We start from the raw sequence: 115343 nt of genomic DNA on the forward strand, positions 1-115343 counted from the left end.
CGCCGGGCGGCAGCGTCTTCAGCGCCTTGCGTGTCTTCAACGCCGGCAGCGGGCATTTCAGGCCAGCGAGATCGAGTTTTGTCGTCGTCATGCGCCGACCATGGCGAAGGGGGCCCGCATCGTCAACGGACATCAGTTGATCAGACTTGCATACGACAGGAACCCGACTGTCTGGCCGGGCGACACCTGCGTGATGTCCTCACCGAGTTCGACGAGGCCATCGGTGTCCGCCAGCGACGACAAGAGCCCTGCGCCTTCGCGCGGAAATTTTACCGCTTCGAGCGCGCCATCGGCACCCTCGCGCAAGCTGACGCGGACATATTCGCGGCGCGAGATTTTCTTCTTGTAGCTGAAGGCGGCGCAAACCGGCATCGGCCGAAGCGGCTCCGGCCGGGCACCGGATAACGCCAGAATGGTCGGCCGCACCACGTGGACGAAAGTGACAAAACTGGCCACCGGATTGCCCGGCAATCCGATGAAGGGCGTGCCGTCGATGATGCCCATTGCGACGGGGCGTCCCGGCTTGATTGCCATCCGCCACAGCACCAGCCTGCCCACGCTTTCGACGCTCGCCTTGACGTGGTCCTCCTCGCCGGTCGAAACGCCGCCCGTCGTGAGGATCAAATCATGACCGCCGGCGACCTCCTGCAGCGCGCGGGCCAGCGAGGCGCGATCATCCCGGATAATACCGAGATCGCTGACCTCGCAGCCGAGCCGCGACAACATCGCCATCAGCATGAAACGGTTGGAATCGAACAGTTGCACCGCGGCGCGCGCCTCGCCCGGCGAGGCCAGTTCGTTGCCGGTGGAAAACACGGCGACGCGAACGCGCCTTGTGACATCGAGTTGTGTCAGGCCAAAGGCTGCGGCAAGCGCAACGTCCTGCGGCCGCAGCCGCTGCCCGGCCTGCAGCGCCGCAAAACCTGAAGCGATGTCTTCGCCTGCGGGGCGTACATTGGCGCCCGGCTTGAGGCCTGCGGGAAGCACGACCTTATCGCCCTCGACGCGCACGTCTTCCTGCATGAACACGGTATCTGCGCCTTCGGGCATCGGCGCTCCGGTGAAGATGCGCATTGCCTGCCCCGGCTTGAGCGGCGCAGATGCGGAACTACCGGCCTGCACGCGACCGGTAACCGGAAACGTCTGCTCTTGCTGCTGCGGGAGGTCGCGGCTCGCAACCGCATAGCCGTCGACCGCGGAATTGGTGAAGGGCGGCAGCGGCAGCGGCGCCAGTATCTCGTGCGCCAGAATGCGGCCATCGGCGCGGGCGAGCGTAACCGTCTCGATATCCACAACCGGCGTCACACGCGTGGCAATGAGACCGACGGCCTCATCGACCGACATCATCGGACCGCCGAAGGCAAAGCAATCGTCGGACAATTGCGCCATGTGCCTGATCAGCCCTCAGCTTCGCATTTCGCCAGCACGTCTTCGAGCGATATCGCAGACCGCAACATCATCGCCGTCACCGCCTCTATGTCGTCGAGATGGGCGGTCGGCAGCGTGGTTTCAACCGCCGTATCGGTCGCGATTCCAACGATGCCGGGGTCGTCAGGGAACAGCAGCGGCTTTTCATTCGCGGCGCGATAGACCTCGATCTTGCGGTGCGGCTCGCGCTTGAAACCCTCGACCACGACGAGATCGACCGGCGACATCTTGGCCAGCAATTCCGGCAATCGCGGCTCATGCGCCCCGCGCAGCTCATGCATCAAGGCCCAGCGCCGCCCCGATGACACCAGAACTTCGGCCGCGCCGGCCTCGCGATGCCGCCAGGAATCCTTGCCGGGTACGTCGACGTCGAAGGCGTGGTGGGCGTGCTTGATCACGGACACCCGCAGGCCCTGTTTTGCGAACTGCGGAATCGCCCGCGTCAGCAAGGTGGTCTTGCCGGCGCCGCTCCATCCCGCGAGGCCTATCACTTTCATCTCATACTCCGACAGCGGTACTAGCATCCCCGCCAAGCCCGGGCAAAAGCGCGAAGCGCGTCTTCACCCTGGAAGTCCCGGGCATCCACGTCTTGACGCTATCGCAGCGAGAAAGGCGTGGATGGCCGGGACAAGCCCGGACATGACGGCTAGACCGTGACTTGTTAACTCCGGTCCTTATATCAGCCCGGAGACAAAGTCATGCTAACCTGCGTCCTATGATGAAGATGGAAAAAGCCCCGGCCCCCCTGATCGTGCCGAACCCCGAGGATCCGCGGCTGACCGAGCGCGTTGCCGGGACCGATCAGACGGGCGCGGCGGTCGAAATCCGGGTGCCGGTGGAGCGGCCGCTGACGCTGTACCTGAACGCGCAGGAGATCGTCACCATGATGACGATCGGCGACTATCCGGAATATCTGGCGCTCGGCTATCTCCTGAACCAGAACATGCTGAAATATGACGACGTCGTCACCGAGGTCGAGTACGACGACGACCTTCAGGTCGTGGTGGTGCGCACCGAGCATCACACCAATTTCGAAGCCAAGCTGAAGAAACGCACGCAGACGTCCGGCTGTGCACAGGGCACCGCGTTCGGCGACCTGCTTGAAGCGGTGGAAAGCGTGGCGCTGCCGAAGGCGGAGCTGCGCACCTCGTGGCTCTACCAGATGACGCGCACGATCAACACCATGCCCTCGCTTTATCTGGAGGCCGGCGCGATCCATGGCTGCGTGCTGTGCAAGGAAGGCACACCCGTCTGCTATACCGAGGATGTCGGCCGTCATAACGCGGTCGACAAGATTGCCGGCTGGATCTATAGGCACGGCGTCGATCCCGCCGACAAGATCCTTTACACCACGGGCCGGCTCACCTCGGAGATGGTGATCAAGACGGTGCGGATGGGCATTCCCATCCTGGTCTCGCGCTCCGGCTTCACCGCATGGGGCGTCGAACTGGCGCGGCAGGTCGGGCTGACGCTGGTTGGCCGCACGCGCGGCAAGCGCTTCATTGCGCTATCAGGACAGGAGCGGATCGTGTTCGACCAGGACCTCGACTATGTCGAGGAAGAATCCGCGCGACACAAGCGCAAGGGCGAAGAGCGTGACGAGTAAAATTCCTGGCGTTCTGCTCGCCGGCGGATTGGCGCGGCGGATGGGTGGCGGCGACAAGCCGATGCGCACGATCGCCGGCCGCACCATCCTCGACCGCGTGATCGCGCGCCTTGCGCCACAATGCGACGGGCTGATCCTCAACGCCAATGGGGACCCAGCGCGTTTCGCAGCGTTCGGCCTTCCCGTCATTGCCGACAGCGTCGCCGATTTTCCTGGCCCGCTCGCCGGCATTCTGGCAGCACTCGACTGGGCTGCGGCCAACCGGCCCGATGTAGAATTTGTTCTCAGCGCCGCCGCAGACTGTCCATTCCTGCCGCGCGATCTGGTCTCCAGGCTATATGACGCGGTGGAAGCGGAGAATGCCGAGTTGGCCGTTGCCGCCTCCGATGGCCAGTCGCATCCGGTGATCGGATTATGGAGCATCGGCTTGCGCGAACAACTTCGCCACGCGCTGGTCGTCGAGGACATCAGGAAGATCGACCGCTGGACCGCGCGCTACAGGCTCGCCACAGTGACATGGCCAGTCGCGCCGCTCGATCCGTTCTTCAATGCCAACACCATGGACGACATCGCGGAAGCAGAACGGCTGGCAGCGCTGGATGGCGGTTAGGCTTCGTGTCCCGGACGCAGCGCAGCATTACACGTTGCGCCGCGTCCGGAACAATCTACGCGCCAGCAGCGCTGTCCCGCCCTTCGCGAAGACGACCGAGAAAAGACTCCCACCAAACTACCTGGACATTGACGAAATCGGTCGTGATTTCAGATTCAGATTAAATGCGATTTAATGTACTTGCCGATAAAGTTGCCGCGGCGGATTCAACGCGAGGCCGTGGCAATGTTCGGACGCAGGACGACTTTCGGCACCAAGCAACCAAGCCTTTCCGAATTTAAGGAGACGATGCGTCCGACACCGGACGCAGATGGTGTGACCCGCGTTTTCCCCAAGGAACTCTGGGACGATCCAAAGATCGGCAGGTTTCTGCAGGAAGTCGGCTTTGCTCCGGATGATGCGCGCAACATCCTGCCCACGGCACAGGACTATATCGCTCTCTTCGCCGCGGCCAAGAAGCGGCTGGATGAGCGCACCGAGGCTTTCAACCGTGAAATGACCACGCGCTACGGCTATTGCCGCGCCGCGCCATTCCTGGTCATCGACCACACAATCTGGGACGGCGAGCATGGTGCGTTTCTATATGCCCAGATGAATCTCATCGGATACGATGACTGGAACGTATTGATGTTGGCGGCGGACGTACGCACCAAGGAGCTCTGTGACATCGCAGGCCATCCCGGCACGGTGCCCGCGGTTACGGAGGTCATGACCAAGCGCGTGATCGAATGGAAGCAGCGCCATGATCTCGCGCTCGAAGCGTTCGGAGTTACCGCGATGGGTGGCCAAGGTATCACGCGAGAGCAATACGAGGCCGAGCAGGACGCGCTGCGCAGGGAGATCATGGACAACGTCGGATGGATGAAGCCACGGATAATAAGCGAGCTGTTGCGGGTTCAGGGCTAGAGCATGATCCGGAAAAGTGGGAGCCGGTTTTCCGAAAAGATCATGCGCAAATCAAAGAGAAACTACGCCGCCAGCGGCACGGTCCAGGCGTCGTAGCAGTACACCCAGTCGGTATCGGTCCTGCCGCTGAGCCAGGTATTCGCGCGCGACGTAGCCTGAATGCGCGTGGTTCGCTCCTTGCGCGTCGCCTCGAAGCGGCGGAATGCGTGGGCGACGCCTTCCCTCTCGACGCCCTCGAGGCAACGCGACAGCACGGCGGCGTCCTCGATCGCCATCGCTGCGCCCTGCGCCATGTAGGGCGTCATCGGATGGCAGGCATCGCCAAGCAACGTCACATTGCGATCCGCCCAATGCTCCTGCGAATTGCGATCGACGATCGCCCATTTGTGCACGTCGGGGCACGCGGCCAGCACCAGCTCGACCTGGCGGTGGAAGCCGGCGAACGCCTTGCGCAATTCCCTGACATCGCCTTTCGCCGACCAGGATTCGATCCGGAAATCCGGCTCCGGCTGACTGGTGACGAGGTAGATCTCGCTGCGGTCCGGCTTGACGTAATAGATGACGATGTGGCGGTCCTCGCCCCACCATTTGGTGCAGTCGTCGATCGTCTCGCCGCCGAGCAGCGCGGCGGGATACGTGGTGCGGTAGGCGATCCGCCCGGTGAAGTTCACCGGTGACGTGCCGAACAGGATATCTCTCACGACCGAGTGGACGCCGTCGGCCCCGATCACGGCATCGGCTGTAACGCTTGCGCCATTGGCAAAGGTGAGCCGAACGCCCTCGCCGGTTTCCTCCAGCCCGACCAGTTTGTGGTTGAGCCTGATGCAGGCATTGGGGACGGCGCTGGCGAGCGCCGCATGAAGGTCGCCGCGATGCGCCAGAAGATAGGGCGCACCGAATTTCTGCTCGGCGCTCTCGCCGAAGATCATGTCGAACTTGATGTCGCCGGTGCGCCAGTCGCGGTTATTCCAGGAACGCGGATAGAAGGATTGCGCGCGCAGCCTCGCCTCCAGCCCCAGGGCGCGCAACACCTTCATCGCATTGCAGCCAATCTGGATGCCGGCCCCGATCCGCGCGAACTGCGTGGCCTGTTCATAGACGGTGACATCGATGCCGACCCGCCCTAGCGCCGCGGCGGTTGCGAGCCCGCCCATGCCGGCGCCGACGATCGCAATCGATAGCGGTCTTGCCATTCCCATCCCTGCCCGAGCCGCTTCTGTTGACGGCTTCTTCAGCTCCGACGGCTTCAGGCCGGCCGGAAACCTGCCTGCTCGAGCGCCGCGCGCGCCCCGTCTGACGCCAGCGCGTCGAGAAAGGCCTGCACGGCCGGTCTCTGCTTGCGCGCCGTCACCAGCGCAAAATCATAATGCTCCTCGGCAAAGGGAATGAAACCCAGATTTGACGCATGCGCGACCGGCGCAATGGTCATGCCCCAGTCGGCACGGTGCTGCGCGACCGCCGCGGCTACCGCGTTGTGCGAGCGCGGCTGATTCCAGTAGCCGTCCGGGCGCGCACCGCCAAGCAGCCGGTCGATCAGGATGCGCGTGCCGGCGCCCTGGTTGCGATTGACCATGATGCAGGCGGGATCGGCCAGCGCGGCACGCACCGCATCCTCCGCGCTCAGGCCTTCGAAGCGCTTGTCGCCTTTGCGGAAGACGATGCCTTGCATGCGACGCCATCCCGGCACCAGTTCGAGCCCGTCGCTGAGATACGGTGTGTTGTAGGTCTCGGTCTTCTCGTCGAACAGATGGATCGGCGCAAAATCGCATTCGCCGCGCTTGGCGGCCGAGAGGCCGCCGAGGCTTCCGACGGCGATCGAGCGCACGGTGAGCCCGGCATGCGCCAGCGGTGCCGTGACGAGATCGAGCCCGGTGCAATGGCTGCCGACGATAACGAGATCGGGCACCCGCACATGCGGCGTGAACAGCGTCACCTCGGCATCGCTGCCGGCCGGCATCTGGTCCGCCAACGCATCGATGCGCAGAAAGCCGTCGGCCTGGGCAAAGGAGGTGATGGCGCCGGAGCCCTTGCCTGTAGGATACGCAATCAGCCCATCCGCGCCTTCAACCAGCGACACCATGACGAATTCGGCGCGGCCGAGTTCGGACGCGATCCGCACGGGAACGCGCGCGGCCACCTTGGCGTCCGAGCGCGGCGGCAGGCCGGCCATCCGCCGCAGCACCGGCACGATCATGTCGTGGAAGGTGAACATCGCCGAGGTCGGAAATCCCGGCAGGATGATGACAGGCTTGCCGTCGCATACCGCAAGGCACAGCGGCTTGCCTGGCTTCAGCGCCACGCCATGGGCGATGATGCCGGGCTTGCCGAGCCGGCCGATAATGCGGTGGGACACGTCGCCCGCGCCCTTGGACGTGCCGCCTGACAGCACCAGCATGTCGCTGCTCGCGAGCGCCTCGCGCATCGCGGATTCGAGTTGAGCCTGATCATCGGCGATGGCGCCGAGAAACTTGGCCTCGCCGCCATTCTCCGTGATCGCCGCCGTGACGATCGCGCCGTTGGTGTCGTAGATCGCGGCCGGCCGCAGGGAATGGCCGGGCTGCACCAGTTCATCGCCGGTGGAAATGATCGCAACGCGCGGCCGACGCGCGACGGTCACTTCCGCGATGCCGCAGGCCGCCAGCATCCCGATCTCGCGCGAGCCGACGATGGTCCCGGCGCGCAGCAGCGCCTCGCCACGGGCGATATCGGAGCCGGCATAGGATACGAATTGCCCGGGCGAAGCGGCGCGGCGGACGTCGATCGCACGATGTCCCGCCGGCTGGCTATGCTCGACCATGACGATGGCGTCCGCGCCGCGCGGCACCGGACCACCGGTCGCGATCGGCGTGGCTGTTCCCGACAGGACCGGCCGCGTCGGCGCGGTGCCGCACGCGATCACTTCGTCGTTCAGCATCACGCGTACCGGTGAAGCTTCGCCGGCCGAAGCGAGGTCGGCGGAACGCACCGCAAAGCCATCGACATTGGAGCGATCGAACGGCGGCACGTCGATCGGCGCCACGACGTCCTCGGCGAGCGCGCAGCCGAGCGCCTCCGCAAGCGAGCGTTTCTCGCTCGCGACCGCACGCGGAAACAGCGCGGCTTCAAACCGCGCCAGCGCATCCTCGCGCGACAGGATGGTCAGGAATTGATCCTGATCGATATTGTCGCGGCCTTTCGGCGAGGGCGTATTCGTCATTCCCGAACCCATGTCACTCCCGCAGCATATAGGCATCGACCCGGGTGCCCGCCGCAAATCCTTCCGATCCGGCGGGCACCACGAGCCAGGCCTCGGCGCGCGCAATCGCATCGAGCGACAATTCGCCCACCGCCAGCGGGACCCAGGCATCCTGCTCTCGTTCCAGCAGCACGATCTCGGCAATGCCGACGCTTGAAGCAATCTTGCGCGCCAGCGGCAGATTGAGCGTGCTGCGCCGCCGCCGGCCCGACAAACGATCGAGCGCGGGAAGCGCCAGCGTCCACCACGCCGCCAGGGCCTGGTCGGACGCGCCTGGCAACACCACGACCGGCGTCTTGCCTGCACGACCAACGGCCGAAGTGCGGCCTGGTTGCAGGGCAATGCCATGTGCGAGAATCTTCCCGCGCGCGCCCAATGCCGTCACCGCGGCGTCGGTGCGGCCGACTCCGGAGCCGCCGACGATCAGCAGCAGATCGCACGCACCGTCATCGATCGCCGCGGCAATCGATGCGGTATCGCGACCTGCAGCCGCGACCAGGACGACCTCACCGCCCGCGGCCCGCGCGCTCTCGGCGACCAGATCCGCGGTTACCGTGCCCCGGGGAATATTGACGATGCGCAGGCGTGGGCGGCGCACGTTCAACCGCGCCATTCCTGCGGCGCGGGCGACCATGAGATGGCGCGGCAGCATGCGCTGGCCGGCTTCAACGGGACGGTTGCCCGCTGCGATATCGCTGCCGGCCCGGCGCACGCCCTGCCCCGGGATCGCGTCCGCCAGCGCCTGCACCAGCGGACCGGACATCTCGACGGAATCGGAATCCAGCACGCAGTCGCAGTTGTCAGGAATGATCTCGCCGGCCTCGACCCACGCCGGCGCCGCCGTTATTGGCAGCGGCGAATAGGAGGATGCGCCGACAAGGTCGCGCGCGCGGAATGCGTAGCCGTCCGCGGCAGCGATATCGCGCGGCGGGTGGGCATCGAGCCCCGGCATATCCGCGGCAATACAGCCCAGCGCTTCCGCCAATGCCAGTTCCACCGGCGCGGCAGGATCCACGCCCTCCAGCAACGCGGCGAGCGCCACATCGAGCGGCGTTAGCGAATTCGGCAAGCGCTGGTTCGAGGTCATTGGCGCGCCTATGCCCTGAATCGGGAGGAAAATAAATAGAACCGGATATGGCGCGCGCGGTTTAGCCCATCGAACCCACATTGACGTCGGCGCGAAATAGTTGCAAATGAGACCAATTGGCGGAACCAACCGCCTGACAACACCAACGGCCAATGTGCTGATTCCTAGGGAGAAGACAGGATGTTCGCCAGGAAACTATCCAGGCTTGCCGTGCTCATGGCCGCGCTGCTGGCGTCAACCGCGGCGCTCGCTCAAATCTCGGACGACGTCGTCAAGCTCGGCGTTCTCACCGACATGAACGGCCCGGCGGCAACGGCGACCGGCCAGGGCTCGGTCACTGCCGCGCAGATGGCGATCGACGATTTCGGCGGCAAGGTCCTGGGCAAGCCGATCAGCATCATCGTCGGCGATCACCAGTTGAAGCCGGATATCGGCGGCGGCATTGCGCGGCGCTGGTATGACGTGGATCAGGTCGACGTGATCCTCGACGTTCCGGTTTCCGCGGTCGGGCTTGCGGTGCAGAACATCACCAACGAGAAGAAGAAGCTGTTGATCGTGCACTCGACCGGCACCGCAGACTTCCACGGCAAGTTCTGCTCGCCACACGCGATACAATGGGTGTTCGATACCCGCGCACTGGCGGTCGGCACCGCGCAGGCGGTGGTGAAGCGCGGCGGCGATAGCTGGTTCTTCATCACCGACGACTATGCGTTCGGTCACTCGCTGGAGCGCGACGCTTCCACCGTGGTCACGGCCAATGGCGGCAAGGTGCTGGGCTCGGTGCGCCCGCCGCTTGCCACGCCTGATCTGTCATCCTTCGTGCTGCAGGCGCAGGCCTCAAAAGCCAAGATCATCGGCATTGCCGCCGGTCCTCCGAACAACATGAACGAGATCAAGACCGGCGCGGAGTTCGGCGTGTTCAAGGGCGGCCAGCAGATGGCCGCGCTGCTCGCATTGATCACCGACATCCATTCGCTTGGGTTACCGGCAGCGCAGGGGCTGTTGCTGACGACGTCGTTCTATTGGGACATGGACGACAAGACCCGCGAATGGTCGAAGCGCTACTTCGCCAAGATGAACCGGATGCCGACGATGTGGCAGGCCGGCGTCTATTCATCGGTCATGAGCTATCTCAACGCCATCAAGGAAGCCGGCACCGACGAGCCGCTGAAGGTAGCGGCGAAGATGCGCGAAAAGCCGATCGAGGATTTCTTCTCCCGCAACGGCAAACTGCGCGAGGACAATCTGATGATCCACGACCTGTGGCTGGTGCAGGTCAAGAAGCCGGATGAATCGAAATATCCATGGGACTACTATCAGATCCTCGCCAGGATTCCCGGCGACGAAGCGTTCGGCCCGCCCGATCCGGCGTGCGCGATGGCGAAGAAGTGATCTCTGGTCGTCCCTGCGAAAGCAGGGACCCATAATCCCAGGGTCGCGTTGTTGCGAAGGCTGGAGCCGCCACCTGACGTAACAACGGGCATTGGTGGTTATGGGTCCCTGCGTTCGCATTGCGTTCGCAGGGACGACGAGTGGAAATAGACGCGCTCTACTTCGCCAGTCCGACTTCGCGAAAATACTTCATCACGCCGGGATGAATCAGTCCCGCGTTCGGCGCCGCCGCAACCGTGTTCGCGGCCGTGGTCTCACAGGCCTGCGGCAGCTTCTTGCAGAGCGCGGCCTCCTGCCCATGAAGCGTGCGCGCCAACCTGTAGGCGACGTCGTCGGGCAGGCTTTCACGCGCCAGCACAAAGCTCCAGGAGCCTATGGAATCGATCGCGGTCGGCTGGTTCGGATAGCTGTTGGCGGGCACCGTCAGCGGTTTGAGGAACGTGTGTTTGGCGCGGACGCGCGCGATCTCGCCGGCGTCGGGTGTGATAAATCGCGCGCCGCCGGGAGCTTGCGCCATCGCCGCAAAGCCGGGCCAGCCGACGCCTGCGCCCCACAGCGCGGCGGCGCGACCGTCCTGGACCATGGCGGGGCCGTCACCGGCGCGGTCGAGATAGATCGACTTGAAGTCCTCGTCCTGCTTCAGCCCGATGCCGTCGAGGATATAGCGCGACAGGATCGGCAGGCCCGAGCCCTTCGCGCCGAACGCGACCGGCTGGCCGACCAGATCCCTGATCGTCTTGTAGGGACTGTCCGCCCTCACCGCGAACATGCCGGGGCTGGAATACATCGCGGTCAGGATTTTCAACTTCGTCGCCGGCCGGCCGATGCCCATGAAAGCTTCGTAGGCGGGCTCCCCCGCCACCAGCGCGATATCGAGCTGGCCGGATTCCAGCAGCGGGATGTTTTCGTTGGAGCCCTTGGTGTTGCGCGGCTCGATCGACAGCGCCGGATCGGCCGCATGCATCACTTCCGCAAATGCATTGCCATAAACCGGAAAGCCGCCGCCCGGCGTTGCGGTTCCCAGGCTGATCGTGGTTCTGGTAATGGCCTTGCCTCCCTCCTGTGCTCCGGCGCTGCCCGCAAGCAGCAGCAGGCCGGCGCAGGCAATCCCAGCGAGTTTCATTGTTGGCCTCAAACGTTCGGTGACGATGATGCACGGAAGGTTGTAGGCAAGCACGAGCGCTTGTGAAAGCGCGTTTTCGGCCCACAAGGTCGGCATTGCCGTATCGCTGTCATGCCTGTAAACGATGGCGGCACCGTTGCCGGCCGCCTCCCCCGCGGCCGCTCCGCGGCGGGGCCTGTAGCTCAATGGTTAGAGCCGGCCGCTCATAACGGTCTGGTTGCAGGTTCGAGTCCTGCCGGGCCCACCATTAGGCAATTTTGGCATTGATTAGTCACGATTCTTTTTCCTGATTGTCTCACTTTTCGTTTTCGTCACCGAAGGTGAGATACTTTTTCGGTTCCGATATTCTTCGAGGCGCGCGAAAGCGTTCGCGCTCATCCTCGTTGCGTTAGCTTCTCGGATGTAAATCTCCGCGGTCTCCAACTTACCCCAGCCGAAAACAGCACAGAGTTCCGGCGCGGTCACGCCGCTTTCCGCCATCGCGACTGCGCTCGCCTTGCGCAGGCCATGCGCAGAGCAATGATGAAGACCAGCGGCATCACACCAGTCGCGCATCTTGTTGCCGAGACCGTTGATTGTGAACGGCTGGCCGCTCTCCGCTACTAAGTAGGTTAGGTCGCCGGTTGACGTGGCAGCTACCGACACAGCCAAGTCTGCGCTGATCGGGATGTCTATCGTCCGTCGAGTTTTCTTCTTCCCACGCCCCTTCCATGCAACAAAGCGCAGGCGTCCATCCACCTCGTGCTGGCGGCCGATCCTCGCCACGTCAGAGATGCGGGCGCCTACGTTCAAAAAAATCTCCAAGGCAAGGCGAGCTTTCGTCCCTACCTCATGATGCTGTCGATATACGGCGATCTCGGCCAGCGACCATGTATGCCAGCCTACGGTTTCATGAATCTTCTCAACGCCGACCGCGGGGTTTGACTTCGCATGCCCGCTCTTGATTGCCCAAGCAAAGAGAGCGCGAAGATATTTGACCAACTTGTCTGCAGCAGCAGGTGTTGCCCTTCGCTTGTCCTGACTGGCTTCGACGTCCTTCGTTCTAAACAGCGCATACGGCAAGTTGCCAGCAGTCTCGCAAAACCGATTAAGGACGCTGCGTTTGTCGGCCTGCGTAGCCGGGTCGAATCCCTTGAACCTGCTTGACTTGTAGTACTGATCAACCAACCAATCGAACGTCTTTTCACGCGGCGGAGGCTGCAGTGGCCGCGGGATACCCGAGAGACTCTCGAGCGCCGCGAAGTAAGCCTTCATAAATTCTGGTCTGATGTTTCCTTCGCGGTCCTCAAAGGCCTCGCGGATTCTGATCTTCTTAGAACCTGGCTTACGAACATAGTAACGGGGATTGCCTCTTCGATCTGGGTCAAACACGCAGTACCGGAGACGGGTCTTGATCACGCGACGACCCCATCGAACGGGTTATTTTCAACGGGCCTGCCGTCCCTCAACCTCTCCCAAGCCTCTCGCACTTCGCCCACATCCCATAGCACAACACCGCCAACCTTGTGCCCAATCGGCATCCTCCCTTCCTTTACCCACTCGTCAAAAGTTGTCGGCGAGACGCCGACCGACGCCGCCGCCTCATTTCGCCTCAAGGCGAAGCGCGGAATGGACACGTCGCGTGCCGACAAGGCTGGGCGGGATGCCGTAAGGGGCACTAGCCAGCCGCCCTATCCCGCCGCTCGCTGTCCATCCTGGCGCGTATGGAGCGGACAATCTCGCTGTTCTGGCTGGCCATGGTGCGGGCCGCCTCGTTCTCGAGCCAGTCCTTAACGTCACGCGGTAGCCTAACGAGGAATTGGTGACGGTCATCACTTTTGGACATGACAGAATCTCTCGCTTCTGGTACGTCCATCTTGGTATCACGGTGCGATGACGTTCGCAAGTGCAATAATCGCACCGTGCGAGGGGAACCAAATGGCCAAGAAAAAGACCGTCAGCAAGACCCGCCCCGGCAGGGGGGCTGATCAGTTTATCGTCCGGCTTCCGGAGGGGATGCGCGCGCATTTAGCCGACATGGCTGCGCGTCATGGCAAGTCGATGAACGCCGAGATCGTCACCGCGCTGGTGATGCATATTATGCGCGACGGTGAGCCTGATGAGAGCACCATCAAAAGCGAGCTCGCCGAACTGAAGGAGGGAATCAAGCTCAGCGAGGAAGGCCTAATCCAAATGTCAAAACGACTCCAAGCTGGCGTGATTGGGCTGGAGAATCTCTTTTTCGACGTTCGAGATGTTGATCTCGATGTCTTCATATCCGATCAGCGCGGCCAAGGTGTCAGCCTGACGCGGACGGAAGCGATCCGCAAGATCCTGCGCTCTTACCTTGATGAGCGCGGTTATGGTCATGCAAATAAGAAAAGGCCCGGCAGTTAGGTCGGGCGCTTAGCAATCGCAATCACAGTCGGTTGAGGCGATCTCGGCCCACGGGCGTCCATGAGACTTTACGGGGCTACGCCGGGCGCGGCTCCGGGCGTGGCGGATCGGGTCTGGACCATTGGCGATTTGCTCGACGCCACGCCCGCTGACGTGTCGCGAGCATGTCCCTCAGGATAGCATCCCCGGTTGCGCAACTTTGTGGGCCCTCAAATGGGTCGGGGTCATAATCGGCTGCACGATCCTGATTATCGTCTGCTTGGGCGGCACGAAGCGGCTGGGTGGGATTCTGCTCGTGGCGGCGATTTTTTTGGCAACTGCTCTCGTGCTGCTGAGTTATGCCCCGCAGCGGTAGTGGGGTCGCGCTCCAAAGAAAAGGCCGGCGCTGAGGCCCGGGCTTTGGTAGTCACCTCAATGGCGCGACTCGAGCATGTCCAGAAGTGCTTTCCAAGCTGCATATCCTTGCGGTGCTTTCCGGGGACACGGACCCATGCCTCCTGTGTCGTGCGCCCGAGCGTCAACGAGCGGCATGCCTTCGCCGGTGCAGAGTAGTTACCGATCGATCAGCAAACGCGGTGAAGCCTGCGCCCGATGTCCGGTTCAAAGATAATGCAAAACCCGGAGTTGATTGCCCTCGCTAAGACCTTCGACGATTGGATCGCTCCGGCGCCAGGCATTCCCGCGGTCTATCTATTTGGAAGCTGCGTGCGAGGCGATCATCGCCCGGACAGCGACGTCGACGTCCGGCTGTTTTTCGACCAATGGAGAGCTGTTGATGAAACCACCACACGATGGTGGCTCGAACAGAACGAATCGGATTTTGCAGCGCTAAAGGCGTTGCTGCCGGGCCCGCTATCGATCCACCGAGAACAATCGGACCAGGTTGACGCTTCTATCCGCCAGGGTATGGCGATCCCTGTGCTTGTTGTTGGTCGAGTATTGTGCGTCTGGACGCCACCAAGGGTGAGGCCATGAGCGTCCCCGTTCGCCCATGCGCTGTGAGCGCGGGACCGAGGCTAGATTTTGGACCGGTGGCTAACAGCCGGTGAACCGAGGATCTTGCCCCTCGTGCAGTTCTGTCAAATAGGCCAAGCCGTATATCGTGAGCTGCTCGGTATCGCGCTCGCCAGCAGACGTCAGGGCCTCAATGTATCGGCTAATTTTTTGCCTGGAGTCAGCAGCTCGCTCGATATCAAGAGGGCGCATTGACTGGTAGGAATTTAAAATGAGTTCAACCACGTCATTCATAAACAAACTCCAAAATGAACGCACTGCAATGGCCGCAATGCACCATTTTGGATTTTGGCCGTCAATCCCCTACAAGTAGCGCGGGACCGACGCCTCACTTGGGTTCGTCCTTATTTAATCAGCCTCAGTTGGCGGCCTCCTTCCTGAAGGCATATAGCGCGATGACTGTCAGCGGCGTTAGTTCGCTTCGCAATTTCGAAATGTCGTCGGGGCCAACAACTAGAAGCTCGCCTTCTGTGATGATCAGCTCTTCGGTCGGTATGTCGTAAGCAATGAAAAGCTCGCCTTTCACACACCCTTCGGATCCGTCCGGATCTGGGCCGTCTAAGCTGAGCAGATGTTGAAATCGTTCGACTGGAACACGGCAACTAATTTCTTCGGCGACCTCTCGCACAACACAGTCGATGAAAGTTTCGTCGCCTTCCCGGTGACCTCCGAACATGCCTACTTTGCCGGGCTGCAAAATGTCGGGCTTGTCATCCCGGCGCTGAAGCAGTAAGCGGCCATCCGTGTCGATCAGGATCGCCGCAGCAATTTCGCGTGTAGGATTTTGCACTAGGTCTCGTCTCCTTAAGCCGGCGTGAGCGAAGCCAGAATGCACGTCCGCTACCTCCGACGATAGTCCTTTGCAGTTGCTCCGATCGTTGTAAACCAGCGCGCCGCCGATTTAGGCCATCTGAGCCGGCAAGAATTAGGAACTGACAGCGGCTAGCCGCATTTGGTGTGCGCGCCAGAGGCCGCCTCATGGCGCATGGGGAATGACGGCCCCAGCCAATGCCCCCGCGGCTGGGGCCGTTTTGAATAACTAGACGATCAACCTACCCTGAGATTCTCGGCGGATTCTTTCCCACGGTTGGCCACGAGTTCGTAGCTTACCTTCGCACCCTCATTCAGACTGCTCAGACCTGCTCTCTCAACGGCGGAAATATGGACGAACACGTCTTTGCCGCCAGCATCGGGCTGAATAAATCCATAGCCCTTTGTTGTGTTGAACCACTTCACTGTACCTATCGCCACGTCGTTTCTCCCCAATCGATTCTAAAACGCGCAATGTTGGTGACAGAAATCCGGCGAAAGATAGGCCCGCCAGGCGTGAACCCGCGGCCCCTCTCGTGCTAACCCGTCAAAGCCAGCCCACCTCATCCTGGTCCAAGAAAAGGTCCGGCGCTAAAGCCGTCTGATGGCTCGCGCACGGCGAGAACGGCGCGGCTAGAGCAAGGTTTGCGCCATTTGCGTCGATTGACTGCGTCGCTGGGTGGACGGCGGGCCGCTTTGACAGGACCATAGAATGGCCGGGAAAGTCCCTGTTGTCGCGGCGGAAACCGCAACCAGCGACAGCGGCGCGGCACCAGCGCGCTAGCGAGGGTGAAAACGCTCGGCCCAACCAGTCAGGTTGGCAGCGCCGGCTCTGTCTGGGCAAGCTTCAAGCTGGCCGCCTCGGGCACATACGACATCGTCCTCACCAGCATTTTTAGCTCGTAGACCTCCGATGCAAGTTTGTCTGTTCGGTGTTGCATGAGTCTAAGCTGTCGGAACTGAAGGGCCACCAGAATGAATGTGCCGGCGAGCAGCAAATCGGCGATGGGATCATCGAATAGCCAAAGGATACCCTGCAACATGACGCGGCTCCCAATGTGCTTAAAAAGCTAAAATTAGCCGCCTGATTTTCACCGGTCCACCATCGCCAGATTGTTTGCCATGATCGATGCACCGGAGCGATCGAAGCCCGTAGGCAGCTGCTCCGCGTTAGCGAGGACGTTGCCCTCCCATCAAAACCAAAGAAGCCCGCCGGGTGGAGTCGGCGGGCCTCCTACGCGGTTACTCCCCGCGGGAGGCCTTGGGGGCTAGGCACCGGGCCGGCGGGGCCGACGTTTCATCACCAATAGCCATTGACCCGGCTAAAGCCGCAGTGCGCCAATGCCTGCGGCTGTTGCTTTAGCCAGAGAGTTGGCTTTCCTCGTTCTCCAAGGAAATCAAAAAGGAAATCAAACGCCGCCGCCCTGACGGCTGGCGGCGTATTTTTCGATCTCTGCATTCCAATGAAGGGCGACGTTCTTCGCTCCCGCAAACTGATTGTTGATCAGAAACGTGCCCACGTCCCGGAGGTAACCGGCAAAGTGCTCGCCATCGTCGCTTAGCTGCATGACCTCTGGCGGTGGAGCGGGTAGCCCAGCGCCATGTGCCCGATTTAGTAAGGCTTGCAGGTCCGGCATGCGGTCACTTATGCAGGTTGGCCACCGTTGGTTAATCTGGCCAGCGCGCTCAACAATGAAGTCTGAAAATTCCCTCAGATCGTATCCCAGCAGTGCAAGCTCCGCTTCTCTTTCGGCGCTTCTGCTGCGAAATAACGCATCAACCCACAAGCCGATCGCCAATCCGATCAGGAAAGTCAAAGCTGGATAAAAGAACCATTGTTCCGTGACTGCAGCAGCCTTGGCGAGCGCCCACTGGAAACCGTTTGAGGGGTCGTCGAGATACCCAATTCGGTCTCCCCATTTTTCAATGGCTTTGGCAATCAATATACCGACGCCGAGGGACCCGAGGATCCATAGGCTTGCCTTCCTTGCCGCAGATCGCCAATTCATGGGACACTCCGCTGCACCGAAGTTAGCTGAACGTCGATAAGTGGCAAGTCAGCCTGAACTGGCGGGCCTTGGTGCGCTCGAAGTCGCTGTTCGCCCAAAAGTGCCGTCGCCGTTGGCGGCCATGAATTCGGCCCGGCCATGAGGCCGGGCCGAACGCATGGCGGCCGGATCAGGCGCGGGCGGAAGTAGCGGAGATTGGTTTGAAACCCTGCTCCCGGCGGGACCTGACGCCGGTTGGTCGAACGAATACGATCCGCCGCCTGCTGATTTGCTCACGAAATCACCTTTCCAGGGGGCAGCCGTCCACGGGCACCGGAACGTTTTGCCCCACTAGCGAGTCATAGAGGGCGATCGATCCCGGTTTTGCTGTTGGATCGAACATGGAAAAAGCGGCCGCCTATGCGATCTCGGCCATCATCGTCGGCTTCGGTCTTTGGATCCTTATTGCCGGCCTAAGCTCCAGTGCACCCGCATTATGGATTTGCGCTGGTCTCATCCCCATAGTGATCGGGCTCATCAGCGCTTTCGGCCCCAACTAAAATCCATCCCCCTTGGGGGCGCTTCGGCGCGTTTGGCGTCCGGTGAATTGCGGGGAAGTCGGTCTTTTCAGAGGCGCCAATCTCCGCCGCTCATGTTCGCCTGTCCAAGAGGGAGTACCCCAACATGAGCATGCCGGCGCCTGAAACTCTGGAACGCGAGAAGGACAAGCTCTTCCTCACCGATGCCGAGTTGATCCGCCGCCTCGGCGTGCCGGAAAAGCATATGCGCAAGATCCTGCCGGGCCTTGAGGCCAACTACGGCTTTCCGCGTAAGCAACGACTTTTCGGGGATAGGCGCTATTGGCCGGCGGTGAAGGCGTGGCTGGCAAACGCAATGGACTCCCGGATCTGACGAAACATCCTCGCATCGGCCGATGAGTAGACGCACCCGATTCACGCAAGCTGACATAGCTCGCGCCATACGGGCCGCAAAACAAACAGGCGCTGGATCAGTACTTATCCTCCCCGACGGCGCAATCCGGATCGAGCTCGATCCATCGCACATCCATTCGTCGGAAGCCGACGAGCTCGCGGCAAAGTGGGATGATCAACCCAAGCCTCCGCGCCGCTTTGGCGAACGCCTGGAACAGCGCGCAAGCGCCCTTCCTAATGACACTTTAGTTGCGGCACTCGATCGCTGGCAAAGGGGGCGAGATCACCATGGAGCAACTGCCACCAGGGCGCTATCCGAACGGCACGCGTGTCTACGCGGACGGCGAATGGGAATCGATCGTGCGCACCAAGCCGCTCGGTAAGCGCGAGATTGCCTCGCTGCGAGCATATTTTGAGGCTGATGGCGCTGCTGACTTTAATAGCGGCGGCATTGAAACGAACGAGCGTCTCGAAATTCGCGGGCTGATCGAGAAATCTTCCCCACCCCGCAAGGGTTACATGCCGTTCTATCGGATTACCGTCGCAGGCAGGGCTGAGTGGTTGAAGCACTGCAAACAGACCGCAATGAAATCGGCGAATGATTGCCCGGGCCAGAGGCCAGTGAAGGCCAAGACCAAAGGTTGACCATCCCCTGGGGAAATCGGGCGATTCGACTCTTGCCCTCCACCATCAGTTGCGCTTGGATACCAGCGGGTCTGGGGGAGATTTCAAACATGCATAAACTGGGAATCGTGGCGCTGGGCGCCGCGCTGGGCGGGTGCGCGTCGTCAGCGGCAGACATCACGCCGACTTATGTGTCGCCCGTTCAGTACTCATCCTATACCTGCCAGCAGTTAGGGATGGAGGCTCAGTCGATATCCGCGCGCGCGGCCGCTCTCTCCGGCGCGCAGGACAGCCAGCGCACCAAGGATACGCTCGCGACTACGGCCGCGGTTGTGATTTTCTGGCCGGCCGCCTTCTTTGTCGGTGGCGACAAGCAAACAGCCGCCGAGCTCGCCAACATGAAAGGCCAAATGGTTGCTGTAGAGCAGGCCTCCATTGCCAAGAAGTGCAACATCCAATTCCAGGGGCAGCGCCCACCGGGCGCATAGGAAAATCACCCACCACGCGGGGCGAGGTGCCAGTGCGAGCGCCGCTTATCCTTATGCTGTCGGTGATATGTTATCAGCCCGTGCTCGCAGCATGCGGCGACAATGGTGGCCCAGGCTATCGCAACAGCTCAGGAAAGTGTGTGGGTTGGGAAGCGCTGGCCCGGCAGTGCGGAAATCCTCCTACGACAAAATGCACACCCGAAAACGTGGCGAGCGGTTCCGAAGACGCTGCATCGAAAGGCGCAGTGATCCGATCATTGATGCAACTGTCGCACGAAACGAAGAAGCAACCCGCAGCGGAACCTGTGCGGCCATGAAGATCTTCGCCCATATCGGGAAACGACCGGGAGCTCACCCATGAGGTTCTTAGTTTTTTGTCTGGCCATCATTGGCCTCGTAGTTTTGTTCGGGCCTTCCCACAAGGGCTCATCCACGTCACCTGCTCAGCCAGTCGTAAGTGCCGAGAATGCGACAGACCCGATTGAATATGTCCGTGCGGTGATCGCTGAACCCCGCGCCGACGTGAAGGGCGAGCTGCACGGCGATTCACTCAAGGTGCAGTTCTCAATGGATCCCTGGGCGCTGACCAAGGGCTGGACCAAGACCCTCTTTCAGAAGCACGTAAAGGATATCGTTCCGGGACTCTTCACCAAATTCCCTAACATCAAAGAAGTGTCGTTCACCGCCATGGGTACCTTCAAGGATATCAAGGGGAATGAGTCAGTCGAGAAGTCGATGATCGTTAAATTTTCGCGGCAGAACGTGAGCACCGTCAACTGGAAGAACATTGACACCGAGAACGTGATGCGCGTGGCGGACTTTCGGTGGCAGCATCCTGCGTATAGTCGAGACTGATCCAAAGGCGGATGGGCGACACTCGCTGCGGGGAATTAGGACACGGACAATTCCAGGGTTGTGGATAGGCGATTCGCCTGTCTAGCTACGTGTATGACCGTCGCCATACACCCCCAGCCCGGGACGATAGTTCGGGTAGACCTAAATGAAGGCTTCCGCCCTCCCGAAATGTGCAAGCGCAGGCCCGCGCTGGTCCTGTCGCCGCCGATTCCCGGGCGTGCTTTCATGTGTACGATTGTGCCGCTGAGCACTACTGCGCCTAATCCAGTTTTGCCCCACCATATGGAACTGACGCTTGATCCGGTCCTGCCGCATCCTTATTCGGAGCCCCGAATGTGGCTCAAGGGCGATATCGTGTTAACTGTTGCGTTTCATAGGCTTAGGCTCTTGTTTTCTGGATGGAACCAAGGGCAACGAGTTTACGATGAGCGCGTTATAGACGCTGGCACCCTCGAAAAAGTCCGTACATGTGTGCGCGCGGGGCTCGGGCTTTAACTTGACGTTAACCCCCGTTACCCCCATATTTCACAGGTCGCCGGTAGCTCCGGCAATTAAGTCCAGCCCTCAAAAAGCTGGCCTCTAAAGCTAGGTGATCGCAAACCTGCTTTGGTGACTAAAAAGCCCCGGTCGAAAGACCGGGGCTTTTGCTTACTGCTTGCCACCCTCAAATACCGTGAAATTCCGTTTCACTCGGACAGGTCGATTCGGCTCAATCGCCAGAGTGGCGTCCAGCAAATCCCCAATGGCGTCGATGCCATCCAGGATCACCAGCGAGGGCACGGAGAGCGAGATAACGTGATCCCGACTGTCTAGGTTCCAGGCACCAGATAGGCGACCCGAAATGGCCCGTTCAGGCTGGGTACGATTCTTGGCAGAATTGCGCATCATGGAGACTGCCGGGGAAGCCGCGATCGAGGAACGATCCGAGCCTGATGACGTAGGAATCTGGTGGCGTCTATAGACGCCACCGCGGCTCCAGCTCTTTGCGCCGTCTTCTCGACTCCCGGGGCTGGAGCCCGTCTCTGTGGGGGCTACGATATAGGAGAGGTCATGGCACATCACCGGCTTTTCGAGCCCCTCCGATGCTGTAGGGCTTATTGAGAAAGTAGTCGCGGTTGCCCAGCGCCTTCTCTGCGTACTGGTCGATCGCCACGGTGATCGCTTGAACGTGCTGATAGCAATGGCCTTCGCGTGCCGCGCGCTGACGCACTTCAGCAAGCGCCCTGATCCATGGCGAGTTGTCCGCGCTCTCGTCGTACCAAGGCAGCACCATCACCAGCTCCGCCCGCCAAGCACCCGCCCCTTCGTCGGCCCACCCTGCTCTTTCCTGAGCCGGTCCCGCTCGGCGCACAGCCCTTCGATCTTCGCCAGCATCCTACCAAGCAAAAGCTCAGCCGCCGCTGTCGCGATGCCGGCGCGCTGAAGCTGCAGGATCTCGCCCCGCTGACGGTGAACCTGCGTCCGCATTCGCTCTATTTCGCCGCGGATGTAGTCAAGATCGCGCATGCTATATCCCTCAGACTTGCTCAATTTTCCCAATAAGAACAAAACTAGAACATTTCGGCAAGCCGCTAGGAATTGCGGTCGTTTACAGCGTCACCCCCATTTATTTGAAAGAAGCCCTTTTTTGCCCTGGTCGACCTCGTTCGAGGACCCAATACAGCTACCGAATGGCCGCCGGCTCCTCACGTTGAAGGACGCCGCCGCCTACATCATGAAGCTGCCGAAGGCCGAGCATTCGGCGCCAGAATGGCAGGCCGCGATGGAAGCGCTGATCCTCGTTGCAGAGCGCGGCGGTCCGACGATGCTGGCTCGGATTGGCGTTATGCGGGCGTTGAACCGTCACCTCGAACGGGTCTTCAATACTGATCGGAAGACCCACTATTGGGGCAAGCGCAAGCTCAAGAGGGACCAATGACCATCTTTGTCTATGTCAACACCGCCAAGCAGGTTGGCGACCCAGAGCACATCAAGGTGTTTGCTAACCAGCACGCGGCGGACGAATGGTTCAAAGAACACGACCCGGAAGGCGTGGCCTTTGGGTACGAACTAAAGGCTCCAGATATGAAGCCCCACGTGGGGCAGGCGTATAAGGACGCTTGCGATAACCTCATCTATCTCAAGAAGGAGCAATTCCAAGTTACTTACTATACTTGGCTTGTGCTCGCCGCCCTCTACATCCTCTCCCGCGCGTTCCCGGTCGCGAAGGAAGTATTGGTCTGGGGCACATGCGCGGTTGGCTTCATTTCCTTCTTCGTGCTCTTGAACTTCCAAAGCTCAATTGAGCGTCATCGCAAGCGACTCGCTAGTATCTATGAGGACTACTTCACGGAACGTGAGCGCAAGCGCCTTGGCCTCGACGCAACAAGTACACATCGGCTCGTCTGCGGGATCCTTAGCCTCGCGGTTTTAGGTGCCACAGCATTTACCGCTTGGGTCGTCTACCAACCACCAGCCCCTGGCGCATTGGAATGACGCCCACCTCCCAGGGCCGTTCGAACGGGCGATAAAGAATGAGCCCGCCAGCGTGAACCGGCGGGGCCCTTGCGCCGAACCCGGTTCGCGGATTGGATGACCTGCGAGCAGACTGATCGGGGGTAAGACCATGGTCAATGCGCTCGTCATCCGACGCAATACGCAACTGGCAAAAGCCCAGAAGGCGCTCCGAGCCGCGCAATATGTTCGAATGTCGACTGACTTTCAGCGATACTCGATCGAGAACCAGGCCGCCGCAATCGCAGCGTACGCTCAGCAACGTAAACTTAATATCGTTCGAACCTACGTCGATGAAGGGCGCAGTGGTCTGAGGATCAAAGGACGTCCGGGCCTGACCGAACTAATTGAGGATGTTCAATCAGGAAACGCGGAATTCGACCACATCCTGGTCTACGACGTCAGCCGTTGGGGACGCTTCCAGGATGTCGACGAGAGTGCGCATTACGAGTTTGTCTGTAAGCGAAACGGCATCAAGGTCGCCTATTGCGCTGAGCAGTTCGACAACGACGGAAGCCTTCTGTCAAGCATCTTCAAGAACATCAAGCGTGTGATGGCGGCTGAGTACAGCCGAGAGCTTGGTGTGAAAGTCCACACTGGTCAGAGTCGAGTCGCGGGCCTCGGATATCGCGTTGGTGGCCCGCTCACGTTCGGGCTCCGCAGGGAGCTAGTAGATGAGAGCGCACGTTCGAAAGGCAGGCTTATCAAAGGAGAGCGCAAGGCCTTGCATACGGACCGCGTGCGGCTTCAGCCCGGCCCCGATGAGGAAACCGCCGTGGTCAGGCGAATATTCCATCAGTTGTCATCGAGCGAAAATCCTACAGCCAAATCACCCGGGAGCTCAATCGGGCGAAGATCACCAATCAAGGGCGACCTTGGACCGGCGCCATGATCCGCATCATTCTTATGAATGAAAACTACATCGGCAATATCGTTTACAACCGCACCACGCGACCCATTGGGCAGAAGCTGATCAACAATCCCAAAGATCGGTGGATTCGAGGTTTGGGGGTCATCGATCCAATCGTCGACCCGAATCTCTTTGCTCGCGCACAAAAAATAATTGCCGAGCGGCGCGTTCAAATCCCAGAAGATCAGATGTTGCTGAGGCTGCGGACGGCTCTCCATCGAAAGGGAAAGTTGAGTTGGACCATCATCAACAACACGCCCGGACTTCCCTCAACCGGGACATACGCCGCGCATTTCGGCACGTTGCGAAAAATCTATGCCCTGCTCGGGTATGAACCGGGGCGCTACTGCGACTGGATCGATATTCGCGTTTTTTGGCCTGACGTTCTGGCAAGGCAGGCCACCCAAGTGGCCGAGGCACTAAAGATCGAGCCGAGAATCAAGGCGGCCATCGAGCAGAGTCGTGCCAGCTTGCTGGTGAACGGAAAGCTCAAGATCACCTTCCTGGTCGCGCGACGACTGCCAAAGAGAGGTGCTAATGAATCCCCGCACTGGAGAGCCTACCGCGGGAAAGTATCCGCCGGGGTTCTTGTCGTACTTCGGCTAAACGAATTCAACAAAGCCGTTAAGGATTATCTGCTGATACCTGCTTCATGGGGAACCGGAACCGGAGCTTGGGTGACGCTTTCGGATAAAGCTTTGGCTCGTGAAACAGCCATGCATCTCGATAGCTTGGACGAGGTGATCCGAGAGATCAAAACCAGATTGATAGCGTCCAACCACGTCGCGCTAACCAAGCCAACGCTAAAGAACAAGCGAAGGAAGCCTGGCCGGCCCAAGACCAAGAACGGCCGCGAGCGGCACTGACGGATCGCAGATATGGAAAGGCGCTGATTAGCTTGCCACAGGGCAGTCTTACGCCCTCGACATCCTCGGCATGCAAGGCGAAGGATCTTCGCCAAGCCACTAAAAGGCGATCGGAAACTGCTCCCAGCCGGGAAAATAGAACCCGCCGTGAACCAGCACCTCGGGAAAGGGCGCTGCTGTCATTTCACCCTTCCAATACCGGTCCGCACTCAACGGCCATTGATCCTGGCTCGTCTCCAACCACATCGCATCACACCGATGGATAATGGCATCCTCCGAAATTCGAAGCTCGAGCAGTTCGCGATCACCCTGCTCTCGACTTGCAAACCATTCACGCTGAGCGCGCTCGGCAAGCTCCCTGCTCTCGAAGCAATAGAAGGCTTTCAACCGCGAAGGCAGCGCGGCAAACGACTTCGTGCGTACATTTTCCCAAAGCGCCTCCTTGATATCATCAAATCGCCCCATGAAGAACGGTGTGACCGCCTTCTCCATTCCCGGTGCCTCGGCAATAAAACTGACGCTGAAAACAACTCCCTTTCCCATCCGAGCATTGTGCTTCAATAGCCCGCCCGACCGAAACAGATGCCAATACGTGCCGGGCCTAAGCCGCACCTCATTCTCGTTCCAATCTCTGACGATGTCGATCATGATCAGCCTACCAGCACGTCGGGGCTCTGCAGACAAGGTTGCGCGCATCGGGAGGCGCGCGCAACCTTGGTTGTGGAAAACTACTGCTGCGTCCCCAAATGGTCCTGATCGGTCCGGCGAAGCTCTCGATCAGTTCGAGCGCGGTGCCCTCGCGCTCATCGAGCAACCATGCCTGGTGCCGAGCGATTTCGCGCAGGTAGTCTACCTTGGCAAACAGGCCGGCAGCCGTCGTAGCTGCCGTTCCGATGAGGCGGCCGAAGGCCTCGTTATCGTCATGGCATGGCTTCTCCGTGATGCAGTCGGACTGCACGCCATAGGCCCTCTCAAGGCGGGCAAATTCGTCGATCGCAGCCAGGTGGATCGCCTGATCGCCTGAGCCCTCCTATGCCGCTCGATCGCAGCATAGACCGGGTCGGCTGCTGCTCCGGCCGACACGGAAACTGCTGTGGGGATTGCTGCGGCAACAGCGCCGACTGCGATTGAAAGGGCTCGGCGGCGTGCAGAATCGACGGGTGAAGGCGAGCGCGGCCGAGACCCCTAAGCTTCCATGTCATCGATGGCCAGGCCTGCTCGGGCTTGACAGCCGATCCGATTTCAATGGGCTGCACAGCCTGCACAGCCGTTAGCAGAATGATGAAGTTAAGCTTTATGTCTGCGACGTGCTCGCAATGCGGTGCGAAGACTTTGTGACAGCTCCCTCCTCATCCTTGAAAGAACAACCAAGCGCGGGTACTGACGCGCCGCGTGGATGGCATTTTCATTTTCGATTTTGGCGAATTGGACCGTATGGAGTCCGCCGCGCATGCCTGATTAGGCTCGACGGCCTGGTGTCGAAGAACCGCGACCGGCCATACAGCGGCGGCCGGTCGCCACACTGGATCAAGGCAGGAACCGCAAGCATCACTCCATCGAACGCGTAAAGGGAGGCACTTTCCTGATGCATGCCTTTGATCGATGGTGCCAATGGGTCGAAAAGCCGCTCGATAGTCTGCTGACTATCCCAGTGGAGATTCACGAGCCGGTAATGCAGTTGGAGCCCGAGGATCGGTGCAACCGGGAAAAGCTCAACGAGGCGGTCCACCGCTGGCAAGATCACGAGTAGGCGTCCTGCCGTACTTTCCCGAAATCAGTTCGCCTGTGACTTGCCAGAAAGCTGCCTCGGAATTTCAACAACCGTCTTGTAATCTTCGAAAAACGCGCGCCTCGCAATTCGCCAAAACGAGCACGCTGGCCCAAGTTGCAACCCTCCTTCAATTTCGGCAATCGAAAGGTAACGATTCATTCCAAGAGCAATATTTATCCGCGGCTCTTTCACGTCGGCTTCACTTACCATAGTCCCAGGGCGGTTTCCTTCTCTCAGAATAAAATCAAGATTTTTGCCTGGCGGGCCCTCAGAGGTGAGTAGCTTTATGTAACGATCGGCTGTTTGATCAGATATGTCGAAACGCGCTGAGATCCTCTGTTGCTGGACTATGAGAGTCCGCAAATTCTGACCATCAAACTCTTTGAAGCTTGCGTAAGCGTCTGATCGCACCGCTCTCTCGAAGTCGATGGCATTGGAAGACTCTAGGAGCGTGAGCATCAATCGCACGCGTCGCCCGAGAAGTTCTTCGGAGAGACGGCGGAAGCTCTCGATGTCTGACTGAGCCGACGCCAAGCACTCCTGTCTAGCGGATAAAGCCGCTCCCCCGACTGTTACAAATATTACTGACAAGAACCATATTCCGAGAGGACTGTTGAAAAATCTCACCGCAGAAGGCGGGGATCTGCGGTTCCGGGCATTTTGGATTTTGGCGTACTTGGGCATTCTCGGCACGGCGAACCTCGCGCATTTGAAGAATGCAATCCACAATGCATACTGTGCTTGCGAAGCAACCTTTTACAAGCGGCTACATCACCGCTGATGATACCAGCAAAGCGGGTCGGTGATGCCAACACATCAAGGTGTTCGCCACCAAGGACGCCGCTGAAACCTGGTTCGAGGAAACGATCCAGAAGTCGTTGCCTTCGAATATCCGGTGCTAAGCCAATGACAGGCCGCGGCCGGACCATTGATGATTCTAACCGACCCGAGCTGGATAATCTCGAGCTATGTCCGTCGTTCTGCCTTTTCTCTGATCGCTGAGGTAGTAGTGTGAAGCCGCAACCGCAAAGAGGAGGACGCGATGAATTTCGCTCCCGTTCTGGCGGCACCACTGCTGTTAATTCTGACTAGCACGAGTTTCACTAGTTCATCAGCGCAGGCGCAGGTTATCAAACCTCTCCGTGAGTGTTGGACAGTTTTCCCGCTTAGTATTTTCGAAGGCAAACCCTGGTTCGAGGCTCCATCGTGCCCGGCCGGGTGGGCTCCCAAATGCGCCAGGCAAACTGGTCTGTGCGTCACCCAGTTAGGTGAACAAGCAGCCGTTTGCAGGGAATGGCAATGCGTGCGCGGGCCTGTGGACATAACAAAAGGCCCTCCCGTGATAAAGAAACCACGGGAAGAACTCCCTCGTCCCCCATTTCCGTGTGAGCCTTTCAAGTGCCCCTTCCCGTGGTAAAGCCAGCACGGGAAGAACTCCCTCGTCCCGTGTGGGCCTTTCAGCTGCCCTCTAGCACCAAAAGCCCCAGCTCCGGGGCGTCGAAGCTGAGACCCCCTGGAGGCTAGCCCTTCACCCACAAAGGGCCACCGCTGAAATCACAGCACCGGACAGCCCGCTCTACAACAAAAGTTAACGCGCTGTGGCTGTCGACTGTACTCACCTGCGCCGCAGATTAGGCGATGAGGTCCGCTGTACCCCTGATAGCGGCGCGATAGCGGACCTCACCGAAGGTCCGAGTTGGGCCAACAGACGACATTTCGAAATGAAGGCGGCCGCCAACTGAAGCCGCCTTACGGAAGTCCGAGTTCTTCGATCGCGCGCGCCGAAATTTGCGCTGGGTCTTTGAGGCCCGTCTGACCGATCTCGATTATTTTCTTGGCAATGAATTCGGCCAGAGGATCGTTGCGGTCTTTAACGGACAGAACGCTCAACGTATGTTCGTAGGCATCGGCAAGCCGCTTTACCTCGTCGGGACCCAACGGAACGTTCTGCAATAGTCGGTAAATGGGCACTTTTGACCTCCTGCCGCACTGTGCGGCCCAGCGCCGCGGGGCAATGGGGGCGCCGCGCTGGGCTTCCCGTCAGTGCTGGCGTCGATCAAATAGATGGGCACCAGCATCGCCGGAATGGTTCAACGCTAGTGCACTACACGAAGAAAATAATAGCTGACGCCACCGAGCACGATGATCGTGGGGACGGCCCAAAGGATGAATACGGGGGGCATGGTGTTCCTCCTCCTCTCAACAAACAAAGAACGGAGGGGAACGGTTGCGTTAACGCATGGTGCACCGGAAAATCTTGAGCGCGCTGTCCCACTAGCGTTACCTAGGCACCTTTCGCATCAGCATCAACCAGTCGAACGTAGGTGATGGCATGATCCTCGTCATATGCGGTGAGCGTTGGACCGGCAGGGGCGAGGTCAGGACTTGCGGATTGAGTTGCGGCTCTTTCATACGCCCCTCGGTTTTTGGCGAAACGCGTCAGAAAGGAAAGCTATTCCCAATGAGGCAGTGAACTCCTTTGTATGTATGCCGCAACCGCGGGCTGATCCTCATATTCAACATGAGTAGGAGACGGCTATCGGTGCTACGCGACGCTTGTGAAGAGAGCACCTTTTGCTGCGTCAGTGCTTCCGCGCGGCAACTTGCATCGATACTGCTATTTGCACTTCTCTCTTCCTTTACTCGCCGCGCGGCCCCCCGCGCTCACATTTATCCGTTCGTACAATGAGGACTTAACGTTGAGCCGACGCACAGTTGGAATGCCCGAGGCCGATGAATTGAAAGACATGACGAGGTTGTTAGCGAGCTTATGGGAAGCCGCGCAACGGCTTCCTGAGGGATCAGAGCGGCAGGATGCGTTCAGACAGATTGGTAGCTTCCATAGGCGGGTGGCGGCATTAATTACACACGCTCTCTAGGCTCTCAGGGCTGTCGTGTCGGGCTCTGCGGTGGCTACCGATCCAACTCGCGCCGGAAGATTGCGTTTTGGAAGTTGTTGATGCACGCCGGCATGGCGCAGCTCGACGCCCGTTTTTCCGAGTGAAGGTGTCTCGTAGTTCAATATCGGTGCGCGTAGAGGATAAACCTATGTTGAGACCGCCATTCCGCGAAGCTCCAAATGGAGCAGGCTGCGGATGCCTCACCGCTGGTTCCCCGCGGTGACGGCTCCCGGCGGAATTTCTAACGGCCTTCTTGCAGCGCTGCCGGCGACGGACCTCGATTTTCTGAGGCCCGAGCTAGCGATGGTCGCGCTCGATCAGGACGCGGTCCTTTCGCGCGCGGGTGAGCCGATAGAGTATGTCTTCTTCCCTCATGGCGGGGCCATCTCGTTGATGATCGACATGGCGGACGGACAAACGGTTGCCACAGCCGCAGTCGGGCGCGAGGGGGCCGTAGGCATGCTCTCGGTGCTCGGGCCGTCACCGTCCGCCGCTACCGCAGTCGTCAGCGCGGCGGGCACCGCCGCGCTGATCTCTGCGTCGCGGTTTCACGCCGCTTTCAACCGCAGCCCGGCGATCCGGCACGCGGTCCAGAAATACACCAGAGCGATGCTGGTACAGTTCCAGCTCGGCTCGGCCTGCAATGCGCTGCACCCGGTCGAAGCCCGCATGGCTCGCTGGCTACTCCAGCTTCGCGACCGCATCGACCACGACATACTCCCGATCACCCAGCAGGCGCTTTCGCAAATACTCGGTGTACGACGAACGACGGTGACGCTCTTAATGCGCAATCTGCGCGCGCGTGGGGCGATCAGGTCTGATCAACGAGGCCGAGTCGAGATCGACCGATTGCGGCTCGCGGCGGCAGCGTGCGAATGCCACGATACCATGCGTCTCGAAGTCGAGGAGATCTTCTCGATCAATATGCCCGATCTCGCGCGGTGGCGCGTCTCAGGAGTTGAATCGGGCGATGCTATATGAGGGCGTTTCGGCCCGACCGACCACTATCCCGCTTGCTGAGGTAAGAGAGCGCGTTAGCGGTCAGCCAATGTCAGTTGCGGGTCAAAAAGCGTCGCTTTGACGGTCTGGCGATCTCTTCCGATCTGGCGCTACAAGCGGACCATTTCCGCGCTTAATGGCATGTCTTAAACGGGCCAGGTGCGGACATCCACCATTATTCGGCGCAGTCGTTACGACCGTCCGTCACGATACTCACCTCTTTCCGTAATCCGTGAAAACGTAGTCGCGGTTCTGCACCACCGAGTGGCACGAGAACCCGCACTTCGCGTCGTTTTCCTGCGGCGGATTGTCCGCTGCAGCGGGCTTAAACGTATCGGACGCCGCGTCATAGTTGAACTCGGCCCATCCCCATCCGCCGCTGTCCGCGAACCTCTTGCTGTCCTTCACCATGAAACCAGCGTCAAGCTGGGTACCTGGCACCGTTGGCTGACCGGGATACGTCTCTTGTATTTTCGGGTTCCAATGAATTTTCGCCATCTTGGCGCCGTCTGGGAAAGGCTTGCCATTACCGGGCACGCCTTCCTTATAGGCGTCGATCATTACCGGATTTCCCACGATCACAGCGATCTTGCCTCCGCTCTCGCTCATCGCGATCACTGGCCAGTCCTCGTATCCCCTAAACTCAGAGAACCCGAGGCCATTCGGTACTTGCACAGTGTATTTGTCCTGCGCGGAAATTGCGACACCAGCCGCCAAAACGGCGATCGATACCGAAACACTGAGACTGATCAGCGTGTTTTTTTCATTGTCGCATCTCCTAACCCCGTTGTTGGAAATTGCGTCGTCGCATTGTTTTCTCCGAGGCTTAGGGCTGCGCCGCCCGTAGCTCACGAAGAACATGATTACAGCATGGATTTGCGCGTTACGAAATGGGGTCCGGTGCCATGGTGCACATCAGCATTTCTGAACTGTCCACGATGGGGTCAAAAGCGGAAGGGTCAATGACATAGTCTTGATGCTGGGCCGTGCCGCATCACATGTCTTTTTGTTACTCGGCTCGCCCGGTTCTCGACCAGGAGAGCCCTATCGAGTCGTCCTGTAACCCGGCGATCGTCCCGCAATCTGAACTCATCCAGAGGCAATTAAAATGACTACGCAATCGTCGCATGCTAGTCCGATCCTGGTGACCGGCGCGGGTGGCGCTGTCGGTTCCATCGGCCGCAATCTCACCGAAATGCTGCTCGCCAAACAGCGCAAGGTGCGCGCCCTCGTGCGCCGCGAGGATGAACGCGCTGAGGCCCTGCGCCAGCTCGGCGCCGAGGTCATGCAAGGCGACCTGACTGACCTCACCGCGATGCACCGCGCGATCGAAGGTTGCGCGAGTGTCTATTTCGGCATGTCGGTTTCGGCCGATTACCTGACGGCCACGGTCAACACCGCCGCCGTGGCGCGCCATCACGGCGTCGAAGCGTTCGTGAACATGTCTCAGATGACCGTTACGCAGATGAGCATCACCGAGAGCACCGACAGCCCGCAGCACAAGCTGCACTGGCTGGCTGAACAGGCTTTGTCCTGGTCGGGCCTCCCGGTCGTCACCATGCGGCCCACGGTCTTCCTCGAAGGGTTCTTCCGCCTTTTCGCTGCCCCGAGCGTGCGGGACGCCGACGAACTGGCGTTGCCAATGGGCGACGGCAAAACCTCACCGATTTCGGCTGTGGACGTGGCGCGCGCCGTATCGGTCGTCCTCGAGGATCCCACGCCGCACATCGGCCAGATCTACAATCTGACCGGCTTTGAATCGGCAGATCTGGAGCACTACGCGCGCGTGTTCTCCGAGGCGCTGGGTCGGACCATCCACTATCGCGACGTGCCACTCTCCGACTGGAGCGAAAAGCTTCTGGGCGCTGGCGTGCCCGCGCACATCGTCAAGCACCTTTCCGTGATGACGGAGCTGAACAAGCAGGGCCGCTACGACCGTATGACCGACGACCTGTTCAAGCTCACCGGCCAGAAGCCGATCAGCATGTACGACTTCATCAAGTTGCATGCCGCTGAATTCACGCGGGATGGAACCGCGGCTTGAGCGGGCCATTCGACGGGGCCTTTTACTTTTACGAGGCGTTTATCTCAGGCCGTGGCACTGCCGCGAACGAGCGTCAGCATTTCGGGATGTCCGATTTGGGTCGATTGTGTTGAAAAACTCGAAAATCGCGGGGCTCCGAAAATCTCGCAAATGTAGCGCATTGGCGATTTCAGCCGCTGCAAGGCTCTGTAGAATCGATACGAGCTCCAGCGATCGTTTTTGCGGCAATTGATGTGGTCCCTCACCTCGCAGCGAGAGAGACGCACCAGCGGTCCTGAGAATTTTCAGTCATCAGCGAAAAAGGACTTTTTCAACACAATCGGTCAAAAGCAGCGGTAAAGGTCGAGCCGCGTCGCGTCCGGTCTCGCTCTGATTGTGTTGCAAAAGTCGAAAGTTGCAGGACTCAAGATTTTTCGCGAAAACACTAAGCAGCGAGCGATCGCTGATTCGTATGACCTCAATCGCGTTACCGAAGTCGCCTGTGAATTTTGCATGAGGCCGTGAGGTCCCTCACATCTTGTACACGAAAGTCGCGTCCACGGCCCGCAGAATTTTGGTCATCGGCGAAAATCGACTTTTGCAACACAATCGCTCTAACAGCGGACGTTGCGGGGTCTCCACTCGATGTGCGGCTATGGGCCAATAGGCGACATCGGATCGTTCGCGAAATGAAAGTGACGCCGCCAGGCGGCCTTACTTCAACGCCTCCGGCAAAATATCCTTTGCCCGGATAGTCATAAGTTCTTTCCCTCTTTCATCCGCGATAATCACGCTCTCCAACGGCAGGCCCGTTGCGTGCTTGATCCCGTCGGCCAAGAGTTCTCGGACAGTAGTAGTCGCCGCCGCTTGGGCCGCTTCCAAGCCGGGCAACTCTTGGCCCTCAACATCCCGGACAATCTCCCCGCCACCTCGTGAATGAATGAAAAATCTGGGCATCCGTCAGACTCCTTTGGAAACCGCGACCGCCGGCCTTGATGAACGTTCCTACTTCGGCGGTTGCAGTCTGGGCGAGGTAGCCACTCGCTGATGTACGAGCCGGTTTCGGCCCGGTTGTTAGAGTTCTCCTTGGCTGAGCAATCGACTTTCGGCCGACTTGGCGCTACGAGATTTCGTTCGACCAATCGCCGCAGGAACGGCTTTCATCGTGTAGCACCTGCCGCACTCGAAGACGCGGTTCTCGAATCCTCTCATGCCAGGGTCTACACGCTGCAAATCCATGCATTCGCGACACGTCGGGCAGCGAGGACGTTCGGTCGGCAACAGTTGAGGTAATCCACTTCCGCGCATGGACACTCTCCCGGTGAGCTATCCCTGCCTCCCAGCGAGCTATCCCCGCGTTAAAAATATACCAAAAACGATGTTGGCGTCTGTAAGGTATCCGACAGGACCAATTCAGGACATAGGACAGTGGCAACGAGCCCGTCGTGGCTCGTGCATGGCCATTTACGGCGGATAGTTCCAAGATCAAAGGGAGTTTGGCTTGAGGGGACCGAGAAGTTCATCGTAGCGCTGCTCTATCCGATCGTAACAATCGCAGGCGACTGCATGGAGGCTTTCGATGTCCAGAATGGAGATGCGCCCCCTGCCGATTTGAATAAGGCCGGCTTGTTGGAGGGTGCGCTCGACCAGATTGATGGTGGTTCGCTGGACGCCAAGCATCTGTCCGAAAAATTCCTGCGTCAGCCGGATGTCATTGCTTCCCAACCGTTTACTGCACTGGAGAAGCCACCTTGCTGCGCGACTCTCAACGTGATGAAGTGCCTGGCAGGCAGTCGATTGCTGCGCTTGTGCGAGCAGGGACAAATCGAACAGCGCAATAATCTTTCGGAAACTTTCGCTGTCTTTCCCGATGCGGTGGATTTCCGACGCCGGGACGCGCACAGTTTCGCCTCTGACTTGAACGACGCACTCGGCAAATGAAGTCATAATGCCGTGGATCGAAGACGAACCGATCATTCCCTCTCGGCCAACGATGGAAGTCTCGGCGCTCCCGCCCTGTTCGGTGCGTGCGAGGACCGAGATGATAGTGGATTGCGGGAAGTAGGCGAATTCGATGTCCGATGAGGAGCCATGAAGCAACTCACCATGCTCGACAGTCATTGTCCTCATGTGAGGTTTCAATAGGGTTAGCGTCGAAGAATCGAGCAAACTTAAAAGATGATTTTCAGCGGCCACATTAGCTCCAGCACAAAAATTCAGGCGGGAGCTTCAACGCTCTCTGTCACCGATACCTGAGGACAATTTCGGCAATAGACCCACCATGGGCGCACAAGCGGCCAATAGCGAATTAATTGTGCGACAATAGTCGGGTATCCGACAGTTCGCCCGATATATTCCCTGCATTGGGCATTCGATGGCCGCTTAGGGTCACGAGCGGTAATACTCTGACTGATCGCAAGATTTCCGCTTGGCCGTCAGAAGCTGACATTTATGCATTTATGAATACACGTCGGCAGCAAGCGCTTTTTCGTCGCCTGGAACGCGAACGCAATGACTGCGCCGACATTGCTTTTCCTTGGCTAGAGCGGGAAATTCGATGCGGTACTGTCCTCGGTGCGACAACACTCGCTGGGTTTGTGAAAATCACCTCGAGCGGCCGTTCTTGGGAGAAAGGGCGTGTGGTTGCGGCGGCGCCGGCGCACCTTGCCCCGACTGCAATAGAAATTCGGCCGATCCCGACGACGTCCCCGCAATGCCGGCGGGCTTCAAGCCCGATCTAAGCTAGCCGCTCAATCTCGAACCACTTCACCGTCTGGACTGGCCCCCGCTCGTCCCGGACTTCGATGCTCATCCGGTGGTCCGCGCCATGTTTGGCCATCGTACCCAAGGCCAGCTCAGCCAGAGACACGGTGGCTTCGCCCTGCGCGGCCGCAAAGGAGGAAAAATCGCGACCTTCATCGTCGGTTTGCAAATTGTCGTCCTCGCGGACGTCGAAATAGTACCGGCGCATCGATTTCCCCTCGGTCACACAGCGCCTTCAGAGCTTTGAGGGATCGATTTTCTGTCCGGGAAAAGACAGGGGTAGACTAACGTTCTGCCGCATCGAAGCCTGGCGGAAGCGCGAATGAAAGAGGCCGACAACTGAGGCGGCCTACACGGCGAACAACAGGATGCTGATCGCGCTGAACGCTAAGGCCAGCGTGGCGGCAATGGACAGAGTATGGGTCCAGTCGATCCGCGTCATCGTGAAAGGGGCGCCGGGTTTTTCGGCCGTCAAGTTGATCTGGATCAAGCATGCGCGCATGCGCGTTCGGCTATTCAACCGCAAAGGGTACGATTGGAGCCACCGCTTCCCGTTCATTGTAGAGGCTGCCCTGCGAAATCGCCTGAACTCGTTTGTGATTGATGGTGAAGCCGTGCTGCTCGGCGTAAATGGCATATCGGATTTCGATGGCCTTCACTCGCGCCGGCACGACGAGGAAGTGCAATTCTACGCCTTCGACATGCTCGTGAGCGACGGTGACGATATCCGGCAGCTGCCACTCAGCATGCGCAAGGCGAGCCTGGCCCGGCTTCTCGCTCGCCGAGTGGATGGCATTTTCCTCTGCGCCTTCGAACAGGGCGAGATCGGTCCTGACTTGTTCAGGCATGCATGCCTGATGGGACTCGCGTGGCTTGTGTCCAAGCGCGCTGACAGCCGTTACCGTGGGGCCGCTCGCCAGATTGGATAAAGGTCAAGAACCGCCAGCATCCGGCGCTGCAACGGGTAATGAACGCAATGTCATGACGGGCTCAGGCAGCTGTTCTGCCTTTTCTCTGATCGCTGCGGTGGTAGTGTGACATTGCCACCGCAAAGAGGAGGACGCGATGAATTTCGGTCCCGTTCTGGCGGCACCACTGCCGTTAATTCTGACTGGCACGAGTTTCGCTAGTTCACCAGCGCAGGCGCAGGTTCCCACCATTGGATATAAAACACCCAATCGTTGTTTTATATTTTTGCTTTCCTGAACCCCGTTCGTTTAGAGCGGCAACGAATGACGCCGACGAGCTGCTCACCCCCGCCGTCAACTAGTTAGTTGCTCGCGGCGCCTATCGGGCGGCAGCACGTATCCCAGGACTAGATCGAGCGGGTGATTGAACAGCGCAAATGAGGCGCCCGGCCACCGAACAGGACCCTCGACTAACGCCGCGGCGATAGCTGAGGTTTTGCGTCACACGCGAATTCGCGTATAGGTGAAGCAGGCAATGCCTAGAGGTCGACCGTATGGCGGCCGCGGTGGAGGCCTGGCCATGAGTCAATCTTCTCTAAGATCTATCCTTTTTCTGGTCATCGTTTTTTGGCCCGTTTCATTGCACGCTCAGCTTCGGTACTCTACTGGCGGGGTCAGCAATTACCCCGCCAGTTGCGGAGGGGCTGACCTCCCCCTCTCAGTCCCGGAAGCGAGGAACTTTCAAGGTTGGTATAACTTGGCCGGTTTCTCCGTTGTCTCAAGATGGGAGAATGGCGACGTTTGGGGTTCTGACTTTCGAGACGGCACCAGCGGCACCAACGATACCGAGCCACAGGGCGGGAGTGACCTTCCGGAGGTTTACTTCTTCAGTGGTCACGGTATCTGCCAGAATCCCCCTACGTCGGGTACTGGAGACTTCATTGCTACTTGCGGAACTTTTGGAAAGCCTGATGTCACCCGCATAGGAACCAGCTCTAGATGGGGTAACACCGGCGGCAGGCTCCAATTCATGTTCATCGATGCCAGCTGTCCGATGGACCTACCCTCTCTCGTCGGCGAATGGTTCGCATCCTTTCGGGGCTTGCACATGGCGACGGGGCACTCTGGAGACGTCAACCACGATACCTTCGATAGTTCCAACCGGGGAAGTCAGTTCGCTGCCTATACCACAGGTGTCAACCTACCAGATCCCCTTGGGACATTCTTCTTCTACCCCCAACTCAGCGTCGGAGACGCGTGGATGACGACTGGACTAATCGATGTCCAGCCTCAGGTATGCGCTGTCGCTCTTGCGTCTGGCAACGACCGCGATGATGCGATCAACAGGCGGGAAAACGAATTCATAACCAGTGGCTTTGGAAACCCTACGCCAAACTGGTTCGCGTGGAGATGGGTTTGCAACTAATCGCGTTTGGGGTGTGCCATGAAACTGTCGAAAGCAAGCTTCTGGCTGGTCGCCGCCGCCTTGATGATTTCAACTTACAGATTGGCAATGTCACAGGATCCAGGAATGGACCAGTATTCGAATGTAGCGGAAGTCGATCGCATCAAGTCCATTGCCAAGAACATTCTTCATTTACAGCCAGAGCCGGATGCGACGATTGGGTCAAACGCCAATGTAGTCGGCCTCCGCTCAAAGAACATTCTTTTCAGCCGGCGCTTGGATAGTCGCACCTACTTTGTGCAGGACATTCGCTTCGGGATAGGCAAACCAGCAGGTGTATTTGAAGGACCAGACGATGAACTGACCAACGTAGTAGGTGCTGTGTTTCAGGGCCTTGATATTCCGTTATCTGAAGTCGCCGAAAAACACGTTTTAAAAGAATCGACTCAAGTAGGGCAGGTTGATCGTTCGACGGGCCGTGTCGTGTTGGAGAAGGAGACGGCTGGAAGAAGAATGGTTACCGCATCCCGCCAAATCGAAGGGATCCCAATCTTTGACTCACGATTGCTAATCGGTTTAACGAAGAACCAGCAAATCGGCTTCATGGAACTCCATTGGCCAGAGATCCCGAAGGATACGCTGTTTGAAGCCCGTAGGCTGGCTTATAAAGTGAAAGAGGGGTGGCGCCCTCCCCAAGTTGAAGGAGCAAGAGTTGAGTCTGTAGAGGCTGGCATAGTGCATTCGCCTGCCATCGCCCTTGTTATGGATATCTATCCAGCCATCCGAGTGATCTATGCTCCGCTCGAGAGCAAATTTGGGAAAAAACCCGCGGTCTATTACGATAGGAACGGTGCTCGAGTTCCGGTTCCGCGTCAATTTTCTGAGGCTGCACCGGAACCTCCCCAAAAGAGATCGCAGCTGCCGGATCGAAAATGAGCGGGCGCGTGCATTGGGGACATCAACCCGCTCGGACGAGGCCCAAGCCTGGCTCAAACCGAAAACGCCGCGGAAGGCGTCGCCTTCAGGCACGAAACGAGCGAGTTGCGTCCTCTAGCGCAGACCAATACGGCGACCACTTGGCAAGACAAAAGTCCCTCCGGCAACCGTCGGTCATCGGCTGTCATTCGGTAGGCGTCTGCAATTCGAGAAAAGACCGCTCGCTTATGTGCGCGGCGGTGTCCTACCTCCTAGACGCGACCCGCGCATGTGTGTGCCTCCTGGTCGCCACGGGGCGTGCCCGTTTACTAAACCCCCGATTCCTCCCAAGCCCCCCACGGCTGGGGGCGGATCCGTGGTTGAAGCGGGCCGCCGGCCCCGATCGTTGGCGCGGGGCCGCGGCCTCCTGGAATCCTTCGGGTAAGCGAAGCGCTCGCTACCCACGCCCACCGTTGCCGCAAAGCGATCTACGGCCCTTGCGCTTTCAGCAGGGCGATCGTGCTGGCGTTGTCGCCAAAGCGCATTGCCTCATCTTGAATGTTACTGGACAACTTCTCGCCGATGACTGGGGCGGCGCCACCGAATCGGGTCGGTGTCGTCGATGGCGGGAAGGATCAGCATGGGCGCGCGGCGCGAGGTGGTGTCGGCGGTGACGGAGCGTTACCGGTCGGCCAATCGAATGGAGAAGGGACGGATCCTCGACGCGCTATGCGCGACGACGGGCTGGCATCGCAAGCATGCGGTGCGCGCACTCCGGCAACACGAGCGGGTTGCGCCAGGCGCGGTCGAGGCACCGCGAGAACGCAGACGCAGATATGGCGCGACGATCAAGGACGCGCTGACGGCGCTGTGGGAGGCGTCGGGTCGGGTGTGTGGCAAGCGGCTCAAGGTGATGATCCCGACCTTGCTCGCGGCACTCGAGCAACATGGCCGATTGCGGCTTGGCCAGGCGGATCGTGATCGCGTTCTGGCCATCAGCGCCGCAACCATCGACCGCCTGCTGATAGACGTAAAGGTCGCGGCGAGCGGAGGTAGGCGGCGACGTGCAGGGTTCTATTGGGCCATCCGGCGCGAGGTCCCGATCCGGACGTTCAATGACTGGAACAGCCCGCCGCCGGGCTTCTGCGAGGTCGACATGGTAGCCCATGGCGGCACGTCAGTTGCTGGCTCGTTCATCCAGACCCTGACGATGGTCGATATCGCCACGGGCTGGACGGAGTGCCTGCCGCTGGTGACGCGGGATGGCTCGCTGGTAGTCGAGGCGATGAAACACGCGCAGAGCCTGTTTCCCTGGCTTTTGCGCGGCGTCGACTTCGACAACGACAGCGCCTTCATGAACGATGTCGTCGTGCCATGGTGTCGCGAACAGAAGCTCGAAGTGACACGCTCGCGTGCGTACAAGAAGAACGATCAAGCGTTTGTCGAGCAGAAGAATGGTGCCGTTGTCCGTCGCCTGATGGGCTACGGCCGCTTCGACGGCCTCGAGACGGCGCGCGCGATGAGCCGCCTCTATGCGGCGGCACGGCTCTACGTCAACTTCTTCCAGCCGTCGTTCAAGCTGAAGGAGAAGCGTCGCGAAGGGGCGAAAGTGATCAAGCGCTACCATGCTCCGTTGACGCCCTACCAGCGCGCGCTGGCGCATCCCAGGGTGACCGCGGCCGTGAAGACGCGGCTGCGCGATCAGTATCGCTCGCTCGATCCTGTCGCGCTCTTGGCCGAGATTCGCGCAACCCAGGAGGAACTCGGCAATCGTGTCGACCGTCGTGCCGGACAGTCGCGCAGCCTACAACGCACCGCACCGACGACCGCAGCGACTTTTGCGAAGACGCTCGGCACGACGATGAAAGTCGGCGAGCCGCGTGCCACGCACCGGCGATCCCGTCGACCTTATAAGACCAGGGTTCGCATGCCGTCCAAGCTCGACCCACATATTGCTATGATCGAGAACTGGTTAGCCGCACAGCCGCAGCTGACGGCACTCGCCATCGTCGGCCGGCTGAGCGAGAAATACCCTGAGGAGTTCGGGACGAGACAGCATTCGATCGTGCAGCGTCTACTGAGGGCGCTTAGACGAAAGGCTGCCGAACAGCTGGTCGCCGAGGCGCCGCTCGGCGGCGCCCCGACCGCTGCCCCATTGCCCGGGGTTGTAGACGGCTCGGGCTATGTAGGGCCCGACCCGCCCACAGCCCCTCTCGTCGAGCAAGCCGGGAAAACCACCTGGCGCGGTCGATCAACCGTCATCGCGTCGTCAGTCGCAATGGCACCATCAGGGTAACGTTCGCAGGTGAGGCAATACGGGGGTCAAATTTGGGAGCCGATTGACAGGCAGGCGTCGTCTCCGTTCGGTCGACCGCTTCGACCCGATCGCCATGATTGGCTCGGTTCAGGATGCGTGGCCCAGCGCATGGCCCACATCGCCCCATTGACACCGACCATGGCCCCGACGAAAACTGGCGACCCGACGGCGAGGTCCGAAAATCCTCTTGCGAGCACTTTTGATCGCATGTCCGCACCGCTGCAGGAGCCGGCAAACGCCAGCACAAGATGGAGGGCCGTGGAGGCAGTCGTGCAATTCGCGATCGACATGGAAGCCGCTCGACGGAGCGCCTCCGGACACTCCCAAATGGGACAACATTCCGCGTAGCTCCCAGGACGCTGCTCCAGCGATTACAAAAAGGCAAGACCATCTTGATGGACTCATTTCGCCAACCTGCTCCTAACACAGATCAACAGGTACTTAGAAAGTTTGGGCACCAAGGTGTCTCACAAGCTCTCCTGAAAAAGCTAGGTGCAATTTGGCTGACCGAATGGCTACGGCTTCTCCTTCTGGTTTGGAACGGCTCGGAGGCGCCCCGCGCACAACTTGTGCGGATTGGGTTAATCGATTTCTTCATCGTAGCCTTAGCTGTTGCGCTTCCCTGGTCGACGACGGTCACAACGGCCCTTGTGGTGGCCATCCTTCTGATGATGTTGATAACGCACGGACCTCGTGCGATGGCCGCGGAACTGAAACGTCCCGCCTGCAGCCTTCCGATCGCACTCGTTGGGCTGGCTGTGGTCGGGACTGCCTGGGCTAGTGGGGTTCCCTGGTCCGACCGACTGCACGCGCTTGAAAAAGTACTGAAACTGCTTTGGCTGTTGCCGTTTTTTTTGCATTTCCAGAAGACGTCTCGCGCAACACTGGTCTTCGTCGCTTTTTGCTTCTAATCTGGTGCTTCTTGCGTTTTCATATTTTGTGTTCCTTTGGCCAGATGTCCGCGCATCAATGGGAGCGAAGTGGCCTGGCGTTCCGCTGAAGAACTATATCGACCAGAGTCAGGCCTTTGCCCTCATAGCCGTAGTCTTCCTCGGACTGGCAGCTGAATCCCTCCGCAGCCGGCAACGAGACAAAGCAATCGCGTTGGTTGCCGTCTCGGCCGCTTTCTTTGCCAACCTTGCCTTCGTCAACATCGCGAGAACAGCATTGCTTTACATACCGGCCATGCTTGGCGTTCTCCTAGTGCGCTATACACGAGGATGGCTGTCATTGTTTCCCATTGCCGGAATCTGCATACTCACAGCTGGGCTCTGGGCGATATCCCCCAACCTTCAGTCAAAGGTATCGCGCCTTTTGAAGGAAACGGACGCCTTTCAAGCCAACGCCATTACCGTCGATGGGTACCCGGCCGGAGGTGCAGAGCGGCTTGAGTTCTGGCGCAAGTCGATTGCCTTTGTCCGCTCCGCGCCAATCCTCGGCCACGGCACAGGTTCGACTAGAGGATTGTTCTCCGCTGAAGCTGCCGGAAAGACTGGTATCATGGCGAAAGTGGTCGACAATCCGCATAACCAGACACTTGCCGTAACGATCCAGTGGGGCATGGTGGGATGCCTTCTGCTCTACGCAATCTGGGGAGCACATTTGTGGCTCTTCCGAGATGGAGTCGGGGTATTGAACGGAAGTCCGTTTGCTTGGATCGGCCTCGTCGCGGTCGTGCAAAATCTTGTGAGCTCGCTGGCTAACTCGCACCTATTTGATTTTTATCAAGGGTGGCTCTACCTTATGGCGGTCGGCATTGCAGGTGGGCAACTGCAGCGCGAGAAAGCCGATGCAGAACGGTCTTATCGAGAGCTTCAAAGGCCCGATACGCGATGAACTGCTCAACCAATCCCTGTTCTTCGTTCTCGATGACCTGTCAAGATCGCAGCCTAGGCCGCTAACCAGCAGCCACTCCGCGCGTTGCAATACCTCACGAGGGCGGGCTGCGTCGCAAGCCTTACCCTAACGGACGATCAGTATTCCGGGACGCCGATGTCTGGGCGCTACTGCACAGTGTGCAAGGTAAAGCAAGATCAGGCAGGCTTGCGTACTCTTTTCTGAGGACTGTTTCGTAGTGGGCACTGACATCAGCGTCCGCGGCCTGAGATTTCATGGCCTGTTTGGCCTCGAAGCTAAACAGAGACTTGTATTGCCGCGTTACAATCGAACTTGTCGCCGTTTGCAAGACTCTTTGACGGCTAGCCTTCCCGAAACTCGTGATCAGATCAGGTTCTTGGAGAAAGCGCTTGATGGCTAATTTGAGGTGTTCGACTGAGTTCGGCTGGATTACGAAACCTTCGATACCGTCTCGGATGAAGTCTTCGCATCCGGGTACACGCGCAACAATTGATGGCCGACCACAAGCCGCCGCCTCCAGCAAAGCACGCGGCAGGCCTTCGCCCCCCCGACTTGGAAAGACTCCAACATGATGCTCGTGCCAAACTCGAGCCACGTCTTTTACGTGCCCCCGATAATGTACACCCGCATTTGAAGTCCACTTAGTTATCGTGGCTTCGCCAATTGACCGCGGATTTGCTAGATCGGGGCCGCCATAGACGTCTAGCGAAACGTTATAACCTGCTTCCACCAGAGCCGACACTGCTTCGACGGCAAGGTCCACTCCCTTTGACCACACGAGACGGCTGACCGTTGCAAGTCGTAGAGCCGAGGGCGGTGGCTGAGGTTTTGGTTGAAATTCGGTGGGATCAACCCCAGCTCCCATGAGTATGACGTGTCGAGCTCTCCTCGTAGCAGGAATACCGATTCGGGTAGCATCAGAGTGGTTTTCGAAAATGAACCAAGCTCTTGAGGATCGGTTAAGACATCTCATCAAGAAATAAAAGATAGATCGACAGACCTTCCCTTTTCTATTTTCGAGGAGTTCGATCAGACCAAGTCCGGTCACAGCAAAAACGAGGCGCTTGGCGCGCAACCTCGGAAACGCTATGGCGAGCGCAATTATTGAGCGCAACGAATATCCGACAATGATATCTGGGTCGACGCGACGCAATGTTGAGACAAGCCAAAGAACCTTGCCCGCTAAAGCCCAGGCAGAATCACCTCTCTGGACCAGCGGCGTGGTTATCACCTCGACGCCGCTAAAGCGTTCGCGCGTATCCGCGTCAGGCGGCTCCGGAAGTAACGCCACTATCCTTGATTGAAGCTCTAACCCCGCTTCTATTGCCGGAACAAAATGCCGAAAAAAGAAGGCTGTATCATTTGCCAGAAAAACGATTCGGGGCGACCGCGTTGACACGCAATCGTTGTTTTGCCGCCTGCCCACCTTCCAAGTACCTCAGCACAACCCTGAATAGGCATAGCTAGGCCGTCAGCTATGCCGCGTCAATCCCTTAGTTGCAATTGCGGGCCCACTTGCGCATGGATCGGCACGAGGAAGCCACTTGACTGTTGCAATTCTGAAACGCGTCCCGTCCGCTCGTTTATCGGATTTCGCGAGACAGCAAGCAGACCTCGAGGATTGCGTTCAAGTTCTCTAGCAACGAGAGCGCTCGAGGAGGAAGCCGTGCAAGTCGCGCGTAGGCACGATAACGCCACCTAATCCAGTGGTTGGCTGCTAGCCGTCTTCTTTCGTCCCGATCGTATTCTTGGAATGCCGTCTTAACGAGCTCAGTTACCTCGGAGCGGTTGCTTTCAGGAGCACGCTCCAAGGATGCAACCCAGCGCTCGAATTGAGTCGATGACTCGACCCATGAAGGCCATCGAGCGGCGGTGGCTTTAGCTCCTTCCTTGAGTGAACGAAGCAGTTTCCCATCGCGGATTATAGAAGATATTGCGTCGAGCGCTGCTGCGTGATCGCGCATGGGCACAACAATCGCATTTTCCATGTGTCGAATATATTCTTCATGGCCAGACACATCTAAGACGATTGCTGTGCCACCGCAGTGGAACATTTCCAAAGGCGGCCCAAACATTCCTTCTACTGTACTCAGCTTCACTAACACGTCGCACGACCGGTAAACCCGCGCTGCTGCATCGATGGGAACCTGCGAAAAAATGCGCCGGACCCCAGGCACCCAGTTTATTGGCGACCCAGTCAACAGCCAGACATCGTTCGCGCCCGCTCTGCGCGCCAGAGAAATGGCAAGAGCAGTATTCTTGAATGAGACGCGAAAGTGCCCCTCAACTAAAATGCGAGGAGAGCCTTCCGTTCGCTCTTCGATGGGCTCTACATCATGCGAATAGATGTCCTTGCGAATGCCGTTCCGGACAAGGGATGCGCTCTGTCCGAAATCGGCCAGGTGATCCTTAATCCAACGCGCTTCGGTCACGAAGTTAATGGGCAAACGATACGTCGCGTCTATCAGGCGACGTAAGGGGCCCTCATCAGTTGGGTAGAATCTCGACTCAATCGATTGAACAAAGTAAGCGTAGCGCGCCGCGTTGAAGCCTGGAAGCGCCAAGGCGGTTTTCCACCAGGTTGCAATGACCACGTCAAATTCGTGCCTGCGCGCCTGTTCGATGCTTATGCAATTCAATGACCGGGCAGCATCATGCCACGATATGGTATCATCAGAGAACGGCTCTTGCGCCGCAATGGTAACGTGATGTCCGCACGCCACAAGATGCGCTGCGTGCTGGAAGATAACATATGTGCCCCCGCTGATTGCCAGCGATCCGGCCAAAAAGCAAATTTTCATGTGATGAATTGATGCAAACGCAACTACTTTCCGAAGCTCATCCGCTGGCTTCTGTAGCAGCGGTATAAGAAACTCATTCCTGGCAGTGCTTGTTGGCGAATGGCGAGCCAAGGCCAGAAGCCTCCCTCGCCAAGCTGGCGGCGACTTACCAGTTGCCAAGTATACTTGAACCTTTCGGCAAGGCCCATTTTTCTATCTCGGACAAATCTCGATTCTTGGAACACTCCAAAGTTCTCGAAATGTGAGACGGTTTCTATCCACTCTATCTCTTCTGCGGTCGGGCGAAAGACAAGGCGTTTGTGGAAGTGAGCTGCCAGCTCCGCGATTTGTGCCAACGACAGTCTTGCATTTTCCTGCAGATTCTGAATGAGCTTGAAGTTTGCCAGTATGGCGCGAGAGATCGGCCAGATAATTTGGTCGATCATCTGACGTTCTCGAAAGCAGTCATACAAGACGCGGCAGGTTCCGTCTGGACCCATCACATATTGGCGCGGGGCGCCGTGATCAGCCGGCAAGGCGACTTCGAAAAGGGAACGGTTCTCGTTGAAGATCCGGAAGCCAGGCGCCGACCGATTCTCGTATGAAAACAATAACCCCTTCTTTTGATTGCGCGGATTGGCATTGCCTGCGGCAATGAGGCCGAGATAGTAACCCGCTATCTTGGCATCTTCGAATTCGTGGTCGAACCAAGCAAAGAAGTTGTCCTGAATCGTACCTTTCCAGCCTATATCGACGACGTGTAGCCGATTCGGAATTTGGCCGGAAAACGTATCGAGGAGATATTTTGAAAAGGCCTTGCCACCTTCCGTCCTGCCATCAGAGTACGCCTGCCGAAATTTTTCCGATCTCAACAACGCCTTGAATCGAGGGTCGGTAGGGAGATCACCCGAGACCTCTTCGAGAGCAGCACGTGGCAGACGGAGATCATCAACCAGCTCTTCGAAGTGCTCTTCCAGAGAAAGGCTCTTGATGAAATCACCAAGTGAGATCTTGCGGTACTGGCGGAATAGATTGAAAAAGTTCTCGGCCTCCAACGGCCCGCATGAGAGCAGAAATGTCGAGCGCCGGGATACCTCGAAATAGTGGGCTCGCGCAGAAGACCGAGACGGCGATGCAGACCTCTGATAGAGATCGAACATCTCCTTGAGCAGCTTCCCCTCTCGAGAGAAGAAAAGAACGTGCTCAGCGCCGGAGTCGGCGAGTTCTGTGTCAAGACGTGAAATAAACAGATAGAGACTCCAGGCAAGATCCTGAAATGGAACCTTGGCCTGTGTCAGTCTAGTGTATTTGTCCGCTACTCTTCGAAGTCTGGACGTCAACATCAAACCCCGCCCCCGTTGCGATTGATGCAGATACAAGCAGATCTAATCGGCTCCCCAAAAAAATCCCTTGCGTTCGTATATCGTTTCAATTCATTGCTCAAGCAGAACCTCCGCTCGTGCGCAGGCGCTGATAGGCTTACTTAGTTGTCGTACAAGCGTGAGTCAGATCAAAAGGCGGCTACGATCGAAGACGCTTAGCAATGCGGAATCTCCGAAATGATCTTGTTAACAGGGGGAACTGGCTACATTGGATCGCATGTCTGTATGGCGCTGCTTGACGCCGGGCATGATGTGGTTGCGGTCGACAATCTCTCCAACAGTAGCAGAGCTTCTCTCGAGAGGGTAAAATCTTTATCCGGTCGAACGGTGTCTTTTTGGCACGCCGATATCCAAAACGAAGAAGCGATTTACGAGATCCTTCGTGCTTGCGGGGTGACAGCGGTTGTTCACCTGGCAGGACTGAAGGCGGTGGCTGAATCTAATGTTGCCCCCTTGACCTACTATGAGAACAACGTCTTGGGAACGATGCGACTTGTTTCGGCCATGAAGCGGGCAAACGTAAAGTCTCTTGTCTTTAGCTCGTCGGCGACCGTTTACGGGATGCCGACGTATCTGCCGCTCGACGAGAAACATCCCCTCAGACCGACGAATCCGTACGGTCGCACAAAGTTCTTCGTCGAGGAAATGTTGAAGGATCTCTATAAATCCGAGAACGATTGGCGGATTGCGATTCTGCGCTATTTCAATCCGGTCGGCGCGCACGAAAGTGGACTTATCGGAGAAGACCCGCGCGGAACCCCCAACAACTTGCTACCGTTTGTGGCGCAAGTAGCAATTGGAAAACGAGAGAAGCTGGTGATTTGGGGCAACGACTATAACACCTCCGATGGCACTGGAATCCGCGACTTTATTCATGTCGTCGACCTTGCATCCGGACATCTATGTGCTTTGAGCCACCTGAAAGAGCCGGGCCTGCTGACCGCCAATCTTGGAACAGGCAAGGGTGCCAGCGTTCTGGAGGTTGTTCGGACATTTGAGGCCGTGAGCGGCAGGTCAATTCCGTATGCAATTGGCGAACGCAGAGTCGGTGATGTGGCCGTCTGTTATGCCGATCCGACGCTGGCGGCAGCAAGGTTTGGTTGGAAAGCGACGCGATCATTGACGCAGATGTGCGCCGACCATTGGCGTTGGCAATTGAAGAACCCAAATGGTTATGGCGGTACCTAGCTCCCTAACTCCATCGATAGCATCCACAATTCTACAGTCACGGCAGAATGTTTAGATCGTCCAATGTATAAGCTCCGAAGCGTCGATATTTGGGATACGCTTCTGAGGCGCACGTGCCACCCGGAAGCAATAAAACTTTCAGTCGCGAAGCATGTCTTTCTCCTATTTAACGACAGGCTCGCCAATGCGACTAGCGATCAGTGGGAGCTTTACCGTAAGCGGCTCGCGGTGGAACGAGAGGTAGGACGACGATCAACACTTGCGGGCCATGACGACGAATATAGCTTACTCGATGTCTGTCGAGAATGGCTAGAATCCGTATTGGCCATTTCGGATTCCGAGGTAGCGGCAGAGCTTGCGGAAGAGCTGGTTGAATTCGAGCTTTCGCTGGAGCTTGAGTGCTCGTATGTCGATCGGGAAATTTCTGAATTCTTAAAGCGCCATCCTGCGGAGAAAACGATCTATCTTTCGGATTTCTACATGCCTGCGTCGATGGTCGCTCGGCTCCTCCAAGCAAAGGGAGTTCGCGAGTTAGTTCCGGACGGATTTGTTTCTTGCGACGTCAAGCAAAACAAGCGATCTGGGGGTCTATTTCTGCACGCCCATAAGAGCTTGGGGGTAAGGCCGGAGCATCATCTGCACGTCGGTGACAACCTGTACTCTGATGTGGAAGTTGCCCGCAGACTCGGTGTCGCTGCGGTGCACTTTTCTCCCCCGCCAGCTGGCGAGCTTCGCTGCCGTCACGAAATCGCGTTTGGTTCACGCGAAGCTTTGTTTGAGCACCTTGCAGCTGAAACTGAAAACCTAGCTATTCGGGAAACGTCAGCCGACTCGCCGAGTCGCTCGGCGGCGTTCCGCGCGGGGGTAAGAGCAGCACCTTTGTTTCTAGGTTTCTGCTTGTTTGTGGCCGAACGCGCCATTCTTGATAAAGTTGACCGGCTCTTTTTCCTCTCGCAGGAAGGCGAGTTCTTCCATCGTGTTTTCGCGACGGTGTTTCCTCAGAATGCTCTCTCCGGCTTGCCGCTGCCCGAATCCAGTGCGTTAGCGGTTAGTCGCTTGTCGACATTTTCGGCTTCCCTCGTCGAGAAGATTGGCGTCGACGAGCTTATGTTGGTCTGGAGACTTCAGTGGCAGCAGCGGGTTTCGACCCTGTTCCAAATCCTCGGTCTGGATGCAAGCGATTTTAGTGAACTGCTATCGTCGCTCAAAATATCAACTAATGAACTCTTAGTTCATCCTGAAGACGACCCTCGGGTTCGACAACTTCTTGATAGCGAGATCTTTCGTCAGGCGGCACTCCGGGAGTGTGGAAAACGGCGCACACTGCTGAGCCTCTACTTGCAAGAGCGAGGTTTCACAGGACAACGGAAAATCGGGGTGGTCGATATCGGATGGAGAGGTACTATCCAAGACAATCTCGCGCGGATTTACCCAAGCACTCAGTTTGCAGGCTACTATCTGGGCCTTCGGAGCTTTCTAAACGCTCAACAGTCAAACGTTGAAAAGCTTGCGTACGGACCAGACGAGCAGAACGGTTCTTTCACGGAACTGTTCGACTCATTTGAGCCGCTTGAGGTAATTTGCAGCTCAGCGACTGGGAGTACCGAGGGCTACGACCTCATCCAGGAAATGGCCGTTCCGGTAAAGTCCATTCACGCCACTGCTGAGAAACCCGGCTTTCCGCAACATTTTCAAGACGGGGTGGTCTTCGCTGCCCAACAATGGGGTCCAGTGCTATTGCAGTACGCTGTAATGTCGAGCGAGATGCGAGCGATTGGCATGAGAATTTGGGAGCACCTCACGCGATCGCCGCCGGAAGGCTTAGTGCAGACCTTTCTAGAAGTGCCTCAGCATGATGTCTTTGGCTTCGGGGGATACTTTGACCGTGGACGGCCGCCGTCTATAAGACAATTACTCGTTGGCGTGTTCAACCGTAAGGTCCGGAATGATGTCATTCTGTACATACGAAAAACTCAATGGGTTCCGGCCATCGAGCACAATGCAAAGGTTTCCAAAATACACAGATTGATCCTGAGGTTGCTGTTCTCTTTGGCGCATGAGTACAAGCTTCGGAAGATCAAACATCAAAAACAGAAGTGAGCTCCCTGGTCGAGCGTTGTTCTCGGAGCTCGATGCAGCAATGTTGGTCTGAGACTGGAAGCTGACCTTTTGTGATCGAATGCCAGACAATGAAGCCGCTGAAGCCCTAGGCTGGCCAAAGGGCTTTGCAAGCATGGAATTTCGACTTGCAAGTATCTGCGTGAAGCCTCTAATCAGCAACGTGCTGCGATTTGGGCGAACCACTCTCCCAGGTGCGGGTCCCGGCGCTACCTTTGGATTGAAGTGATGAGCAAGGCGGTCTGCAGCCGTTCACGTTTTATACTAACCATTGATTGACATTCGATCCCACGCAACATAGGGCTGTCAAGCGGCACCTTCCTATAAGAATAGGGAAGGATATTGGCTCCTTAGTTGAGAGTTATGAGGCATTTCGGCCGAGGAAAACGGCTCCGACGCTTGAGGCGGATGCCACTCAGCAGCGATGGCGGAACAAGCGTTGATAGCGCCCGCGGACAGGAATGACTTGGCGAATTAACAATGTTCTATGACTTCTTATTCGATCGGTACGCGCGTGCGACCGTAAGATTGCTTGCCACGCGCGAGATCCGTACACGCATCGTCGGCACCTACCTCGGGCTGGGCCACTACGTCGTCGTGCCGATCCTGATGCTGGTCATCTACTCGTTCGTCTTTAGCCACATCTTCACTGTGAGCTGGCCAGGCACGACTGGGCGGTATTCCGATTTCGCACTCCGCGTTTTCATCGGGCTTATCGTCTTCCAATTCGTCGCAGAGTTGCTCAATCGCGCGCCAGGTCTGATTCTTGAAAACCCGGCCTACGTAAAAAAGGTGCTGTTCCCGCTTGAGACACTAGTGCCGATTGCGATCGCGGTAGCGCTGTTCGCCGCGACGGTGTCCTTCGGCGTGTTCCTGCTCGGCCTGCTGCTCGCTGCAGGACTGCCCTATGCCACGATCTTCTGGGTGCCCGCGATCTTGCCTCCTCTCGTCATGCTAACGGCTGGGGTGGGCTGGGGCCTTGCCTCGCTCGGGGTGTTTCTGCGCGACCTGCGCCAGATCGTGGGGGTTGTCGTCTCGTTGCTCACGTTCTTGTCCCCGGTATTCTATCCACTTTCAGCTGTTCCTGAAGCGTTCCGCGTCGTAATCGCGCTCAACCCGCTGACACTTATTATCGAGATGATGCGGTCGGCTATCTTCGATGGCCGGCCCCCCTCCGCTCTTATGCTTCTCGTACTCTATGCGGTGGCGGCCAGTGTGGCCCAGCTCGGCTATTGGGGTTTTATGCGCACGAGAAAGGCGTTCGCCGATGTCGTCTGAAATAAAGGCGAGCCCACTCGATGGCACGGATATCGCCATCCGCGTGCGGAACGTCACGAAACGCTATCTGCTGTTTGCTCGGCCCGCCGATCGCCTCAAGCAGATGATTTGGCGGAAGCAGCGCTTCTACCAAGAGATCACCGTCCTTCAGGATGTGAGCTTCGAGGTGAGCGAGGGCGAGACCGTCGGCATCATCGGCCGGAACGGTGCTGGCAAGTCGACGCTGTTGCAGATCTTAGCCGGAACGCTGAGTCCCTCTGAGGGCAGCGTGCAGGTCAAGGGGCGCGTTGCACCATTAATCGAGCTCGGCGCGGGCTTCAATCCGGAGTTCAGCGGTCATGACAACATCATGGTGTACGGCCAGTTGCTCGGCATGAGTCATGCCGAGATCGAGCGTAAATATGATGACATCGTGCGTTTCGCCGACATTGGAGCCTATATCGAGCGACCGGTTAAGACCTATTCGAGCGGCATGTACGCAAGGCTCGCCTTTGCGGTCGCGATCCACGTCGACCCGAAGATACTCATCGTCGACGAGATCCTTGCCGTCGGCGATGCGCCGTTTCAGCAGAAATGCCTCAACCGCTTCTACGAGATCAAGGAGGGAGGTTGCACCATTCTGGTGGTTGCCCACGACCAATATCTCGTCCGTTCCATGTGCGACAGAGCGGCCTATCTCAAGAGCGGACGGCTCGTTGCCTATGGAGCCGCCTCCGAGGTGACAGGCCTATATCTCGAGGACATACAGCCTCCAGCCGAGCAAATAAGTCAGGCGAGTCCGGAACATCCCTCTGAGCCACGCGCTGAGCCCCCTGCCACGTCTGACCCGAAAAATCCGGCCGGCGCGGCTACTACTGATTCAGCATCGAGCGAGTTTGGCGCGCCGGTCGAAGCCCCTCCTGTCAAACTGTTCGAGATCACCGATGTCGCATTACTGGCCAAAGATGGAACTCCCATTGAAATCATGCGCTCACACGATTCAGTCAAGCTCAGGATGCGGTTCCGCGCCTTGACCGAAACCCATGTCGATGGCATCAGTTTCGTGTTCAATCTCTATAGGCACGATGGTCTGTACGTTTGCGGCGCCACGACGCTAATGGAGGGTATCGCCCCTCACAGAAGCGGCCGGCAAGGCGACGTCACGGTGACGTTTCCGAATTTGCCGTTGCTCGCCGGCAAATATATGTGGCGTGTTGCAATTAATGATCATGGCGGAGTGCTGGTGCACACCGATGCTAAGGGTGTTTGCCCGTTTCGTGTCGTTGACACTTTCCGCTCGGTGGGCCTAGTGGACTTGGATCGTACATGGAACGTGACGATCGACGGTAAACCTGGGCAGGAGATTGTGCGGATCCGGCATGAGACGAGCAGGGAGCATCTTGGCCGATGATGGAAAGGCTGAGCCTCGCGCATCACGTACCGTACAGCGCAACTGAGGCGGCGATCCATATCGCCCGCTATCTGCTGGCCAAGCCTCATGTCGTAGGAAAGCGGGTCCTCGATATTGCATGCGGCGAGGGCTACGGCTCCCACTTCATGAAGTCATGGGGCGCCTCCAGCGTGTGCGGGATCGATGTATCGGCAGATGCCATCTCGGCTGCGCGGTTACGGTTCGAAGCACCTGACGTCAGCTTCGAGCATTTTGATGTCTCTGATATTGAGGAGAAAATCCTAGCGTCGACATTCGACGTCATCGTCTCACTGGAAACCATCGAGCACCTCGATGAGCCCCAGAAGTTTCTCATGGCGCTCAAAAAAGTGGCGAAGCCCGACGCCACTTTTATTATCTCCTGCCCGAACGATCATTGGTATTACCCGAATCCGTCGTGCGGCAATCCTTTCCATAAGCGAAAATTCAGCCTTGGAGAGTTTCAAGCGCTGACCAGCACGATCCTCGGCAGCGACGTCCAATGGCTGATCGGCAGCGCAATGCTGGGCTTCGGCGCGGTCGGGCTCCCGGGGGCGGGGTATCCTCGGCTTGGTCAATCCGCGATGATCGACGGAGCTAAGGCTGGTGACGCCGTGATCGTACCTCCAAGAGAGGACGACGGATTCGGCGCTGAGACATGTAGCTATTTCATCGGAATCTGGGGCGCGCATGGACTGCAGCCTTATTCGACAGCGGCCTTCCCAATCTCCATGACCAATTATGCGACGATGATGGGAGTTGACGACCAGCTTGCGAGTGTCAAGTCGGAGCTCGCCGCCATGCGCGCGGAATCGGCAGCGGCGATAAAGCAGCTGCGGGACGTTAGGCAGTTGGAGGAGCAGCTCGCAGACGTCCAGTCGGAGCGAGATCGCTATCGCATAAAGGGCGTCGCGCTGCAACGGGAGCTCGAGATCGTCAGCGAACGACTACAACAAGGCGCTTCAGAGCTTGCCGCCTTGCGCGCCGAATCGGCTTCGGAGCTCGCCGCCATGCGCGCGGAATCGGCAGCGGCGATAAAGCAGTTGCGGGATGTTAGGCAGTTGGAGGAACAGCTCGCAGACGTCCAGTCGGAGCGAGATCGCTATCGCATCAAGAGCGTCGCGCTGCAACGGGAGCTCGAGATCGTCAGCGAACGACTACAACAAGGCGCTTCGGAGCTCGCCGCCCTGCGCGCGGAATCGGCAGCGGCCATTAACGAGTTGGAGCAGCGGCTCGCAAGGCTCGGCCTTAAGGGAAGGGTGCGGCGCATGGCGCGCAGCGCAAAGCCGATCATTCCAAAGGCTGCACTGCCTCTCCTGTTCGCGGTAGCGAAGCGTCTCAAGTTTTGACCGACATGTATAGGTGGATGGCAGTCTAATGACGGTTTTCTCTCCCGGTCTTCAGTCGACTCGCTACTTCTTCGACGAGCGGCATTTCGTTTTGAGCGATGCTGCCGCGGCAACCTATGGCCCCAACATTGGGTCCGATGGCCGCAACCTAACGATATCCTTTTTGTCCCTCAACCGTGCAAGCCTTTCGATCAAACTGCTCAAATCGATTGCGACGCATCTGGTGAATTTCGCCGGCGAGGTTCTTATCGGCGATAACGGCTCAAACTGCGAAGAGCTGTCCCAGCTCAAGGCCTACCTTGCGGATTTTCCCTTCCGTCACCGTCTGCTTGAGTTCGGCAACAATTATGGCGTGGCCGGCGGGCGCAACCGGATCATGGCCAAAGCGCAAACGGAATGGGTTATCAGCCTCGATAACGACATCTTCTTCATCTCGAATCCGATACAGCAGATCCAGCGAGAATTGGCCGTTCTCGGTTGCCACTTCATGAGCTTCCCTCTGCTTAATCCCGACATGAGGACGCTGTTCTCGCACGGCGCTTGCCTCCAGTCCGTGATCCAGAATGGGCATCCGCGGCTAACCATCAATCCCGTCGTCGTGCCGGGCTGTCCGGCGGAGATGGATGGCGGCGCCAGCGCGACAGACACGGCTTTTCTCAGCACTTTTCTATTTGGCGGGGCGTCGATCATCAACCGCGCCTCGTTCCAACGGCTCGGCGGCTTTGACGAGAACATGCTGATCGGCTTCGAGGACATTGATTTCTCGCTACGTATATTCCGCGAGGGGATGAAGATCGGCACGAGTGCCCTGCGATTCTTGGTGCATGATCACCCGAAGGCCGAGACGTCCAACGACGCGGACTATGAGCGCACGCGATTCTCCCGCAAAACACTATATGAGTCGGCGCGTTACCTCGAGGCCAAGACCGGCTTCAGAATCTGGGGTGACGAGGTCGAGAGCTGGATGCGTTCGAACGAGAAAAAGCAAGGCTGGACAGGCCCTGGCGAAACCAATGCTATAGCGGACTTGAAGACAGAGACCCCAGCTGAGCCCGTTCGCCGCCCGCGTATCGCGCTTGTGACCGATACCGACTCCTGGGCATTTGCCAACATCTCGCGGCAGCTGGTACGTCACCTGTCCCATTGCTACGAGTTCGAGATATTCCCACTCGTGACGTTGGGCGAGATCGAGCACAGCCGCTGGCTGGCTGGTAATTCGAAAGGGTTTTACGCAGAGGGCGGCACGAGCGCGCTCGGTCTCGCGCTAGTCGCGGCCGAGGACTTCGATATCATCCACATCTTTTGGCGCGAGTTCCTCACGATCATCGACACGCCGCTGCTGCAGGATTATGCGCGCCGCATTGGATTTAGTTACTCGGAGTTCCGGCGGCGATTCATCGACGGGAAGACGATCTCCATCAGTGTCTACGACCATCTTTTTCTCGAGCCAGAGGGCATGGCAGCTCGCAAGAATATATTCAACGTGATCGCCTCTGGCTACTACGTCTCCTCGGAGCGCCTGCGGCGGCTTTACGAGGGCGTGGACAGTATTCCCCCTCCAGATGCGGTTCTGCCCGATGGCGTTGATCTGTCCGTCTTCGCTCCGAGGAACCTCGAGCGGTTCCACGACATGGGCGACCGCCCAATCCGGCTCGGCTGGGTCGGACATAGCGGCTGGGCATCCTCACTTGAGGACTTCAAGGGCGTCAATACGATTCTAAAGCCCGCTATCGAGGAGCTGCAGCGCGAGGGGCTCCCCGTCACAATGCAGTTTGCCGATCGCAAAGAGCGGTTCATTCCGCACACCCAGATGCCGGACTACTACGCCGGGATCGACGTACTCGTGTGCACCTCGAAGATCGAGGGCACGCCAAATCCCGTGCTGGAGGCAATGGCCTGCGGCGTGCCGGTGGTGACGACCGACGTGGGGATCGTGCCGGAGGCACTTGGCCCGCTTCAGAAAGCCTTCATCCTGCCCGAGCGTTCAATCGCGGCATTGAAGGCGTTGCTTCGCCGACTTGTCGAGAACCGCGCCGAGTTCGCTCGGCTTTCTGAGGAGAACCTCGAGTACATCAAGGCCTGGAACTGGGCCGAGCGCACCAAGCCGTTCGCCGGTTATTTCGATCGTTTGCTCGCGAAGCGACGACTCGCCAGCGGCGAGCTGCGCACCAAGATGTGCATGCTGCCATTCTCAAGTCCCAGCATGGAGCCCGATGGCAGCATCCGGCTCTGCTCAGCTTCGAGCATCTTCGCGTATTACGACGAGACGAACATGGGCAACTGCCAGACAGATGGGCTCGTCTCCGTCTGGCAGGCGGAGCGTTATCAGGCAGTACGTCGCGGCCTGATTACAGGATCTGGACTCAAGCCTTATTGCGAGGCGTGCGAGTATCGCCACGACGGACCGGCGTGGCTGATGCAGCTCCATCTGGCTCTGCACGCCTATCACAGCGGCACGCGTACGCTGTCCATCCTAGAGCTCATCGGGCGGCGCATCGGCCGCTACGAAGAGTACCAACAGAAGGCCCCAGCGGTGGGCCTCAATCCGCTTTCTATCGACGACGATCTTCGTACCGCTGCGGAGACGGCGTTCAAGGAACAAGAAGCGACCTCGAAGCTGCCTATCGAGGCCCAGCTCATTCCGGATCCGTTGGTGAGCGGCGTGGGAATGCCTATCTACATGGATTTCAACACGCTGAACCGCTGCAATGTCTCCTGCACGATGTGCCCGCCCGCGCTGCGCTTTGACGTTCAGGGCAAGAAACGCGATCCCTACTATCGTCTGACGCTCGCCGAGTACAAAAAGATTACCGATGGTGTGCGGATCGAAACCGCACACTTTGTCGGTGCCTACGCCGAGCCGCTGCTCAACAAGGAGATATTCGATCTCGTCGCCTACGCTAAGTCGAAGGGAGCCTTCACTGCGATCACTTCCAACGGCATGGCCTTGAGTGAGGCGTTCGGTAATAAGTTACTGGATGCCGGTCTCGACATGATGACAATCTCGCTGCACGGTGCCACTAAGGATGTCGCCGAGAGCATTATGCACAAGAGCAGCTTCGGCCGTGTTGTCGCCAATATTCGCAATCTGCAAGCGCTGAAGAAGCGACGCGGGCTGACCAAGCCCGAGCTTTATTTCAATTATGTCGGACAACGCGCCAACGTCGGGGATATGCCGGCTTTCATCGACTTGGCGGCCGATCTCGGCGTACGTTTCGTCAATTTCATCCACCTCATCGACGGCGACGCTGCGGTCGATAAGACCGAGAATCTGATCCACTGTCCGGACATACTGGCACCAAATGTCATTGCGGCCAAAAAGAGGGCCCAAGAGCTCGGCATCCACCTATCAGTGAGTCCTGCTTACGACGAGCTCGTTGCGAGCTACTTGGAGCAGTCGACAACGATAGTGGCGGCTTAAGTCTCGGACGTCTGCTCGTAACTGCGATCGGATCCTGACCTGGTTCGATTTGATCTCGAAGCGCGAAGCGGTCGTGGTCTGTGGAGGGTGCACAGTTTGTGCATCCCGGGAATGGTACCGAGCTGGGCTGTCCTGAGCTGGTGCCAGCGGACGCGTGCCGCCCCGATCGGCGCATAGACGCCTGTCCTGTCCGCATCGAATGCAACACCAAGCACGTCTTGTCCGCTGTTGTCAGCTACCATCACACCAGTAATCGTCGTTCCATGCGCGTTCAGACTGCGTTGAGGCATAACAAGAATTGGGCGACAGCCAGCTGGCGTCGGTCGGTGAGCCATTGATATTGACGTGGGCGTAATCGCAGTTGGCCGTGAGGTCTGAAGTCGACGCCATTTCATATACCGCAGCGTGGGCTCCTTTCAGTGCAAACTTGGTCAAAGGAGCCGCGCGCTTTAAGCGCGGCTCCTCCGATTGATTGTGTCACCGACTCACAGCAGGAAATCGCTTTGCGTGAGCTGTCCTGCCATATTGGCGACGGCAATCAGGTTGCCAGCGAAGCTGACGTAGCAGTGACCGTCGGGGGTGTTGGTGAGTGTAATGTCGGAGAAGCTATTTACGCCGGTCACCGCGCTCAGGTCGAGCTTGTCGGTGCTGTGCTCGAAGTCGAACACGAAGTCGGTGCCCCAATTGTCGGCGAATACGAACGTGTCCGTCGCTCCGTCGCCGCCATTTCCAGCATTGCCGTAGAGGTTGTCGGTGCCGGCCCCGCCAGTCAATTGGTCGGCCCCCGCCTCGCCGACCAGCGTGTCGTTGCCGCCGTTGCCGGTGACGGTGTCGTTGCCGGCGCCGCCCCAGAGGAAGTCCGCACCTGAACCACCCGTTACCGTGTCGGTGCCGCCAGCCGCGTAGACCGTCAGGTTCGCACTTGCCCCCGAGCCGTCGAGCGTGTCGTTACCACCCCCAGGGACGAAGTCAGCTACGAACTCGAGGTGCGTGGTTGCCAGATTGAGCGTGATGCCGGAACCCGACGTGATGTAGGCCGCATCGAAGCCGGCACCCCCGTCGATGAAGGTGTCGCTGGCATCAACATACAGGCTGTCGTTGCCGTTCCCGCCCGAGATGCTGTCAACGCCTATGTCTGCGACGATCACGTCATCGCCATCGCCGGCAGTGACAGTATCATTGCCCGATCCCGACCAGATGATGTCATTGAAGGCACTGCCGGTGATCGTGTCGTTGCCGCCGTCCGAGTAGACCTCGATCCCAACCGTCTGAGTCGAGCCGTCGATCACATCATTGCCAAAGTCCGACTGGATCCACTCAATGCCGGTCGTGCCCAGGTTGATGTTGATCGCGTTCGAGTTCACGAGATACACGAAGTCTTGGCCAGCCCCGCCCTGGATGGTGTCGCTCGCTTCGACGTAGAGGGTGTCGTTGCCATTACCACCGTTGAAACTGTCCGACTCGCTTGCGAACACGTCGGCATTGCCGACCAGCACATCATTACCATCCCCGCCGTTGAGCGTGTCATTACCACCCCCGGCAAAGATTGTGTCGTTCCCCGAACCGCCTGTGATCAAGTTGTTGAGTTCGTTGCCGCTCCCGGTGTGCGCGCCGCTATCGGTGAACGTCAGGTTCTCGACATTTGAACCCAGGCCATAGCTGGCCAAAATCGTCTGCACCGTGTCCGTACCCTGGTTGGCGTTCTCGGTCACCACATCGCCAATATTGTCGACGACGTAGGTATCGTTGCCCTTCCCGCCCCACATCTGGTCCGCGCCGGTACCGCCATCCAGCGTGTCATTGCCGCTATCGTAGGCCTGCCCTCCGGTGCCGAAGGCGTTGGCATAAAGGTCCACCCCGTCGTCGCCGACGAGAAAATCATTACCTCCACCGCCGAAGAGCTGGTCATCGCCGTTCTGGCCTATAAGCCGGTTGTCGTTGCCGTCACCGGTGATCACGTCATTGAACTCGGTGCCGACCACGCCTTCGATGTTTGTGAGTGTGTCGGTGTTCCCGTAGCCATCGGTCGCCGAGTGGGTTAGGAGATTTACCGTGACGCCAGCGGGTTCGCCACGATAGACCACTCTGTCAAGAAGGCCGCCGCCACCATCGATATTATCGTTGCCTTCGTCGCCGTAGAACTGCTCCGCCTGCGCGCCGTTGCTACCGATAAGAGTATCGTCGAAATGTGAGCCTAGTACGCCATTCACGCCGCCCGTGATGGTGTCGACGCCAACGCCGGCTGCATCGCCGCCGGCGGTAGACTGCCCGACGCCGGTTTGGAGATTGACCGTCACGGCAGCGAGCGCGTTACTGTACTGCGCCCACGTGTGGCCATTGCCTGTAATGCTGTCGTTGCCACCCCCTCCTTCGAAGAAATTCGAGTTTCCGTACGGCCCATTAAATCCGGCGTTTGCTGTGAAGCTGTCAGCGAGACTGGTTCCTCGCACTCGTTCGATATTGATCAGGGTATCGGTGCCATAGGCGGTGCCTCCCGCCTTGTCTGTTACAGTTGAGATCGTGTCGAGCACCACAACCACGCCAGCATCCACACCGGTCCCAAAAAAATCATAGCGGGCCACGTTGTGATCGAAATTGTTGATTGCTTCGGTCGAGCCCGTGAGGGTATCGTTGCCGCCAAATCCGATGAACTGAAAGAAGCCACGGGCGCCTGCGGCCGTGATGGTGTCGGCAAAATTGGACCCGCGAGCTCCGTTCACGGCATTGATATTGTCGGGCCCGACTACCCCTGCGAACGAGTCGATACCAATACCCGCAGCATCCCCGCCAGCTATGGAATGCGCATTTCCTGCCAGGAGATCGATCGCCACACCGCTCGCCGCCGTGCTGTAGGCGACCCGGGTAACGCCGTTGCCGGTTATGACATCATCACCGCCCATTCCTTCGAACTCGGCGTAAAGACCGGAGTTACCGGAAAAACTCGACGTTGCGGTGAAATTGTCGGCAAAGCCGCTGCCTCTGATTTGTTCGACACTAATGAGCGTATCGGTGCCAACCGAGGAATTGCCGGTCACGCTCGAAGTCGTCGACAACACGGCGGTGATGCCGGCCGTTGCGTTAGCATAATTCGCTGTGTCAATACCTGTTCCACCATCGATGGTGTCGTTGCCACCACCGCCACCCATGAAATCGTTGCCCTTACCACCACTTAACACGTTGATAGAACTGTTTCCGAACAGAAGATCGTTGAAGTCCGAACCGATCAGATTCTGTACGCCGCTATAAGTATCACCAGCAGCATCTCCAGTATTCGTCGCGGGAGTGCCAAGATCGGCGCGCACCTGGGCTAACGCATTATCGTAAGATACCGTGTTCGTGCCCCCGCCGCCGACAAAGCTGTCGGCACCGGCACCGCCTACGAAGTAATCGTTGCCAGCAAATCCGTTGAAGGTGTCGGCATTTTGAAAGATCAATGCGAACATGGACCTATTGCCGTCAGCAGGCGCGCTGGTCAGCGCGACGAGGGACAGACTGAGGCCGGTGACGGTTTCGTAGATCGTCCCCCCGCCGCTGCTGGTGCGGTCGATTTCCGAGATCGTCCCGCCGGTTGGAGTGCTTCCGGAATACGTGAACCCCGTGCCGATGATCCGCGTTTCGGTTCCATCAGAGTTGGGTAGAACCAGCAGGGTGCTGCTTGGGCTACCTACAGGAGCATTTTTATCAATCGTGACGTTGTACCAGGCAATTGCAGATGGAACGGCTGTTGCGGTGTGTGTGTAGGTGGCCATCTTTGGCGCTCCCAGATCGTGATTGCTTCGATTTCGGCTAGTGATCAGTTATCGGAGAGTCGATTATGGCGGCGCACGCACCCGTGTGGACTGCTCCGGCCGAAGCGCTGTCACGCGCCGCGTGATCGATATCGATGGCGTCATCCCCTCCGGCTCCCCCATACGGTCAGCGCCAATCCCGCCGTTAAGCGCCTCGGTACCACCGCTTCAACCGTTGAAGGTGTCATTCCATCGAAGGCGTCGTTGCCAACGTAGTCCTAAGACTATCCGAGCCCGGAATCCTGTGAGAGGGTCGTCGCCGGCCAGTATGAATTGAATGCACCGATAAAGTTGAGGCGTTGAATAGTTTTTTGAAAGACCGTAGTCGAAATAACTTATGCCCGAGATTGAACCATATATATACTCGAACCCATTCGCAGGATGCAGATTATAATTCCGCCTGTCAATCATGTTCGCGGTTGCACTGTCGCCACCCGCACGGGCACAAGTGGCAAAATCCAAGCCGCGGTTGGCGAGCTACTATTACTTCTGCCTGCTTCAGGTGCATTCTGTTTCTCTGCCGGGTGATGAGCCGGAGACGAGCTTTGGGGTGATCTGCCGGTTGCGACGCGAAAAACATGGGAGTCACCCGTTTGGGTGATGACGGTTCTCTCGGCCGGGCCGTTGGTTACATGACCTATCGCCGACGCAAGCAGACCTCTCTTACCGGCGCCATCTGCCGGGTAATCATGCGTCCGGAAGCAAAAGACCTGCAAAGCCTGAGTCGCGGAGACAATGAGTATCCCTCCGCCGCGGCCGCCTTGTGTAGTTTGAGAGGCGGCATTTTTCCGCGGCGCAAAGTGCAGTCAGTCTGACCCGAACTAGGTATTGCGATTGACTCTAAGCTTACCTGGGATCCATACTTAAAACTTGCAATTTTGCTGACTTTATTTTTTGCGAAATGCCGCAAGCACCAATGAAGCTTGTCGGGAAGCTGGGAAGTCGGTGCTCCGACTTAGGGCACCTAGAAAAATTTAAGTCAAAAAAATGAGTACACCTGCGGCTTGGTCGCGGGCGAGATTGATTTGCGACTTCTCGGATCTTGGGGGGAAGCATGAGTGAGTCCACAGCCATATATGGCTCATACAGCCTGACCATCAACAGTGTCCCAAACCCAGACGTGTCTCTGATCAACTGGGGCGACGGTTATTGGGTTGGGACGCCCGCAGATGGCGGTCCGGTTGGCAATCGTGACACGTCGGATGCGAACGCAGTCTTGTATTACTTTATTGCACCACGGTCCTTACCCCTGGCGAACACCTAAGTTTTAACGAGCGCATTTTCAATTTTGGATTATCCGATATGACGACATACTGGGTGTTGTTTGATTACGATATGGCCCGCTCGGGCCAGAACTCCGACCCTTCGCTTCAGACGCCCGTCACATTCCTCGGAGTGCCTTGGTACGACCGCGCCACTCAGACCACAAATTGGACTCCATCTTTCTACGATTCAATTCAGCCGCTCTACTCCACACCCCCGTGGATGCTGCAGTCTCTGCCTTATGCCGCAGTCACAAAGGGGTCGTGGGGACCAAACGGTTTCACTTTTTCAGGAAATGTAGTTTGGAACTACACGATCAACATCGCGTCCTACTACGTTGAAGGGACAGCTCCTGACCCAACGGTCAAGACCGGCACGGTGCTCACAGATACCGAATTTGATGATCTCTATAAATACGACTACACGGTGTCGTGGACAGATTGGGCGTGGGCAACTATCACCATACCCGATTACAGTACTCTATTTACACCTCTATCCGACTCCGTTGACTTCAACTCTCTAACTGCAACGCAGCTCGCAGCAATCGCCGGCGGCGCGAATAAATACGATGCCCTCGGGGCGTCGGATACGGTTATCCTACCGAACATCGCAAACATGGGAGTATCCAACTTCGTTCAAAGCACGCCCTTCTTGGGCGGCGCCGGCAATGACACAATTACGGGCGGAGACGGCAACGACAACATCGTCGGCGGGATCGGTAACGACACTATCAAAGCGTCGCCAGGTTTTGACAACCTGGTAGGCGACGATGGCAACGATACGTTTGACTACCAGAGCGGCCCGTTTGGCGGCTTGTTAGGTTTCTCCCCATCCGTAACTACGCAGACTTTGAACGGAGGCACGGACGATGGAATTGCGCAGGATCTTATCAAGCTGCCGGGAGCCCCGAACGACTACAACTTTCATGTGTTATTGGGCACAAGCTGGGCCCTGACGTCAACTTCCGTTGAGTCTCGACCTGGCAGTGGGCTTCTGCCGGTTTCTCTGACCACCAGGGAAATCGAGCGAGTCAGGTTTCAAGACCAACTCGACAACGTCATAGCGCCTGCAACAAATTCGATTGCCGAAATGGCAAGGCTGATGGTCGAGGTGTATGACGAAATATCCTTCGAAGCTCAAATCCGACAATGGCACCCACTCGCTGGCCTTGAGCTGGGTTTAAGGCCCAGCAACTTCGGAGTCGGCAGCGGCGCTTACACTTTCATTAATGGAATCTACGAGCACGTTGGCGGGCTCACTGCTCAAAACGACGCGGTTGCGTCTGTACTTGCTGGTGTGGTCGGCGGCAAGAAAACCCTGACGATCTCCTTCAAGGGGTCGGACCCGACCGATCTGGCGGACTGGGTGCATGACATCACTCAGATCCGGACTCCTTTCTACGAGAAATACCGGCCACTCGTGGAGAGCTTGAAGAGTTGGCTAGGCGAGAACACGTTCGGTATCGAGCAGATTCTTGTCACGGGTCACAGCCTTGGCGGCGGCATGACCCAGATGTTTGTCGATGAGTTGGTCCGATCTGGGCTCGGTATCCCAATTACCGCGTACACGTTCGGCACAATTGGTGGTGAGAGCGGAACGGTCGCGAACGCCGTGGGGCGTATAACCAATTTCATTCACACTGAGGACATCGCCAATCAACTTAATGGCGGCATTGGCGATCCGATCTTTGATGGACGTGGCGGCTCCCAAGTGTGGATCAATTCGTCGCTTCCAGAGATTGTGAACAGCTGGTTCAAGCGGGCAGCAAATCATTTTAAAGAGAACTATGAAGCTGACGTGCTGCGTTTGATTGATTTAGCGGGTGACGCGGGAAGTCCGTTCCACGAGACCAAATTGGCGGAAGCGCTCCGTGATGGAAAGGCTTGGGTCGGCGGTGACTCATGGGGAACAGAGATTCAGATAGCGCCGGGCACCGGCACAAAAGACGAGATCAAGAGTGAGCGGAATGACAACTTCGTTCTTGCGGGCGGAGGTAATGATAGCGTTTCGTTCGGTGGGCTCTTCGGGCTGCTCAATCAGGACCTTGTCGCGCGCACTGAGCGCATAATTGACGGCGGCACAGGAACAGACAGGCTTCTACTACCCTATTTGGGATCAAGTTTCTTTCAAAAAGCGCAGAAGATAACGGCGTACGGAGTGGCATATGATCTTACATATACACCGATAGGAGGAACGGCAGAAGCTGTCGGCACGCTCTATCGTTTCGAAGAGATTCGTTATCGCAACGGAATAGACTATCTCGATGGTCGAGCAGCAAACGTACAGCTGCCAGCGCCAGGACGGACTCAGCTTAACGTGGACTCCTCCTTTGATTACATGGACGCGGGCGACGGCGATTTGTTAGTCAAGGGAACTAACCTGGACGACACGATCTATTTGGGATCCGGCAACAAGACCGTCGATAGCGGCGACGGCGATGACATGGTCATCGCCAAGTTAGGAGGCGCGGATAATGCGCTTGCTCGTCTCATCTCAGTCGTTGACGGGGTTGTTTTCATCGATAGTGGGTTTGGGAATGACATTTTGGTTGGCGGACTGAACGGCGACACGTTCTTTGCTGGTCCTGGAAACGACTTCGTGTTTGGTGACGCGGGCAACGACGTGCTGGTCGGGAATGCGGATGTTTTCGCGACTGAGTCTGACACTTTCGACGGGGGCGATGGCGATGACACGCTTTATCTCGAAGCGTCCGACATTGTCTCCGGTGGCAGCGGGCGTGATCTCGCTTACGTAATCAATTCCAATTCCTTTTCCATAGACCTCGGCGCAACCGGCATCGAATGGATTCAGTCGGACTTTGGTAACGATACGATTGACGGATCGAGTCAAACGGTCGGAACCGAGATCTATACGGATGGGGGCAGCGACACCATCACCGGAAGTCCCTTCAATGACGTTATCTGGTCTGGCTCTGGCGACGATGTGGTCAATGGCGGCGCCGGCAACGACGTGATCGTGGGGGACATTGGAGCCGACAGTATTTCGGGCGGCAATGGCGACGATCGGCTCTATGTCGACGCGAGCGACATGCTGATCGACGGCGGCACCGGGACGGACGCCGCATACATCAGCGGCGGGCCCGGCATGTCGATCAACATGGCTACCGCTACTCTCGAGTGGATCGCCGATTTCGTCAGTGGCAACGATACCATCGACGGATCGAACACGAGCATTAGCCTGGAAGTCTACGCCGGCGGTGGGACCGATACCGTTATTGGCGGTTCTGGTAACGACCTGCTGTGGGCTGGCGGGGGCAACGATACGTTGATCGGCAATGACGGTAGTGACACTCTCGTCGGCGAGACAGCCTCTGACAAACTTACTGGCGGTGCCGGGACTGACAGTCTCTACGGCAATAGTGGCAATGGCGGTGATGGCGTCGCGGACACCTTCGTGTTCGGTGACGGCTGGGGTACGGACTTCGTGTTCGACTTCGATCACAACGTCGACAAGCTGGACCTTACTTCCGTCACTGGGCTCACTGACTTTTCACAGCTTACGCTGACTAACACGACCGACGGCCACTGCTACGTCACGTTCAGTGGCAATCTGATTGCCGTAGCGAACATGGCCGGGCAGCTAACCACCAACGATTTTTTTCTGTAGCGATTCAAGAGATGACGACGTTGCCCACGTCAACAAGGTTCATCACGTCAGTACCATTAACAGGGTTGCGAAGGACCTCGGTGGAGATAGAGATTGGCTGCGGGACGTCGTTAATGAAATGGAGATCGAGGACGTCGCCATCTGGGTCTATGGCGTTGGCGAAGACGTTGAAGGAAACTGCAAGCAGTCAAATATGGCCGGTAAGACCCCGATCGTGCCGGCTACGCGGCTAAGCTTCTCACGGCAAAATTGACGAGGGAACACAGCAAGTGTTACTTCGTAGCGATCAGCTTCAACCAATCTGCTAGAGTAGAGATGAGTTACGTCATCACTTTCGCTCCACCCACGTGTTACAATAGGCCCGTGATCGCCATGGACAATTACTATTGCTGTTGGGTCTACTGTTTGGATCTGTGAAAGGAGTTCTTCAATCGGCTGCTGAAGTTCTATTAGGGCTCGCATATAGTGTTGTCTGTATCTGCGTTTGCGGCCTTGATCCGAATAGATGAAATCGGCGGCGGTATGTGACGGCGATAGCACATGTGCAAAAGTGAACCAGGGCGTTTCAGAGGCTGCGATGTACGATACGCGTTCCGTAATAGTCCTGAGCTGGAATAATGGATCGCTGTATTTCATGCTCTCAGGAAGTGGCAGCGAGCATAGCCCATAGAAAAATGATAAAGGGCTTCGCACCGACCAACAGTAATCAAGCACCGGTCGCCTTGCGGGAATAGCGAAGTCCCAAAAAGCTCCAAGAAGACCAAAGTATGAGCTACCTTGGATGGATTGAATCTTGTAATCAGCAAGACGCAGACGGCCCAGTATTACGCTCTCGTCTAATCCCTTGAAGAAATCGAAAGTAAAGTTGTTAGCGTCGGTGCGAAGCGTAAACAGCTTATAGAAGGTCTCCAAAGTAGCGCTGCCCGGCGCGCGCGAAGCGCCTACATGGAAACCATGCTTGGCGAGTATTTTGAACAACTGTACACCATCGACCTGCAAGAGCTCCTGAAGCGATCGCTCTGAGCCGAGTGCATCCAGTGACAGATAGTAAATGTTGGGTCTTCGAGGTGCCCGTTGAGTCAGATGTGAAGTGCTCAGTTTGGAAGTCCGATATGCGAAATCCACAGGTGGGACACTTCGAAAGGCTTGCAAGAACATCGAAGAAGCAACCAACAGGCAAAAGGCGAGCATGGCCCTTCGTCCGATTGACGAACCTAAACTTGCGAGCGCGGCTACAAAGATGATCGCAAATACCGAAAGCATTATGCCCGGCGAAGACGAGACGGTGTCCAACTGGAGGAGCGTGACGTAGACATTGCAAAGAAAGATCAACAGTGGAACGCCGTCGGCTAGTAAGACTCCTACATTGACGTGCCTCTTTATTCTACTCGACACCGGGCTTGGCCCGTTCAAAGCAAGGCGCCGCAACATTTGGATAAGGATAAGTTGAGAGCCGAGTATGATTAGATACCAAGCCGAGGTGGCGGCGACCCCGGGCCAACCCATTTCCCTCGAATTGGTAAGAATCACATGAGCACCCAGCATAAAGCTAAGGAATACAAACAGCGCATTCTTTAGATCATCATCGGTTTCGACGCGCAGATTCCTGAGAGCGGCACGAGGACCAGCGAAGACTAGAACCACGAGTGAAATCGTCGCGAGAGCCAACAAGAATACAATCGTTGGACGGAGGGAGCTGTTGTGATCAGAGGCCTGAATAATCAGGGCTGGAATTGAAATCGGTATGGGATTGTTCCCGAACAGATCGTATTCGAACGACCGCCCCTCAATGCCAACCGCAGCGATCCCCGAGAATGGATGGCGATGAAACGTAAGTGGCTTCGTTGAATCGACTGGAATGCTAATCCTTAGGGCCGTGGGCTGGTCTTGGTACGAGACAAAGATTCTATTTCCTCGTGCTTCCCAGCCCTGCATTGGACCAACAATCTGGACATTGTCCCCTAAGATTGTCCAAACCTCTGTTCCCAACGAACTCGGATTTCTCTTTCCAGTCGCAACCACGCTGACTTCCACTCGATCCGGAATGCTGATTGTCGGTCTCGTGGCAAGGGACAACGTAAAACTAAACATCAACACAACCGCCACAAGGAGAGCGGTCTGCCCATTGAAACCAAAACGGGGAAAGCCCCTCAATAGAGATTGGGCAATCGAGCCAATAGTGGATTTCATCTTGTCTCGTAACAGATCAGAACTCGCTGGCTGTCCGGAAGAGGCACCTCGCTTATGATCCTTGCGCGCAGCTCGATTGCCCGGCGAAAGCTTTGGAAATTGTACTCCGGAAAGACGTCCTCTCGGTGGAACAGCATCTTTTGAATTAGGGGATCTGTCTTTGGAATGAACTCGATAAGCCCCTTCGGGGCGAGTTGAATCAAACCACCCACCGCTTCATCAAGTGGGACATTTTGGCCAATGACCAAGTGATGGAGAATGGCTAACGCGAGTAGACCGTCAGCTTGAATTCGGTCGAATACCCGGGCGCGCTCTTCCCCCATCCATCCCTGGGCCGGTGTGGGGTTCGCGATATCCACGTATAGCGGCTGAAAGGAGAGGTGGTCTCTTTCCGCCGCCGTGTAACCGCGATCAAGAGCAGCTGAATCCGTATCGATGCCAACTGCCGACACAGCTCCGTTTCTGAGCGCAGCGAGGGCATGCGATCCATCGTTGCAGCCAATATCAAGGAGAACGCGTGGTCGGACAACGTTGGCAAATCGAGCAACCTCTTCTGCTTTCGCAGCAGCCGCTATTCCGGAATAAGAACTCGTCGTCGTGTACCTGGACCATGATGTTTCTTTACGGTGCGGTTGGAGATTTGCCAGCAGCTTGCGCAGCGAATTGAGCAAGAATTTCAGAGATGATTTGGGAAGAGGCTTGCGAGACAACAGTGGCGCGTCGGCGAATTTGTCCGTCGCTTGAAATTTCGCTGGAAAAAGTACGTTCATAGTCAGTGAGGGCTGCTTAAGCCACGCATACCAGGGGATTATAGGAGTCACGTGGCCGAGCGGCACGCCATGCAGCAACGAGCGGTAGAGCGGCTGAAACGGAACTCCTCCCCACGTTTCCCAGAGCAGAGGGGCTATGAATTGATTGAGGAACTGATTGTGCCCCAGCCAGTATTCACCGTCTTCGTATTCTCGAATCGAAAGCAGATCGATAAATATCGGTTTGGCGCCTCTGAATTGAATGTTGAATGCTGACGCATCCTTTAGAGTTAAACCACTTGAGAGCAACTCAAGGTGCAGGTCTATATGGGCAAGGGCTGCTCGCTTTAAGGCCTGAAAAGGCCACTCGTAGGGATATGAGACGATGTCGAGCTTCGGATGCTCAAGTACATGAGCGAGTTCGCTGCTTGGCGTTATTGCCGGCCAACACGATCGCGGCAGCTCTTCAAAAGGAATCAACGATCCTTCTTTGACAAGAGAAGCGATACAAGAATTTTGACGTAGCAGTGACAGCTGCTCCGCCGCTGACTGGCGGATGGCCCGATAGATGCGCTGGTCGTGGCAGAATACCCAACCCGCTGGGTCCCGATATGAACCTGGAGCTCGCCCCATCCCTCAGCGATTCGTCTGGTCGTCTGATGTATGTGCGACGCAATGAGATATCATACTCTTGTCTGCGAACAGTCTTTGATAGGTTTGCTTCAGTCGCTGCTTTATGGACCATACAGCGGTTAAGATGGCTCCGACGGCGCCGATCAGAACTTGAAGAACAAGACTGCCGGTACCAGCATCGAGATAGGCAAACGCTTCTGAGCACGAAGCGCAGAGAAGAATTAGGCCCAATGCTGCTGAAAACGATCTAATTTCCATAATTTACCAACTTGCAGTCATGTGAGGATCAATTGGGGTGCCGGATATCGGTTACAGTCCATTAATTGGCTACAATGATTCGTAGCTCAGCTTGTGATGTTCGTGGCCATCTGATGAGAATCGTTGCTGGGGCAGGCAAGCATCTGTAGTCCCTCGCGAAGCAACGAAAGAGAGAACAGCATCGTGCGCCAGAAAGGTAGTTTGTTTGCAGCCGCCGCCCCAAGCGATTCTCAACCCGCGCCCCCCGCGATCCTAACCCCATACAAGCTGGAGCTCTCAGGGTCAAGCAATCGGCGGCAGGTGCGCCGGCGCGGCGAATAGAGTGACGCTAGCTCGTCTACTTTGCTCAGCCCACTTTCCCGAGCCCGGCACCCGTGCTGCCCCTTCGAAGGACGATTGTGAAGCTCCTCACCCATACGAGGGCGCGGAGAGCCAAGTGGTGTCGCATGGAAGGACGGCAACGTCGATTGCTGAGGAGCTCGATCCGCGTGACTCAGTGCTGGGCTGCTCGGTGGACAAGTTCCGGCAGGAGCATGCATCGGCGGCGCATCGCCTCAACACGCAGGCGATGCTGATGTTGGCGGATCAGGCTGCGGAGATCGCCCGGTTTGCGCCAGGAGAACGAACTGACGCGCATGGAGCGCGACGTGTTAGAAACCGATCGGGATCGTTGCGGGATCGGACATGAGCTTCCGCTCCATCTAATAAGTTGCCTCCCCCTATCCTTGGTAAAAAAGAGTTCTCGACCGCTCCACTACCGCCGTCTAGCTCATTGGTCATCGCAAGCACGGCCCCTGCGACTAATCCCCCTCCGATCTGCGCCGCACTGACCGAGCCGGTTCATCAACGCGAGAACGTCCTTCTTTGGCAGGCGGGGCCTTCGTCGGAGCGCTTGGGTGACATCGAGACGGTTGGGTGGGCTTGGTCATGCTCGCCAGCTTGCGTTGACGCGGCCGACCTACCTGGCCGCTGCCGCCCAGTCGGCGGGCGCTCTGCCCTCACTATCCGTTTGCGGCGCGCCTGGACGGGCGGTGGACGGCGCGGTTGCTCGTCGATCTCCGCATTCCCGGCTTTCGCGCGTTTTCGCCATACCGTCGATGACAGGGTACCGACGCTGAATGGCTTCTCGCCCGGGCCGGTGACCCCGACCGCGGTCAACACACGGATCGTGTCCCGCCAGCCCGTGCCCCGCTGTTCGGCGGCATCGAACAAATGTCCGGCAATCAGCCGAGCCAGCTTCTTCCGTCCTCCGCCCGCTTTCAGCCCAGCTTCGAGCTGCTTGTTGTCAGCCAGGTGGTCCTCTCAAGCCTTCCTTGTGAGGATAAGTGCACAACTCGCCTTATGCAAATCTATGCAAAAGTCTCGCATTGTAGTGCATAACTATACGTTGAAATTGGGAGCTTCCGCACGCATGGCGACAATTTTGAGCCGCGCCAATTTGGATCCGCCGACGCGTCGGACGCGGAAGCGGAATTTGCCTGGACGGAATCGGCTTGCTGGCGCAGGCAGCCGACCAATCCCCGACCCAACCGCCAGCGCCGCCCTCGGTACGGGGTTTGCAGTGCAGCCGGCTGGCATTCGTCTTCACGACCTGCAGCCGGTCAGCACGGCCAGTCCACGCCCGCCCGCGGTGTCAAAATCCCGGTGTGCGGCGGCTGCGGACGCAACAAGCGTTGAATTGGCGCCCGCACGGGCACTCACCGGGCGTTCGCGCTAGTCATAAAAACGGCTGGCGAAAGCCACGCATCAATCGCACCGGATAGGGATTCCGGTGATCGGTGCGGCGATCTCGGCGTTGCTCATTGGGAGCTGGGCGTCGGGCATTAAATAATCTCTCGCGATCACCGGCGGCGGGATGATGCTTTCACGCGGGCGCGTTTGTTGCCGCGCTTCAGCCCGCCACGCGCCACGCTTTCCGCCGGAATGATCTCGATCAGCTCGCCTTCGTCGGTCCGAAGGTGTGTCTTGCCCATCAGCTTCATCGCGTGCGCAAATAGCGCCCCCAGGGCTTGGCCTTCCTCGCGATCCCAGATTTTCCAAAAAAGCTCGCGCTCGGACTGCGACTTGGACTTAGCGGCTGTTATAAACGACATCAGGACCGTGCTTCGTTGGATCGCGATGCTCGCCGCCTTGATGTCTTCCAGGCCGGCATTGTCTTCATAGGCCCTATCGTTCAACTCCCCGGCCATCCGCGCCAGGTCCTCGGCCTCATCAAAACACTTCTCCCAATCGCGGTCGGTGCCGCTGCTGTATAGCCGGTACCTCTGGCGCGACAGCTCCAAGTCGTGCCCCTCATCGCGTGCCGGCGGCAGGATTCTCTGCTCGACGAGTTGACGGATTCTTCTGTCCGTCAGGCCGAGATCTTTGGCCAGTTCGATTTGAGGGACGAAAACTGGTTCGGAGGATGTCGTAGTCATCGTGATGCTCGTGTGAGGTCAAACCGGAAGCGGAAATGCTGATTTTCCGAATTTTTTATATGGTCGGTATGGGCCGCCCGTGGGCCCGTGCCGTGCAGGCTTGGCGAAAGGTACCTTGTTGATTTTTCCGCGGATTCGCCTCTCCCCGCCCTTGCCCTGCCTCGTGGTGCGTCCGATCGATCCCGGTTGCGAGAACAGCGGCCCGCGGCTGCGCGCGCATGGGCGGCGATTGTAGGAGGCCGACCACCCGTTGATACGGAAGGCGCTGGTGCGGCCTGCCTGATGCGCTATGCCTGACTCTCGGGGGGTGGCCACATCAACGCTGCCCCTAGGCATGCAGCTATTGGCGCTGGCCTTTGTTTTGGGGTCCGGACAGTTGTCGGTATCGTTGACTTTCTGGATATCGATCATCCTGGTCTCGCGTCTCTCTCTGCTTCAGCCATAGCCCGCCTTTCCGCTTGTCCTCCCTCCCGCTCCGGAAGGCACGTCGGGGCAGCGGAGCCCAGACTTGAGAACACCAACTTCCCGTTCGGTTTAGCCACGCTGCCCTTTACGGGGGCCAGCCATTCTCCCTTCCCAATGTCTGGGATCGCGGGGTTCTGCCGGATTTAACCGGCGGCGTGGTTGTCGCTTCGGCATGGCAGCCTAGGCGCGGTCGGAAAGTCCAGGTTGAGGAGTCACCTTCCGGCATCAAAATGAGGCGATGCCGAATTCCCGGAGAAAAATCCCGCCGAACGTGTCGCCCCGATATGCTCGCCCCGGGGCCAGACTATTTGATCTTGGTGATCAAAAACCTGCCGGTGAAAGGCGCCGGCACCGTGCTGTCGTTTATCGGCGGCCGAGCGGCCGGCGACGGGGAAAGTCAGGATCAAAACCCGTCGCTGGCGACGGTTGACCGGAACGGTTGTGTTGAGGCGGGACCACCGAGCGCCACAACATGGCGCCACGGCCGACCGAACGCGTGATTGTTCGGTCAGTGCTGTGGCGCTGACGAATCTTCTCCTTTGTTGAGCCGGAGCTTCTGCTGGGGTGTCAGCGACCCCTTCCATGCGATCCAAGCGGCCTTGGCGGCCTTCCCAAGCCTGTCTCGAGGGAAGCGGATGTTGGCGAATTGCGTGGGCTTACGCTTGTCCGCACGCTCCCATTTCATGCCCGGTCCGCTCATCGCAGCACCGCGCTTGTCAGAAGCGATACGTTAGCGTATCTTGTCGAAGCTGCAGCATCCCAGACGAACGAATAGCGCCCTGCCGTTCCCGCGGCGGGGCGTCGTCTTTTGTCGGGAGGATCATCCGCCGCCCAGGCGGCTTCAGCACGAGAGCAGAATGGCCCCGGCGCATCGTCGACTAGGCCGACTTGGAATAGACCATCGTCGCGTTGGACGATCGGACAGCGATCAAGTGAGACAAGAGAGTGGGACAAACATCGGGAAACATCGGCGCGATCCGATGTCTCACCCCTTGCTAACTGTTTGTTTCCTCTTGAACGAGGCGGGCCTGCCGGGCCCACCACCAGCAAATCAATGGCTATGCGGACACTTTGAAAACGACTCGATTTCCGCTTTAAGAACGACTCGATTTCGTTTTGAAAACGACTCGATCTCAGATCTCCCTGAAACGCCTGTCAAATTTCTCCTCGATTTTTTCGCCGAATTTGCGACCCGAAAGAAGTGAGGGGGTCTTTTCTCGTCGAGGGCTGTCCGCTGCATCTCCAAGGAAGATGGGTGCCGCCGATTGACCGGACGCCCCTTTTCTTCCCAACTGACAAGAGCGGGTGGGCGCGCGGGAATCATCGTGCGGACTGGTATCGCAACCGATAGTTCAACAAGCGTATTTTTCCGCGATCTTGTCGCCAATCGAAAGCTCTTCAGCCTCCATGATTTTCAAACCGGTCTCGGTTATTTTGACAACATCGGTCACGCACGATTCAAATTTTGTTTTTTGACCTTGGGGCAGGCAAATATCCGCCCGCGTGGTCGTTGCCACGGTGCGCGGCGATGAACATGGCGACGGCCGACCGGCAATAGGATTCGATTTCGTTGTCGTCCTCTGCTCTCGCCTCATCGAAGCGTGCGATAATCAGGAGATCGGATCCTTTGAAAAGCGCGGCAAACAAGCGGGCGGACCGGAGAGGATCGGGCACGTTCAGAAGCGCCTTCGCGTGCAACTGACGCAACAGGGCCTCGATTTGGGCGATGACATGGGCGGGGCCGGCTTCGTAATGGAGCTTGCTTAACGAGTTTTGATTCGTCTTGTCGGCCATTACCATGGCTTCGACACTGCGGACGTCTGATCTCAACAGCGTGCGAAGCAGTGATGATCCCACCGCCATGAGCTGATCTTCGACCGAACCGTCGACGCCTTCAAGAAGGGCCTGTGGTGCAAACAACTGATGGCAGCCGGCCGCGATGGCCGCGCTGAACAGCGCCTCCTTGTTCTCGAAGTGCCGATAGATGCTGAGCTTGGATATCTTCGCCCGCTGGGCGACCTTGTCCAATGTCGTCGCTTGAAAACCCAATTCCACAAAGAGTTCGCGCGCGGCGTCGACAATCGTTTGGCCAAGCGCCTGGTTGGCGGGCCGGCCGCGCCGGCCCTGGCTATTTTCGGTCACGACAATTCCAGTACTTGACAGTATCCTAATTCTTGAATTACGATACCATCTAGTCTCTGAAATGTGCAAGCCAATGGGTAGGTTTCACCTGTCCTCCAAACGGAGCCCATCACCATGGATGACGTCATCATCATCGGCGGCAGCTTTGCCGGTCTCGCCGGCGCTCTGCAGCTCGGCCGTGCCCGCCGCAAGGTCACCGTTCTCGATACCGGCCTGCCGCGCAACCGCTTCGCTGGCCACTCGCATGGCCTGCTCGGCCACGATCACAAGCCGCCGCTGGACATCCTGGCCGAGGCGCGGCAGCAGCTGGCGCGTTATCCCACGATCAGGCTGGTCAGTGCCCGGGCCGAAAGTGTCTCCGGCGCCATCGACGATTTCTCGGTCCTCACTGGCGATGGCGAAAGCCTTGGGGCGCGGCGCCTGATCCTGAGCTATGGCGTCGCCGACCAGATGCCTGATATTCCGGGCTTTGCCGAAAGCTGGGGCACGTCCATCGTGCCCTGCCCCTATTGCGACGGTTTTGAAGTCGCCGGCCAGCATTGGGGCCTCGTCTGGTCCGGCCCGCAGTCGCACAATCAGGTCAGGCTGTTCCACGATTGGACCGACAAGCTGACGCTCTTCGCCGATGGTCACGACATTCCACCCGATATCCGGGCCGATCTGGCGCGCCGCAACATACCTGTCGTCGATGGCCGGATCACCGAGATCGCCCATCACGGGGGCCATAACGCCACCATCAAGCTCGATACCGGCCGCAATGTCGCGGTCGACATCCTGTTCGCCAATCCGCGCAACAAGCCGTCCGCAAGTCTGCATGAATCACTGGGCCTCGCCACGGTCGATACGCCCGTCGGCATCGCCCTCAAGGTCGACGAGCGCCGCCAAACCAGCATGCCCGGCATCTACGCCGCCGGCGACCTCACCACGCCCTTCTTGCCCTCGGTCACCCAGGCATCATCGCAGGGCGCGATGGCGGGTATCTTCGCCCAGCAGTCGATGGTGGTTTGAGAGCACAGATTGGAGATGAGCATGGCCGTCGAACCGGACAGCGCGGGTGTGCGCTTCCCTCCGCCCTTCGTCTATCTGGGAGCGCTGCTGTTGGGGCTGGCGGCGGAGCGGTTCGTCACCCTGCGCTCTTTCGGCATCGACTGGCGGTTGCTGGTCGCGACGGGCGCGCTGCTGTTCGTTGCCGGCGCGGCGATGATGCTTGCGGCGGCGGGGCTGTTCCGGCGGCTGGGCACCAACGTTCCGCCGTCGCAGTCAACGACCCTCATCGCAACGACCGGCCCTTATCGGTGGACCCGCAATCCCATGTATCTCGGCATGGCGCTTATCTATGCCGGCCTTGCGATCGGCTTCGACGGGCCGATCGCCTTCGCCTTGCTCCCGTTGGTGCTGATCGCGATCCAGACGCAGGTGATCGCCCGCGAGGAGCGCTATCTCGAAGCGAAGTTCGGCGACGACTACCGCCGCTACAAGGCCGAGGTTCGCCGCTGGCTCTGACTATTCCGCCGCTGCCGCCTGCGGGGCCTTCTGATGCACCGGCTTCCTTGCCGCGAGCTATCACCGGGTAGCTGGAGGCGGGATCGCTGGAGACGATGCTCGCTTTGGCATCGGATAGCTTGGTTAAGAACGAACCAGAACAAGGATATGTCATGGCACAGCACAATGCCGATAGGGTCGCCGACTGGAATGGCCAAAGCGGGGAGCGCTGGGTCGCCCACCAGGCCCGGCTCGACGCCAGGCTGGCGGTGTTCGGCCAGGCCGCGATCGAAGCCGCCGCGCCCGCGGCGGGCGAGCGCGTGCTGGACGTCGGCTGCGGCGCGGGCGCGTCGAGTCTGGCTCTGGCCGCCCGCGTCGGCGCGCGGGGCCAAGTGCTGGGCGTGGACATATCCGAACCGCTGATCGGCCGAGCGCGCGCGCTTGCGCCACAGGATACACCGGTCCTGTTCCGGGTGGCCGACGCCAGCAGCGCCGAGCTGCCCGAGGGGGCGTTCGACATCCTGTTCTCGCGTTTCGGGGTGATGTTCTTCGCCGATCCGACAGGGGCGTTCGCCCATATGCGCCGCGCGCTCCAGCCCGGCGGGCGGGTCGCTTTCGTCTGCTGGCGTGGCGCGGCCGAGAACGATTGGGTGCGCCTGCCGATGGGCGCGATCAAAGGCATCGTCCCGCCGACGGCGCCGCCCGATCCCGAAGCGCCCGGCCCATTCTCGTTCGGCGACCGGGCGCGGGTGGCTCGCATCCTGACGGCGGCCGGCTTCACCGATATCGCTATCGCGCCCTTCGATGCTTCCGTCCCGTTTGGCGAGGGCGCGACGCGGGACGCGGCGATCGACGACGCGGTGCAGATGACGTTCGAGGTTGGCCCGCTGTCGCGCGCGCTCGCTGATCAGCCCGACGACATCCGCGCCCGCGCCTCGGCCGCGGTTCGTGCCGCCTTCGCGGGCCGCCCCGGCGAGCGGTCGGTGATGATCGACAGCGCGACGTGGATCGTCACGGCGCGCAATCCCGCAAGCTGATAGCGATTAGCAGGGGAGACGCCCCGCTCGGTGGAGCGGGGCGTCTTTGGCCGGTCAGCGGGACCAGATGAGGGCGTATTCGCCGGCGGTCTCGGTCTCGGAGAGTAGAGAGTTAGTTAGTTGGCCAATCGGTCAGGGTACGCAGAAGAGATGGGTGCTGACATGAGTCACCGGCTTATCGATGCCGCTCCCTCGAATGCGTCCGAGCTCTCCGCTTATGTGGAGAGTCTCCGCGAGCACTTGCTGGCGCATCCGGAGGAATGGGAGCAGGTTGCGCTGGACCAATATCTCGAAGCTTTCGCAGCTGTGCTGCGAGACCATCAAGGGCCGAGCCCCCTTGGCCAAAGCCGCCTCCTGGACGGGCATGAGCGGGAAAGCATGCCTTACGCCGTCCTTGCTCGACTGCTGCATGCGGCCAGCATCTACGAGTAGCCCTGACGCGCCTTCGGTTGACCCTGGCGAGCCGGAGCGAATTCGATCGAGCGATCGCCGGCAACATCGTGCGAATACGGCTTTCAACTTCGTCCTGAACCAGGACTATCAGCGACTGAGCCCAAGCTGCCGGACCGAGCGCCCGCCGACACAAAAAACGGGGCGAATTCCGCAGCGTCTCGAACGACTTGCAGGATCGAGTCGTTTTCAAAACGAAAGCACCGCTGATCGAGTCGTTCTTAAGGTCAAGATCGAGTCGTTTTCAAAATGCAGGAATCAGCAAACTCAAGCACTTAGCCGAGTCGTTTTCAAAGTGTCCCCACAATCAGTGGTTTGCTGAGTCTGGTTTCGCATGCGCGGGGAAAGACCAGGAAGCCTTCCCGGGCGAGGTACGGGCGCTATCTAGGTCGGGACCGCAGTTGGCAGCGCGGAAACTAAGCCAGTCCCAAGCCGCCATCGACGGCGAGAACCTGGCCCGTCAGCCATTGCGAGGCGGGGCCCGCAAGCTGGATGATCCATTCCGCGATGTCGTCGGGAACGCCGCGCCGACCGAGCGGAATCCGTGCGCGCTCGTCTTCCTTGACGGCTTCTGCCTGTTCCGCAGATAGTCCCATCATCCCGGTCAAGGCACCGGATTCCGTGGGCCCGGCCGCGACCGCATTCACCCTTATTCCGAGCGGCGCGAGTTCGAGCGCCCAGCAGCGGGTCAGGTGCTCCAGCGCCGCCTTGCTGGCGGCGTAGTGGGATAGTCCCGCCGCCGGCCGGTGACCGAAGGTCGAGGAGACGTTGATGATGGTGCCCTGCGTCGCCTTCAGGTGAGGAAGGGCGGCGCGGGCCAGCAGGCTCGGACCGAGCACATTGACGGAAAAGATGTCTATGATCCGATCGGCTGTCGCATCCGATAACGGAAGGATGGCGCCCGCGCCGGCGTTGTTGACGAGCGCATCCACTCGGCCCCAGTTGTCGACCGCCGTGGCGATGGTCCGCTTGGCGTCTTCAGCAGAGGCGGTATTCGCAACGATGCCCGCGATATTCTTGTGCTCCGCCACCGTTTGCTCGACGGGGCCGGCGCGGCGGCCGGTGATGAGGACCTTGTCGCCCTGGTTGGCGAAACGGAGCGCGGCCGCCCGACCGATGCCGGAGCTGCCGCCCGTTATGATCATGACTCTTTCGTTCTGCATGTTCGTTCGACTCATCTGTAAAGTTCGAAGTTGGTCAAAGCGGGCATAAACGACCGCTTCGGTTTCAGCGGCTCAGTGGTTGCGAGGTATTGAACCAGGGCGCGAATTCATACGCGCCCTGGTTCGGCCTTAACCCAACGAGCGGTCAGTAGTCCCAGAAGACCGGTACGAAACGGAAGGCGTCGCCGTCGGCCGCCACCCGGCCGATGGACGGAAACGGCAGGTGAGTGGCCACCAGCATCTCGCCGCTCTTAGCCAGCTCCCGCAAAAGACGGACCCGAACGCGCGCTGCCTCTTCGGGGTCGTGTTCGAAACCGTTGTGCCAGTCGGGCTGCTCGAACCCGACAGTAAACACTGCGTCGCCGGCGAACGTCAGCCCGTCGCCGCCGGACGCCACGCGGACCACGCTGTGCCCGGGGGTGTGACCGCCGGTGCGACGGGCGATCACGCCCGGCGCAATCTCGTGCTCCTCATCGAACGTCCGCAGGTTGCTCCCGTACTCGCTCACGAACCGCTTGGCGGCCGACCGAAGCGCATCCGGGAAACCCTGCGGCATGGAGGTGTGGGAGAAATCGGGCGACTCCCAGAACTTGACCTCGGCGGCCGCCACGTGGATCCGCAGGTCTTTACGCAGTCGCTCCTTCACCCCCTCGACGAGCAGCCCGCCAATGTGGTCCATGTGCATGTGGGTCAGCACCAGGTCGGTCACGGACCCAAGATCGATGCCGGCGGCCTCCAGTCGCTTGATCAACTGGCCGGCCCGCGGCAAGTTCAAGTCCGGATCGGACCCTAGTCCAGCGTCAATGAGGATGGTCTTGCCGCCGCTACGCACCACGACCACATTCAGCGCCCAGTCGAACGCGTCCTGCGGCAGGTTGTCTTTCAGCCAGGCCGCGCGGTCGGCTGGGTCGGCGTTGTGTCCCAACATTTGGGTTGGGAGCGGCAGCACGCCATCGCTGACCACCAGCACGTCAATGTCGCCAACCTTCAGCGCGTAGCGCGACGGAACGAGCTCTTCGGGTCCCGATGTAACGGGGTATGAGGTGTTATGCAGGTTCATGTTCGTCTCCTGTTTCATGGTAAAGGCGCCTGGTTGGTCTTGGTTCTGGCTGGTCTTGGTTGAGCAGGCCGCGCAGCCAGGGGAGCGCGGCCGCCATCGCTTGGGGCGTCTAGAGGTTGGTCACGCGCTCCGGATCGGCCGACGCGAGCGCCGCGGCGCGCTCGGCGCGGGGCGGGTAGATCCAGACAGTATTGATCTCCTGCTTGGTCTTCTTGGCGACGTCGCCGACCATCTCGACCTTGCGCTCCCAGCCGCGCGTGAACAGAGCGCCGGCTTCGCCGAGGTCGAGGCAGGTGACGTAGGCCTTCTGGTGATACGGCCTGGTCGGAACGCCCAGGAGTTCGGCGACGGCATTGTTGCCGGCAAAGGCGCCCATCCGCGTGGCGTGCTGGCACGACATCAGCGCGTAGTTGCCTTCGTCGTCGCATGCGGCACGCGCGGCATCGCCGGTGGCGAAGACGCCGGCGACACCCGGCACGCGCAGATCGCGATCCACCAGCAGCCGGCCGAAATTGTCGCGCGCGGTGGGAATCTGCACCGTCAACGGCGCGGCGCGAATGCCGGCCGCCCAGACCACTGTCTCGGTTTCGATGTGTTCGCCGGTCGATAGGGTGACGCCGGATTTGTCGAGCGAGGCGACGCCGGCCCCGAGCCGGGTCTCTACGCCGAGCTTGCGCAACGCTTCCTCGATCACTGGGCGAGGGCCTTCGCCCATGTCGGGAGCGATCGCACTGTTGCGGTCGACGATGATCACGCGCGTCTTGGCGTCCTTGCCAAGGATTTCGCGCAAGCGCGCGGGCAGCTCGGTTGCTGCCTCGATGCCGGTGAAGCCGCCGCCGGCGACGACGACCGTATCGCGCCCGTTGATGGCCGGCCGGTCGGCCAGGCTGTGTAGATGCTTGTCGAGCGCGATTGCGTCATCGAGCGAGTCAACACTGAAGCCGTGCTCGGCAAGGCCCGGAATGTTGGGGCGGAACAGGCGGCTGCCGGTGGCCACCACGAGACGGTCGTAGGACAGAGTCTTTCGCGGGCCCTTTGGAGTCGTGATCTGCACCGTTCGAGCATCGGTGTTGATCGTCTCGGCGCTGCCCTGGATGTAGTCGACGTCGATCGCCTTGAGGACGTCAAGCAGCGGCGCGGTCAGGGTTTCCGGCTTCGGCTCATAGAGCCGCGGGCGGACCACCAGCGTCGGCTCCGGTGCGATCAGTGCGATTTCGAGATCGTCAGGCGAAACGCCCTGAATGTCGCGCAGCCGGGCGGAGGAAAGGGCGGCGTACATGCCGGCGAAGCCGGCGCCGATGATGACTAGTCGCATGTGATCTACTCCTGTGGTTTTGAGTTACTCTGATGCAAAGACGAAATGCGAAGACGCTAGGTCGCGATGAACGTAAGCAGTTCGGTGTTGACGAGGTCGGCATGGGTCGTGCACAGGCCGTGCGGCAGCTTCTCGTGGATTTTGAGCGTGCTATTCTTAAGCAGTTTCGCCGACAGGGGCGCGGAGTCGGCGACGGGGACGATCTGATCGTCTCCACCATGCATGACGAGCGTAGGCACCACGATGCTCTTCAGGTCCTCGCTGAAATCCGTCTCCGAGAATGCCTTGATGCCGTCGTAGTGCGCCTTGGCGCTGCCCATCATGCCCTGGCGCCACCAGTTCCAGACAACCGCCGGTGACGGCTTGGCGTCCGGGCGGTTGTAGCCGTAGAAAGGACCGCTCGCGAAATCGAGATAGAACTGTGTCCTGTTCGCAGCGAGCTGCTGGCGCAGGCCGTCGAACACTTCGATTGGCAAGCCGCCGGGATTGGCCTCCGTCTTTAGCATCAGCGGCGGCACGGCGCCGATCAGGACCAGCTTGGCCACGCGGCCGCTGCCATGCCGCGCGACGTAGCGCGTGGCCTCGCCGCCGCCGGTGGAATGGCCGACATGAATGGCGTTGCGCAGATCGAGGTGCTCGACGACCGCCGCGGCATCGGCGGCATAGTGGTCCATGTCGTGGCCGTCGCTCACCTGGCTCGAGCGACCGTGGCCGCGGCGATCATGGGCGATGACACGATAACCCTTGCCGGTGAAGAAGAGCATCTGCGTCTCCCAGTCGTCGGAGCTTAGCGGCCAGCCGTGGTGAAAGACGATGGGCTGGGCGGATTTCGGTCCCCAGTCCTTGTAGAAGATCTGTACGCCATCCTTGGTGGTGACGGAGGTCATGGGATCAGTCCTTTGAGCGGGGAATGTCGAAGAGTCTTTTTCCTTGCCGGTCGCCGAAGAGGAGCGGACGGTGAGCGAAGTCGCGTAAATGAGCGCGCTTGCGAGCACTTTCCGGCGCGAAGTAGTTGCAAGCTGGCTGATGGATTTGTTCCTGACCATTTTCTTGTCTTCCCTGGTGTTGGCGAATGCTCCGTGATGTCTTAGCGAACCAGTCCGGCGGCTGCGCCAGCGCGATTGCTGTCATCGCAGAGCGATTGCTGTTACCGAAAGCGTCGTCGCCAATCGCTCGGGGTTTCTCCGGTCAGCCGCCTGAACGCCGCGGCGAAGGCGGTCTGGGAGGCATAACCAAGCGCTGCGGCGACCGACACGACCGACGCGTCGGTGTCGCGCAGCATGTTCATGGCCTGCTCGAGTCGGTGCTGGCGCAGCCAGGCATGCGGTGAGAGCCCGGTGCTTTCCTTGAAGGCACGGCAGAAGTGGAAGCGCGACAGGCCGGCGTCCGCAGCCAGCGTCGCGAGCGAGACATCCGCATCGCTATCCGAGCGCAGGCGTTCGATGGCACGGAGCAGTGCCATCGGCGCAAGGCCGCCCACGACCGGCGGGGACACGATCGGCGAGCCGGCGTGCGCCGCCAGTAGACGGTTGGCCAAAAGATCCGTCAGTTGCTGTCTGAACAGGGCATCCAACGCCGCACTGCCCTCAAGCGCATCCGCCGCACTCATGAGCAATCGGGATGTAATGAGGTCGGTGTGCCCCGTTCTTTCCAGGAGATCGCCGGGAGCAGCCAGGTCGGCTTCGCCGGCAACACGTTCGAGCGTTCTGTGCGGAAGGTAGAGCTGAACGACATGCATGGGCTTGTGAATGTCCCACCGGGAGGTCGAACCGGCCGGAATGATCGTCACACCCCCGGGACGCGCCGTTGCAATCGCGGCTGATCTCCCGGTGCGCCGCTCCAGGCGCTGCGAGCCGGCGGGGTAAGTCATGATGACGTGATCAGCCATGGGCTCGACGACGTCGTGCACGGGCTCATGTTTCCAATAGGCGATTGCGCCGCTGGACGGGTCGGAGGCCATGCGAAGGGGCGCGGTCCTGAGCACGCGCGCCATCTCCACATCGGCAGGGCGCCGGTCGGCATCGGGCGACTGGTGTTGGCGCGCCTCAGACGCCGCCGACGGATCCTCATGCGAGGAATCGCGCAAGATCGGCTTGCTCATGGTTTTGTGCTCGTGTTAGGGGGCCGGGTACGGTATGACGAGCAAGCTCCCGCTAGTCGTCATGATCCGGATGGTCAGGTTCTTTTCGTCGCTATCCACGACGAAACGGCAAGCAGACGCGCGGGCCCTGTCTTGCTCGCGATGCGCCGGGCGTCGTGAGTATCGATTTGCGGGCCTTGGTCGTGCCCGTCACTGGCGGAGCCCGGCCAGCCAGTCCTCGAAACGCACGGCGCCGAGCCGGGGATTCTGGCCCGGCGTGAGAGACCGATCGTCCAGTTTTGCTCCGAAATAGCGAGCATGGATGTCGGCGACGACCTTGCGCGGGTCCTTTGTCGCCGCCAGATATTGCCGGGCGAAGTCATCGAGACTGAACGGTTCCGGTCCGGCCAGCTCAACGATGCCGTTGACCGGAACGCCGAGCGTGACGTCGGCCAGGGCGGCAGCGACGTCGTCCGAAGCCACGGGCTGAAACAGGGCAGGCGACAGCCTGACGATTTGTCCATCAGCAGAAGAATCGACGATCCCGCCGACGAACTCGAAGAACTGGGTCGCGCGCAGGATCGTGTAGGAAATCTTCGAGGCCTTGATCAGGCTTTCTTGCACCAGCTTGGCGCGGAAGTAACCGTTTTCCGAAAGGCGGTCGATCCCGACAACGGACAGCGCTACATGATGGCGTACTGAGGCGGCGGCCTCGGCGGCGAGAAGATTGCGGCCTGAGGTTTCGAAGAATTTCAGAACCGCGCGGTCCTCGAAGGAGGGCGAATTTGCAACATCGACGACAATCTCGGCGCCCGAAAGCGCCCTGTCGAGACCCTCGCCCGTGATCGTGTTGACGCCCGTACGGGGAGATGCCGCGATCACCTCGTGGCCTTTCTGACGGAGCTTGCTCGCGAGCTTCGTTCCGATGAGCCCGGTACCGCCAATAATGACAATCTTCATGACTTTCCCTCGACTTTCGGGCCACCAATGGCCTTGCTTGTGAAAGCGAGGGGAGATTGCGCCCAAGCTGGCCGAAAAGCCTTGCAGCCATGTTGGATTGCGATTGGATTTACCTTGGAAATTTGTCCAAGCGGCGCGCGGAAGCGCCAATTTCATTTGAAGATTATTGTCTGACGCCAGCAGGCGAGAACTCAAAGACGATTCGGACGCATCCCGGTTGGACCGCGGCTTTTCGATCTTCTGATCTTTCGGGGGGTAGAAGCAGGAGCAAGCGGTGCCGTTACTCCGGCAATCCCGCTCTTCGCAGGCCTTCCACCGCTACCGCGAAATCCTTCGGTTGGACCAGCAGCCAGTCATCGAGCTTGCCAATGCGCAGCGTGGGATCGAGCCGACGCACGTGGTGCATGGCTTGTCGCGCTTCGTCCTCCCGGCCTGCCAGCGCATGGCTTGCGGCCATAAAGGCCGCTACCCGCAGGACATTCGGTACCTCCCGCCATGCCATCTCTAAACAGGCGACAGCCGCATCAAATCGCCCGGAATACAAATGCCCCATTGCGATTCCGGTCTGCATTTGAAATGTCTCCGGATCCAGCGGACTGAGGCGCATGGCACGCGTGAAATATTCGATCGCACTATCATGTCTGCCAAGGGAAATTCGTTGGTACCCGCCGAGGTACCAGATCGTCGAGAGATTGGGATTGAGCACCATGGCCCTATCGACATAGGTGACGCAACTTTCGAGGTCACCGCCAAAATGAGGCCATGCGTGCCCGCCTCTGATCAGAGCGACCGCGTCATTCTTTCCCAGCGTCACGGCGTGTCGGCACAATCGCGCAGCCTCGTTGCCGTCTGCCTCGCGATCGTTGAGCCAACGATTCATCTTGCGCCAGTAGTAGCACCACGCCGCCATTCCATACGCGGAGGCGAACTCCGCATCGAGCTCGATCGCCTTGTAGAATAGAGGCAATGCCTCATCGAGGCCGGCCCTGCTCGCAAGGTGAAACTTGGTCAATCCACGCAAGTAATAGTCATAGGCGTGGAGGCTTTCGGTCGGCTTTCGGCTCGCACGCTCGATTTCGGCAAGCTCAAGCTGCGGCGCGATCGCACTAACGACGCCTGCGGCGACCGTGTCCTGCAGTTCAAAGATGTCGTCGAGGGTGCCTTCGAAACGCTCGGCCCAGAGATGCACGCCATTGGTCGCATCAATGAGTTGCCCGGTGATGCGCACCCTTGTTGCCACCTTGCGCACGCTGCCTTCAAGCACATATCGCACGCCCAATTCGCGCCCCACCTGTCGGACATCCACGGCCCTGCCCTTGTATGTGAAGCTCGAATTCCGGGCGATAACGAACAGCCAGCGTATCCGCGACAAGGCCAGGATGATGTCCTCAACAACACCATCGGCGAAGTACTCCTGCTCGGGATCACCGCTCAGGTTCTGAAACGGCAGGACTGCAACCGAGGGCTTGTCAGGAAGAGACGGCTCCTGGCGCTCATTCGAGTTAGCCTGCTCCACGTTTCGGACGATGGCGCTATCGGGGCCTCTTGCCTCAACCTCGCCCACGAATCGGAGGCCCTTGCGGGCAATCGTTCGGATCAGGCGCTGTTCCTGGCCGCTATCGCCGATCGCTTTGCGCACCGCGTTGATATGGCTGGTGAGCGTTGATTCAGAGACGATGCGCCCGCTCCACACGGTGTCCAGCAGTTCATCCCTGGTGACGACGCGGTCGCGGGCTTGCACCAGGTAGACCAGCAGGTCGAACACCCTTGGGCCAATTGCAATTGCGGCCGAGCCGCGGGTGAGCTCCCGCCGATTAAGGTCGAGTACGTAGTCGGCAAACAGGAACTGCACCTTGGGCCCTTTGGTCGCATGCACGGGTGGCGAACACTGCGGCATAGCGCCAAAGCACCACCACCGGCAAGTCAAGGCATTGAGACCACGTTAATAATCGGTAGTATACTTGGATTTCTTGAAGCAGCACGATTCGCTTTCGGTCCTGCGATCGGGCCACAAGGTACACGGGGCGTCTTGTAGACATCGCGCCTCCGAAGCTCGGCCAATTTTGTCCCTTGCGCTCCAGGTCCCTCAAGAGACACGCTCCAGCGGTCATGAGAATTTCCAGTCCTCAGCGAAAAAGGATTGGGCCAATTCGCCGGGATACAACCGCCTAACTACGGTCTCCTCGATAGGAGGCCTTTTTTCCTTTCCGATGTCGCCTGTGACGCGCCTTCTGCGTAATAACCACGCGTTCTACTGCGTAATAACCTGGTAGGCGCCCTCGACGCCCACGCGGCGGTGCGCCAACTGGCCGATAGGCAGAGCAACTATTCAATCCTTTGGAGCACGCGCCTATGCCCAAAAATCCCTTTACCGATGTCTGGCAGTTCCTGACCGCGACCACCGGCGACTATCTTCAGCTCGGCAACTGGCGCTTTCTGATCCTGGCGCTGTTCTGGGCGCTGCTGCTCGCCGGCATTGCGGTGGCCTTCCAGAATTGGCGGGAGGATTCGGCGCAACGCACCGGCCGACATCTTGGAATCTGGCTGGTCCGGGTCCTGATCGGCTGCATGTGGTTCGAGGGCATGTTGTGGAAACTCCCGCTGCCCGTGTCCGGCGGCCTGCAATACTGGACCGAACAGGAAACGACCCGCGCGGCGTTCGAGTTTCACGGCGCCTTCGTGAAGGATATCGTGTTGCCCAACATGAATTTCTTTGGGCCAATTGTTTTTCTTGCCGAGCTTGCGTTCGCCACTTCGATGATCCTCGGGCTTGCGGTACGATTTGTCGGCGTGCTGGCCCTCGCCTATACGCTGCAACTCTGGCTCGGCATTTATCGGCCGGGCGATCCGGCCGAGTGGCCGTGGTCGTACATGTTCCTGGCCATGCTGATGTTCCTGTTTGTGGTCGAGGGCGCCGGCCGCAGTCTCGGCCTTGATGCCTGGTTGCGCCGCAAAATCCCTACCGTGCGCGATGGGAAGGGACCTATTGGCTGGTTCTTCAACATCGCCGGTTAGTCGTTGTCGTTCTACGTGGGGAGACGAGCATGATGGCACTGGCCCGCGCGGTGACGCTTCTTGTGGGCCTAGGCCTAGGCGCAAGTTGCGGACACGCCGCTGACATTGGCTATCTTGCTCCGCCGGGTGTCCCTGCAAAGGAGTTTCCCGCGCCTCAGCGCCCGGTTGCGCAAATCGTCAGCCCAGGCCGGGCCTCCGAGCAACACCGCGATTCCCTGAATGAGGCGGGTGAGATCGCCCGCCTTCTTGAACTCAAGCCAGGCATGACCGTCGCCGACATTGGTGCAGGCAGCGGCTACCACACGGTGCGTCTCTCCGGTCTCGTCGGTCCCACCGGCGCCGTCATCGCCCAGGACGTCACGCGAAGTTACCTCATCGCGCTCGCCAGGCGAACGCAACGCCTGAGGCTGACAAATGTCACATTCGCGCTGGGCAAACCACACGACCCGCGCCTTCCCGGCTCCTCGCTCGACGCTGCCATCCTCGTGCACATGTATCACGAAATAGCTCAGCCCTACGCCTTGCTCTACAATCTGGCGCCCGCCTTGAGGTCGGGCGCGCGGGTCGGAATTGTCGACCTCGAGCGTCCGACGTCGGAGCATGGCACGCCGATCGAGCTGTTGCGTTGCGAACTGACCGCCATTGGCTATCGCGAGGTCGCCACACATCAGCTCGCAGGCGACGGCGGATACCTGGCGGTGTTTTCGCCACCGGAGCCACGGGATCGAAAAGCCCCCCGGGACATCGTTGCTTGTCGGGGTGCCGGCACTCGCTGATCTAGCCGTGCCTCTCTCCCGGATCCCTTTGGTGTCGCAGCTCAATCGCGAGGCGAACAAATGTCGTCGAAATCGACCAAGCTGCCTTGATGCCGGCAATGAGATTGCCGGAGACCTTCGATACCCCACCGATCCGGCGCCGCTGCCCCACGGCGATCTCAAGTGCCGGCAAGCGAGCGGCCGCAACCCGAATCAGCATTTCCAGGTTCCAGCCATATGTCTCCTCCTTCATACCGAGATGTCTGAGCTCATCCCGCCGGATGGCGCGAAACGGCGACAGGTCGGTGAAGCCTACGCCATAGACGAGGTGCAGGAGCAGCCTGGCGACATGGGCCGCGAGGAGCTGCTGCGGCGCCAGGCTGCCGGATTCGCGTGAACCGCGAACGCGCGAGCCGACAACGAAGATGGCCTGCCCAGCCACGATCGGCGATACAAGATCTGAGATGCGCTCTGCCGGATCACTGCCGTCACCGTCGAGAAAGACCAGAATGTCGGCGTCGTCGCGCACAGCGGCGATGCCTGCCTGGATGGCGCGACCGTAGCCACGTCGCGGCTCGGCAATCACGCGAGCTCCGGCGGCCCGTGCCCGCTCGGCCGTGCGGTCCCGCGAGCCGCCGTCGACAACGACGACTTCACTCACGTTCTGTGCCAGCACTGCAGCTACGACCTGGCCGATTGCCGTTTCCTCGTCCAGGCATGGAATGATCGCCGAAACGACTGGCGGTTGACACAACACGGACCGCTTCCCGCCGATCCCGTGGGTCACCTCTTTCACAGGCTCCAGCGCAGGCCGCAATTGGCGCAGCTCTTAGGCGGCTTGTCCGATAGCAGGGCCGCACGAAACTCCCGATACGCGGACCCGTTCCAGATGTCGTGTAAGGACTGCTGCCCTGCATGGCCAAGCGTGTAGTTCTCGTAGCCATGTTGCGAAAATGGCGCGATGCAGCATGGCAAGGCGCGGCCATTGGCCGTGAAATACATCAACGACCACGGCCGTCGGCAGAGCGACCACGGCGAACCGTCACCACTGCCCTTTAGGCTCAGTCCCGGCTCGGTTGCGGCGCCCGACGCGCTGAAGGTCACGCCGAGGGAATGCGCCAGATCCTCCGCTTCTTTCAAGTAGGCCGCTTCTGCCTGCGTCAGGCGCTCGAACAGGGCCTGATCCGGTCGCGCCATGCCAATGGCGGATTCAGTGAAGAATACGAGCCGTTGCAGATAAACCTCTTTGACACCGATCTCCGCCGCAACTTTCACAAATGCAGGCAGTTGCTCGACAGTCTCTTTCAGGCCGGTGAGCCAAACGGAAACTTGCGGCCTTGCGAACCCCTCCCGCTCCTGTAGCTCGCGAAATGCGCGAACATTGCGGACAATCCGACCGAAATAATCCCTGCCACGGATCGCCTTGAAGCTCTCGCGGTTTGACGCGTCGAGCGATACACGCAGCTCATCAAGCCCGGCGTCAATCAGAGCACGGCCGTTGCGCTCACTGAGCACCGTTCCATTGGTGTTGAACAAGACGTAAACGCCGCGCTCTTTCAGGTATTTGACCATTCGCGGCAGGTTCGGGACCAGCATCGGCTCGCCAACGCCGTGCAGAACCACGCGCGCCAGATCGGGAAGCTGGTCGACAATCGACGTGAACAAATCCCAGCTCATGTCTGCCGGCGGCTCGAGCTCCTCGTAGGTGCGAGGACAGGTGGTGCACAGCAGATTGCAGCGGTTGGTGACTTCCAGATAAGCGCAGACCGGCGGACGCTGGGCAACCTCGGTGCGCTCGCCCGTGACCGTCTCGTGATAGCGGCGCGGATCGAACGGCGCGCCAGTGCCCTGCACTTCGCCGGAAATGTTCATTGCGATGCCCCGGAATCTGCAGTCCGCTGCATGCGGGCCCTCCACGCCGTAAAGGCGCAAGCCAGGAAAAGACCTCCGAACAGAATTGATTTGCTCACAATTCTCGGAATGTAGAAATCCCAATCGAGCTGTTCGGACAGCAACAGCGCTCCGATCGAAACGGCCCAGGTAGGCGCCGATCCACACAGGGCGACAAACGGCATTATAATGAGAAAATGCCAGGGATAGTTGGGCGACAACAACAGAAGCGTGAGAAGTAACAGCATGTTGATGTCGGCAAGACGGAATGCGATGCTGTGATGAGAGCTGCGGGCCACGGAGAGCCCCGTGAACCAAAGAGCCAGCGCGGCCAGTGCAACGTAGGCGGCAACATCACCTTCATGATAGCCAAACACAAGGCGCCAAAGTGACAACAGCCAGAGATCGTTGCCGCCACTGATCCCCTGTTCTGTCAGATAGCCTTTGGTCAGGAATCCGAGAACTCCCGAGCCGACCGACAGATAGGGAAGATAGCAAAGCGCGACGGTAGCGATCACGACGAGCGGCATCTTAACGTCCCAAGGGCGCCAGATCCCGGCCAGCACCGGCGCCGCATAGGGCTTCACCAGCACCGAAAACGCGATCACGACGGCTCCGCGGAGAGCGTGGCCGGTCAGGGCAATCCACAGGCCCAGCAGCATCAGCGCAACCATCAGCGCGTCGACATGGCCGTTGTTGGCAATCTCCCACACAGGCAGCGGATGCCAGAGATAGGCAACTACGCGCGTCACCGGGCGGTCCATACGCCGCAGCAGGACCACGATCAGTATCACCGTGACGGACTCGCACGCCAGCAGCGCGAGACGCATCGTCGTCACGCTCTCGCCGATCCGCGTGACAATGAGGAAGAAGAATTGCGCCACGGGAGGATAGATGGTTACGGCGGTATCAGCCCGGTTGATGTGAGGAAAGACCATCCTGTCGCGCAGAAACGCCAGCGACTCATCGGCTGGCATGAAGCGATAAGGATTGATGCCTGCGGCCTGAATCCTGCCATCCCAGACGTAGCGATAGACGTCGCTGGACAGAAGTGGATCGAACAGCAGCACATAAGCTCTCAGCGCGATCCCAAGTCCAACGATAAGCCATAGTGCGCGACCAGTTGGCGAACGTTCCGCCAGACCTGTCGCTACGATCGTCAGCAGACCTGCAAGGATGCTCAGAGCAATGAAGGCATTGTCGCCAGCAGCCTCGAAGGCATAAGGAGTCACCAGGGTAAGACCGCACAAGACAACTCCGATGCCGGCCAACAGGAAAAGTGGAGACATCTTGTGGTCGGAACGCATCAGTCGACCGAATTGACCGGCGATCGCTCCTGGCATGGACTTCATTGGCTTACCTGCGGCGCGTCCTTCAAAAAGGCCCGGCTCGCCGCGGCAAATCCGCCGCCGCGAAAGCGGGTCGAATGCCCGGCCAGCTCGTCCCGCAGCCACCGCAAGGTTTCGATATCGTCGACATCGTACCATTCCGGTAGCAGGGTCGTAGCAAGCCCGATTTCGGCGGCGCGCTCGCAAGTACTGCGAGCCACGGTTTCCGTTCCCCATGCGATCTGCGTAAACAGGTGCTTGTGCGGGTGCTTCAAGCCGATGAGATAGTAGCCACCGTCGCTTGCTGGCCCAAGCACCATCCGGTCTCCGGGCGCGCGCACGGCCTCAATAGCCTGTACCAGCAACTGGATTGGCAGCGTCGGGCTGTCGCCATTGACGAGCAGGACACAGTCATGTCCGGCGCCCAGGAACGCGCGCGTCGCGCCCAACAACACATGCCCCAAATCGTCGCCAGCCTGTAGCAACAGTCCGAACCCTGCCGGAAGCAGTTGCCGCATGACGTCTTCGGTGCCCGCCGGCGCGTAGATGCCATAGCCGCGCCTGCCGAGCGCCTCAGGGACCGCCTCGATTGCCGCGGCCACGTCGCGCAAAAAGCAGGCGGACAGCTCGGAAGCGGCAACGTCGCCAATGACCGTCGCAAGTCGCGTCTTTGAGCGGCCGGGCAGCGGCGCCTTGCATACAATCCCGATCGCCGCGACGCTCATGGCAGCCGTGACCGCAGGCGATCGGCGGCGATCGCGATCAACTGCAGCGCGTCATGGCTGCCGTCTGCTTCGCCCTTTTCAAAATCCCCGTCGACGCGCCCCATTTGATTTGTCACATGTGCGAAGCACAGGACGGGCTTTTGCCTGACTTGTGCGAACGCATAGAGCGCGGCTGCTTCCATTTCGACTGCCATCAGATTCCTTTTGACCATGGCGTCGATCGCCGGCTGGGTCTCGCGGAACGGCGCGTCGGTTGTCCAGGTCGCGCCTGTGAGCACCGGCACGGGAAATCCACCGAATGCGCCGTCGAGCGCCGCGATCAATCCGGCATCCGCATCCGAATAGTCGGACGGCGCCATGTAGTGATAGCTGGTGCCTTCGTCGCGCAGCGCGCGTTCGATGATGATGAAATAAGGCGGCGGGCGCGTCGGCACGATCTGTCCGGAGGACGTGACGCTGATCAGGAGCTTGCAGCCCGATGCGAACAATTCCTCGGCGATCAGCACCGCGTACGAGGCGCCGACGGCGCAGCCGACAATTCCGAACTCAATCCCGTCGCGACTGAAGCTGTAGAGCTGCGTGTGATAGCAGGCCCATCCCGCTTCAAGCCGGGCCTCGCCACGGGCGAGCAGGCTGCGCACGATGTCGCCGTCCGGATCGAGGATGCAGATGTTCGGGATGCCGGCGTCAATAATCCGCTTTTGCCTGCGCGCTTCGCGCAGCAGATTTTCCGGCGTGAAGGCGGACGGCTGCGCATAGTGCTTTTGCGCGAGGATGGGCGGGACCCCGCCCTCATTGACTGCCATCACCAGACAAGCCTCGTCACCCGGTTGCCGGTCATTGGTAGCGTTCTCTCCGACAACGGGCAAGTTCTCCGCAACAGCGGGCAAGCGCCGCCAAGGTTTCGGCGACGTCAAAAAAAGATTTCAGGTGGTGTAACAAGATGGCCTTGAAGAACGTAATAACCGCGGCCCGTACTCGCTGCTGGCACGGCAAGGGCTTGCCATGCCCCAAGCCAGTCGTGTTGATCCGATGGTGCGCGTGGCGTAGCATTGGTCGCAAGGGTAGCGGATGCGATATTTTCGAACTTTGGTACGCAACACCTAAGCGTCGAGGGTCGCCATGAATCACGAGACCGCAGTTTCGAATGCCAAAGAAATCGCCGATCGCATTCTCGCACCGGCGGCCAGGCAAAACGACAAGGAAGCTCGATTTTCGTCCGAGGCAATCGCAGCGCTCGGTTCGGCCGGATTGCTGGGGGTCATGCTGCCCACCGAGGTCGGCGGGTCGGCCCTGGGACCGCGGACGTTCGCTGCCGTCGTTGCGACGCTCGCAGAAGCGGACGCGTCCGCCGCGATGGTTTATTTGATGCACATGAGCGCTACCGCAACGATCGCGGCGGCCCGTCCGGGTGCCACGGTTGCGCAGACGCTAAAGGATATTTCAGCCGGAAAACACCTAACTACCCTGGCATTCAGCGAAGCCGGATCGCGCAGCCACTTCTGGGCGCCCGTTTCGCGAGCGAAGCGCAACGCCGCCAACGTGCACCTCACGGCCAAGAAATCATGGGTGACAAGCGCCGGTCACGCACAAAGCTACGTCGTCTCGGCGATCGCGCCTGAAGGGCAGAGCCCAACGGATTCGACCATTTATCTTGTCGCCAGTGACACGGCCGGACTGTCGGTTGCCGGCCCGTGGGATGGTCTCGGGATGCGCGCCAACGCTTCCGCGCCGATGATGCTCGATGATTGCAAGATTGAAGCCGATCTCCAGCTCACGGACGACGGCGCCGGATTCAAGGCGATGCTGGAGGTCGTGCTTCCGCTATTCAACCTCGGAACATCGGCGGTCGCGCTTGGTCTTTGCCGGGCTGCGGTGTCGGGGACGGCAGCACATCTCAACGGCGCTCGCTTCGAGCATTTGGGCCAGACGCTCGGCGAGAGCCTGCCGACGCTCCGCGCACAGCTTGCAACGATGCAGATCGACACCGATGGGCTTGCAGCGCGCATCGACGATCTCGTTGATCATCTTGAGCGCCCCCGAGACACCACTATGCTGCGTGTGCTGGAGAGCAAGGCGGCGGCGGGTGATGTCGCCATCGCCGTCACCTCGGCGGCGATGCGGGCGTGCGGAGGCGCTGCATTTTCCAAGCATCTGGCCATCGAGCGATTGTTCCGCGATGCACATGCAGGCGCCGTCATGGCGCCGACGGGCGATGTGCTGCGCGAGTTCATCGGCAAAGCCGTTTTGGGAATACCGCTGTTCTAGTGGTCCGATCCCAACATTCGCATTCCATTCGGGACCAGGTTTTCGAACGTTGGGATCAAAGACCACTGGCAAACTATGGTGATCGCATTTGGAATATTGAGCCCGAGAAGCGAGATGCAATCATGAGCCGGACGATCTGGGTAGGCGCCGTCGCATATGACCCGAAGGTGGTTGGCATCTGGGAGGGCATGCGACGCTACTTTCACGAGGAAGCGGGCCTCGCCGTCGAGGTGGTGCTGTTTCAAAGTTACGAGGCGCAGGTCGCTGCCCTCCTGGCCTCGCCGAGCGAACGGCTGCCGCGCATCGACATCGGATGGAATACGAACCTCGCCTATATCCAGGCCGATGCCTGGAGCGACCATCGCTGCCGACCGATCGCGATGCGCGACACGGATGTGGGCTGGATGACCAAGATCGTGGCGGTCACTGGCGGCCCGGTGGCGAGGCTTGCCGATCTCAAGAGCCGCACCCTCGCTCTCGGCAGCCGCGACAGCGGCCATGCGGCAATCCTCCCGGTCTATTTTCTGCACCGTGAGGGACTGGTTGAGGGGAAGGACTACCAAACGCTGCGCTTCAACAGCGACGTCGGCAAGCACGGCGACACGGGTACAAGCGAGTCCGAGGTCGTTCGCGCGGTGCTCGACGGCCGCGCCGATGCGGGCGCAATCGGCAGCCCATTCTGGAACGCGGTGCGTACCGAGCGTCTCGTGCCGCAAGGTGCGCTGACCGAGATCTGGACCTCGCAGCCCTATAACCACTGCATGTTCACGGCGCGATCGGATCTGGACCCCGCGTTGGAGCAGCAGTTTGCCGAAGCATTATTTGGGATGAGCTACGATAACCCGGCCCATCGTCCTGTGCTCGAAGCGGAAGGGTTGCGCCAATGGATAGCACCGCAGCTTGAAGCGTATGCGCAGTTACGGGAAGCGTCGACGCAGCAAGGTTTCCTAACGCGGCCTTTGGCCTAGCAGCCGAGCCAAAGGCCCGATCCAGCGTTGAGTGAGCTCCGCGCCTTGTCAGGCGCAATTGAAAATCATCGCCAACCTGCGCTGATGTTCGGATTCGCGATCGAAGGCGCGGCGCACGGCTGCGAAGGATTCGGCGAGCGGAAAGATTTCACGGCTGACCAGCAGGTCGTCATCCTCGGCTCCGACGGGATGCCAAAACACGCCCTCCGCCGTAATCGTCATCTCGGGAACCAGATCTGCCCTTGCCAAAGCGATGCCCTGCGTGGCGGAGCCTCGCAGCGCAATCCGCCTGATCACCCGGTTCTCCTCGCTAATATGATGAGCGTCAAGGAAGCTGCGGAACTCATCGGCCTCTGCGTCAGTCGACACTGTAGCCGCCAAACGCACCCGGAATCCTTCAGCGCGGGCCCGTTCGATTCCCTTCCAGGCGCGTGCCCATGTCCCCTTTCCTCGATGGCTGTCGTGGCGCTCCGGCGTGGGACTGTCGAGACTAATCTGGAAGGTTACGCGCTCGCGCGGCAACGAGCGCAGCGTTGCGAGCCGACTCCCGGCAAACAGCATGCCGTTGGTGAGAACTGTGGTCGGCGCCGCCGCAGCGCACGCGGCAATGATCTCGCCAATATTCGGCAGCATAAATGGCTCGCCGCCGGTAACAAAAATCTCCCTGACGCCGAGCTCCGGTGCCTCGGCGGCGATCTGTCGCACCCGCTCGATACCGAGGGCCCGCCGCGGAGCTTTGGGTGACGAGCGTACGCAACAATAGTCGCAGCTCAGGTTGCAGTCGAAGTTGGTATAAAGCCACAGGCGAGAGCCGACGAGCCGATCTTCTGCGACGTTCTCGGGAGCCTCTCCGTACCGGAGCACCCAACGGGTGCGACCTTTTTCGACGGCTGTGTCGACCAAACTGTTGCGGGTGAAACGACACCATGCCTCGAGCTCGGGGCCGATGCTCGGATCGCCGCTGATCACGGCCACCAGATCGCCTTTACGGATTCGGCGGAGCGCAGCTATCAAATCCGGCAAGAGACCCGAGGCAAATGTCTTGCTGCCAGCATCGAGTTCAACGTTTGCGTTCGTTCTCATGAACAAACCCATGGTCCTACAGACGTTCCGCGCGGACCGCACCAGCTTCGCACCAGAAACAATCTGGCCAGAACGCAATGAACAGGATCAATCTCCGACGAAAATGCAGGAAAATCAACGATCGCGTTGTTTGTCCTCCCGCTTATACCAGTCCGGTTGCAGGTCGAGTCCTGCCGGGCCCACCAGCGATCCCCGCCGCTTCTCGAAACTATGTTTGCTGGACAAGGGAATGCAACGCCTTGACCGCGGCCTCCCGGTTCTCCACAGGGACAAACAGACTGACCGAATGCGGCGACAACACGTAGTTGTCGGGGACGATCCCGTGATGTCCGAGAACCTGCAACGCCTTGAACGGCAATTCCGACGAAACGCCACCGAAGCAGGTGAGACTCACCGAGCTCGAAGCCTCGCGCAGTTTGCGCAGACCCTTGCTTGCCTCCAGCGTGCGCAGCAGGGCGTCGAGCCACTCCGAATCACAGGCCACGGTCATGCTGGTTTTTCCCGCGGTGAAGTGTGATGCCAGGAGCTGCGGCCAGGACAGGCTGTTTTGCTTGAGATGCTGCGCGAATTTCTCGAATCCGTGATTGAGATCTTTGGAATCGATTTCCACATGCTCAATGCGAGCCATCGAGTTGACGGCCAGAACCCTTCCGTTTTCCATGTCTGCAACCCCTTTCGTCACTTGCGTGCTGTGTTCAACGCCGCCCCACTGCTTGAGAACCAGAGGCACATCCTGACTTTGCGCCAGCTCTACGCTGCGAAAATGCAGGATCTTTGCACCCCAGAAGCACATCTCGGACAGGGATGCGAAGTCCACTCGCCGCAGCGGCCTTGCATCCGGCACGATGCGCGGATCGGCCGAACAAATTCCGTCGACTTCTTTGATGATTTCACAGCGTTCGGCCTTCAACGCCGCAGCCATCGCAACGGCCGTGGTGTCGCTGCCGCCCCGGCCAAGCGTGGTGATTTCCCGGGTCGCCGGGTTCACGCCCTGAAATCCTGCAAGCACTACGACGCGTCCGCGATCAAGCTCCTCACGCACTCGAATGGGCCGTACATCCAGAATGCGTGCGGAGGAATGGGAGCCGTCGGTCATCACGCCGGCCTGGCTGCCGGTGAAGCTGATCGCGGGCACGCCGAGATCGGAAAGCGCCATGCTCATCAGGGACATGCTGATGCGCTCGCCGGTCGTTAGCAGCATGTCGAGTTCACGGCGATTGGGTGTCGGGCTTACCTGATAAGCCATCTGGATCAATTGGTCGGTGGTCTTGCCCATTGCGGAGACGATCGCCACGACACGATGACCACGGCCATGCAGGTCGGCGAGACTGCGCGCAACCGCGCGAATTTTCTCCGGTGTTTCTAGGCAGACACCGCCATATTTTTGCACGATGATGGGATGGTTGCGCATCTAACCTCGGTGAGAAGCCTCGCTCGCCTCGCCCATCGAACCGACACCGCCAATCCATGTGCCGACGACTTCAAAATTCGGATTGAAGGCGACAAGGTCCGCGCGGTATCCGGGCGCGATCCGTCCAAGCTCGGACTCAAGGCCCAGAAATGCCGCTGATGTCCGCGAGGCCATGATGAGGGCATCGACAAGGGAGATTCCGAGCAGCGCAACAGCGTTGCGCACCGCCTCGATCATGGTGAGGTGAGCGCCCGCGAGCGTGCCATCGGGGCCAGTCAGGCGATTTTTGTGCAACGTGATCTGCCTTCCTTGCAGCATGAATTGCCGGTCGTTCGTGCCCGCCAGTGGCATGGCATCGGTGACCAGCATCAATCGATCGCGCCCCTTGCAGCGGAAAGCAATACGCAAACCGGTGCGGTCAACGTGGATGCCGTCGCAGATGATCCCTGCAAACAGCCGGTCATCCCCAAGCGCCGCGCCCACCAAACCCGGCTCCCGGGCGTTCAACTGCGACATGGCATTGAACAGATGGGTGACCCCCGAGATACCGCGATCGACCACCTGCCCGATTTCGGCTGCGGTGGCGTCGCTGTGGCCGGCCGCGATACGCAATCCGGCGCCGATCAATTCATCGATCATGGACGCGGGCACGCATTCCGGGGCCAAGGTCACAATGGAGCGGCCGCGGCCCCCAAAACTTTTGATCGCGGCGAGATCGCGCCGATCGGGCACGCGTATCTCGGCTTCCGGATGAATGCCCTTGCGAGACCTGTTGAGGGCCGGTCCTTCCAGATGAAAGCCGAGAACGCCGGGAATCTTCAGACAAGCCTGGGCGACTGCAGCCAATCGCTCGATGACCTCGCTGCGATCGGTGATGAGGGTCGGCAAGCAGCCCGTGGTCCCCGCCTTGCGGTGCGCCTCGACGATGCGTCGAACGCCAGCCTCCGTCGGCTGGTCGTTGAGAAGAACGCCCCCGCCTCCGTTCACCTGGATGTCGATGAATCCGGGTGCAAGGATCGCGTCTGCGGGAAGACGGATTGAGGCGCGCGCCTCCGCCTCGCCGAAGGTGACGCTTTCAATCCGCCCCTGCGAGATCCTGACCGACCCCGGCCCGCGCATCTCGGCACCATCAAAGATGTGCTGCGCGGCAATGGTGAGAGAGGAAGAACCTGCGTGGCCCATCAGCATTGATCCGACAATGGTAGTCACGGACTCGTGAGACGAGTCCCGTACAAGACTTCATATGTACACCAAGGCGCTTTGGGAGGACCCGGAGCGAAACCTTCGCGTTAACTTTCCATGGGAACAAAGGATACCACGTATCTCGGCATTGATGGCGGCGGAACCCGCTGCCGCGCCCGGATCGAGGACGAAAACGGCAGGGTACTCGGTGCAGCAAGCTCGGGACCTGCCACGACGCGGATTGGCTTCGAGAAGGCCTGGCGGTCCATCATGGAGGCCACTGAAGCGGCAGCCGCACAGGCCGGACTGACGCACGAGGATTTCGCGCGGATGCACGCCGGAATTGGCCTTGCCGGTCTTGGTCGCCGGGGTGCGGAAGCGGCACTCAACAAGATCGCGCATCCCTTTGCCTCCGTCATCTTCATCAGCGACGGCCTGGCGGCCTGTCTCGGCGCCCATAGCGGCGCGGACGGGGCCATCGTGGTAGCCGGCACAGGCTCGGTGGGTGTCGGCCTCATCGATGGCCGCGAAATCCGTATCGCCGGTTACGGCTTTCCCGTGTCGGATGAAGGCAGCGGTGCCGATATCGGCCTGCAGGTTGTTCGACTGGCGTTGCGGGCCGCGGATCGACGCGGCGAGCTGACCCCATTGCTTTCAGAGGTGCTGGGCGCATTCGATCATGATCCTTATCAGGCGGTGGCCTGGTCTGAAGAAGCCAGGGCCACGGACTACGCTGCGTTCGCGCCGATCGTGATGCGGCACGCCAATCAGGGCGATCCGGTCGGCCGACGCATTGTGGAACGCGCGGCCGATGCCATTGGCGATCTGCTCGATCTGTTTCTGGCGAGAGGAATTGACCGGCTCTCGCTGGTGGGCGGGCTCGCGGATGCCATTACGCCGTGGCTGACGCCCGACCTGCGTGCCCGCCTGAGGTGTCCCGACGCCGACGCGGCGGCCGGCGCGTTACTGGTTGCGCGAGGGCGGCTTGACCTGCCCAAGAGAGAACTGCCCGAGAGAGAAGCTGACCAGGAACAGGCTTCAAAGTTCCGCGTTTGATGGCGCATGGATCAACGATATGGCCACCGAAGAAGTCGATCCCCGCTTTGCCGATCTTGATGCATGGCCGCTGACGTCAGCGATGGAAGCGATGTGGGAGGGCCAGCTTGCGGCAGTCGCGGCGATCGGCCATGCCCTTCCCGCGATCACCGCGGCGACCGAAGCGGCCAAGGCGGCGCTGGGCGATCGCGGACGCATTGTGTATGTCGGCGCCGGCACCTCGGGCCGCGTGGCGGTCCAGGACGGTGCCGAGCTGATGCCGACCTTCGCCTGGCCCAACGAGCGCGTCCGCTTCATCGTCGCCGGCGGAGACAGCGCGTTCGTCAGCAGCATCGAGGGCGCGGAGGATGATGTCGATGATGCGGTCACGCAGATCAATGCCGCGCGGCTCACAGCGCACGACGTGGTGATCGCCGTTGCCGCCAGCGGAACGACGCCATTCACGGTCGCGGCGCTGCAGCAGGCAGGCTCTTTCGGTGTAGTGACGATCGGTGTCGCCAACAATCCCGGCACCGTATTGCTGGCATCGGCAAAGTTTCCGATCTTGATCGAGACCGGCCGCGAGCTGATCGCCGGCTCCACGCGGATGAAGGCGGGCACCGCACAGAAGATTGTGCTCAACCTGATCTCCTCAGGGATCATGCTGCGCCTTGGCCGGGTGTATCGTGGCATGATGGTGAACATGCAGCCGACCAATGCCAAACTGAAGCGGCGCGCCGAGGCCATGGTGGCGCAAATCGCGCACTGTGATCCGTCGCACGCGGCACGCTCGCTTGAGCAGGCCGAGGGAGACATCAAGACGGCAGGCCTTCTGGCGTTGGGTCTCGACAGGGTTGATGCCGAGACCATTCTGAAAAGCTGTGACGGCAACCTTCGGCGCGTGTTTGCCGAGCTCGCCAAGGATCACAACAAGGATCGCAACCGGCATCCCAAGGAAGCGGCGCCACGCAAGCAAGGCGGAGCGGTTGAGCCGTGACGACATCCGCGATGGCGAGCGAAATCGGCGAAAGCGCGGACGTTGTCGCCAAAATCGTTCGTAACCGCCCCGCCACCCGCGACATCGCGCAGCGGATCGGGATTAGCTCTGCCCCCCTGTGCGTCGTGTGCGGCCGGGGAAGCTCTGGGCATGCCGGGGTTTTCTTGAGGTACCTTGTCGAGACGCGGCTTCGCCTTGCCGTTTCAGCCAGCGCTCCTTCGGTGATCACGGCATTTCGCACGCCCTTGATGCTGCGCCATGCGCTGTTCATCGTGATCTCCCAATCCGGGCGCAGCCCGGATCTTGTCGCGGCGACGAGGTCGGCGCGCGCCGCGGGCGCCCGCACCATCGCCATCGTCAATGCGACGCCCTCGCCGGTGGCCGACGAAGCGGAGTTCGTCGTTCCGATCGGAGCCGGCCAAGAGCACTCCGTAGCGGCGACCAAGACCGTGATTGGCTCGATGGCTGCTAGCGCCGAACTTGTTGCCGAACTGGCGGAAGATCGTGCGCTGCGGTCGGCCCTCGACAGGCTGCCCGAGCGCCTGCACCGCGCGCTGGCGCTGGACTGGTCCGAGATTGCCGATGATCTAGCCAAGGCATCAGCCGTGTTTGTGGCGGCGCGGGGCTTGGGCCTGGGCTCGGCGCGGGAGATCGCGCTCAAACTTTCGGAAATCCTGCGCCTGCCTTCCATTGGTCTCAGTGCCGCCGAGCTGCAGCATGGGCCGCGCGCCGCGTTATCATCGCGCACGCCGGTCGTCATGATGCGCCTCATGGATGAAACGGCGGCCACGGTGGACGCGCTGGCAGAAGAGTTGCGCGAGCAAAAGATCGCGCTGCATCTATGCGGCGGACCGCATGGCTCGCTGCCCTGGTTGGCCGAGGATGACCCCGCCACCGACCCGATCACTATGCTCGTTCCGGCCTATCGGATGATCGAGCAGGCGGCGCGCGCCTGCGGATTTGATCCCGATCGTCCCCCTCGCCTGAGCAAGATTACCGAGACGTTTTGACCTAACTGGATCGCTGGCTGGCGACCGAAGCCGGGCACCGCCGCACGCTACAGGTGAAGTCGAAGCTGTTACGCCCATCGAGCAGATAGACGATTCGTTCGTAGCTCTATGGACAAGCTCTATCTGACGCAATCGTCCGGAGGTATTTTCCCGGCAAAGCGGTCAGTCATCCAGTTCACCGCCGCCATCGTGCTCGCTTGCGCGGCGCGTCCGTGCCCGATACCGGGCAGGATGACCATCCTGACCTTGCTGCCGGCCTTGCACAGCTTGTCCATGTAGGCCTGGGTAATGGCGGGCCGGATGATCTGGTCATTGGTCCCCTGCGCTAGAAAGATGGGGATCTCAGGAGAGAGCACGCCGGTGCTGTTCTGTTCGAGAAGTGAGCGCCACGGCTCGACCTTGGTCGGATCTTGCACCGTCAAAAAATATTGCTCGAGCGGCCTCCCTGTTCTCTGCCTGACGATCAGGTCGAAAGGCCCTTCGATGCATTCTTGCGCCAGCCTGTCGATCGCGGGCATGGCGCGCGGATCGATGACGTTGTCGATGACCACTCCGTAGACGCGGTGCCACGACCATAGCGTCATCGCCGTGATGTTCTTGCCGCCGATCGAGTTGATATCGTCGCTCATCAGCTTTGCGAGGTCGGTTGCCGGCGCCGCAGCAGCGACGCCGAGAAGCCTCAGCTCAGGGGCGTAAGCCTTTGCCATCATCCCGGCAAAGAGCGCGGCTTGCCCGCCTTGCGAATGTCCCCACACTGTGAAGTCCTTGCCCTCGCCTGCGCGGGGAAGGGAGCGTGCCGCGCGCACGATATCGATCACGGCGCGACCTTCGCTCTCACCTACGAGATAAGGATGCGGGCCCGGCGTGCCGAGCCCCGGGTAATCGGTCGCCGCCACGACGAAGCCACGAGAGATCATCGAGCGAAGGCCCTGGATCTGCTGAAACAGAAAAATGGCAAGCGACGGCGCGCAGCGCGGGACGATACCCGATGTAGGATGTGCCCAAGCAACGATCGGACGACCGCCTGGCGGGGGCGCGCCTTGCGGAACAACGACGACGCCGGACACAAAGAGCGGCCGACCATTCAGCCCCGTCGACCGATAGAGCACGCGATAGGTGGAGGCGCCGAGCGGAGCGCCATCCATCGGATCCTGCCGCACCAAGGTCCCCGGGGCACCGGCGAGCAACGATTCCGGCGCATCATAGAATGCCGTCTGGGCCGACGCTATTCGCGCCAGGCCAAAGATAGCCGCGGCGACGAGCGCCTTCGGCATCCATTTGCCCCGCCAGCGGCCAACGGAATTGAAGCATCGCATGGTCCAACCCACGTGCTCACAGTCCGTAAAGTATCTTCAGACCGCCGCTGGCATGAAGGGCAATCAGGATGCCTTCGCGCAGCAACTGCACCTTTTCGAGCCTTGCCGAGTCGAGGTGGCCCTCCATGCGAAAGCCCTCCTTCAGCGGGCGCGTCAGGCGTTCGTTCGCCGCCATGAGCAGGTTCTGGTAGGAGATGCCGTAGTCGAGATTAGCGACATTCCTCAATTGCGCCGCTAGCCGTTGCACGGCAGATCCAATCTGGCTGTCGTCTGATGAAGTTGTCAGGTCGATTTCGGAGAGGCCGACGGTCTTATTGTTCGTATCGACTTTTGGCGTGGTGGAGAGATAGGTCCATTGGCCCGCGCTAGAATCGGTATCCGAGCTCTTTGCAATACGCAGGCCGATCACAAGTTTACCCGACGACGGATAAACCTGAACCTCGCGCACGGACGTGTCCTGCGCCGGCAAGGCTGTGATCGCCTGGCTTATCTTGTCCTTGAGCGTGTCGTAGTTGATGCGGACGGGAACAATGACATCGAAGGTGCCCGGCTCGGCCACCGCGGTGCCGAGCGGCGGCAGCGCTGTCGCCGCGACAGCCGACGGCTGCTGCCCGATTACGGTTTCGGCGGAACCGGCAAGCTCAAGCGATCCCCATAATAGCTTGGCATTGGCGCGGACACCCGCGAAAGCAGCGCTCTGCGGGGTCACTTGCAGCCAGGCCGGCGGATCGTCCGCGAGCTTGATGGGTTCAAACGCGTGACGCCACGCCGTCTCCGCCTTGCCGTGCAGGTCGAGTGCGCGCGCCGCCGCCAGCGCCCGCGACCGGATGCGGCCCAACTGCGTCCGGATGTTGGGCTCGACGTAGGGTGCAAGGTCAAACTCGCGGCCGAGCACGTGAAGGTAGGGATGTTCGCTCCAGTGGAAGGAGTCACTGATGTTTAGCTGGAGCGACCCGTCCCGCCGCAGCTCGGGGCGCGCTTCAACCTCGATCGTCGCGCGCGCCTCGGTGTCACCGCGAATACGCGCCGTGAAGCGATTGGCTCCCTGGCCCTCGGCGGCGCCATATATAGAGACCGCTCCGAAGACGCGGTCGCCCCGACCATACAGCGAGACCGGGCTAGTCCGGTCGACAAAACCCCAGACGTCGCAATTGGCGTTGATGCGGAAGATGAAAACACGACGATGAACGCAATTGACGCGCTCGTCGATGGTGGCAAGCCGCTTTGGAATATCCCGCTCGATCGCCGCAGCGAGAGCCGGCAGCCCGAACTCGACCGTCGCAGAGATGCGCGAAGTCGTTACGAGTGGCGTTGCTGCGTCCGGGCCCAGCGCCGGCTTTTCGGCTCCGAACGCGATCGACGGGAGCGCCCCAAGAGCGAGCGCGGCCAGGCGGGCTATGCCCATGCGTGATCTATTCGCGATCGAATCGCATTGCGACTGATATGTGCGTGACGGATGAGTCATTTTAGTGCTCCAGTTTCAGGAAAAACCAGAACCACAGTCGAAACTCAGTGCGCTCGCGAGCAACAAGGCCCTATGCGTTAGGGCTTCACGAATGGCGGAAGCTGTTTCGCGATCCGGCTCGGCAAGCTGGCAGCTCCCGCGATCTCCAAGATCGAGCTACCTCCATCCTGTCCGTTTTCGACAAGTGTTGGGCGGATCCGACCCCACCAGCTCGAGAACCTCAAAGCCAACTTCGCATTGAACGCCCGACGTCTCGCAAGAGAAGCAACAAATCATGCAAAACGATGGCCTTGCAACCCCTCCGTGTTACCGCACCAGTTTCGCACCAGAAACGGCCTCGACAAAGCGCAACGAACCCGGCTGAAATCGACCGAAACCACAGGACGGTCAATGAAACTGACCTATATCTTCCCGCTCATGACGGTCTGGCTGCTGGTTCGATCCTGAACGCGCGATCGCGCTTCACGCCGAGCCAGCCACCGGCTTGTCCTTCAGAAAGACCCGGCTGGCGAGCACGTCTGACGCCTCCAGCGACATGATGTCGTCAGCCGTCAGCACGCGATCGAGATCGGCGACGAGACGATTGGCCTGGCGCAGGCGCATGCGGTCGAGCGCGTTTCGGATCGAGCGCGCGTTGGAGAACAGCGGCTGGGTCTTGCGCAGCGCGATGTAGCGGATGAACGCTTCGCGCGCGTCGGCGCTGAATTTGTAGTTCATGTCGCGCAGTATCAGCTCGGCGATGGCAAGCAATTCAGGCTCGGAATAGTCCGGAAAATCGATGTGATGGGCAATGCGGGAGCGGAAGCCGGGATTGCTGGCGAAGAATTTATCCATTCGATCGCCGTAACCGGCGAGAATCACCACGAGATCCTCGCGCTGGGATTCCATCACCTGCAGCAGGATCTCGATCGCCTCCTGACCGTAATCGCGTTCGTTGTCGGGCCGGTGGAGATAATAGGCTTCGTCGATGAAAAGCACGCCGCCCATCGCCTTCTTCAGCACCTCCTTGGTCTTGGGCGCGGTGTGGCCGATATATTGTCCAACCAGCTCATCGCGGGTAACCGACACCACCTGGCCGCGCCGCACGAAACCGAGCCTGTGGAGAATGCTCGCGATCCGCAGCGCCACCGTGGTCTTGCCGGTGCCGGGATTGCCGGTGAACGACATGTGCAATGTCGGCACCTCCGACGTCAGATCAAGCCGCTTGCGGATACGTTCGATCAGCAAGAGCGATGCGATTTCGCGGATACGGGTTTTGACGGGCACTAGCCCGATCAACTCGCGGTCGAGCTGCGTGAGGATTTCCTCAATGCCGACGGCTTCGAGCTCCTCGCGGAGGTTGACCGTGTCTGTCATGTCGGCGGTACCCATGTCCATCTGGCAAACCTCGACGCAATGCATGCGCGGTCGGAAAAAACTCCGTCGCCGCTTCAGAGCGACGGAGCAGTGTATCCGGCAGACGCGGCACGATGAGGGAGAACACTCGTCTGTCGGACCGAACCAGTGACTAACCGTAGCGCCGGCCCTCCGGACGGTCGGCGGCGTATGATTTGGTCGTATAGCGGATGTTGCGGCCGGCAACTTCGTGCCGCTCGAGGCGGAAGCCGGGTTCCTCCTTCGGTCGGTTGACGATGAAGGACAGCCGTACCGATTCCCAGCCGTGACTGGAATCGAATGCCGACAGGCGGATGTAGCTGTTACCATACACCTTGCGACATTGGTTCAGCTCCATCATCACGCCGGCGGCGTCGCGGAGGTCGAACATCGGCAATCCCCACATTTCCCAGAAATTGTTGCGGGGATGCGGATCGTCGGTGAATTCGATGTTCACCGCCCATCCGTTCTCCAGGCAGTATTGCACCTGGCGCGAGATCTGCTCGTCGGTGAGATCGGGCAGAAACGAGAAGCAGCCTTGGGTAATGCGCATGATTTCCGCTCCTTACATCGCAACGCTGGGCGTGGGCACGTAGTCTGGTGTGTCGGTCGATTCGTAGTTGAAGGTGACGTCCTTCCACACCTCCAGCGCCGATTTCAACGGCGTACAGGTCTCTGCTGCCTTGGCGAGAATCTCAGGACCCTCGTGCAGATAGTCGCGGCCTTCATTGCGCGCGAGGATCATGGCTTCCAACGCCACGCGGTTGGCGGTCGCGCCGGCCTGAATGCCCATCGGATGGCCGATCGTGCCGCCACCAAACTGCAGGATCACGTCTTCGCCGAGATGATCGAGCAGTTGATGCATCTGGCCTGCGTGAATGCCGCCGGACGCGACCGGCATCAGCTTGTTGAGGCTGGCCCAATGCTGGTCGAAGAACACGCCGTGCTCCAACCGCATCGGATTGTAGTCCTCGCGGCAGATGTCGTAATAGCCGCGCGTGGTCGCCGGATCGCCCTCGAGCTTGCCGACCACGGTGCCGGCATGGATGTGATCGACGCCCGCAAGCCGCATCCATTTCGCGATCACCCGGAACGAGACCCCGTGATTGCGCTGCCGCGTATAGGTCGAGTGCCCGGCACGATGCAGATGCAGGATCATGTCATTGCGACGCGCCCACTTGGCCATCGACTGGATCGCGGTGTAGCCGATCACGAGATCGATCATGATGATGACCGAGCCGAGTTCCTTGGCAAACTCGGCGCGCTCGTACATGTCTTCCATGGTGCCGGCGGTGACGTTGAGATAGGTGCCCTTGATCTCGCCGGTCGCCGCCTGCGCCTTGTTGACCGCCTCCATGCAATACAGAAACCGCTCGCGCCAATGCATGAACGGCTGCGAGTTGATGTTCTCGTCGTCCTTGGTGAAATCGAGCCCGCCTTTCAGGGCCTCGTACACCACGCGCCCGTAGTTGCGCCCGGATAGGCCGAGCTTCGGCTTCACCGTGGCGCCGAGCAGCGGCCGGCCAAACTTATCCATACGCTCGCGCTCGACCACGATGCCTGTCGCAGGCCCCTGGAACGTCTTCACGTAGGCCACCGGCAGCCGCATGTCCTCGAGCCGCAATGCCTTCAGCGGCTTGAAGCCGAACACGTTGCCGATGATCGAGGCCGAGAGGTTGGCAATCGACCCGGGCTCGAACAGGTCGAGGTCGTAGGCGATATAGGCAAAATACTGTCCCTGCGAATTCGGGACGGGATCGACGCGAAAGCATTTGGCGCGGTATTTCTCCGCCGCCGTCAGCCGGTCGGTCCACACCACGGTCCAGGTCGCGGTCGAGGATTCACCGGCGACTGCCGCCGACGCCTCGATCGGATCGACCCCGTCCTGCGGCGTGACGCGGAACAGCGCGATGATGTCGGTGTCCTTGGGCTCGTAGTCGGGCTCCCAATAGCCCATCTTCTTGTATTCGAGGACGCCGGATTTATAGCGATCCTTGCCGCGGACAGTCATCGAGTGCATGTTCATGTCGCTCTCCTTCGGTGGTGTGCGGCGGTTGGCCGGGATCGAACGCGTCGTCAGCTCATTCGGCGGCATCGGCTATTTCTCCGATTTGTGGATCGAGTGCACCCGAACGGTAGCGTCGCGCCATCTCGGCCAATGGGATGACCTTGATGTGGGACGCATGCCCCGCCGTGCCGAATTGCTCGAAGCGTTCGCGGCAAAGATCGCGCAGGCCATCCATCGCCGGTTTCAGAAATTTGCGCGGGTCGAACTCGTTCCTGCTCTGCGTTGCGACCTTGCGGAACGCCGCGGTCATCGCCAACCGGCAGTCGGTATCGATGTTGACCTTTCGGACACCGTGCTTGATGCCGCGGACGATTTCCTCGACCGGCACGCCCCAGGTCTGCGGCATCTCGCCGCCGAACTGGTTGAATGCGTCCTGCAGCGGCTGCGGCACCGAGGACGAGCCGTGCATCACCAGATGCGTATTGGGCAGCCGGTGATGGATTTCCTCGACCACCCTCATGGCAAGAATGTCACCGTCCGGCTTGCGCGAAAATTTGTAGGCGCCGTGCGAAGTCCCCATCGCAATCGCCAGCGCATCGACCTTGGTAGCGCGAACGAAGTCGACCGCCTGATCCGGATCGGTCAGCAACTGGTCGTGGCTGACCTCGCCTTCGACGCCGTGACCGTCCTCCTGCTCGCCGCCGCCATGCTCCAGTGAGCCGAGCACGCCCAGTTCGCCTTCGACCGAAGCGCCGATCCAGTGCGCCATGTCAACCACGCGGCGGGTGATGTCGACGTTGTACTGATAGCTCGCCGGGGTCTTGGCATCGGCCATCAGCGAGCCGTCCATCATCACCGAAGTGAAGCCGTGCTGCAGCGCGGTGGCGCAGGTCGACTCCTCGTTGCCGTGGTCCTGGTGCAGACAGAGCGGGATCTGCGGATACATCTCTTCCAGCGCCTCGATCATCTTTGCCAGCATGATATCGTTGGCGTAAGAGCGCGCGCCCCGCGAGGCCTGGATGATGACGGGCGCATCGACAGCAGCCGCCGCCTCCATGATGGCAAGGCCCTGCTCCATGTTGTTGATGTTGAATGCCGGCACGCCATAGCCACGCTCGGCGGCATGATCCAGTAATTGCCTCAGCGTTATCAGCGCCATCGCAGCCTCCGTCCCATTGCTCTCGTGTTTTCGTCATGCCCAGGTTGCCGTCATTCTTGACCGCGCGATGCAGCGCATAGCCGCTATGGCGACGGCGTTCGCGGTAATGCCGAATTCGCGATAGAGTGTTTCCGCCGGCGCTGATGCGCCAAAGCCGGTCATACCGACGAATTCGCCACCGTCGCCGAGCCAGCGCGCCCAGTCGCCCTCGACCGCGGCTTCGACCCCGATCCGCGGGGCATCTCCAAGAACCTCCGCCCGGTACTCGTGCGACTGCTGACGGAACAACTCGAAGCACGGGGCCGAGACGACGGCCGCGCGAACATTATCCATTGCGAGCGCTTTCGCAGCCTCGATGGCGATCGAGACTTCCGACCCGGTCGCAATCAGCGAGACATCGCGTCCGCCCTCCGGCTCAACGACGACATAGGCGCCCCGCGCGACCAGATTGTCACCACCGTCCTCGCGGAAGGCAGGCAGCGCTTGCCGCGACAGACACAGCACGGACGGACTGGCCTGCGCCCGCAGCGCGCAGTCCCACGCCTCGGCGGTCTCGATGGCATCACCCGGTCGGAAGACCAGCAGATTGGGGATCGCCCGAAGCGATGCCAGATGTTCGACCGGCTGGTGGGTGGGGCCATCCTCGCCCAGCCCGATGGAGTCGTGCGTCATCACATGGATGACACGAATGTTCATCAGCGCCGCTAGCCGGATCGCCGGACGGCTATAGTCGGCGAAGCTGAGGAACGTACCGCCATAGGGGATGAAGCCGCCATGCAGCGCGATGCCGTTCATCGCCGCCGCCATGGCATGCTCGCGGACGCCATAGTGAATATAGCTGCCTGCAAATGAACCGGGCTGCACCGGCCGCTGGGTCCTGGCCCGCGTCAGGTTGGAATGCGTGAGATCCGCCGAGCCACCGAGCAGATTGGGCAGCGCCTCGGCGATTGCATCAATCACGCGCTGCGACGCCTGCCGGGTGGCAATATTCGGTCGCTCAGTCGCGAAGTCATCGCGCAGCTTTGTCATTGCTTGCGCATAGCTGCACGGCAGGTTGCGATTCAGCGCATCGTGAAATGGCGAACGGGAATCCGAACTCAGACGCTTGGTCCGTTCGATCCAGCAGCGGCGGGCGGCATGCCCGCGGCGGCCTGCCTGACGCCACTGCGCGAGGATGGCTTCCGGGATCTCGAACGGCGCGTGCGGCCAGTTCAGCGCATCGCGGGTTTTGGCGGCTTCTTCGCCACCCAGCGGCGCGCCATGGACTTTCTCGGTTCCCTGACGGTTCGGCGCGCCGAAGCCGATGATCGTGCGGCAGGCAATCAGCGACGGCCGGTCGCTGTTGCGCGCCCGCTCGATCGCGGCCGCGATCGCTTCGGGATCGTGGCCGTCGATTCGGCTGGCCGACCACCCCGCCGCCTTGAACCGTGCGAGCTGATCATCCGAGCATGACAGTGACGTGGCGCCGTCGATCGAGATTTCGTTGTCATCGAACAGCACGATCAGACGATTGAGCCTGAGATGCCCGGCCAGCGAGATCGCCTCGTGGCTGATCCCCTCCATCAGGCAGCCGTCGCTCGCGATTACGTAGGTGAAATGATCGACGCAGTCGTCGCCGAAGCGGGCGTTCATCAGCCGCTCGGCCAGCGCCATACCGACGGCCGTGGCAATGCCCTGCCCGAGAGGTCCGGTGGTCGTCTCAACGCCCTCCGTATGGCCATATTCGGGGTGTCCCGGTGTCTTCGACGCCCACTGGCGGAAGGCCCTGAGTTCGTCCAGCGTCATGCCTTCGTACCCGGTGAGGTGCAGAAGCGCATACAGCAGCATCGAGCCATGGCCGGCCGACAACACGAAGCGGTCGCGATCCGGCCACGCCGGGTCCAAGGGATCGAACTTGAGGAAGCGCGAAAACAGAACGGTCGCGACGTCAGCCATGCCCATCGGCATGCCCGGATGACCGGACTTCGCCTTTTCAACAGCGTCGATCGCCAGGAAGCGTATGGCGTTCGCCATCTCTGCGTGTGACAGATCCGGGCGGCTGGCTATGCGGGACAGAGCGGGAGCGTTCATATCGTGCGCCTCTTGCGTTCCATCAGTTGCAGGATCAGTGGGGTGAGGATGAGCTGCATCGCCAGATCGAGCTTTGCCCCGTGGATCACGATCGAATTGGCGCGCGACATGAAGCTGTGCGGAATCATCGACAGCAGATAGGGAAAATCGATGCCGCGAGGATTCTTGAGACGGATCACCACCATCGATTCGTCGGGCGTCGGAATCCACCGCGCGATGAACGGGTTCGACGTATCGACGGTCGGCACGCGCTGGAAATTGATGTCGGTCTCGGCGAACTGCGGACAGATGTAATTCACATAATCCGGCATTCGCCGCAGGATGGTGTCGGTCACCGCTTCAGCGGTATAGCCGCGATCGCGACGATCGCGATGCAGCTTCTGGATCCATTCCAGGTTGATCACCGGCACGACGCCGATCTTGAGATCGGCATGCTGCGCCACGTTGACCTTTTCGGTCACGACCGCGCCGTGCAACCCTTCGTAAAACAGCAGGTCGGAGCCTGCCGGCAGTTGGTCCCACTCGGTGAATGTTCCCGGTTTGGCGCCATACAGCCTCGCCTCTTCGTCGTCGTGAACGTAATGACGCGTCATTCCGGTGCCGGATTCACCGTAGTCGCGAAACACTTTTTCGAGCTCTTCGAACAAGTTGGTTTCCGGACTGAAATGGCTGAAGTGCTTGTTTCCGCGCTCGGCCTCCTCCAGCATTTTGCTGCGCATCTCGAAACGATTGTAACGATGGAAGGCATCGCCTTCGATGTAGGCCGCGACCACTTTTTCGCGGCGGAAGATCTGCTCGAACGTCTTCTTCACCGACGTGGTGCCGGCGCCCGACGAACCCGTAATCGATATGATGGGATGAGCCCGCGACATCGTGATGCTCCGTCAGCGGAACAGGCCGCGCCGCGCGAACAGCGGCGCATCGCTATTGTCGAACATCGGCTCGATCCTTTCGTGAATGGCAGCGATGTCGCGCACGCCACGCAAAGAACCCATGATCAGCGGCACCCGCTGGTGCGGCGTTCTCGCAGCCACTTCCAGAATTCGCCGCCGTCCGGTCGAGGCCGCGCCGCCCGCCCATTCCATTACCAGCGCCATCGGATGGGCCTCGTACAGCAGGCGAATCCTCCCTTCGCGATAGCTGGGGCGGGCATCGGCCGGATAGAGAAACACGCCGCCGCGCGCCAGAATGCGAAGCGATTCCGCAACCAGCGAACCGATCCAGCGCATGTTGAAATCCGCCTCACCGCCACCGCTGGTACCGGCGAGACATTCATCGATGTAGGCGCGAACGGGACCATGCCAGTGCCGACGATTGGACGCATTGATGGCGAACTCCGGCGTATCGCGTGCGACCTGCACGGCCTGCCGGATCAGCAGAAATTCCCCCGCGCGCCTGTCGAGAATGAAGATATCGACGCGCGCGTTGAGCGCGAGAACGAACGTGGTTTGTGGACCGTAGACGAAAAAGCCTGCCGCGCACTGCGCCGTACCGGGCTCAAAGAAAGTCGAAAGGATGTCGTTGCCTCGCGGGCGGATCGAAAAGATGGTGCCGATCGAGATGTTGTTTTCGAGATTGGCCGATCCGTCGAGCGGATCGATCGCAACACACAGGTGCGCCTCGGGCCGCAAGGTTTCCGGCAGCGCCGCTTCCTCGGAAAGGATTGCCGCCACCGGCGCGTCGCGCAGCGCACGCCGCATCATTTCGTCGGCGACGATGTCGATGTCTTTCTGCCGGTCGCCATCGGAATTGATGCCGCTATCCTGCCCGGTGATATCGGCGAGCGGCCCATTCGCAATCAGCGCGGCGAGTTCGATTGCAGCGGCGGCAATGGCCTCGATCACCGCACCGACCGCCGCGCCATGCGGGATTTGCGCAATAGACTTCTCGAGATGTGAACGCAGCGTCACGCGTTCGTCCATGGCCGTCTCCCGGTGCGCTCTCTCGGCGCTGTCGAAGCGTCCGCCGATTGGCGACCCGCGCTCTTAAGCAAGCGCAGTTTGCCGAATTAGGGAAATTTTGTTATCTTTGGCCTGTGCAAAGTTTTTGTTATAATGGAGGCGTGCCATGGCCGGCCGATTGTTGCGCGAATTGACCATCCGCCAATTGCGCGCGCTGGCTGCCGTGCAGAAGCACCGATCGGTCACCGCCGCGTCGAAGCAGCTATACCTGACACAGCCTGCGGTAACGTTGCAGCTACGCAACCTGCAGGCAGTCGCGGGAATGCCGCTGATCCAGCGCACCGGCGACGGCATGCTGCTGACGGATGCCGGGCGCGAGGTATTGGCGCTCGCCGAGCGGATCGAGGCGGCGATCACCGATTGCGAGACCACGTTGGAGATGATGGCGGGAAAGACCGCGGGCCGCATCTCGATCGGAGCGGTCTCGACCGCGAAATATTTCGTGCCGTTCATGATCTCCGGATTCTCGAAGCTCTATCCGAACGTCGAAATCACGCTCTCGATCGGCAACCGCCAGGAGGTCGGCGAGGCGCTACGCGGCTACGATCTCGACTTCGCGATCATGGGCCGCCCACCCGCCGATATCGACATGAACGTCCACCTGATCGGCGATCATCCCCACGTCATCATCGCGCCGACCGCGCATCGGCTGGCACGAAAATCCCGCATCGCGCCGCGCGAGCTCGCCGGCGAAACCTTCCTGACGCGCGAGCCGGGGTCCGGAACGCGCGGGCTGATGGAGCAATTGTTCGAGACGTCGGGCATCCGCCCCAAGATCGGCCTCGCCATGAGCAGCAACGAGACCATCAAGCAGGCGGTGATCGCAGGGCTCGGCATCGCCTTCCTCTCTGCGCACACCGTCGCGACCGAGCTCGACGAACGGCGCCTGGTCACTCTGGACGTCGATGGCCTGCCGATCGTGCGGCAGTGGTTCGCGCTTGCACGCAAGGACAAGGTCTTGCTGCCGCCGGCGCAGGCGATGCTCGATTTCCTCAGCGCCAAGGGCAAGCAGTTTCTGCCCCGCACCCACCGCAGGCTGCGGCTCACCCGGCCGTCAGGCCGTGCCAGGCGCGGCTGACGCGCTCTGCTTTCAGCCCGCTTTGCACGAGAAAAGGACTAGAGCCAAGGTCCGGCCGCGATCGGAATGGTATCCGCCGAAAGAGTCGCAGGATTTGCCTGCGTCCTGCCTTGACTGTCCGGAGCAACTCCGAAAACCTGTCCCCTTAGAAGGCTGACTTCGGTCGCTTTGGCGGGACGCGGACCGATCGGCCCTTCCAGTAGGAACGACCGAAAATGGTACGTCTATTGCTTCCAGGCAATATGCGTGCGAGGGGTAAGGACTCATTATGATCCGCGTGTTTCTTGATCGGCTCTACCTTTTCTCCGGCTATCTTGCCGGACTTTTCCTCATTGCGATTTTTGTCCTGATGCTGCTGCTGTCGGGTGGCCGGCCGTTTGGCATCAATATTCCGGCGGGCGACGATTTCATCTCCTGGTGCATGGCGGCGACCGCCTTCCTCGGGCTCGCGCATACGTTCAAGCACGGCGAGATGATCCGCGTCGGCCTGTTGATCGACCGCCTCAACGATAATTTGCGCCATTATGTCGAGATCGCAGCCCTCCTGGTCGGCGTCGGCTTCATCGGCTTTTTCGCCTGGCATGCCGCGATCATGACCTGGCAGTCGTGGAAATTTTCCGATATTTCGCAAGGCGTCATCG

At 59.6% G+C, this 115343-nt stretch carries 101 protein-coding genes, 1 tRNA gene and 2 pseudogenes (2 of these 104 running past the window's edge); 47 read left to right on the forward strand and 57 right to left on the reverse strand.

Annotated elements, in window-relative coordinates; translation table 11 throughout:
• The 3 genes in view from V1290_RS12065 to mobB are tightly spaced (at most 41 nt apart) and all read right to left on the reverse strand, a layout consistent with a single transcriptional unit that may run on beyond the window.
• Positions 1 to 91 carry the 5' end (the start) of a sulfurtransferase TusA family protein gene (locus tag V1290_RS12065; protein ID WP_065744462.1) on the reverse strand. 146 nt of this gene lie to the left of the window's left edge, so 91 of the gene's 237 nt are visible here — the first part of the coding sequence; its start codon is at positions 89 to 91; the stop codon falls past the left edge of the window.
• Between the two features lie 41 nt (positions 92 to 132).
• Entirely contained in the window at positions 133 to 1389 is a 1257-nt protein-coding gene (locus V1290_RS12070) for a molybdopterin molybdotransferase MoeA (protein WP_334364600.1), read from the reverse strand.
• A gap of 8 nt (positions 1390 to 1397) precedes the next feature.
• Entirely contained in the window at positions 1398 to 1925 is a 528-nt protein-coding gene (gene mobB / locus V1290_RS12075) for a molybdopterin-guanine dinucleotide biosynthesis protein B (RefSeq protein WP_334364601.1), read from the reverse strand.
• Between the two features lie 218 nt (positions 1926 to 2143).
• Here mobB and fdhD point away from each other — a divergent pair, with 218 nt between their 5' ends.
• The 3 genes from fdhD to V1290_RS12090 all read left to right on the forward strand — a co-directional run bounded on the left by fdhD (position 2144) and on the right by V1290_RS12090 (position 4550).
• Entirely contained in the window at positions 2144 to 3034 is an 891-nt protein-coding gene (fdhD, locus tag V1290_RS12080) for a formate dehydrogenase accessory sulfurtransferase FdhD (RefSeq protein ID WP_334364602.1), read from the forward strand.
• Positions 2979 to 3644 carry a molybdenum cofactor guanylyltransferase MobA gene (mobA, locus tag V1290_RS12085; RefSeq protein ID WP_334364603.1) on the forward strand — a complete coding sequence of 222 codons (666 nt, stop codon included), beginning with the start codon at positions 2979 to 2981 and terminating at the stop codon, positions 3642 to 3644. The genes fdhD and mobA overlap by 56 nt, the downstream gene beginning before the upstream one ends.
• Positions 3645 to 3959: 315 nt before the next feature.
• Complete coding sequence (locus tag V1290_RS12090; protein ID WP_334364604.1) at positions 3960 to 4550, forward strand: hypothetical protein; 591 nt, start codon at positions 3960 to 3962, stop codon at positions 4548 to 4550.
• A 62-nt stretch (positions 4551 to 4612) separates the two neighbouring features.
• On the opposite strand, the gene V1290_RS12095 is transcribed toward V1290_RS12090, so the two are convergent.
• From V1290_RS12095 to V1290_RS12105, 3 genes are read right to left on the reverse strand one after another with little or no spacing between them, the layout of a single operon-like run.
• Complete coding sequence (locus V1290_RS12095) at positions 4613 to 5743, reverse strand: FAD-dependent monooxygenase (RefSeq protein ID WP_334364605.1); 1131 nt, start codon at positions 5741 to 5743, stop codon at positions 4613 to 4615.
• 53 nt (positions 5744 to 5796) lie between these two features.
• Positions 5797 to 7758 (reverse strand): molybdopterin biosynthesis protein, encoded by a 1962-nt coding sequence (locus V1290_RS12100; protein WP_442894984.1) that lies wholly within the window; start codon positions 7756 to 7758, stop codon positions 5797 to 5799.
• Between the two features lies 1 nt (position 7759).
• Positions 7760 to 8872 (reverse strand): molybdopterin-binding protein, encoded by a 1113-nt coding sequence (locus tag V1290_RS12105; RefSeq protein WP_334364607.1) that lies wholly within the window; start codon positions 8870 to 8872, stop codon positions 7760 to 7762.
• Between the two features lie 180 nt (positions 8873 to 9052).
• Here V1290_RS12105 and V1290_RS12110 point away from each other — a divergent pair, with 180 nt between their 5' ends.
• Positions 9053 to 10264 carry an ABC transporter substrate-binding protein gene (locus tag V1290_RS12110; RefSeq protein ID WP_334364608.1) on the forward strand — a complete coding sequence of 404 codons (1212 nt, stop codon included), beginning with the start codon at positions 9053 to 9055 and terminating at the stop codon, positions 10262 to 10264.
• A 157-nt stretch (positions 10265 to 10421) separates the two neighbouring features.
• On the opposite strand, the gene V1290_RS12115 is transcribed toward V1290_RS12110, so the two are convergent.
• Positions 10422 to 11387 (reverse strand): TAXI family TRAP transporter solute-binding subunit, encoded by a 966-nt coding sequence (locus V1290_RS12115; RefSeq protein ID WP_334364609.1) that lies wholly within the window; start codon positions 11385 to 11387, stop codon positions 10422 to 10424.
• Positions 11388 to 11558: 171 nt separating this feature from the next.
• Here V1290_RS12115 and V1290_RS12120 point away from each other — a divergent pair.
• Positions 11559 to 11634: transfer RNA gene (locus V1290_RS12120), tRNA-Ile, on the forward strand.
• 20 nt (positions 11635 to 11654) lie between these two features.
• Here the strand turns inward: V1290_RS12120 and V1290_RS12125 are convergent.
• Together V1290_RS12125 and V1290_RS12130 are read right to left on the reverse strand one after the other, a co-directional pair.
• Positions 11655 to 12785, reverse strand: coding sequence for a site-specific integrase (locus V1290_RS12125; RefSeq protein WP_334364610.1), 1131 nt, complete (start codon positions 12783 to 12785; stop codon positions 11655 to 11657).
• 259 nt (positions 12786 to 13044) lie between these two features.
• The gene (locus V1290_RS12130) at positions 13045 to 13212 is read right to left on the reverse strand and encodes an Arc family DNA-binding protein (RefSeq protein WP_334364611.1); all 168 of its coding nucleotides are present in this window, start codon (positions 13210 to 13212) and stop codon (positions 13045 to 13047) included.
• A gap of 92 nt (positions 13213 to 13304) precedes the next feature.
• On the opposite strand from V1290_RS12130, the gene V1290_RS12135 reads away from it, so the two are divergent.
• Both V1290_RS12135 and V1290_RS12140 read left to right on the forward strand, forming a co-directional pair.
• Positions 13305 to 13763 (forward strand): Arc family DNA-binding protein, encoded by a 459-nt coding sequence (locus V1290_RS12135; protein ID WP_334364612.1) that lies wholly within the window; start codon positions 13305 to 13307, stop codon positions 13761 to 13763.
• A 591-nt stretch (positions 13764 to 14354) separates the two neighbouring features.
• Entirely contained in the window at positions 14355 to 14738 is a 384-nt protein-coding gene (locus V1290_RS12140; protein ID WP_334364613.1) for a nucleotidyltransferase domain-containing protein, read from the forward strand.
• 60 nt (positions 14739 to 14798) lie between these two features.
• On the opposite strand, the gene V1290_RS12145 is transcribed toward V1290_RS12140, so the two are convergent.
• The 5 genes from V1290_RS12145 to V1290_RS12165 all read right to left on the reverse strand — a co-directional run bounded on the left by V1290_RS12145 (position 14799) and on the right by V1290_RS12165 (position 17596).
• Positions 14799 to 15011, reverse strand: a complete 213-nt coding sequence (locus tag V1290_RS12145; RefSeq protein ID WP_334364614.1) for a hypothetical protein — start codon at positions 15009 to 15011, stop codon at positions 14799 to 14801.
• A 124-nt stretch (positions 15012 to 15135) separates the two neighbouring features.
• A complete protein-coding gene (locus V1290_RS12150) occupies positions 15136 to 15567 on the reverse strand; it encodes an NUDIX hydrolase (RefSeq protein ID WP_334364615.1) in 432 nt (143 codons plus the stop codon).
• 257 nt (positions 15568 to 15824) lie between these two features.
• Positions 15825 to 16028: a cold-shock protein gene (locus V1290_RS12155; protein ID WP_334364616.1), complete on the reverse strand. Its 204-nt coding sequence runs from the start codon at positions 16026 to 16028 to the stop codon at positions 15825 to 15827.
• Between the two features lie 371 nt (positions 16029 to 16399).
• Complete coding sequence (locus tag V1290_RS12160) at positions 16400 to 16630, reverse strand: hypothetical protein (RefSeq protein ID WP_334364617.1); 231 nt, start codon at positions 16628 to 16630, stop codon at positions 16400 to 16402.
• A 366-nt stretch (positions 16631 to 16996) separates the two neighbouring features.
• Positions 16997 to 17596 (reverse strand): hypothetical protein, encoded by a 600-nt coding sequence (locus V1290_RS12165; RefSeq protein WP_334364618.1) that lies wholly within the window; start codon positions 17594 to 17596, stop codon positions 16997 to 16999.
• 380 nt (positions 17597 to 17976) lie between these two features.
• Here V1290_RS12165 and V1290_RS12170 point away from each other — a divergent pair, with 380 nt between their 5' ends.
• The 6 genes from V1290_RS12170 (at position 17977) to V1290_RS36495 (ending at position 20969) form a co-directional block, all read left to right on the forward strand.
• On the forward strand, positions 17977 to 18135 hold the full coding sequence (locus tag V1290_RS12170) for a hypothetical protein (protein ID WP_334364619.1): 159 nt from the start codon (positions 17977 to 17979) through the stop codon (positions 18133 to 18135).
• A 124-nt stretch (positions 18136 to 18259) separates the two neighbouring features.
• Positions 18260 to 18487, forward strand: a complete 228-nt coding sequence (locus V1290_RS12175) for a winged helix-turn-helix domain-containing protein (protein WP_334364620.1) — start codon at positions 18260 to 18262, stop codon at positions 18485 to 18487.
• Between the two features lie 308 nt (positions 18488 to 18795).
• Complete coding sequence (locus V1290_RS12180; RefSeq protein WP_334364621.1) at positions 18796 to 19152, forward strand: hypothetical protein; 357 nt, start codon at positions 18796 to 18798, stop codon at positions 19150 to 19152.
• A gap of 89 nt (positions 19153 to 19241) precedes the next feature.
• Positions 19242 to 19619, forward strand: coding sequence for a hypothetical protein (locus tag V1290_RS12185; protein WP_334364622.1), 378 nt, complete (start codon positions 19242 to 19244; stop codon positions 19617 to 19619).
• A gap of 357 nt (positions 19620 to 19976) precedes the next feature.
• Positions 19977 to 20474 (forward strand): hypothetical protein, encoded by a 498-nt coding sequence (locus V1290_RS12190; RefSeq protein WP_334364623.1) that lies wholly within the window; start codon positions 19977 to 19979, stop codon positions 20472 to 20474.
• Positions 20475 to 20567: 93 nt separating this feature from the next.
• Positions 20568 to 20969 (forward strand): type II toxin-antitoxin system PemK/MazF family toxin, encoded by a 402-nt coding sequence (locus tag V1290_RS36495; protein ID WP_442894985.1) that lies wholly within the window; start codon positions 20568 to 20570, stop codon positions 20967 to 20969.
• Positions 20970 to 21122: 153 nt separating this feature from the next.
• Here V1290_RS36495 and V1290_RS12195 read toward each other — a convergent pair whose 3' ends face one another.
• From V1290_RS12195 to V1290_RS12205, 3 genes are all read right to left on the reverse strand, one after another.
• Entirely contained in the window at positions 21123 to 21362 is a 240-nt protein-coding gene (locus V1290_RS12195) for a hypothetical protein (protein WP_334364624.1), read from the reverse strand.
• 160 nt (positions 21363 to 21522) lie between these two features.
• The gene (locus V1290_RS12200) at positions 21523 to 21747 is read right to left on the reverse strand and encodes a hypothetical protein (protein ID WP_334364625.1); all 225 of its coding nucleotides are present in this window, start codon (positions 21745 to 21747) and stop codon (positions 21523 to 21525) included.
• The gene (locus V1290_RS12205) at positions 21747 to 21980 is read right to left on the reverse strand and encodes a hypothetical protein (RefSeq protein ID WP_334364626.1); all 234 of its coding nucleotides are present in this window, start codon (positions 21978 to 21980) and stop codon (positions 21747 to 21749) included. The genes V1290_RS12200 and V1290_RS12205 overlap by 1 nt, the downstream gene beginning before the upstream one ends.
• A 184-nt stretch (positions 21981 to 22164) precedes the next feature.
• Here V1290_RS12205 and V1290_RS12210 point away from each other — a divergent pair, with 184 nt between their 5' ends.
• The 4 genes from V1290_RS12210 (at position 22165) to V1290_RS12225 (ending at position 24743) form a co-directional block, all read left to right on the forward strand.
• Positions 22165 to 22392, forward strand: a complete 228-nt coding sequence (locus V1290_RS12210) for a hypothetical protein (protein WP_334364627.1) — start codon at positions 22165 to 22167, stop codon at positions 22390 to 22392.
• Entirely contained in the window at positions 22389 to 22949 is a 561-nt protein-coding gene (locus V1290_RS12215; RefSeq protein ID WP_334364628.1) for a hypothetical protein, read from the forward strand. Before V1290_RS12210 ends, V1290_RS12215 begins: the two co-directional genes overlap by 4 nt.
• A gap of 130 nt (positions 22950 to 23079) precedes the next feature.
• Positions 23080 to 23859 (forward strand): recombinase family protein, encoded by a 780-nt coding sequence (locus tag V1290_RS12220; RefSeq protein WP_334364629.1) that lies wholly within the window; start codon positions 23080 to 23082, stop codon positions 23857 to 23859.
• The gene (locus V1290_RS12225) at positions 23823 to 24743 is read left to right on the forward strand and encodes a recombinase family protein (protein WP_334369008.1); all 921 of its coding nucleotides are present in this window, start codon (positions 23823 to 23825) and stop codon (positions 24741 to 24743) included. The genes V1290_RS12220 and V1290_RS12225 overlap by 37 nt, the downstream gene beginning before the upstream one ends.
• Positions 24744 to 24842: 99 nt before the next feature.
• Here V1290_RS12225 and V1290_RS12230 read toward each other — a convergent pair whose 3' ends face one another.
• Positions 24843 to 25391, reverse strand: coding sequence for a hypothetical protein (locus V1290_RS12230; RefSeq protein ID WP_334364630.1), 549 nt, complete (start codon positions 25389 to 25391; stop codon positions 24843 to 24845).
• Here V1290_RS12230 and V1290_RS12235 point away from each other — a divergent pair.
• A complete protein-coding gene (locus V1290_RS12235; RefSeq protein WP_334364631.1) occupies positions 25390 to 25767 on the forward strand; it encodes a hypothetical protein in 378 nt (125 codons plus the stop codon). The genes V1290_RS12230 and V1290_RS12235 overlap by 2 nt on opposite strands.
• 750 nt (positions 25768 to 26517) lie before the next feature.
• Here V1290_RS12235 and V1290_RS12240 read toward each other — a convergent pair.
• A complete protein-coding gene (locus V1290_RS12240; protein WP_334364632.1) occupies positions 26518 to 27048 on the reverse strand; it encodes a hypothetical protein in 531 nt (176 codons plus the stop codon).
• A gap of 1215 nt (positions 27049 to 28263) precedes the next feature.
• A complete protein-coding gene (locus tag V1290_RS12245) occupies positions 28264 to 28452 on the reverse strand; it encodes a hypothetical protein (protein ID WP_334364633.1) in 189 nt (62 codons plus the stop codon).
• A gap of 1181 nt (positions 28453 to 29633) precedes the next feature.
• Between V1290_RS12245 and V1290_RS12250 the strand changes: the two genes are divergently transcribed.
• Entirely contained in the window at positions 29634 to 30395 is a 762-nt protein-coding gene (locus V1290_RS12250) for a Crp/Fnr family transcriptional regulator (protein ID WP_442895056.1), read from the forward strand.
• A 231-nt stretch (positions 30396 to 30626) separates the two neighbouring features.
• On the opposite strand, the gene V1290_RS12255 is transcribed toward V1290_RS12250, so the two are convergent.
• Positions 30627 to 31274 (reverse strand): cytochrome P460 family protein, encoded by a 648-nt coding sequence (locus V1290_RS12255; protein WP_334364635.1) that lies wholly within the window; start codon positions 31272 to 31274, stop codon positions 30627 to 30629.
• Positions 31275 to 31557: 283 nt separating this feature from the next.
• Here V1290_RS12255 and V1290_RS12260 point away from each other — a divergent pair, with 283 nt between their 5' ends.
• Positions 31558 to 32457: an NmrA family NAD(P)-binding protein gene (locus tag V1290_RS12260; RefSeq protein WP_334364636.1), complete on the forward strand. Its 900-nt coding sequence runs from the start codon at positions 31558 to 31560 to the stop codon at positions 32455 to 32457.
• A gap of 693 nt (positions 32458 to 33150) precedes the next feature.
• Here the strand turns inward: V1290_RS12260 and V1290_RS12265 are convergent.
• The 3 genes from V1290_RS12265 to V1290_RS12275 all read right to left on the reverse strand — a co-directional run bounded on the left by V1290_RS12265 (position 33151) and on the right by V1290_RS12275 (position 35407).
• Entirely contained in the window at positions 33151 to 33393 is a 243-nt protein-coding gene (locus tag V1290_RS12265) for a DUF6894 family protein (RefSeq protein WP_334364637.1), read from the reverse strand.
• 528 nt (positions 33394 to 33921) lie between these two features.
• Positions 33922 to 34557: a Crp/Fnr family transcriptional regulator gene (locus V1290_RS12270; protein ID WP_334364638.1), complete on the reverse strand. Its 636-nt coding sequence runs from the start codon at positions 34555 to 34557 to the stop codon at positions 33922 to 33924.
• Positions 34558 to 35173: 616 nt separating this feature from the next.
• Positions 35174 to 35407: a DUF6894 family protein gene (locus V1290_RS12275; protein ID WP_334364639.1), complete on the reverse strand. Its 234-nt coding sequence runs from the start codon at positions 35405 to 35407 to the stop codon at positions 35174 to 35176.
• A 160-nt stretch (positions 35408 to 35567) separates the two neighbouring features.
• On the opposite strand from V1290_RS12275, the gene V1290_RS12280 reads away from it, so the two are divergent.
• From V1290_RS12280 to V1290_RS12305, 7 genes and pseudogenes are all read left to right on the forward strand, one after another.
• Complete coding sequence (locus V1290_RS12280) at positions 35568 to 36128, forward strand: ATP-dependent DNA ligase (RefSeq protein ID WP_334364640.1); 561 nt, start codon at positions 35568 to 35570, stop codon at positions 36126 to 36128.
• Positions 36129 to 36687: 559 nt separating this feature from the next.
• A complete protein-coding gene (locus tag V1290_RS36500) occupies positions 36688 to 37533 on the forward strand; it encodes a DUF6345 domain-containing protein (RefSeq protein WP_442894986.1) in 846 nt (281 codons plus the stop codon).
• Between the two features lie 18 nt (positions 37534 to 37551).
• Positions 37552 to 38448 (forward strand): hypothetical protein, encoded by an 897-nt coding sequence (locus V1290_RS12285; RefSeq protein WP_334364641.1) that lies wholly within the window; start codon positions 37552 to 37554, stop codon positions 38446 to 38448.
• 601 nt (positions 38449 to 39049) lie between these two features.
• On the forward strand, positions 39050 to 40723 hold the full coding sequence (locus tag V1290_RS12290) for an integrase catalytic domain-containing protein (protein ID WP_334364642.1): 1674 nt from the start codon (positions 39050 to 39052) through the stop codon (positions 40721 to 40723).
• A gap of 416 nt (positions 40724 to 41139) precedes the next feature.
• Entirely contained in the window at positions 41140 to 41655 is a 516-nt protein-coding gene (locus V1290_RS12295) for a hypothetical protein (RefSeq protein ID WP_334364643.1), read from the forward strand.
• A gap of 58 nt (positions 41656 to 41713) precedes the next feature.
• Positions 41714 to 42313, forward strand: a pseudogene (locus V1290_RS12300) (O-antigen ligase family protein); the annotation flags it as partial.
• Between the two features lie 214 nt (positions 42314 to 42527).
• Positions 42528 to 42614: pseudogene (locus V1290_RS12305) on the forward strand (integrase core domain-containing protein); the annotation flags it as partial.
• A gap of 87 nt (positions 42615 to 42701) precedes the next feature.
• On the opposite strand, the gene V1290_RS36505 reads toward V1290_RS12305, so the two are convergent.
• From V1290_RS36505 to V1290_RS12315, 3 genes are all read right to left on the reverse strand, one after another.
• On the reverse strand, positions 42702 to 43574 hold the full coding sequence (locus V1290_RS36505; protein WP_442895057.1) for a glycosyltransferase: 873 nt from the start codon (positions 43572 to 43574) through the stop codon (positions 42702 to 42704).
• 610 nt (positions 43575 to 44184) lie between these two features.
• Positions 44185 to 45387: a glycosyltransferase family 4 protein gene (locus V1290_RS12310; RefSeq protein ID WP_334364644.1), complete on the reverse strand. Its 1203-nt coding sequence runs from the start codon at positions 45385 to 45387 to the stop codon at positions 44185 to 44187.
• Between the two features lie 38 nt (positions 45388 to 45425).
• The gene (locus tag V1290_RS12315) at positions 45426 to 46724 is read right to left on the reverse strand and encodes a hypothetical protein (RefSeq protein ID WP_334364645.1); all 1299 of its coding nucleotides are present in this window, start codon (positions 46722 to 46724) and stop codon (positions 45426 to 45428) included.
• Between the two features lie 216 nt (positions 46725 to 46940).
• Between V1290_RS12315 and galE the strand changes: the two genes are divergently transcribed.
• The 6 genes from galE (at position 46941) to V1290_RS12345 (ending at position 57525) form a co-directional block, all read left to right on the forward strand.
• Entirely contained in the window at positions 46941 to 47951 is a 1011-nt protein-coding gene (galE, locus tag V1290_RS12320) for a UDP-glucose 4-epimerase GalE (RefSeq protein ID WP_334364646.1), read from the forward strand.
• A 63-nt stretch (positions 47952 to 48014) separates the two neighbouring features.
• A complete protein-coding gene (locus V1290_RS12325) occupies positions 48015 to 50051 on the forward strand; it encodes an HAD family hydrolase (RefSeq protein ID WP_334364647.1) in 2037 nt (678 codons plus the stop codon).
• Between the two features lie 498 nt (positions 50052 to 50549).
• The gene (locus V1290_RS12330) at positions 50550 to 51347 is read left to right on the forward strand and encodes an ABC transporter permease (protein ID WP_334364648.1); all 798 of its coding nucleotides are present in this window, start codon (positions 50550 to 50552) and stop codon (positions 51345 to 51347) included.
• Entirely contained in the window at positions 51337 to 52737 is a 1401-nt protein-coding gene (locus V1290_RS12335) for an ABC transporter ATP-binding protein (RefSeq protein ID WP_334364649.1), read from the forward strand. The genes V1290_RS12330 and V1290_RS12335 overlap by 11 nt, the downstream gene beginning before the upstream one ends.
• Positions 52734 to 54104: a class I SAM-dependent methyltransferase gene (locus V1290_RS12340; protein ID WP_334364650.1), complete on the forward strand. Its 1371-nt coding sequence runs from the start codon at positions 52734 to 52736 to the stop codon at positions 54102 to 54104. Before V1290_RS12335 ends, V1290_RS12340 begins: the two co-directional genes overlap by 4 nt.
• Before the next feature lie 28 nt (positions 54105 to 54132).
• Positions 54133 to 57525 carry a glycosyltransferase gene (locus V1290_RS12345; RefSeq protein WP_334364651.1) on the forward strand — a complete coding sequence of 1131 codons (3393 nt, stop codon included), beginning with the start codon at positions 54133 to 54135 and terminating at the stop codon, positions 57523 to 57525.
• A 485-nt stretch (positions 57526 to 58010) separates the two neighbouring features.
• Here the strand turns inward: V1290_RS12345 and V1290_RS12350 are convergent, their stop codons facing one another.
• On the reverse strand, positions 58011 to 61274 hold the full coding sequence (locus V1290_RS12350) for a beta strand repeat-containing protein (protein ID WP_334364652.1): 3264 nt from the start codon (positions 61272 to 61274) through the stop codon (positions 58011 to 58013).
• A gap of 1341 nt (positions 61275 to 62615) precedes the next feature.
• Between V1290_RS12350 and V1290_RS12355 the strand changes: the two genes are divergently transcribed.
• On the forward strand, positions 62616 to 66203 hold the full coding sequence (locus V1290_RS12355; RefSeq protein ID WP_334364653.1) for a lipase family protein: 3588 nt from the start codon (positions 62616 to 62618) through the stop codon (positions 66201 to 66203).
• A 147-nt stretch (positions 66204 to 66350) separates the two neighbouring features.
• Here the strand turns inward: V1290_RS12355 and V1290_RS12360 are convergent, their stop codons facing one another.
• From V1290_RS12360 to V1290_RS12375, 4 genes are all read right to left on the reverse strand, one after another.
• The gene (locus V1290_RS12360; protein ID WP_334364654.1) at positions 66351 to 68393 is read right to left on the reverse strand and encodes a hypothetical protein; all 2043 of its coding nucleotides are present in this window, start codon (positions 68391 to 68393) and stop codon (positions 66351 to 66353) included.
• On the reverse strand, positions 68390 to 69622 hold the full coding sequence (locus V1290_RS12365) for a class I SAM-dependent methyltransferase (protein WP_334364655.1): 1233 nt from the start codon (positions 69620 to 69622) through the stop codon (positions 68390 to 68392). The genes V1290_RS12360 and V1290_RS12365 overlap by 4 nt, the downstream gene beginning before the upstream one ends.
• A gap of 2252 nt (positions 69623 to 71874) precedes the next feature.
• Entirely contained in the window at positions 71875 to 72450 is a 576-nt protein-coding gene (locus V1290_RS12370; RefSeq protein ID WP_334364656.1) for a hypothetical protein, read from the reverse strand.
• Between the two features lie 1923 nt (positions 72451 to 74373).
• On the reverse strand, positions 74374 to 75057 hold the full coding sequence (locus V1290_RS12375; RefSeq protein ID WP_334364657.1) for a TetR/AcrR family transcriptional regulator: 684 nt from the start codon (positions 75055 to 75057) through the stop codon (positions 74374 to 74376).
• A gap of 114 nt (positions 75058 to 75171) precedes the next feature.
• On the opposite strand from V1290_RS12375, the gene V1290_RS12380 reads away from it, so the two are divergent.
• The 4 genes from V1290_RS12380 to V1290_RS12395 all read left to right on the forward strand — a co-directional run bounded on the left by V1290_RS12380 (position 75172) and on the right by V1290_RS12395 (position 78008).
• The gene (locus V1290_RS12380) at positions 75172 to 76065 is read left to right on the forward strand and encodes an NAD(P)/FAD-dependent oxidoreductase (protein WP_334364658.1); all 894 of its coding nucleotides are present in this window, start codon (positions 75172 to 75174) and stop codon (positions 76063 to 76065) included.
• A gap of 21 nt (positions 76066 to 76086) precedes the next feature.
• Positions 76087 to 76560, forward strand: a complete 474-nt coding sequence (locus tag V1290_RS12385) for a methyltransferase family protein (RefSeq protein WP_334364659.1) — start codon at positions 76087 to 76089, stop codon at positions 76558 to 76560.
• A gap of 152 nt (positions 76561 to 76712) precedes the next feature.
• Positions 76713 to 77576 (forward strand): class I SAM-dependent methyltransferase, encoded by an 864-nt coding sequence (locus tag V1290_RS12390; RefSeq protein ID WP_334364660.1) that lies wholly within the window; start codon positions 76713 to 76715, stop codon positions 77574 to 77576.
• A 150-nt stretch (positions 77577 to 77726) separates the two neighbouring features.
• A complete protein-coding gene (locus tag V1290_RS12395) occupies positions 77727 to 78008 on the forward strand; it encodes a DUF7660 family protein (protein WP_334364661.1) in 282 nt (93 codons plus the stop codon).
• 434 nt (positions 78009 to 78442) lie between these two features.
• On the opposite strand, the gene V1290_RS12400 is transcribed toward V1290_RS12395, so the two are convergent.
• From V1290_RS12400 to V1290_RS12435, 8 genes are all read right to left on the reverse strand, one after another.
• Positions 78443 to 79204 (reverse strand): SDR family NAD(P)-dependent oxidoreductase, encoded by a 762-nt coding sequence (locus tag V1290_RS12400; protein ID WP_442893672.1) that lies wholly within the window; start codon positions 79202 to 79204, stop codon positions 78443 to 78445.
• A gap of 130 nt (positions 79205 to 79334) precedes the next feature.
• Entirely contained in the window at positions 79335 to 80249 is a 915-nt protein-coding gene (locus V1290_RS12405) for an MBL fold metallo-hydrolase (RefSeq protein WP_334364663.1), read from the reverse strand.
• Positions 80250 to 80358: 109 nt separating this feature from the next.
• Positions 80359 to 81564, reverse strand: a complete 1206-nt coding sequence (locus tag V1290_RS12410) for an NAD(P)/FAD-dependent oxidoreductase (protein WP_334364664.1) — start codon at positions 81562 to 81564, stop codon at positions 80359 to 80361.
• Between the two features lie 56 nt (positions 81565 to 81620).
• Positions 81621 to 82451 carry an alpha/beta fold hydrolase gene (locus V1290_RS12415; protein WP_334364665.1) on the reverse strand — a complete coding sequence of 277 codons (831 nt, stop codon included), beginning with the start codon at positions 82449 to 82451 and terminating at the stop codon, positions 81621 to 81623.
• Between the two features lie 4 nt (positions 82452 to 82455).
• A complete protein-coding gene (locus V1290_RS12420; protein ID WP_334364666.1) occupies positions 82456 to 82695 on the reverse strand; it encodes a hypothetical protein in 240 nt (79 codons plus the stop codon).
• Positions 82696 to 82711: 16 nt separating this feature from the next.
• Positions 82712 to 83665, reverse strand: coding sequence for a helix-turn-helix transcriptional regulator (locus V1290_RS12425; protein WP_334364667.1), 954 nt, complete (start codon positions 83663 to 83665; stop codon positions 82712 to 82714).
• A 189-nt stretch (positions 83666 to 83854) separates the two neighbouring features.
• Positions 83855 to 84604, reverse strand: a complete 750-nt coding sequence (locus V1290_RS12430; protein ID WP_334369009.1) for an SDR family oxidoreductase — start codon at positions 84602 to 84604, stop codon at positions 83855 to 83857.
• Positions 84605 to 84884: 280 nt separating this feature from the next.
• The gene (locus V1290_RS12435; protein ID WP_334364668.1) at positions 84885 to 86456 is read right to left on the reverse strand and encodes a winged helix-turn-helix domain-containing tetratricopeptide repeat protein; all 1572 of its coding nucleotides are present in this window, start codon (positions 86454 to 86456) and stop codon (positions 84885 to 84887) included.
• Between the two features lie 500 nt (positions 86457 to 86956).
• On the opposite strand from V1290_RS12435, the gene V1290_RS12440 reads away from it, so the two are divergent.
• The gene (locus tag V1290_RS12440; protein WP_334364669.1) at positions 86957 to 87619 is read left to right on the forward strand and encodes a DoxX family protein; all 663 of its coding nucleotides are present in this window, start codon (positions 86957 to 86959) and stop codon (positions 87617 to 87619) included.
• Positions 87620 to 87648: 29 nt separating this feature from the next.
• The gene (locus tag V1290_RS12445; protein WP_334364670.1) at positions 87649 to 88395 is read left to right on the forward strand and encodes a class I SAM-dependent methyltransferase; all 747 of its coding nucleotides are present in this window, start codon (positions 87649 to 87651) and stop codon (positions 88393 to 88395) included.
• 1 nt (position 88396) lies between these two features.
• Here V1290_RS12445 and V1290_RS12450 read toward each other — a convergent pair whose 3' ends face one another.
• Genes V1290_RS12450 through V1290_RS12470 form a run of 5 tightly spaced genes read right to left on the reverse strand, consistent with a single transcriptional unit; the run spans position 88397 to position 93123 of the window.
• Positions 88397 to 89170, reverse strand: coding sequence for a glycosyltransferase family 2 protein (locus tag V1290_RS12450; RefSeq protein ID WP_334364671.1), 774 nt, complete (start codon positions 89168 to 89170; stop codon positions 88397 to 88399).
• Positions 89167 to 90246, reverse strand: a complete 1080-nt coding sequence (locus V1290_RS12455; protein ID WP_334364672.1) for a radical SAM protein — start codon at positions 90244 to 90246, stop codon at positions 89167 to 89169. Before V1290_RS12455 ends, V1290_RS12450 begins: the two co-directional genes overlap by 4 nt.
• Complete coding sequence (locus V1290_RS12460; protein WP_334364673.1) at positions 90243 to 91616, reverse strand: glycosyltransferase 87 family protein; 1374 nt, start codon at positions 91614 to 91616, stop codon at positions 90243 to 90245. The genes V1290_RS12455 and V1290_RS12460 overlap by 4 nt, the downstream gene beginning before the upstream one ends.
• A complete protein-coding gene (locus V1290_RS12465; RefSeq protein ID WP_334364674.1) occupies positions 91613 to 92317 on the reverse strand; it encodes a TIGR04282 family arsenosugar biosynthesis glycosyltransferase in 705 nt (234 codons plus the stop codon). The genes V1290_RS12460 and V1290_RS12465 overlap by 4 nt, the downstream gene beginning before the upstream one ends.
• Positions 92314 to 93123, reverse strand: coding sequence for a nucleoside phosphorylase (locus tag V1290_RS12470; protein ID WP_334369010.1), 810 nt, complete (start codon positions 93121 to 93123; stop codon positions 92314 to 92316). Before V1290_RS12470 ends, V1290_RS12465 begins: the two co-directional genes overlap by 4 nt.
• A 316-nt stretch (positions 93124 to 93439) precedes the next feature.
• Here V1290_RS12470 and V1290_RS12475 point away from each other — a divergent pair, with 316 nt between their 5' ends.
• The gene (locus tag V1290_RS12475) at positions 93440 to 94585 is read left to right on the forward strand and encodes an acyl-CoA dehydrogenase family protein (protein WP_334364675.1); all 1146 of its coding nucleotides are present in this window, start codon (positions 93440 to 93442) and stop codon (positions 94583 to 94585) included.
• A gap of 122 nt (positions 94586 to 94707) precedes the next feature.
• Complete coding sequence (locus tag V1290_RS12480; protein WP_334364676.1) at positions 94708 to 95553, forward strand: phosphate/phosphite/phosphonate ABC transporter substrate-binding protein; 846 nt, start codon at positions 94708 to 94710, stop codon at positions 95551 to 95553.
• 48 nt (positions 95554 to 95601) lie between these two features.
• On the opposite strand, the gene V1290_RS12485 is transcribed toward V1290_RS12480, so the two are convergent.
• The 3 genes from V1290_RS12485 to nagA form a co-directional block, all read right to left on the reverse strand.
• Positions 95602 to 96648, reverse strand: a complete 1047-nt coding sequence (locus V1290_RS12485; RefSeq protein ID WP_334364677.1) for an Rv1681 family radical SAM protein — start codon at positions 96646 to 96648, stop codon at positions 95602 to 95604.
• Between the two features lie 196 nt (positions 96649 to 96844).
• Complete coding sequence (locus V1290_RS12490) at positions 96845 to 98047, reverse strand: aspartate kinase (protein WP_334364678.1); 1203 nt, start codon at positions 98045 to 98047, stop codon at positions 96845 to 96847.
• On the reverse strand, positions 98048 to 99229 hold the full coding sequence (gene nagA, locus V1290_RS12495) for an N-acetylglucosamine-6-phosphate deacetylase (RefSeq protein ID WP_334364679.1): 1182 nt from the start codon (positions 99227 to 99229) through the stop codon (positions 98048 to 98050). It abuts the gene before it with no gap.
• Positions 99230 to 99346: 117 nt separating this feature from the next.
• Between nagA and V1290_RS12500 the strand changes: the two genes are divergently transcribed.
• From V1290_RS12500 to V1290_RS12510, 3 genes are read left to right on the forward strand one after another with little or no spacing between them, the layout of a single operon-like run.
• A complete protein-coding gene (locus V1290_RS12500) occupies positions 99347 to 100285 on the forward strand; it encodes a BadF/BadG/BcrA/BcrD ATPase family protein (RefSeq protein ID WP_334364680.1) in 939 nt (312 codons plus the stop codon).
• Positions 100286 to 100304: 19 nt separating this feature from the next.
• A complete protein-coding gene (locus tag V1290_RS12505) occupies positions 100305 to 101261 on the forward strand; it encodes an N-acetylmuramic acid 6-phosphate etherase (RefSeq protein WP_334364681.1) in 957 nt (318 codons plus the stop codon).
• 11 nt (positions 101262 to 101272) lie between these two features.
• Positions 101273 to 102271 carry an SIS domain-containing protein gene (locus V1290_RS12510; protein ID WP_334364682.1) on the forward strand — a complete coding sequence of 333 codons (999 nt, stop codon included), beginning with the start codon at positions 101273 to 101275 and terminating at the stop codon, positions 102269 to 102271.
• 119 nt (positions 102272 to 102390) lie between these two features.
• Here the strand turns inward: V1290_RS12510 and V1290_RS12515 are convergent, their stop codons facing one another.
• The 9 genes from V1290_RS12515 to V1290_RS12555 form a co-directional block, all read right to left on the reverse strand.
• Entirely contained in the window at positions 102391 to 103545 is a 1155-nt protein-coding gene (locus V1290_RS12515) for an alpha/beta fold hydrolase (RefSeq protein WP_334364683.1), read from the reverse strand.
• A 58-nt stretch (positions 103546 to 103603) separates the two neighbouring features.
• Positions 103604 to 104992, reverse strand: coding sequence for a DUF4403 family protein (locus tag V1290_RS12520; protein ID WP_334364684.1), 1389 nt, complete (start codon positions 104990 to 104992; stop codon positions 103604 to 103606).
• A gap of 522 nt (positions 104993 to 105514) precedes the next feature.
• The gene (gene cbbX, locus V1290_RS12525; RefSeq protein ID WP_334364685.1) at positions 105515 to 106429 is read right to left on the reverse strand and encodes a CbbX protein; all 915 of its coding nucleotides are present in this window, start codon (positions 106427 to 106429) and stop codon (positions 105515 to 105517) included.
• Positions 106430 to 106559: 130 nt separating this feature from the next.
• Positions 106560 to 106979 (reverse strand): ribulose bisphosphate carboxylase small subunit, encoded by a 420-nt coding sequence (locus V1290_RS12530; protein WP_334364686.1) that lies wholly within the window; start codon positions 106977 to 106979, stop codon positions 106560 to 106562.
• Between the two features lie 12 nt (positions 106980 to 106991).
• Entirely contained in the window at positions 106992 to 108452 is a 1461-nt protein-coding gene (locus V1290_RS12535) for a form I ribulose bisphosphate carboxylase large subunit (RefSeq protein WP_334369011.1), read from the reverse strand.
• A gap of 55 nt (positions 108453 to 108507) precedes the next feature.
• Complete coding sequence (gene fba, locus V1290_RS12540) at positions 108508 to 109593, reverse strand: class II fructose-bisphosphate aldolase (protein WP_334364687.1); 1086 nt, start codon at positions 109591 to 109593, stop codon at positions 108508 to 108510.
• A 33-nt stretch (positions 109594 to 109626) separates the two neighbouring features.
• Positions 109627 to 111663: a transketolase gene (gene tkt, locus V1290_RS12545; RefSeq protein ID WP_334364688.1), complete on the reverse strand. Its 2037-nt coding sequence runs from the start codon at positions 111661 to 111663 to the stop codon at positions 109627 to 109629.
• Positions 111660 to 112535: a phosphoribulokinase gene (locus V1290_RS12550; protein WP_334364689.1), complete on the reverse strand. Its 876-nt coding sequence runs from the start codon at positions 112533 to 112535 to the stop codon at positions 111660 to 111662. The genes tkt and V1290_RS12550 overlap by 4 nt, the downstream gene beginning before the upstream one ends.
• Positions 112536 to 112547: 12 nt before the next feature.
• Positions 112548 to 113585, reverse strand: a complete 1038-nt coding sequence (locus tag V1290_RS12555; protein ID WP_334364690.1) for a class 1 fructose-bisphosphatase — start codon at positions 113583 to 113585, stop codon at positions 112548 to 112550.
• Positions 113586 to 113730: 145 nt separating this feature from the next.
• On the opposite strand from V1290_RS12555, the gene V1290_RS12560 reads away from it, so the two are divergent.
• Together V1290_RS12560 and V1290_RS12565 are read left to right on the forward strand one after the other, a co-directional pair.
• Positions 113731 to 114702, forward strand: a complete 972-nt coding sequence (locus V1290_RS12560; protein ID WP_334364691.1) for a LysR family transcriptional regulator — start codon at positions 113731 to 113733, stop codon at positions 114700 to 114702.
• 268 nt (positions 114703 to 114970) lie between these two features.
• Positions 114971 to 115343: the 5' portion of a TRAP transporter small permease gene (locus V1290_RS12565; protein ID WP_334364692.1), read on the forward strand. 173 nt of this gene lie beyond the right edge of the window; the window shows 373 of its 546 coding nt (coding positions 1-373); the start codon lies at positions 114971 to 114973; its stop codon lies beyond the right edge, outside the window.

It is taken from the genome of Bradyrhizobium sp. AZCC 1578 (assembly GCF_036924675.1).
Lineage (GTDB): Bacteria > Pseudomonadota > Alphaproteobacteria > Rhizobiales > Xanthobacteraceae > Bradyrhizobium.

Coding starts and splice junctions, on each gene's coding strand:
- V1290_RS12070 (WP_334364600.1), bottom strand. CDS start 1,389: ATGGCGCAATTGTCCGACGATTGCTTTGCCTTCGGCGGTCCGATGATG.
- mobB (WP_334364601.1), bottom strand. CDS start 1,925: ATGAAAGTGATAGGCCTCGCGGGATGGAGCGGCGCCGGCAAGACCACC.
- fdhD (WP_334364602.1), top strand. CDS start 2,144: ATGATGAAGATGGAAAAAGCCCCGGCCCCCCTGATCGTGCCGAACCCC.
- mobA (WP_334364603.1), top strand. CDS start 2,979: ATGTCGAGGAAGAATCCGCGCGACACAAGCGCAAGGGCGAAGAGCGTG.
- V1290_RS12095 (WP_334364605.1), bottom strand. CDS start 5,743: ATGGCAAGACCGCTATCGATTGCGATCGTCGGCGCCGGCATGGGCGGG.
- V1290_RS12100 (WP_442894984.1), bottom strand. CDS start 7,758: ATGGGTTCGGGAATGACGAATACGCCCTCGCCGAAAGGCCGCGACAAT.
- V1290_RS12105 (WP_334364607.1), bottom strand. CDS start 8,872: ATGACCTCGAACCAGCGCTTGCCGAATTCGCTAACGCCGCTCGATGTG.
- V1290_RS12110 (WP_334364608.1), top strand. CDS start 9,053: ATGTTCGCCAGGAAACTATCCAGGCTTGCCGTGCTCATGGCCGCGCTG.
- V1290_RS12115 (WP_334364609.1), bottom strand. CDS start 11,387: ATGAAACTCGCTGGGATTGCCTGCGCCGGCCTGCTGCTGCTTGCGGGC.
- V1290_RS12130 (WP_334364611.1), bottom strand. CDS start 13,212: ATGTCCAAAAGTGATGACCGTCACCAATTCCTCGTTAGGCTACCGCGT.
- V1290_RS12135 (WP_334364612.1), top strand. CDS start 13,305: ATGGCCAAGAAAAAGACCGTCAGCAAGACCCGCCCCGGCAGGGGGGCT.
- V1290_RS12140 (WP_334364613.1), top strand. CDS start 14,355: ATGTCCGGTTCAAAGATAATGCAAAACCCGGAGTTGATTGCCCTCGCT.
- V1290_RS12145 (WP_334364614.1), bottom strand. CDS start 15,011: ATGAATGACGTGGTTGAACTCATTTTAAATTCCTACCAGTCAATGCGC.
- V1290_RS12160 (WP_334364617.1), bottom strand. CDS start 16,630: ATGTTGCAGGGTATCCTTTGGCTATTCGATGATCCCATCGCCGATTTG.
- V1290_RS12165 (WP_334364618.1), bottom strand. CDS start 17,596: ATGAATTGGCGATCTGCGGCAAGGAAGGCAAGCCTATGGATCCTCGGG.
- V1290_RS12170 (WP_334364619.1), top strand. CDS start 17,977: ATGGAAAAAGCGGCCGCCTATGCGATCTCGGCCATCATCGTCGGCTTC.
- V1290_RS12175 (WP_334364620.1), top strand. CDS start 18,260: ATGAGCATGCCGGCGCCTGAAACTCTGGAACGCGAGAAGGACAAGCTC.
- V1290_RS12180 (WP_334364621.1), top strand. CDS start 18,796: ATGGAGCAACTGCCACCAGGGCGCTATCCGAACGGCACGCGTGTCTAC.
- V1290_RS12185 (WP_334364622.1), top strand. CDS start 19,242: ATGCATAAACTGGGAATCGTGGCGCTGGGCGCCGCGCTGGGCGGGTGC.
- V1290_RS12190 (WP_334364623.1), top strand. CDS start 19,977: ATGAGGTTCTTAGTTTTTTGTCTGGCCATCATTGGCCTCGTAGTTTTG.
- V1290_RS36495 (WP_442894985.1), top strand. CDS start 20,568: ATGACCGTCGCCATACACCCCCAGCCCGGGACGATAGTTCGGGTAGAC.
- V1290_RS12195 (WP_334364624.1), bottom strand. CDS start 21,362: ATGATGCGCAATTCTGCCAAGAATCGTACCCAGCCTGAACGGGCCATT.
- V1290_RS12200 (WP_334364625.1), bottom strand. CDS start 21,747: ATGGTGCTGCCTTGGTACGACGAGAGCGCGGACAACTCGCCATGGATC.
- V1290_RS12205 (WP_334364626.1), bottom strand. CDS start 21,980: ATGCGCGATCTTGACTACATCCGCGGCGAAATAGAGCGAATGCGGACG.
- V1290_RS12215 (WP_334364628.1), top strand. CDS start 22,389: ATGACCATCTTTGTCTATGTCAACACCGCCAAGCAGGTTGGCGACCCA.
- V1290_RS12220 (WP_334364629.1), top strand. CDS start 23,080: ATGGTCAATGCGCTCGTCATCCGACGCAATACGCAACTGGCAAAAGCC.
- V1290_RS12235 (WP_334364631.1), top strand. CDS start 25,390: ATGATCAGCCTACCAGCACGTCGGGGCTCTGCAGACAAGGTTGCGCGC.
- V1290_RS12230 (WP_334364630.1), bottom strand. CDS start 25,391: ATGATCGACATCGTCAGAGATTGGAACGAGAATGAGGTGCGGCTTAGG.
- V1290_RS12255 (WP_334364635.1), bottom strand. CDS start 31,274: ATGTTCTTCGTGAGCTACGGGCGGCGCAGCCCTAAGCCTCGGAGAAAA.
- V1290_RS12265 (WP_334364637.1), bottom strand. CDS start 33,393: ATGCCCAGATTTTTCATTCATTCACGAGGTGGCGGGGAGATTGTCCGG.
- V1290_RS12270 (WP_334364638.1), bottom strand. CDS start 34,557: ATGACTGTCGAGCATGGTGAGTTGCTTCATGGCTCCTCATCGGACATC.
- V1290_RS12275 (WP_334364639.1), bottom strand. CDS start 35,407: ATGCGCCGGTACTATTTCGACGTCCGCGAGGACGACAATTTGCAAACC.
- V1290_RS12280 (WP_334364640.1), top strand. CDS start 35,568: ATGCTGATCGCGCTGAACGCTAAGGCCAGCGTGGCGGCAATGGACAGA.
- V1290_RS36500 (WP_442894986.1), top strand. CDS start 36,688: ATGAGTCAATCTTCTCTAAGATCTATCCTTTTTCTGGTCATCGTTTTT.
- V1290_RS12285 (WP_334364641.1), top strand. CDS start 37,552: ATGAAACTGTCGAAAGCAAGCTTCTGGCTGGTCGCCGCCGCCTTGATG.
- V1290_RS12290 (WP_334364642.1), top strand. CDS start 39,050: ATGGCGGGAAGGATCAGCATGGGCGCGCGGCGCGAGGTGGTGTCGGCG.
- V1290_RS12295 (WP_334364643.1), top strand. CDS start 41,140: ATGGACTCATTTCGCCAACCTGCTCCTAACACAGATCAACAGGTACTT.
- V1290_RS36505 (WP_442895057.1), bottom strand. CDS start 43,574: ATGAGATGTCTTAACCGATCCTCAAGAGCTTGGTTCATTTTCGAAAAC.
- V1290_RS12315 (WP_334364645.1), bottom strand. CDS start 46,724: ATGTTGACGTCCAGACTTCGAAGAGTAGCGGACAAATACACTAGACTG.
- galE (WP_334364646.1), top strand. CDS start 46,941: ATGATCTTGTTAACAGGGGGAACTGGCTACATTGGATCGCATGTCTGT.
- V1290_RS12325 (WP_334364647.1), top strand. CDS start 48,015: ATGTATAAGCTCCGAAGCGTCGATATTTGGGATACGCTTCTGAGGCGC.
- V1290_RS12330 (WP_334364648.1), top strand. CDS start 50,550: ATGTTCTATGACTTCTTATTCGATCGGTACGCGCGTGCGACCGTAAGA.
- V1290_RS12335 (WP_334364649.1), top strand. CDS start 51,337: ATGTCGTCTGAAATAAAGGCGAGCCCACTCGATGGCACGGATATCGCC.
- V1290_RS12340 (WP_334364650.1), top strand. CDS start 52,734: ATGATGGAAAGGCTGAGCCTCGCGCATCACGTACCGTACAGCGCAACT.
- V1290_RS12345 (WP_334364651.1), top strand. CDS start 54,133: ATGACGGTTTTCTCTCCCGGTCTTCAGTCGACTCGCTACTTCTTCGAC.
- V1290_RS12350 (WP_334364652.1), bottom strand. CDS start 61,274: ATGGCCACCTACACACACACCGCAACAGCCGTTCCATCTGCAATTGCC.
- V1290_RS12355 (WP_334364653.1), top strand. CDS start 62,616: ATGACGACATACTGGGTGTTGTTTGATTACGATATGGCCCGCTCGGGC.
- V1290_RS12360 (WP_334364654.1), bottom strand. CDS start 68,393: ATGAAATCCACTATTGGCTCGATTGCCCAATCTCTATTGAGGGGCTTT.
- V1290_RS12370 (WP_334364656.1), bottom strand. CDS start 72,450: ATGACTACGACATCCTCCGAACCAGTTTTCGTCCCTCAAATCGAACTG.
- V1290_RS12380 (WP_334364658.1), top strand. CDS start 75,172: ATGGATGACGTCATCATCATCGGCGGCAGCTTTGCCGGTCTCGCCGGC.
- V1290_RS12385 (WP_334364659.1), top strand. CDS start 76,087: ATGGCCGTCGAACCGGACAGCGCGGGTGTGCGCTTCCCTCCGCCCTTC.
- V1290_RS12390 (WP_334364660.1), top strand. CDS start 76,713: ATGGCACAGCACAATGCCGATAGGGTCGCCGACTGGAATGGCCAAAGC.
- V1290_RS12395 (WP_334364661.1), top strand. CDS start 77,727: ATGGGTGCTGACATGAGTCACCGGCTTATCGATGCCGCTCCCTCGAAT.
- V1290_RS12400 (WP_442893672.1), bottom strand. CDS start 79,204: ATGAGTCGAACGAACATGCAGAACGAAAGAGTCATGATCATAACGGGC.
- V1290_RS12405 (WP_334364663.1), bottom strand. CDS start 80,249: ATGAACCTGCATAACACCTCATACCCCGTTACATCGGGACCCGAAGAG.
- V1290_RS12410 (WP_334364664.1), bottom strand. CDS start 81,564: ATGCGACTAGTCATCATCGGCGCCGGCTTCGCCGGCATGTACGCCGCC.
- V1290_RS12415 (WP_334364665.1), bottom strand. CDS start 82,451: ATGACCTCCGTCACCACCAAGGATGGCGTACAGATCTTCTACAAGGAC.
- V1290_RS12420 (WP_334364666.1), bottom strand. CDS start 82,695: ATGACAGCAATCGCGCTGGCGCAGCCGCCGGACTGGTTCGCTAAGACA.
- V1290_RS12425 (WP_334364667.1), bottom strand. CDS start 83,665: ATGAGCAAGCCGATCTTGCGCGATTCCTCGCATGAGGATCCGTCGGCG.
- V1290_RS12430 (WP_334369009.1), bottom strand. CDS start 84,604: ATGAAGATTGTCATTATTGGCGGTACCGGGCTCATCGGAACGAAGCTC.
- V1290_RS12440 (WP_334364669.1), top strand. CDS start 86,957: ATGCCCAAAAATCCCTTTACCGATGTCTGGCAGTTCCTGACCGCGACC.
- V1290_RS12445 (WP_334364670.1), top strand. CDS start 87,649: ATGATGGCACTGGCCCGCGCGGTGACGCTTCTTGTGGGCCTAGGCCTA.
- V1290_RS12455 (WP_334364672.1), bottom strand. CDS start 90,246: ATGAACATTTCCGGCGAAGTGCAGGGCACTGGCGCGCCGTTCGATCCG.
- V1290_RS12460 (WP_334364673.1), bottom strand. CDS start 91,616: ATGAAGTCCATGCCAGGAGCGATCGCCGGTCAATTCGGTCGACTGATG.
- V1290_RS12465 (WP_334364674.1), bottom strand. CDS start 92,317: ATGAGCGTCGCGGCGATCGGGATTGTATGCAAGGCGCCGCTGCCCGGC.
- V1290_RS12470 (WP_334369010.1), bottom strand. CDS start 93,123: ATGGCAGTCAATGAGGGCGGGGTCCCGCCCATCCTCGCGCAAAAGCAC.
- V1290_RS12475 (WP_334364675.1), top strand. CDS start 93,440: ATGAATCACGAGACCGCAGTTTCGAATGCCAAAGAAATCGCCGATCGC.
- V1290_RS12480 (WP_334364676.1), top strand. CDS start 94,708: ATGAGCCGGACGATCTGGGTAGGCGCCGTCGCATATGACCCGAAGGTG.
- V1290_RS12485 (WP_334364677.1), bottom strand. CDS start 96,648: ATGGGTTTGTTCATGAGAACGAACGCAAACGTTGAACTCGATGCTGGC.
- V1290_RS12490 (WP_334364678.1), bottom strand. CDS start 98,047: ATGCGCAACCATCCCATCATCGTGCAAAAATATGGCGGTGTCTGCCTA.
- nagA (WP_334364679.1), bottom strand. CDS start 99,229: ATGGGCCACGCAGGTTCTTCCTCTCTCACCATTGCCGCGCAGCACATC.
- V1290_RS12500 (WP_334364680.1), top strand. CDS start 99,347: ATGGGAACAAAGGATACCACGTATCTCGGCATTGATGGCGGCGGAACC.
- V1290_RS12505 (WP_334364681.1), top strand. CDS start 100,305: ATGGCCACCGAAGAAGTCGATCCCCGCTTTGCCGATCTTGATGCATGG.
- V1290_RS12510 (WP_334364682.1), top strand. CDS start 101,273: ATGGCGAGCGAAATCGGCGAAAGCGCGGACGTTGTCGCCAAAATCGTT.
- V1290_RS12515 (WP_334364683.1), bottom strand. CDS start 103,545: ATGCCGAAGGCGCTCGTCGCCGCGGCTATCTTTGGCCTGGCGCGAATA.
- V1290_RS12520 (WP_334364684.1), bottom strand. CDS start 104,992: ATGGGCATAGCCCGCCTGGCCGCGCTCGCTCTTGGGGCGCTCCCGTCG.
- cbbX (WP_334364685.1), bottom strand. CDS start 106,429: ATGGACATGGGTACCGCCGACATGACAGACACGGTCAACCTCCGCGAG.
- V1290_RS12530 (WP_334364686.1), bottom strand. CDS start 106,979: ATGCGCATTACCCAAGGCTGCTTCTCGTTTCTGCCCGATCTCACCGAC.
- V1290_RS12535 (WP_334369011.1), bottom strand. CDS start 108,452: ATGAACATGCACTCGATGACTGTCCGCGGCAAGGATCGCTATAAATCC.
- fba (WP_334364687.1), bottom strand. CDS start 109,593: ATGGCGCTGATAACGCTGAGGCAATTACTGGATCATGCCGCCGAGCGT.
- tkt (WP_334364688.1), bottom strand. CDS start 111,663: ATGAACGCTCCCGCTCTGTCCCGCATAGCCAGCCGCCCGGATCTGTCA.
- V1290_RS12550 (WP_334364689.1), bottom strand. CDS start 112,535: ATGTCGCGGGCTCATCCCATCATATCGATTACGGGTTCGTCGGGCGCC.
- V1290_RS12555 (WP_334364690.1), bottom strand. CDS start 113,585: ATGGACGAACGCGTGACGCTGCGTTCACATCTCGAGAAGTCTATTGCG.
- V1290_RS12560 (WP_334364691.1), top strand. CDS start 113,731: ATGGCCGGCCGATTGTTGCGCGAATTGACCATCCGCCAATTGCGCGCG.